Below are 111,869 nucleotides of genomic sequence, written 5' to 3' on the forward strand. Positions count from 1 at the left end.
TCGATGATGAGCTTCCAGTTCGCCTTCACGTCGTACGTGATGCGCTTGCCGACGGAGAGACTGTCGACGTCGTAGCGCTCGATGGAGGCGACATCACCGAGGCGTTCGACGACCGCGCCCAGCACGTCCTCCTCGAAGGACGGCGGGTTCTCCGCCAGACACACCCACACATAGCCGAGCCATTCACGCACGGCGACACTGGTCAGGCCGAACTCCGTGCGGCCGACGTCCGGCATCTTGGTCAGGTTGGGAGCGGCGACGAGCTTGCCGTTCAGGTCGTAGGTCCAGGCGTGGTAAGGGCACTGGAAGGCCCGCTTGACCTCGCCGGTCTCCTCGGTGCACAGCTTCGCCCCGCGGTGGCGGCACACGTTGAAGTACGCGCGGATCGAGTTGTCGCGGGCGCGGGTGACCAGGATGCTCTCGCGGCCCACGTCCACGGTGCGGAACGCACCCGGCTTGGCCAGCTCGGAGGCGCGCGCCACGCAGAACCACATGGTCTCGAAGATGCGCTCCTGCTCCTGGGCGAAGATCCCGGGATCGGTGTAGGAGGAGCCGGGAAGGGTGGCGATCAGACTGTCCGGCAGGCTGGTCGAGGTCACGGTGCACTCCTCGGAAAACGTCGTGGGCGGATCATTCACGCGCCGGCAGGAACGACTCGGCACGGCGTCGAAACAGGGGTGGGGTCAGACGGGGGCGGCAGCGAGCTGCTTGCGCCAGCGGGTGAACAGCCGCGGCTGGTTCATCCCGAGCACGGCGACCGGGGTCCCGGCGCGCCGGTAGACGGCCAGGACGTCGCGGTCCCCGGCGGTGCCTTCCTCGACGGTGACGGTGTCGGCGCCGGCCGCGTGGCCGGCGAACTGGATCTTCACCCCGTACTGGTCGGACCAGAAGTACGGCGGCTTCGGCACGCCGGGTTCGACCGCCCCGCCCGCCAGCAGGGTGGCGATCGCGGCGTCCGGGCGCTCCCGGGCCCCCGTCCAGTGCTCGACGCGACGGTGCGCGCCGGCCCGCGGGTCGTACCAGTTCGCGCAGTCGCCGACGGCGACCACGGAGGCGAGGCTGGTGCGGCCGTCGGCGCCGCACGTGACGCCGTTGTCGAGGGCGATGCCCGAGCCGTCGAGCCAGTCGACGCAGGGGCGTGCGCCCACCCCGACGACCACGATGTCGGCGGGGATGCTGCGGCCGTCCTCCAGGAGCACGGCGTCGACACGGCTCTCGCCGCTCAGCCCCTTGACGCCGACTCCGCACAGGAGCCGTACGCCGTGGTCGGTGTGCAGGCCGGAGACGACGGTGCCCATCTCGGCACCGAGCGGACCGGCGAGCGGCGTGGGCGCCGCCTCGATCACCGTCACGTCGAGCCCGAGGGCGTGGGCGGTGGAGGCGACCTCGGCGCCGATGAAGCCGCCGCCGATCACCACCAGGCTGCCCCCCGCGGCGAGTGCGTCGCGCAGGGCGCGGGCGTCGTCCAGGGTGCGCAGGGTGTGCACCCCGGCGAGCCCCTCGGAACCGGGCAGGCCGCGGGCGGCGGCACCGGTCGCGAGGACGATGCCGTCGGCCTTCAGTTCGCGCCCGTCGGCGAGCCGTACCGCCCGCTCGGTCCGGTCGAGACCGGTCGCCCGGACCCCGAGCAGCCACTCGGCGCCCAGGTCCTCGCCCTCGGCCTCCAGGGTGAGGTCCGCCTCGCCCAGGGTTCCCGCGAGGAACTCCTTGGACAGCGGCGGCCGGTCGTAGGGCCGGTGCGGTTCGTCGCCGATGACGACGAGACGGCCGTCGTAGCCCTGCTTGCGCAGCGCGCGCACGGCCGACAGGCCGGCGAGGGAGGCGCCGACCACGGCGACCGTCCTCACGCGGGCCCCCCGGCCAGCCGGGACGCCACACAGGGCGGGAGATTGGGAGCCGCCTCGGACACCTTGACGAAGACCGTGCCGTCCTCGACCACGACCTCGTGGGTGCGCACCGGCAGCTTGGCGGGCGGGGCGTCCACCGCGCCGGTGCGCAGGTCGAACTTGGAGGCGTGCAGGGGGCACTCCACCTCACAGCCCTCCAGCCAGCCGTCGGCGAGCGAGGCGTCCTGGTGGGTGCAGGTGTCGTCGATGGCGTAGAGCTCGCCGTCGTCGGTGTGGAACACCGAGACCGGCGGGTCGATGTCGAGCCGGAGGGCCTCGCCTCGCGGGAGATCCTCGAGACGGCACGCGGGAATCATCATGACACCTCGGTGCGTATAGCGAAACGGATTGCGGAAAGCGCAACATCAGTCTGAGGTCGCCCAGAATCCCTGTCAAGGCTTGCGGGGACCCGCTTCGGGCCACCTCCCGGGCCGCCCCCGACGCAGCTCGAAACGCCCGCACCACCTGCGGAAACAGGTCGTGCGGGCGCCGTGCGGAGGGCTGCGGCGAGGGCGGTCAGAAGCCGCGGTCGATCCACTCCTGGAGGTGCGGGGCCTCCGTACCGACCGTCGTCGTGTCCCCGTGTCCGGTGTGGACGACGGTGTCGCCGGGGAGCGTCAGCAGCCGGTCACGGATCGAGTCCACGATCGTCGGGAAATGGCTGTACGACCGTCCCGTGGCCCCCGGTCCGCCCGCGAACAGGGTGTCGCCGCTGAAGAGCGCGGACAGGGCGGGCGCGTACAGGCAGACCGCGCCCGGGGCGTGGCCCGGGGTGTGCAGCACGGTGAGGTCGACACCCGCCACCGCGATGACCTGCCCGTCGGCCAGCTCGCCGTCGGGCGCGCGGTCGGGGTGCGTCTGTTTCCACAGGGGCAGATCGTCGGGATGGAGCAGGACCGGGGCGCCGGTGAGCGCGGCGAGGGCCGGCGCGGCGTCGATGTGGTCGTTGTGGGCGTGGGTGGACACGATGGCGGTGAGCCGCCGGTCCCCGACGGCCCGGGCGATCGCGTCGGCGTCATGGGCGGCGTCGACGACGATCACCTCGGTGTCGTCGCCGACGATCCAGACGTTGTTGTCGACGTCCCAGGTGCCGCCGTCCAGGGAGAAGGTCCCGGAGGTGACGAGGTGCTCGATGCGGGCGCCGGACATCAGAGGACCACCACCGAACGCAGGACGTCGCCGCCGTGCATCCGCTCGAAGGCCTTCTCGACCTCGTCGAGGGCGATGGTCTCGGTGACGAAGGCGTCCAGGTCGAGGCGGCCCTGGAGATAGAGGTCGACGAGCATCGGGAAGTCGCGGGAGGGCAGGCAGTCGCCGTACCAGGAGGACTTCAGCGATCCGCCGCGGCCGAAGACGTCCAGGAGCGGGAGTTCGAGCTTCATCTCCGGGGTGGGGACGCCGACCAGGACGACCGTGCCGGCCAGGTCGCGGCCGTAGAAGGCCTGCTGGTACGTCTCGGGGCGGCCGACGGCCTCGATGACGACGTCCGCGCCGAAGCCGCCGGTCAGCTCGCGGATCGCCTCGACGGCGTCGGTCTCGCGCGAGTTCACGGTGTGGGTGGCACCCAGCTTCTGCGCGGTCTCCAGCTTGCGGTCGTCGATGTCCACGGCGATGATCTTCGCCGCGCCGGCCAGCCGGGAGCCGACGACGGCCGCGTCCCCGACGCCGCCGCAGCCGATGACGGCCACGCTGTCACCGCGTCCCACGTTGCCGGTGTTGATGGCGGCGCCGATGCCCGCCATCACCCCGCAGCCGAGCAGTCCGACGGCGGCCGCGGAGGCGGCGGAGTCGACCTTCGTGCACTGCCCGGCGGCGACCAGCGTCTTCTCGGCGAAGGCGCCGATGCCGAGGGCCGGGGACAGCTCGGTGCCGTCGAGGAGGGTCATCTTCTGCTTGGCGTTGTGCGTGTCGAAGCAGTACTGCGGGCGACCGCGCCGACAGGCCCGGCACTGGCCGCACACGGCTCGCCAGTTCAGGATGACGAAGTCACCGGGCGCGACGTCCGTGACGCCCTCACCGACCGACTCCACGATGCCGGCGGCCTCATGGCCGAGCAGGAAGGGGAACTCGTCGTTGATCCCGCCCTCGCGGTAGTGCAGATCGGTGTGGCAGACCCCGCAGGCCTCGATCTTGACCAGCGCCTCCCCCGGGCCGGGGTCGGGGACGATGATCGTCTCCAGGCTGACGGGGGCACCCTTCGCGCGCGCGACGACAGCACGGACCTGGTGAGCCATGGCCACTCCTAGGCTGGTACGGGACCTGAGTCAAAGACGTTGCTCAATACGGCACGCATCTCATGTGCCGCAACACAGCATCGTGGAGCACCGACCGGCGGTCAAGGCTCCCCGAGGTGCCGGTACCGGGGCGGTGATCCACTGCGGCACCGGGTCTGCTTTGCTGTGCTCGTCGGACAGCCTCCTCACAACTCGGGACGACGATCATGGGCGCGGACGTACGGCAGGTCGCCGACGGCATCCATCTGGTGCACGGCTCTCACACGAACTGGGTGATCCTCGGCGAGGGGGACGCCGTCACGCTGATCGACACGGGCTACCCGGGCGACCGCGAGCGGCTCCTCGCCTCCCTGGAGGCGGTGGGCAGTTCACCGGAGGCGGTCACGGCCGTGCTGCTCACCCACGCCCACAACGACCACCTCGGTTCGGCCGAGTACCTGCGCTCGGTGTACGGCACCCCGGTGCTCGCGCACCCGGCGGAAGTGCCGCACGCCCGCCGGGAGTTCCTCCAGCAGGTGAGCGTCGGCGACGTCCTGGGGAACGCGTGGCGTCCCGGTGTGCTGCCCTGGCTGGTGCACGTGCTGCGCGTCGGCGGCGCCCAGCAGCACCCCGTCGCCGCGCCCGAGGCGTTCCCGGTCGTGGACGGCCCGCTCGACCTGCCCGGCCGGCCGGTCCCGGTGCACACCCCCGGCCACACCGACGGCCACTGTGTCTTCCATCTGCCGGACGCCGGAGTGGTGATCTCGGGGGACGCCCTGGTCAGCGGGCACCTGACCTCGCGCATCGAGGGACCCCAGCTGCTGCCGGACATGTTCCACCACGAGCGCGCCCGGGCGCTGGCCTCGCTGGACCTGATCGAGCGCCTGGACGCCGAGGTGCTGCTGCCGGGGCACGGACCGGTGCACCAGGGTTCCGTGACGGCGGCCGCCCAGCACGCCCGCGAACGCGCCGTCTAAGGTCAGGCCATGGCTTTGCAGATCAGCGCCACGAATCCGGAGCACCCGGCCCTCCTTCTGGAGCTGCCCTGGGACGTGCCCCTGGAGGAGTGGCCCGAGGAAGTCCTCGTCCCGCTGCCGCGCGGCATCTCCCGCCACGTGGTGCGCTACGCGCGCGCCGGTGACGAGGTGATCGCCGTCAAGGAACTCGCCGAACGCCCGGCCCTGCGCGAGTACGAGCTGCTGCGCGACCTGGACCGGATCGGCATCCCGGCCGTCGATCCGCTGGCGGTGGTGACCGGGCGCACCGACGGCGCCGGGGATCCGCTGGAGTCGGTGCTGGTCACCCGGCACCTGGGCGGCTCCATGCCGTACCGGTCGATGTTCGAGACGACCATGCGTCCGGCGACCATGCACCGGCTGATGGACGCCCTCGCGGTGCTGATCGTGCGGCTGCACCTCGCCGGGTTCGCGTGGGGCGACTGCTCGCTGTCCAACACGCTGTTCCGGCGGGACGCGGGCGCCTACGCCGCGTATCTGGTGGACGCCGAGACCGGTGATCTGCATCCGCAGCTCAGTTCGGGACAGCGGGAGTACGACCTCGATCTCGCCCGCGTCAACATCAGCGGCGAACTGCTGGACCTGGAGGCGTCCGGGGCGCTCCACCCGTCGGTGGACCCGATCGAGTTCGGCATGGAGATCTGCGCACGGTACGGCGCGCTGTGGGAGGAGCTGACCCGCACCTCGGTGTACCCGGCGGGCAAGTACCACTACATCGAGCGCCGGATCCGCCGGCTCAACGACCTGGGCTTCGACGTCGCCGAGATGCAGATCGAGCACTCCCCGAACGGTGACACCGTCACGTTCGTGCCGAAGGTCGTCGACGCGGGCCACCACCAGCGCCAGCTGCTGCGGCTGACCGGCCTGGACACCGAGGAGAACCAGGCCCGGCGGCTGCTGAACGACCTGGAGAGCTGGATGGCGACCCAGGACGACTACGCGCCGGGCGACCCGCTCGCCGCGCGGCCCGAGGTGCTGGCGCACCGGTGGGTGCGGGACGTGTTCCGGCCCACCGTGCGCGCGGTGCCGTTCGGGCTGCGCGGCTCGATGGACCCGGCGGAGATCTACCACGAGCTGCTGGAGCACCGCTGGTACCTGTCGGAGCAGGCGCAGCACGACATCGGGCTCGACACGGCGGTCGAGGACTACCTCGTGAACATCCTGCCCAAGGCACGGGAGACGCTGGAGCCGACCGTGCCCGAGTGAGCCGGGTGCGCTCAGTCGTGGGGGACGACGGCCACCGGGCAGTCGGCGTGGTGCAGGACGCCGTGCGCGACGGAGCCTATGCGGGCGCCCACGGCGGTGCGGTGGGCGCGCCGGCCGACGACCATCAGCTGCGCCCTTCCGGCCACCGACAGCAGGACCTGTCCTGCGCTGCCCATCTCGACGTGCTCGACGACGTGCACGTCGGGGAAGCGCTCCCGCCACGGCCGTACGGCGTCGTCGAGGGCCTTCCTCTCGAACGGCTCCAGGCCGCCGGCCTCGTCGAGCAGCTTGAGCGAGCCCGGGCTGTAGGCGAACACCGGCGGCAGCGACCAGGCGCGCACCACGCGGACGCTCGCGCCGCGGGCCGCGGCGGTCTCGAAGGCGAACCGCAGCGCGGCGGCGCTGTCCTCGGGCTCGCCCTGCTGGCCGACGACGATCTCGTGCCCGGCCACCTCGGCGGAGGGCTTGTCGCCGGCCCGGACGAGGACGACCGGGCGGGCCGCCCCGGCGATCACCTGCTGGCCGACCGAGCCCAGCAGGAAGCCGACGACCGGGCCGTGTCTGCGGGAGCCGAGCACCAGCAGTTCCGCGTCCGCGGCGGCGTCGAGCAGCGTCTCGACCGGGTGGCCCTCCAACACGTCGGTGGTGACGGCGAGCCCAGGGTGCCGTGCGGTGACCGTGGCGACGGCCCGCTCGACGGCGTCGCCCACCCAGGCCCGCTGGGCGTCCCGGTCGGCGGCCTCGGGCCCGGCGTCGGGCCGGTGCTTCCAGGCGTGCACCACCCGCAGTGCCGTGTCCCGCCGTACGGCCTCCCGCGCCGCCCAGGCGAGCGCCGCCAGGCTCTCGTCCGTCCCGTCGACCCCTGCCGTGATCGGGCCCGTCATCGCACTGCCTCCTGTGTCGTGATCACTTCGTACCGGGCCAGTCTTCACTACGCTGGCGTCCATGACCTTGGAATGGGAACAGGTGATCGTGGACTGTCACGACCCGGTGGCGCTCGGGCGCTGGTGGGCGGACGCGCTCGGCTGGGCGGTGGTGAACAACGCGCCCGACGAGTACGAGATCCGGCCCGCGCCGGACCGGCTGCCGGGCCTGCTGTTCGTGCCCGTGTCGGAGAGCAAGCAGGTAAAGAACCGGCTGCATCTGGACTTCCGTCCGCTCGACCAGCGGGCCGAGGTGAGCAGACTGCTGTCGATGGGGGCGCGCCACGCGGACGTGGGGCAGGGCGAGCAGCCGTGGGTGACGCTCACCGACCCCGAGGGCAACGAGTTCTGCGTCCTCGCGGCGCGGCGCTCGTCTTGACGGCGGGCGCCCTGTCCTGAACCGGGAGCGCACGGTCCGTGCCGTCCCTGAGCGGACCGGGGCGATCGACCATACGATGGCCGGAGCCGGCGCCGGATCCGCCGTGCGCCGGCGAGTCCTGACCGCTCTCGGGGTGGGAGACGTATGACACAGGCCGCCGAAACAGCGCGGACCGTCATCCTGACCGTGGACGACGACCCGGGGGTCTCCCGTGCCGTCGCCCGTGACCTGCGGCGCCGCTACGGCGCCGCGTACCGGATCGTACGGGCGGAGTCCGGCGAGTCCGCGCTGGAGGCACTGCGCGAGCTGAAGCTGCGCGGCGACCTGGTGGCGGTGATCCTGGCCGACTACCGCATGCCGCAGATGAACGGCATCGAGTTCCTCGAGCAGGCCCTGGACGTGTATCCGGGAGCCCGGCGGGTGCTGCTGACCGCCTACGCGGACACGAACGCGGCGATCGACGCGATCAACGTCGTCGACCTCGACCACTATCTGCTCAAGCCGTGGGATCCGCCGGAGGAGAAGCTCTATCCGGTCCTGGACGACCTGCTGGACGCCTGGCGGGCCAGCGACTTCCGGCCGGTGCCGGCGACGAAGGTGGTCGGGCACCGCTGGTCGGCGCATTCCTCGGACGTCCGGGAGTTCCTGGCCCGCAACCAGGTGCCGTACCGCTGGTACTCCGCCGACGAGCCCGAGGGGCAGCGGCTGCTGGCCGCGGCGGAGGCGGACGGGCGGCGGCTGCCGCTGGTGATCACCCCGGACGGGGCGCCGCTGATCGAGCCGGACGCCCCGGAGCTGGCCGCGCGCGTGGGTCTGGCGACGACCCCGGCGGCCGAGTTCTACGACCTGGTCGTCATCGGCGGCGGTCCGGCGGGCCTGGGGTCGGCGGTGTACGGGGCCTCCGAGGGGCTGCGGACGGTGCTCGTGGAGCGGTCCGCCACCGGCGGGCAGGCCGGGCAGAGCTCGCGCATCGAGAACTACCTCGGGTTTCCCGACGGGGTGTCCGGGGCCCAGCTCACCGAGCGGGCGCGCCGGCAGGCGGCCAAGTTCGGCGCCGAGATCCTCACGGCGCGCGAGGTGACGGGGCTGGAGGTGAACGGCTCCGCGCGGGTCGTACGGTTCTCGGACGGCTCGGCGGTGGCGGCGCACAGCGTGATCCTCGCGACGGGCGTGTCCTACCGGCAGCTCGCGGCGCCCGGCTGTGACGACCTGACCGGCTGCGGGGTGTTCTACGGCTCGGCGCTGACCGAGGCGGCCTCCTGCCAGGACCAGGACGTGTACATCGTGGGCGGCGCCAACTCCGCCGGGCAGGCGGCGATGTACCTGTCGAGGGGCGCCAAGTCGGTGACGCTGCTGGTGCGCGGCGAGTCGCTGGCGGCATCGATGTCGTACTACCTGATCCAGCAGATCGAAGAGGCGCCGAACATCCATGTGCGCGCCGGCACGGTCGTGGAGTCCGCGCACGGGGACGGCCGTCTGGAGCGGCTGACGCTGCGGGACGTGAAGAACGGCGAGACCGAGAGCGTCGACGCGCAGTGGATGTTCGTGTTCATCGGCGCGGCCCCGCTGACCGACTGGCTGGACGGGACCGTGCTGCGCGACGAGCGCGGGTTCATCCTGGCGGGACCCGATCTCACCGCGGACGGGCGGCCGCCGGCGGGCTGGGAGCTGGACCGGCCGCCGTACCACCTCGAGACCAACATTCCTGGCGTGTTCGTGGCGGGCGACGCACGCGCCGAGTCGGCCAAGCGGGTCGCGTCCGCCGTCGGAGAGGGAGCCATGGCAGTGATGCTCGTCCACCGGTATCTGGAGCAGTCGTGAGCGGGCGGCCGATGCCGTGCAGCCCGGCGGAGATCGGCTCGCTGTTCCTGTTCGAGAAGCTCACCCCGGAGCAGTTGGGGCGGCTGTGCGCCGAGGGGCGGGTGGAGCGGTTCGAGCCCGGTCCGGTGTACGCCGAGGGCGATCCGGCCACCTGCTTCTACGTGATGATCGAGGGCACGGTCGTGCTGTCGCGGCGGGTCGGCGGGGACGACGTGGAGGTCACCCGGACCTCCCAGCGCGGGGTGTACTCCGGGGCCATGCAGGCGTATCTCGGCGACCGGATGCGGCAGGTCTACAACAACTCGATGCGGGTGACGGAGCCGTCCCGGTTCTTCGTGGTGCCGGCGGACGTGTTCGCGGAGATCATGCGGGACTGGTTCCCGATGGCGGTGCATCTGCTGGAGGGCCTGTTCTTCGGTTCGAAGAACACCCAGGCCGCGATCGGGCAGCGGGAACGGCTGCTGGCGCTGGGCTCGTTGTCGGCGGGGCTCACCCATGAGCTCAACAACCCGGCCGCGGCGGCCGTACGGGCCACCGCGACGCTGCGGGAGCGGGTCGCCAAGATGCGGCACAAGCTGGCGCTGATCGCCGAAGGGCCCTTCTCCCGGGACGCGTTGGCGAGTCTGATCGAGGTCCAGGAGCGCACCGCCGAGCGGGTCGGGAAGGCGCCGTCGCTCAGTCCGCTGGAGGCCTCGGACCGGGAGGACGCGCTCACGGAGTGGCTCGAGGACCGCGGCATGGACTACGGCTGGCAGTACGCGCCGGTGTTCGTGCAGGCCGGGCTGGACGTCGACTGGCTGGAGCAGGTCGCGGCGTGCGTGACCCCGGAGATCCTGCCGAACGCGGTCGGCTGGCTCAACTACACCATCGAGACCGAGCTGTTGATGTACGAGATCGAGGACTCCACGACCCGGATCTCGCATCTGGTCGACGCGGCCAAGCAGTACTCGCAGCTCGACCGGGCGCCCTACCGGGTGGTGGACGTCCATGAACTCATCGACAGCACGCTGCTGATGCTGTCGGGGAAGATCGGGCAGCGCATCGAGGTCGTCAAGGAGTACGACCGGACGCTCCCGGCGGTGCCCGCCTATCCGGCGGAGCTGAACCAGGTGTGGACGAACCTCGTGGACAACGCGGTGTTCGCCGTCAACAGCGTGGGCGGCGAGGGCACGTTGACCGTGCGCACGGTGCGGGAGGGCGACCGGCTGCTGGTGGAGTTCCGGGACACCGGCCCCGGCATCCCGGCGGACATCCGCAGCCGGATCTTCGACCCCTTCTTCACCACCAAGCCGGTCGGCGAGGGCACCGGTCTCGGCCTGGACATCTCCTGGCGGATCATCGTCAACAAGCACCACGGCAGTCTGCGGGTGGAGTCCGTACCGGGCGACACCCGATTCCAGGTGCTGCTGCCGCTCACCGCGCCCGAACCCGAACCGGAAACGCAACCCGAGTCCCAGCCCGCGGAGGAAGCCGTATGACCCGAGCCGACGCCATCGACCCGTCCGTGCCGCCGAGCGGCAGCGGCTGCGCGGACTGCGACGCGGCCGGGGGCTGGTGGTTCCATCTGCGGCGCTGTGCGAGCTGTGGGCACATCGGCTGCTGCGACTCCTCGCCGGCGCAGCACGCCACCGCCCACTACAAGGCCACCGGGCATCCGATCGTGCGCAGCTTCGAACCGGGCGAGGAGTGGTTCTGGGACTACTCCAGCGATGAACTCTACGATTCGGGGCCCGAGTTGACGCCCCCGGTCAGTCACCCCGCGGACCAGCCGGCCCCGGGGCCGGCGGGGCGGGTTCCGGCGGACTGGGCGCAGATCCTGCGCCGGGGGTAGCCGGGCAGGGGGCGGGGGCGCTCCGCATCGACGCCCGCGCCCCCTGGCGCCTCTTCACCACCCCCGCAAGGGAGAGAAACGGCCCTCGCGGGCATACAAGCTGCCCATACGCTCACGGAGCTCAGCCGTCGTACCGCAGGCACCAGGAGACCCGTGAACCACCGCACCACCGCAGCCGCTCTGGCGTCCTGCGCTCTCGCCGTCGCCGTACTCACCGCCTGCGGCTCGGGGGACACCACCGCGAGCCGCAAGGAACCGGCGGCGGGAGAGCGGACGTCCACGGTGGGCACCACGACCCCTTCGGCGGACTCGGAGACCTCGGGGACACCGGCCGGAGCAGCGTCCCCCTCCGGCTCGGCCTCCGCCTCCGCCGCGAAGTCGGCGGGCGGCGGCACCGCGTCCCCCTCCGCGACGCGCCAGGCGGCGAAGAAGGGCGGGGCGGCCCTGCCGCCGCGCCCCGACCGTGACGGCGAGGGCGCCTATGTGCGCGCGCTGACCGCGATCGACCCGGACATCGTGCACGACAAGGAGGACGAGGCCGTCGAGCGCGGCCGTGACCAGTGCGCCACGATCCATGACCACCCCGGGGACCGGGAGAAGCAGATCAGCGCCGCGATGCAGCGCTTCGTCTCCCCCGGTCACCCGGACGGCTTCGGCCGCGTCAAGAGCACGCGGATCGTCGAGGCCGTGCACACCAATCTCTGCCCCGACTACTGACGGACGACGGGCGACGGACCGGACCGGGTCGGCGCCGTCAGCGCACGGCGGGCGGCACGTTCGCCGCGGTCACGTTGACGGCGGCCCAGGACCTGATCACCGTCTTGAACTCCACGCTGTCCCGGCCGTACAGGTCCCGGGCCGCCTTCATCGTCGCGAGGCGCGCGTCGTGGAAGTCGGTGGTGGAGACCATGTAACGGGTCAGGGCGCGGTAGTAGATCTTGGTGGCCTTGGCCCGGCCGATGCCCGTGACCGGGGCGCCGTCGTAGGTCGGCGAGTCGTAGGTGACCGCGCCGATCCTCTTCTGTCCGCTGCCCTCGGCGAGCAGGTAGTACGCGTGTGAGGAGACGCCGGAGCCGGCGTGGACCTCGGTGTAGTACGTCTCGGGCGACCAGTAGTCGATCGCGCCCTCGAGGACGTCCTGGGACGGCTGGTCGAGGCGGCGCAGGAACTTCTGGTCCAGGCCCAGCTTCTCGCCGATGAGGTAGTTCGGCGGGTTCTTGGGGTTGTTGGCGCTGAACTCGACGTTGGAGCCGAAGATGTCCGCGAGGGACTCGTTCAGCGAACCCGGCTCGCCGTACTGGTTGCCGTCGCCGTCGACGAAGGTCGGCTCCAGCCGGGCGGTCGCGTCGACGACGCCGTGGGTGAGCTCGTGGCCGGTGACGTCCAGCACGACGAGGGGCTTCTTGAACATGTCGCCGTCGCCGTCGCCGTACAGCATGCAGTCGCAGGCGGGGTCCCAGAACGCGTTGGCCACCTTGTTGCCGAAGTGGACCATGGCGCGGGCGCCCTTGCCGTTGTTCTTGACGCCCTTGCGGCCGAAGGTCTTCTTGTAGAAGTCCAGCGTCTGGACCACGCCGTACTGGGCGTCCACGGCGGCGCTGGCGCGGCTGGAGAGGGCGCCGTTGCCCCACTTGTTGGTGGTGCTGGTGAACTTCGTGCCGCGGGCGAAGTTCTCCTGCTCCTTGTTCTTGGCGTCGCGGGTCTCGGTGCCCCAGTGGGTGGGGTCCTTGAGCAGGTAGCTGCGGGCCGCGGTGCGGGTGGTGGTGAGCGGCACCTTCCCGACGAACAGGGAGCTGCCGGTGCCCTTGGCGGTCTGGGGGTAGCGGGCGGCGGGCGCCGAGGAGGCCGCGGTGAGCCCGGCGGAGAGCGGGGCGGTGCCGGTGGCGGGGTCGAGGGTCTCGCCGCGCTCGCGCAGGGTGTCGACCAGGCTCGGCGAGAGGAACTCGTCGCTGTCGGGCGTGTTGCTGCGGACCTTGCCCGTGACGGCGTCGACGACGACCGTGCGGGAGCCGCCGGCCTCGGTGGTGTCGCTGCCGGTCACCTGGACCTGGTAGGCGAGCGCGGAGGCGCCGTCGCGGGCGTCCACGACGAGTTCGGCGCTCCCGGCGTCGCCCTGGGCGACGGCGGCGGCCTTGGCCTCGGCCTGGGCGGGGGTCAGCTCGGCCCGGACGGAGGCGGGCGCGACGGCGTGGTCGGCGGCGCGGGTCACGCCGGTGTAGGCGAGGCTCCGGGTGAGGTGGACGACGAGGTCGCCGCCGAGGACCGGCAGGCCCTGGTGGGTTCGGACGAACCGCACGTGGCGGGCGCCCTCGGGGTCGATCAGCACGTCCTGCGGCTGGAGTGCGTCGCCCTGGCCGACCCCGGTGGCCGAGGCATGGGCGAAGGCGGCGGCACGGGCCGCCCGGACGACGGCGGTGCCCTGGCTGTCGGCGGTGGTCGCGGCCCGCGTCTCCCCCGCGGACGGGCCCGCGAACGCCGTGCCCGCCAGGCCCGTGGCGGCCGTGGCGACGGCGACGGCGACCGTCAGCAGGCGTATGGGTGCGCTACGCAAAGGTGAGGGTTCCTTCGTTCGGACGGCTGGGATCCCCAACCGCCGTGAGACATGGCGCCGTTGGGCGCCAGGGGGCTGGTCGGGCCCCGGAGCCCCACCCTTACGGATGAGTCATGTGCATGTAAAGCTGAAATAACCGCTTTACGGGCTCTTCGCGGGGATACTTGCCGAATCCGCGACCCACGGTGATCGACGAGCGACCATCCGTGCGTCGACTGGAGAGATGTGACACGACGGCAGGAGGTTCCCCCGGGTGCATGTGACGGATCTCGCATCGACGACCCGCCGACGCGGACGGCTCGGCGGCCTGCCGACGGCGGTGTGCGCGGCCGCCGCCGTGCTCTCCCTGCTGCCGGTACCGGCCCTGGCCGCTCCCCGGCCGATGCCCGCCGCCCCCTCGGCACCGCGCCCCGACCTCACCGGTCTGCGGAGCGTGCTGCGCACGGCGGTCGGACAGGGAGCGCCCGGCGCCCTGGCGCGGCTCGACGACCACGGCACGGTCCACCGGGTCGCCGTGGGCGTCGCCGACCGGCGGACGGGCCGGGCGCTGAGCACCGCCGACCGCTTCCGCATCGGGAGCGTCACCAAGACGTTCTCCGCGGTCGTCCTGCTCCAACTCGTCGACGAGGGGCGGCTGGTGCTCGACGCGCCGGTCAACCGCTATCTGCCGGGGCTGCTGCCCGACGACCGGATCACGGTCCGCCATGTCCTGAGCCACCGCAGCGGCCTGTACGACTACAGCGACGACCTGTTCGCCCGGTCCGTCCCCGGCTTCGAGGCGGTCCGCACCAAGGTGTTCACGTACCGCCAGCTCATCGACCGCTCCCTGCGGCACGCCCGCACCACCGCACCCGGCGGCGCCTATTCCTACTCCAACACCAACTTCGTCGTCGCGGGCCTGCTGATCGAGAAGCTGACCGGGCAGCCGGTGGCGACGGCGTACCGCAGACGCATCATCGAACCGCTCCGGCTGACCGACACCTTCTACGTCCACCCCCACACGGCGATCCCCGGCCGGTACGCGCGCGGCTATCTCACCCCGGACACCCCGGGCGGGGCCCTCGTCGACGCGACCCGCCAGACCGTCTCCTGGGCGCAGAGCGCGGGCGCCCTGATCTCCGGCGCCGGGGACCTCGACACGTTCCTGTCGGCGCTGCTGCGCGACAGGCTCATGTCGGCCGGTGCGCTGAAGGAGATGCGCCGCTGGGTCCCGGCGGGCGGCACGCAGTCCTACGGCCTCGGGCTACGGCGCCGCCGGCTGTCGTGCGGGATCTCCGTGTACGGGCACACGGGCGCCGTACAGGGCTACTACACGTACGCCTTCACCTCGGGCGACGGCCGCCGCAGCCTCGCCGCCCTGGCCAACGCCTCCAACAGCTCCAAGGTCCATACGACGATGCTGCGCACCCTGGACGCAGCGTTCTGCGGCAGCGGCACGCCCCTCCGCCGGAGCACCACCCCTCAGGACACGGCGGAGGACGCGAGCGGGCGCGGGGTCGAGAGCGGGCGCGGGGCCGAGAGCGGGCGCTGACGGGACGCCTCCCCGTCGGTGCCGCCCCGGGAACCCCGGGGGCCGGGTGGCCGTTGTCCTGGCAGCACCCCGGCCGTGGGGGCGACGACATCAGGGCGGCAGGATGAGCGAGTTGGTGCCCGGCGGCAATCTGCCCCTTCCGGGCGGCGCGCTGGCGGTCCGGGTGCCCGGTCCCTTCGATGTGTGCGCGCTGGTGACGGACGACGGCGGCAAGGTCGGCGGTGACGCCGACTTCGTGTTCTACAACCAGCCGACGGCACCCGGCGCGGTCCTGCGGGGCGACACGCTCACGCTGGAGCCGGGCAGGCTGCGCGCCGGTGCCACCCGGGTGACGGTGGTGATCAGCGCCGCCGACCCGGGCACCCCGCTCGCCCGGCTGCCCGCACCCACGCTCCAGGTGACCGACCCGCACGGCCGTGTCCTCGCCCGGTTCGCCCCGCCCGCCCCGCGCCACGAGACGGTGCTGCTGCTGGCGGAGGTCTACCGGCGGGGTCCGTCCTGGAAGCTCAGGGCGCTCGGCCAGGGCTACGCCGACGGATTGGCGGGGCTGGCCCGGGACTTCGGGGTGGACGTCCTCGACGACACCCCGGCCACGGGGCACGGATCGGCCGCTCCGTCGGCCGGCGCCCGCAGCGCCTCCGCGGCCCCGGCCCCGCCCGCCGACCCGGACGGCTTCCTGGCCCTCGTCAACCCGGCCCGGGCCGCCGCGGGCGCACCGCCCGTCGCGCTCGACGCCCGGCTGGCCTCGGCAGCCCGCGCGCACGCCGCCGCCATGGCCGAGGCAGAGCGGCTCGGGAGCGAGGGGCGGGACGGCGTCTCGCTGCACCAGCGGGTCACGGCCGCCGGATACCCGTATCTCGCCGTGGGCGAGCACCTGGTCTCCGGGCCGCGCACCCCCGCCGAGTTCGTCGACTACTGCCTGCGCACCGCCCAGGCCGCCCGCACCCTGCGGGACCGGGCGTTCACCCATGTCGCCCTGGCACAGGCGACGGACGCCCGCGGCGGACTCACGTACTGGACCGCGCTGTGGGCGAGCCCCCTCACCGCGGACGGTCTGGCCCGTACGACCGCCGAGGTCGTGGAGCTCACCAACCGCGAGCGGACCCGGGCAGGGCTGCGGCCTCTCGCCGTCGACCCGCTGCTCACCACCGCGGCACAGGCGCACTGCGCCGACATGGTGGCGCGCGCCTTCTACTCCCACACCTCCCCGGAGGGCACCCAGCCCTGGGACCGGGCGGCCGCCGCGGGGTCCACCCGGCGGACCATCGGCGAGAACATCGCCTGCGGCCAGCGCTCGGCCGCCGAGGTGGTGGAGGGCTGGATGAACAGCCCCGGCCACCGCGCCAACATCCTCAAGCCCGCCTTCACCCACCTCGGCGTCGGTTACGCGGGCGGCGGCCCGTCGGGCACCTACTGGACCCAGCTCTTCGGCGCCTGACTCCCCGGTCCGCCGGCACGCCGGACGGCAAAGGAGAAATCCCCCGTGCCGGTATCCGGTCGAAATGCGCCGCACCCTCCGAGAGCGCTTTCGCGGGAGCGCGATCAGCCCGTCCCGATCTTGTTTACCCCTGGTTACACGCCCGGACGACCCCTGGTAATTTCTTTTCCTCGCACATACGACCGGCGTCTTTGAATGAAAGACAGGAATCACGCCGGAGTCGTGGTCCATTTGAACGCACCCCCACGCGTCCCCCGTACTTCTGGGAAAGGGAGAACTCCGGGGGTTCAGCGAAGGATGACCATGGTCAAGGCGCATGTCTCCACGCACGAGTTGGTCGCCGGGAGGTACCGGCTCCTCGACGTCGTCCACCGCGAGACCAATCGGGTCAGCTGGTACGGCGAGGACGTGCAGGGAGCGCGGCCGTGCCTGGTCACCCGGATCGGCCTGCCCGCCGATCTGGGCGAGGAGGAGGCGTGCCAGGCCGCCGGCCGCGTGATGCGGATGTCGGAGACGATGGCGCAGGTGTGCCCCGGGCGGATCGCCACGGTCGTCGACGCGATCGTGGAGGGCGGTTCCCTGTGGACCGTCACGGAGTGGATCGACGGTCTGCCGCTCGGTCAGCTCATGGACCAGAAGGGCCCCTTCGGCCCGGGCCGGGCCGCCACGATCGGCCTCCAGCTGCTCGACGTCCTGGAGGCCGCGCACGGCGAGGGCATCACCCACGGCGAGCTGAGCCCGGGCCAGGTGTTCATCAGAGCCCGCGGCCCGCTCGTGGTCACCGGCTTCGGGCTGGCGGGCGCGACGCTCGTCCCGAGGCTGGCGGCACCGTCGTACGCCTCCCCGGAGCAGGCCCGCGACGAGCGGATCGGCCCGGCGGCGGACCTGTGGGCGCTGGGCGCGATCCTCTACACGCTGCTGGAGGGGCGCCCGCCGTATCGGGACCGGGACCGGCCCGAGAGCACGCTGCGGGGCGTGGACCGGCTGCCGCTCCGCACCCCCTTGCGCGCGGGCCCGCTCTCCGCGACCGTGCAGGGCCTGCTGCGCAAGGAATCCCGGGAACGTCTGACGCGCACGACGGTCCGTCAGGCGCTGACCCGGGTGCTGGACGAGGACCCGCACACCACCGTCCTGCCGACACCCCGGCTGCGACGGGCCTACGCCTCGGCCCGGCAGATCGGACCGCAGTGGAGCGGGCGGGCCATGGCCGCCGGGACGGCGCTGGCCGTCGTCACGGTCGCGGTCGCCGCGCTCGCCGTGACCCACCAGCTGCCCGGCACCGAGGACACCTCGGCCGGTGGTCCGCAGGCCCAGCCGTCGGTGTCCACCGCGCCGTCCGGGGAGGACGGCGAGGCGGGCGGCAGAGCCACACCGGCGCCCGACGCGAGCGGCTCCGCCGCGCCGTCGCCGTCCGTCACCCCGTCGGGCACCCCGTCCTCCCCCGCGGCCTCCATCGACGCCCTGCCGACCGGCTACCGCGTCTACCACGCACCCGAGGGTTTCTCGGTGGCGCTGCCCAAGGGGTGGAAGCGGCTGGAGACCCGGCAGCAGGGCGACGTGGCGTACCGGATCACGTTCGGCGCGGACGGCGATCCGCGCACCCTGGCGGTGACGTACAGCACGAAGGCCGGCAGCGACCCGGTGACCGTGTGGCGCGAGGACGTGGAGCCGGCGCTGAAGAAGGAGGACGGCTTCCGGCGGATCGGTGACATCGAGGCGGTGACGTACCAGGGGTACAAGGCCGCCGACATGGAGTGGCTCGCCGATGTCGACGGCACACGGACCAGGACCTTCGGACGCGGCTTCCTGCTGGGAGGCGGCCGGAGCTTCTCGCTGCGCTGGACGACGCCCGCCGCCGACTGGGACAAGGCCGCCAACCGGCAGGCCCTGGAGACGTTCCTCAAGACGTTCCGGCCGGGCTCGGCCTCCTGACTCCGGTCAGGGGCGCGCAGGGTGCGCACCGGGCGCCGGGGGCAGCGCGAGCCGGCCGCCGCGTCCGGACTCCTTCGCCGGTGGCAAACCCTCGTCAACGGGTGCATATAGGCTGCGGTTCTGCATGTACGTCCGTCCCGCAGCCTCCCGAGGAGACCATCCGTGACCCTGGCGATCGACCTGCCCGAGACGTCCGCCGAGGACGGCCCCGCGCCGCTGTCCGACCTGGTGGCGCGTGACGCGCGGGAGTTCGGAGTCTACGCGCGCACCGGAGGCTGGGCGTTCGCGCTGATGGTGGCGCGCAGTGTGCGGCCGGGCGGGCAGGGCGCGGACGAGACGCCGAAGGTGTCGGCGAAGGAGTTCGCGGAGCTGGCGGGCTGCTCGCCGGAGCGGGTGATGCGCTACTACAAGGCGTGGGACCGGGCCGCGGACGACGGGCTCGTCCCGCACTTCGAGGAGCTGGCTCCGGGCCAGGAGGCGGAGCTGCCGGACGCCGACGTCTGGCTCACCTACTACGTGTCCCGCAACAGCGCCACCTCCGAGCGCGGCACCGCGATCAGCGAGGCCGCCGAGGCGGAGGGCATCCGGCCCACCAAGGCGCTGGAGGTCGCGGAGAACCCGACGGCCCTGCGCGCCGCGATCCTCGCCGACCCCTCCACGGCCCGCGCGGCCCGCACCGCCCTCCTGGACCGCATCAAGGAGGACCCGGAGCTCCAGTCCGCGCTGGCCCGGGACGTCGTGCGCACCGACGACCTGAAGAAGGCCGTGGCGACCGAGAGCCGCTCCGCCGACCGCATCGGGTACGTCCGTCAGATCGCCGAGTCCGGCCAGGTGAAGACACCGGCGGGGCAGACCATCGACGCGCCGGTGGAACTGCGCCGGGAGGCCGAGCGGCATCTGTCCCTGATCGACGAGCTGGACGAGGGCGAGGACGCCGGCGAGTGGGCGTCCGAGGCGTACGACACGATGAAGCACCTCGTCGTGGAGACCGTGGAGGCCGACCCCGAGCTGCGGGTCCAGGAGCGGCGCACCAAGTTCTACAGCAGCCTCCAGCGGGCGACGAAGGTGTTCGAGGAGCTGACCTTCGACGACGCCCAGGAGTTCTACGAGGACGACATGGTGCAGCAGCTGGAGGAGCTCCAGCTGGCGATCGGCTCCTGCATCGCGTCGCTGCGCGGGGCGCGCGGTACCGGTACCGCCGGGGCGGCCGAGTAGCCGTACCGGGTCTCATGTCGACGTGTGCCGGTGGCGGGCCCACGCCGGCAGTCCGAACCAGCACAGCAGGTACCAGGCGACCACGGCGACGACGAGCCAGACGACGTGGTCGCCGTGGGTCGCGACGCGCAGGATCAGCAGCAGCGCGCAGGTCATGGTGGCGAGGAGCAGCAGCAGGCCGACGAAGGTCAGCCGGGAGGCCCACGCCACGGCCTCCGGTTTGATGCGCCGGCCCGAGACCAGCCGGTGCAGGGACACGGGCCCGATCAGGGCGCCGGTGGCGGAGGCGCCGAGGACGACCGTGGTGATGTAGATGGCCTGGTCGGTGTCGTTCAGGGTGGTGTACTTCGGGGTGAACGCCACCGTGAGCAGGAATCCGAACAGGATCTGGACGCCGGTCTGGGCGACGCGGACCTCCTGGATGAGGTCGCTCCACATTCGGTCGGCCCGCTCGTCCTCGGTCTCGTCACGGCCGGCGCGCCGCTCTGCCGGGTCCATGCGGCCCGGGTAACCCGGGCCGCCGGTCCTCAAACGGAGCTGGGGGGCACCGCTACCAGCGGGGCTCGACCTGCGCCTTGATCCGCCGGTCGTACAGGTCCCGGATCGCCGTCAGGGTCTCCTCGGACAGCTCGGGCAGCCGTGCCGCGTCCGCGTTGGCGCGGGCCTGCTCGGGCGAGCGGGCGCCCGGGATCACCGTGGTCACACCGGGCTGCTGGACGATCCAGCGCAGGGCGAGCTGGGCCGGGGTGTATCCCTCGGGCGCGAGGGCGGCGAACCGGGCGGCGGCCTCGACGCCGGTGGCGTAGTCGACGCCGGAGAAGGTCTCGCCCTGGTCGAAGGCCTCGCCGTGGCGGTTGTAGGTGCGGTGGTCGTTCTCGGGGAAGACCGTGTCCTTGGTGTACTTGCCGGAGAGCAGGCCGGAGGCGAGCGGGACGCGCGCGATGATGCCGACGCCGGCCTCCCGGGCCGCCGGGAGCACCTCGTGCAGGGGCTTCATCCGGAACGGGTTGAGGATGATCTGGACGCCGGCCACACCAGGGCGGGCGATGGCGGTGAGCGCCTCGGCGGCGGTCTCCACGCTGACGCCGTAGTGGGCGATGCGCTCCTCCTCGACGAGGGTGTCGAGGGCGTCGAAGACCTCGTCGCTGGAGTAGACGGGGGTGGGCGGGCAGTGCAGCTGGACCAGGTCGATGCGGTCGACGCCGAGGTTGCGGCGGGAACGGTCGTTCCAGGCGCGGAAGTTGTCCAGGACGTAGTTCTCGGGGATCTGTTCGACGCGGCGGCCCATCTTCGTGGCGACCAGCACATGCAGGTCGGGGCGGCTGCTGAGGAAGGTGGCGATGGTCTGCTCGCTGCGGCCGTCCCCGTAGACGTCGGCGGTGTCGAAGAACGTCACCCCCGACTCGGCAGCCGCCTCCAGTACCGTGAGGGCTTCCTTGTCGTCGACGTCTCCCCAGTCGGCGCCCAGTTGCCAGGTGCCGAGACCGACGACGGACGCATGCTGACCTGACCTGCCGAATTCGCGCTCTTCCATGGTGTCACCCTACGGGGTCAGCTGGGCCTGGACCGTCGGGCCGTAGCGGTCGACGATCTCCTCCACCGCCATCGCGCGCAGCGCCTCGCCCCGGGCGATGCCGAACATCACGCCCAGGCCGAGGAGGGTGGCGAGGGCGAGTTCGGCGCGCTGCCGGGGATCGGGGCCGTCGAGGCGGGCGGCGAGTCGTTCGGTGACCTGGGTGCGGAAGTTGGCGCGCAGGACGTCCCCGTGGTCGCCGTGCAGGGGGGCGAACGCGATGCGCAGGACGGGGTCGGCGCCGCGCTCTCGCTGGCCGACCACGACATGCCGGACCATGTGCCGGCCCAGCTCCTCCACGGGCGCGTCGAGAAGTGAGGCGGCGTCCTCCTCGAACGACATCACCCGGGCGAAGAGGGCGTCCTTGTTGCCGAAGTACTTCAGGACCAGCGGTGCGCTCACCCCGGCCCGTTCCGCGACGGCCTTGAGGGTGAGGTCCGCGTGGGAGTGACGGACGAGGAGGTGACGGGCGGCCCGCAGGATGGCCGCCTTGGTCGCCTCGGCGTCACGGCGGGCGGGGGCGGGCGAGGCACCCGCGGCCGCGGGGGTACCGGGTGTGGTGTTCACAGCACTCATGCTGCCCCCATCGCCCCGTCCCCGGTGGCGGGGGTACGGCCGCGGACCGGGTCGGCCGCCTCGGTCCGGGGGCCGGACCGGGCCGCGGGGCCGGACCGGGCCGCGGGACCGAGCTCGGACTCGGTGTCGGACTCGGTGTCGGACTCGGTGTCGGTGTCGGTGTCGGTGTCAGTGTCGCCGGGGATGGTCAGGGCCACCGCGCAGGCCGCCAGGGCGATCGCGCCCGCCATGGCGAAGGCCAGCAGATAGCCGTGCAGGGTGGGCACCGGGGCGCCCCCGACGAGGCTGGTGTGATGGACCAGGACGGCGGCGACGGCGGCGCTGGAGACGGCCTGGCCGATGGTGCGCATCAGGACGTTGACGCCGTTCGCCGAGGCGGTCTGCCCGGCCGGTACGGCGCGCAGGATCAGTGCGGGCAGCGCGGAGTAGGCGAGGGTGGTGCCGGTGGCCACGACCGCCGCCCCCACCATGATCATCCACAGGTCGCGGCTGTCGGCGATGCGCACGGCGTATCCGGCGGCGATGACGGCGGCGCCCAGCGCGAGGGTGACGCGCGGCCCCCTGGCGGCGGAGATCCGTGCGGAGAGGGGGGAGAACAGCAGCATGGTGACGCCGCCGGGCAGCAGGCACAGTCCGGTCTGGACGATGGAGAGCCCGAGCCCGTAGCCGCTGGCCCTGGGCGCCTGCACCAGCTGGGCCGTCACGAGGGAGTTGGCGTAGAACGCGAAGCCGGTCAGCAGCGCCGCCACATGGGAGAGCCCGACCCGGGGCCGGGACACCAGCCGCAGATCCACCAGCGGCCGTTCGGCCCGCAGTTGGCGCCACCACCACAGGGCGAGCACCACGACGGCCGTGAGGAAGAGGCCCACGATCCTGGGACTGCCCCAGCCCCACTGGCCGCCCTGGGACACGGCGAGGAGCAGGCAGACGAGCCCCGCGGCCAGCCCCAGCGCGCCCGCCACGTCGAACCGGCCGGGCTCGCGCACGGGCGACTCCGGCACCGCCCACCGGATCAGCGCGACGCCGGTGGTGCCGAGGGCGGCGGTGACCCAGAACATGGTGTGCCAGTCGGCGTACTGGATGACCATGGCCGCCGCCGGCAGCCCGAGCGCGGCGCCGATGCCGACGGTGGAGCTCATCAGCGCGATCGCGGAGCCCCGGCGCTCCGCGGGGAGTTCGTCGCGCAGGATGCTGATGGACAGCGGGACGACGGAGGACGCGGCGCCCTGGAGGGCGCGGGCCGCGATGAGCACGCCGATCTGGGAGGTCAGCGCGCAGATCACCGAGCCGGCGGCCATCAGGGCGAAGGAGAGCAGCAGGACGCGCCGCTTGCCGTACATGTCGCCGGCGCGGCCGAGGACCGGGGTGAGGACGGCGCCGGAGAGCAGCGAGGCGGTCACCATCCAGGAGACCGCGGCGGGCGAGGCGCCGGTCAGCCGGGGCAGGTCGGGCAGGAGGGGGACGACGACGGTCTGCATGACCGCCATCAGGATCCCGCAGTACGCCAGGACCAAAATCGCGAACCGAGCCCTCGGGCCGGTGGCGTCATCCCTGGTCGGGGCGGGTATCGGGACGGGCGACGCCATGGACACTCCAGCGGCCGGCACGGTGGCGAAGAATGAGTGAATGTGAATTCACCGTAGCAGTGAATTCACATTCACCCAAGGGGGTGCAGCCTTGCCGGGGGCCGGCGGACGCTACTTGCGGGCCGCCAGGGCCCTGCTGTGGGCGCTGCGGGCGATCCTCGGGCCGAGCCAGCGCTTGAGGCGGCGCAGGGCGTCGAGCTGTCCGGCGGCGCGGTCGAGGCGGTAGTAGAGCTGGGGCGGGACGTACGGCAGCAGGGGCGAGTGGCGCTGGCCGAGCAGGGCGAACATCTGCTCCGGGGGGAGGTCGATGTACCGGGTGAGGTTCTCGTACCACTGGGCGCTGAGGCGGGCGGCGCTCTGCTGGGGCAGCAGGGCGGTGCGGCGCTCGCGCTCGTAGCGGGCGAGGGCCTCGGGGAGGCCGCCGCCCCCGGCGAGCGCGTCGGCGAGGGCGAGGGAGTCCTCCAGGGCGAGGGTGGTGCCGGCGCCGATGGAGTAGTGGGTGGTGTGGGCGGCGTCGCCGAGGAGGACCAGGTTGTCGCGGTACCAGGTGCGGTTGGTGAGGGTGCGGAAGGTCAGCCACGGAGAGCCGCCGTCGGCGCCGGCCCGGCCGATCAGGGGGTGGCCCTCGAGGATGTGCGCGAAGAGCTTCTCCAACTGGACCAGGCCGTCCGTCTCGCTCGCCCGGTCCAGGCCGAGTCCGGCACAGGTCTCGGGGGCGCACTCGATGACACAGGTGCTCTGTGCGGTGCTGAAGGGGTAGCCGTAGCACCAGATCCAGCCGTGTTCGGTCTCCACGAAGGCGAAGGTGAAGGAGTCGAAGACCTTGCTGGTGCCGAGCCAGACGTAGGAGTTGCGGCCGGGTGCGAGTGCGGCGCCGAAGTGGTCGGCGTGCCGGGTGCGCAGCGCGCTGTGGACGCCGTCGCCGGCCACGACCAGGTCCGCGTCGGGCAGGTCGTCGGCCGTGACCGCGCACTCGAACTCCAGCCGTACGCCGAGTGCGCGGGCGCGTCCGGCGAGGATCTCCAGGAGTCTGTGGCGGCCGATGCCGTGGCCCTCGTCGCCGGGCTGACGGGTCGACAGGTCCCGTACATGGGCGACGCCCTGGTTCCAGACGACGGAGTGCTCCTCGATCGCGCGGGCCGACTCGGGGTCGCGGGCGCGGAGCTTGTCGAGGAGTCCCTGCCAGTAGGTGACACCCCAGCCGTACGTCGAGCCCTCGGGGTTGCGCTCGAGGACGGTGACGTCGTGGGACGGGTCCTGCAGCTTGAGCAGGATGGAGAGATACAGGCCGGCGGGCCCGCCGCCGACACAGGCGACCTTCACGCTTACCCCTTGGGATGACCAGAAGTGATCGATTGACGACGCAGGGTAGCAGTGCCCAGCCCCCTTCCCCTGACGCGCCACCTCCTGCTTTCCGCCAGTTTCTCCAGGTGAGCCGCACCACGGGCGGCGCATTCGCACGCGAAAGATCACCGGAAGGAGGGGCTCCAGGGAAAGGAATTGCCTCTTCCGCCCTCAATCCGCCCCCACCGCGCCAAGATCATCTTGGTTCAAGATTGCACGACATGTGAGTGATTGTCCGGATCACGGCCAACCGGTCCCGAAGGATTTCTCCCGCCCCCGATGTCCTCGATAGGCATGCCGGGTCGGCACCCGAACCCACCTCAGGAGACCCCGCATGCCCGACCTCAGCCGCCGTCGCGCGCTCACCGCCGCGACCGCCCTCGCCGGCGCCACGGCGCTCGCCGTCCCCGCGGCCCGCGCGAGCGACCCCGCGCACGACCACGGCCCGTCCCACGACGCCCCCGCCGCCCACGACTCCCCGGCCGCCTTCGACGAGGTCTACAAGGGCCGGCGGATACAGGGCCGGCCGTCCTCCGGAGGCGGCCATCACCACCACGGCGGCGGCTACACGGTGTCCGTTGACGGCGTCGAACTGCACGTCATGCGCAACGCCGACGGCACCTGGATCAGCGTCGTCAGCCACTACGACCCGGTGGCCACCCCGCGGGCCGCCGCCCGGGCCGCGGTCGACGAGCTGCAGGGCGCCCGGCTGCTGCCCTTCCCCGCGTCGCCCGCCAACTGACCTTCCCGCACGCCCTTTTGGAGCACCGCAGATGACCGTCCGCAAGAATCAGGCGTCCCTGTCCGCCGAGGAGAAGCGGCGTTTCGTCGCCGCCGTCCTCGAACTCAAGCGCAGCGGCCGCTACGACGACTTCGTCACCACGCACAACGCGTTCATCCTCGGCGACACCGACGACGGCGAGCGCACGGGCCACCGTTCACCGTCCTTCCTGCCGTGGCACCGCCGGTTCCTGCTGGAGTTCGAGCGGGCGCTGCAGTCGGTGGACGCGTCGGTGGCGCTGCCGTACTGGGACTGGTCCACCGACCGCTCACCGCGCTCCTCGCTGTGGGCGCCGGACTTCCTCGGCGGCACCGGGCGCAGCCGGGACGGGCAGGTGATGGACGGGCCGTTCGCCGCGTCGGCCGGGAAGTGGCCGGTCAACGTCCGCGTGGACGGCCGTACTTATCTGCGCCGGTCGCTGGGCACGAGCGTGCGCGAGCTGCCCACCCGGGCCGAGGTCGACTCGGTGCTGGCGATGGCGACGTACGACATGGCGCCCTGGAACAGCGCCTCGGACGGCTTCCGCAACCATCTGGAGGGATGGCGCGGGGTCAATCTGCACAACCGGGTCCATGTCTGGGTCGGCGGGCAGATGGCGACCGGTGTCTCCCCCAACGATCCGGTGTTCTGGCTGCACCACGCCTACATCGACAAGCTGTGGGCCGAGTGGCAGCGCCGGCACCCGGGGTCGGCGTACGTACCGGGCGGCGGGACGCCGGACGTCGTGGATCTGAACGAGACCATGAAGCCGTGGAACGACTCGACCCCGGCGGCCCTGCTCGACCACACCCCGCACTACACGTTCGACGTCTGATCAGGCCTCGGCGGTACGGCACTCGGGGTGGCCCCAGCCCTGGGCGTTCTTGGCGATCTGCTCACCGGCCGCGTAGCCCCGGCCGCACACACAGCGGCCGGGGAACTTGGCCTTGATCGTGCGCGGGGAGGCCCCGCCGCCGGAGGCCGAACCGGCCTTCCGGCGGGGCGACTTGGTCCCGCCGGAACGGGCCTGCTTCGGGGTGTCCGGGGACGGCGGCGGCTCCGGGGAGCCCTGCTCGCTGCCGGCCGCCCGCTGGACGCTCGCCGCCTGGCTGGCGGCGCGGTCGGCGAAGTCGTTGAGCGGGTCGCCGTCGACCTGGTGGGCGGGGACGTAACGGAACTCCACCGAGCGCCCGTCGAGCAGTTCGTCGATGCGCACGACGAGTTCCTGGTTGGCGACCGGCTTGCCCGCCGACGTCTTCCAGCCGTTGCGCTTCCAGCCGGGCAGCCAGGTGGTGACGGCCTTCATTGCGTACTGCGAGTCCATCCGGACCTCGAGCGGCACACCGGGGTCGGTGGCGGCCAGCAGGCGTTCCAGCGCGGTGAGTTCGGCGACGTTGTTGGTGGCCCTGCCGAGCGGGCCCGCCTCCCAGCGGGCCGGGCCCTCCGCGTCGTCGGAGACCACCCATGCCCAGCCGGCCGGTCCCGGGTTCCCCTTCGAAGCCCCGTCGCACGCGGCCACCACACGTTCACGCATGGGCACGATCATGCCATGGCCGCGCACGGGGTCCGGTCAGACCGGCGTGGTCTTCGGCAGCTCGCCCTCGGTGGTGGTGACGTCGATCACCGAGAAGTTGGCGCCCTGCGGGTCGCTGAGCGCGGCGAACCGCCCGAAGGGGCTGCTCATCGGGCCGAAGCGCAGCACGGCGCCGAGCTTGGTCGCCTTCGCCACCGCCTCGTCGCAGTCGCCGACGATGAAGTACACGTTGACGTAGGACGGCACCTCGGGCGGGAAGTCGTCCGTCATCCGCATCCGGCCGAGGACCGTGGTGTCGCCGACGTCGAACATGCGGAAGTCGACGTTGTCGTCCTCGATCTGCCGGGCGGTGTACGGGAAGACGGAGGAGAAGAACGTGTCCGCCCGGTCGGGCTCACGGGTGAAGACCTCGGCCCAGCCGTAGGCACCGGGGACGGCCTCGGCCTCGAAGCCCTCGTGGGTCCCCGCCTGCCAGACGCCGAACACCGCGCCGCTGGGCTCCCGCGCCAGGCACATCGTGCCGAAGTCGCCGACCTGCATCGGTTCCATCAGCACCTCGCCGTGGTGCGCGCGGATCTTGGCCGCCGTCGCGGCCGCGTCCGGGGAGGCGAGGTACAGACACCACTGCGACTGGCCCTCCTGGCCGGGCATCGGCGGGACGACGGCGGCGACCGCCTTGCCGTCGACGTAGGCCTGGGTGTAGTTGCCGTACTCCGACGACGACTCGCCGAAGGTCCAGCCGAGGACCTCGCCGTAGAAGGTCTTGGCGCCCTCGACGTCGGTGAACATCGCGTCGGCCCAGCACGGGGTTCCCTCTGGTTGTACGGCCATGTCGGCGGCCCTTCCGAAGAGACGACTGTGTCCGAATCCTCACGCTAGTCACCCGCTCGTCGGCGCGCGCGCCGAACGCCCCCGTCCGTCCCACACTGGGAGGGGACGGTCCGGCGGCAGGACGGGGCGGTCATGACGGACGGGACGATGGGCGCCTGGTCGGTGGCCGAGCCGGGGCCGGTGACCGGGGAGCCGCTGCGGCTGGTGCGTCGGCCGGTGCCGGTGCCCGGCGACGACGAGCTGCTGGTCCGGGTGCGTGCCTGCGGGGTGTGCCGGACCGATCTGCATGTCACCGAGGGTGATCTGCCGGTGCGGCGGCCCGGGGTGACACCCGGGCACGAGGTGGTCGGGGTGGTGGCGGGGCGGGGTGCCGCGGTGCGGGGGTTCGCGCCGGGCGACCGGATGGGTGTGGCCTGGCTGCGCCGCACCTGCGGGGTGTGCGCGTACTGCGCCCGGGGCGCCGAGAACCTCTGCCCGGCGTCGTCGTACACGGGCTGGGACGCCGACGGCGGCTACGCCGAGTACACGACCGTGCCGGCCGCGTTCGCCCATCCGCTGCCGGACGGGGTGGACGAGGTGGCGCTCGCGCCGCTGCTGTGCGCGGGCATCATCGGCTACCGGGCGCTGCGGCGGACCGCGCTGCCGCCGGGCGGGCGGCTCGGGCTGTACGGCTTCGGGGGCAGCGCTCATCTGTGCGCGCAGGTGGCGCTGGCCCAGGGCGCCCGGGTGCACGTCCTGACCCGGGGAGCCGCGGCGCGGCGGCTGGCGCTGGAGCTGGGGGCGGCCTCGGCGGGGGACGCCCACGGGGCCCCTCCGGAGCCGCTGGACGCGGCGATCCTGTTCGCGCCGGCCGGCGAGCTGGTGCCGGTGGCGCTGCGGGCGCTGGACCGGGGCGGGGTGCTGGCGGTCGCCGGGATCCATCTCAGCGACGTACCGCCGCTGCGCTACGAGAGCGAGCTGTTCTACGAGAAGCAGCTACTCAGCGTCACCTCCAACACCCGCGTCGACGCACGGGAGTTCCTGACGCTGGCGGCGCGGCTCGGCGTCCGGGCCACAACACACGCGTATCCCCTGTCACGGGCCCCGGACGCGCTGCGGGATCTCGCCGCAGGTCAGTTCGATGGCGCAGCCGTTCTGGTGAACGATCTTTCCCAACCCTCCTGATCGCGGCGCGCGGGAGTGATCGCCCCCTGTCCTGATGCATTTACGGCGCCTTCCTCACCATCCGCCCCGCTGTGCACCCTTGACACCCGCATCCGCCCCTTTCGCGCCGTACCCCTCGGTCACCGAGGGTGTTTGGCTGGTGCCTGCGGATCTTCGCAACCGATCTTCGCGAACCGTCCGCCCAGCTCCGCGCACCAGCTCTCTGGAGAGAATGTGTCCACACCGGACAGTGCCACCGCTTCCGCTCTCGACGAACCCCCCTTCGAGCCGTCGGCCGACGGGCAGCTCACCAGCCTCAGCACCCGGGCGGCCCGCCAGCTCGCCACCACCCACAAGTCCGAACCGCAGATGCAGGCGATCAGCTCGCGCTGGCTGCTGCGCATGCTGCCGTGGGTGGACGTGAAGGGCGGCACCTACCGGGTCAACCGGCGTCTGCAACTGTCCGTCGGCCGGGGCCGGGTGCAGTTCGAGCACAACGGCGCCGACGACGTCCGGGTCCTCCCGGACACCCTCACCGAGCTGCGGGTGCTGCGCGGCTACTCCGACAACGGGGCCCTGGCCGACCTGGCGTCCCGCTTCCAGACCCGTGAGGTCCGGCCCGGTCAGGTGATCTTCGAGGCGGGTCAGCCGGTCACGGAGACCTATCTCGTCGTGCACGGCCGGTTCACCCGGTACACGGCCGGCAAGTACGGCGGGGAGGAGATCGTCGGGGTCGTCTCCGGCGGCGACCAGCTCGGCGAGGAGGCCATCGGACAGGACGACCCGCTGTGGCTGTCCTCGGTGCGCGCGGAGACCTCGGGTGTGCTGCTGGTGCTGCCGGGGGACGTGCTGCGCGAGTTCCTCGCCCGGGTGCCCTCACTCGCCGCGCACCTGGAGGCCTACGCCGAGCAGCAGCGGCGGCCGATGAACCGCAAGGGCGAGGCGGAGCAGCCGCTCCGGGCCGGCCACACCGGCGAGCCGACCATCGGTGCGGGCTATGTCGACTACGAGCTCTCGCCGCGCGAGTACGAGCTGTCGCTGACCCAGACCGTGCTGAAGGTGCACACCCGGGTCGCCGATCTCTACAACCACCCGATGGACCAGACCCAGCAGCAGCTGCGGCTCACGGTCGAGGAGATCCGGGAGCGCCAGGAGTGGGAGCTGGTGAACAACCGGGAGTTCGGGCTGCTGCACAACGTCGACTACGGTCAGCGGGTCAGCACCTTCACCGGGCCGCCGACCCCGGACGACATGGACGAGCTGCTGTCGATGCGGCGCAAGACCAAGCTGTTCCTCGCCCATCCCAAGGCGATCGCGGCGTTCTTCCGGCAGTGCAACCGGCGCGGTCTGGTGCCGGGCACGGCGACCGTGGAGGGCCATGAGATCCCGGCCTGGCGCGGGGTGCCGATCTTCCCGTGCAACAAGATCCCGATCAGCGAGCAGCACACCAGCAGCATCATCGCGCTGCGCCTGGGCGAGGCCGACCAGGGCGCGGTGGGCCTGTACCAGACGGGCATCCCGGACGAGTTCCAGCCGGGGCTGAACGTGCGGTTCATGGGGATCGACGCCAACTCGATCATCCGGTACCTGGTCACCGCGTACTACTCGATGGCGCTGCTGGTGCCGGACGCGGCGGGCATCCTGGAGAACGTCCAGATCGGCCGGACGGCCGAGTGACGGCGGGGAGTGTGGCGCTGGGCGGCGCGGGGGGCGCGCTGCCCGGACCGCCGAACCTCGCCGCGAGCCTCACGGCCCGCCACAGTGGTGCGATCCCGGGGCTGCGGCACCGGGAGGTCGCCCCCGCCGACCCGGAGAAGGCGGCGGAGGTCGACCGCCGGCTGGAGGAGTGGGCGCGCGGCCTGGATCTGTTCCCGACCACCTGGAACGGCGACTTCACGGGGTTCCAGTTCGGCCGGGCCGTGGTGCTCCAGCATCCGGGCGCCGCCGATCTGGACCGGCTCACGGCGGCCGGCAAGCTGCTGCTCGCGGAGAACGTCGTGGACAGCTGCTACTGCGAGGAGGACGAGGGCCGGGGCGGCTCCCGCACCGGGCTGGCCGGCCGGCTGATCCTGGCGCAGTCGGCGCTCGACCCCTTCCACGGGCCGCCCGTCCACCAGGAGGAGTGGACACGGGGCATGCAGACCGACGGTCCGCTGCGCTCCTACTTCTGGGCGCTGAAGGACTACGCGGCCCTCGCCACGCCCAGCCAGACCGACCGGTTCGTGCACGACATGGCCCGGCTGCACCTGGGCTACCTCGGCGAGGCGGCCTGGATGGAGACCGGGTACCGGCCCAAGGTCTGGGAGTACCTGGTGATGCGGCAGTTCAACAACTTCCGGCCGTGTCTGTCGATCGTCGACGCGGTCGACGGCTACGAACTCCCCGAGCAGCTCTACGCCCGCCCGGAGATCCAGCGGGTCACGGCGCTCGCCTGCAACGCCACCACGATCGTGAACGACCTGTACTCCTTCACCAAGGAGCTGGCGTCCGACCCGACCCATCTCAATCTGCCGCAGGTCGTGGCCGCCAACGACCGGCGCGGGCTGAAGGCCGCCTATCTGAAGTCGGTCGACCTCCACAACGAGGTCATGGAGGCGTTCGAGTCGGAGTCGGCGGTGCTCGCCGCGACCTCGCCGCTCGTCGAGCGCTATCTCCGGGGTCTGTCGGACTGGGTGGCCGGCAACCACGAGTGGCACGCCACCAACACCCATCGCTACTCGCTGCCCAACTACTGGTGAGCAGCGTTTTCTTGACCGTTCATCATGCACAGCAAGGCAAGGAGTCACCGTTGACCATGACCCCCGAGGCTCTGACCGAGTCCATCGACCTGCCGACCCAGTCCGTCTACCAGAACCGGATCGCGGACTACTGGAACGCGGAGGAGAACCCGGTCAACCTCGAACTGGGCCGGATCGACGATCTCTACCACCATCACTACGGCGTCGGTGACGCCGACCGGTCGGTGCTCGACGAGCCCGATCCCCAGCTGCGCAAGGAGCGGATCACCACCGAACTGCACCGGCTGGAGCACGCCCAGGCGGAACTCCTGGCCTCCCGGCTCGGCCCGCTCACCCCGTCCGACCGGGTCTTCGACGCCGGCTGCGGGCGCGGTGGCGGCAGCGTCACGGCCCATCTGCGCTACGGCTGCCACGCGGACGGGGTGACGATCTCCGCCAAGCAGGCCGCGTTCGCCAACGAGCAGGCCCGCAAGCGGGGCATCGACGCCAAGGTGCGCTACCACCACCGCAACATGCTGGACACGGGCCTGGAGACCGGTGCGTACGCGGCCTCCTGGAACAACGAGTCGAGCATGTACGTCGAGCTGGACCTGCTGTTCGCCGAGCACGCCCGGGTGCTGCGCCGCGGCGGCCGCTACGTCGTGATCACCGGCTGCTACAACGACACGTACGGGCAGGCCTCGCGCGAGGTGTCGCTCATCAACGCGCACTACATCTGCGACATCCACCCCCGCTCCCGGTACTTCCGGGCGATGGCGGACAACCGGCTGGTGCCGGTCCATGTGGAGGACCTCACCGCGACGGCCATCCCGTACTGGGAGCTGCGCCGGCAGGCCGACCACCTGGTCACGGGCATCGAGGACACGTTCCTGACCGCCTACAAGAACGGCAGCTTCCAGTATCTGATGATCGTGGCCGACCGGGTCTGAGCCGCCCGACCGACGCCCGTGCCGTCCCAATATCGTTGGACGGCACGGGCGTCGGTCCGCTGCAATGAGCCGCATGTGTGCCCAGAGGATGCACCCGGACGAGGTCGATCTCGACGCCCCGCTGGTGAGCCGGCTGATCGACGACCAGTTCCCCGAGTGGGCGGGTCTGCCCGTACGGCGGCTGCCGTCCTCCGGGACGGAGAACGCGATGTTCCGGCTGGGCACCGACAAGGTGATCCGGCTCCCCCGGCATCCCCGCGCGGTGGAGAGCGTGGCACACGAGCAGCGCTGGCTGGCCCGGCTGGGGCCGGGTCTGCGGGTCGCCGCGCCGGTGCCGCTGGCGGAGGGCGCCCCCGGCGCGGACTTCCCGTGGCCGTGGTCCGTCTACCGCTGGCTGGACGGACGTAACCCGGTCGCGGGAGCCGTCGAGGAACCGCGGCGGCTGGCGGCGGACCTCGGGGCGTTCGTCGCCGGGCTGCGCGAGGTCGACGTCCGGGACGGGCCGCCGAACTGCCGCGGTATCCCGCTCGGCGAACGCGACGCCTTCACCCGGGACGCCCTGGCACAGCTGCGGGGGCGGATCGACACCGACGCGCTCACCGCCCTGTGGGAGGAGGCGCTGCGGGTGCCTCGGCGGACCGCGCCGGGGGTGTGGGCGCACGGGGATCTGTCGCCCGGGAACGTCCTGGTCGCCGGAGGGCGGCTGAGCGCCGTGATCGACTTCGGCACGGTCGGTGTGGGCGATCCGGCCGTCGACCTGATCCCGGCCTGGAACCTGCTGCCCGCCTCGGCACGCGGCACGTTCCGGGACGCGGTGGGCGCGGACGACGACGAATGGGCGCGCGGCCGGGGCTGGGCCCTGTCGATCTCGCTGATCCAGCTGCCGTACTACTGGGACACCAACCCCGCGCTGGCGGAGAACTCCCGGCATGTGATCGGGGAGATCCTCACGGAGGCCCGGGCCGGGTAGCGCGTCCGCGCCGTGCGGCCCTCACCGGGCCGCCGCCGTCACCCGCCGGCGTGGGCCCTGCGCAGTTCCGCGATGTCGAGCTTGCCCATGGAGAGCATGGCCTTCATGGCCCTGGCCGCCTTCTCCTGGTCGGGGTCGGTGATCATCGCCGTGAGCTCGGTCGGGACGACCTGCCAGGACACGCCGTACTTGTCCTTGAGCCAGCCGCACGGGCCGGGCTCGCCGCCGCCCTCGGTGAGCCTGGCCCAGTAGTGGTCGACCTCGTCCTGGTCGGCGCAGTCGATCTGGAAGGAGATCGCCTCGCTGAAGGTGAACTCGGGGCCGCCGTTGATCCCGATGAACTTCTGCCCGTTGGCGGTGAATTCCACCGTGACCACGGTTCCGGCGGGTCCGGGTCCGGCCTCGGTGTAGCGGGCCACCCGTCCGACCGCGGCGTTGTCGAAGATCGACACGTAGTACTGGGCGGCCTCCTCGGCCTGGCCGTCGAACCAGAGGCACGTGGTGAATCCGTCGGTGGTCATGGGGTCCCTCCTGGGGCGTGGAACGCGGTCACCAGTGTCGACCGGCGGACGCCGTGGAAGTCATCGGTCCGGCCGGAAACAATCCGGATGGCGCAGGGGCCCCCGAACTAGCATCCGGTCCCATGACGTCATCGACCGCGGACAGCGGCATCCGTCCCTATCGCCTCGACATCCCGCAGCGCGACCTCGACGATCTGCACGACCGGCTGGACCGCACCCGCTGGCCGGAGGGGCTGCCCGCCGACGGCTGGGCGTACGGCGTGCCGGGCGACTATCTGCGCGACCTGGCCCGGTACTGGCGCGAGGAGTACGACTGGCGGGCGGCGGAGGCCCGGCTGAACGAGTGGCCGCAGTTCACCACCACGATCGACGGCACACACCTCCACTTCGCGCATGTGCGCTCCCCCGAACCGGACGCGACCCCGCTGATCCTCACCCATGGCTGGCCGGGCTCGATCGTGGAGTTCCTGGACGTGGTGGGTCCGCTCGCCGATCCGGCGGCGCACGGCGCGGACCCGGCCGACGCCTTCCATGTCGTCGTACCGGGCATCCCGGGGTTCGGGCTGTCCGGGCCGGTCACCGGCGCGGGCTGGGAGGCGGGCCGGGTCGCGGACGCCTGGGCCGAGCTGATGACCCGGCTGGGCTACGAGCGGTTCGGGGCACAGGGCGGCGACTGGGGAGCGGCGATCTCCCGCGAACTCGGACGCGCCCACACCGGCCGGGTGATCGGCGTCCATCTGAACCTGCTGCCGGGGGCCCAGGCGACCCGGGAGCCCACGCCCGGGGAACTGGCGGCGATGAGCCCCGGGGAACGGGAGCGCGCGCGGGAGTCCTGGCGCCGGTGGGCGGCGTTCTCGGCGGAGGGCATCGGCTACGCCGCCCAGCAGTCCACCCGTCCGCAGACCCTGGCGTACGGCCTGACCGACTCCCCGGTGGGCCAACTCGCCTGGATCGTCGAGAAGTTCCGTGAGTGGACGGACTCGGAGGAGCTGCCGGAGGAGGCGGTCGACCGGGACCGGCTGCTCACCAACGTGATGCTGTACTGGCTGACGGGGACGGCCGGTTCGTCCGCGCGGATCTACTACGAGCGCCTGCACGCGGGGTCCGGGAGGAAGGCCGCGCCGCACGAGCCGTCCGCCGCGCCGACCGCCCTCGCGCTGTTCCCGGCGGAACCGCAGATCCCGCTGCGGGAACGGGCGGAGCGGACGGAGAACCTGGTGCGCTGGACGGAGTTCGACCGGGGCGGCCACTTCGCGGCGATGGAGGAGCCCGATCTGCTGGTGGACGACGTGCGGGCCTTCTTCCGGCAGCTGCGCGAGAAGGACTGAGGAAGGACTGAGGAGTCCCTCTGCCCAGGGCCGATCTGCCGCGGGCAGAGAAACCGGCCGCGGGCGCGGTCCGGGGCCGACAGTGAGGGCGACGGCATCCCCGCGACCCCGAGGAGAACCGATGCCCGCACCGACCACGCTCACCCCACGGGCCGAGGACGGCGACACCCCGTCCACCCGGTTCGACGACCATCTCGCCGCCCAGCTCCTCGCCCAGCGGATCGTGCTGCTGGGCACCCAGGTCGACGAGGTGTCGGCGAACCGGGTCTGCGCCCAGCTGCTGATCCTCTCGGCGGAGGACCCGCACACCGACATCGCCCTGTTCGTCAACAGCCCGGGCGGCTCGGTGCACGCCGGGCTGGCCGTCTACGACACCATGCGGCTGATCCCCAACGACGTCTCGACGCTCGCCCTGGGCTTCGCCGCCAGCATGGGCCAGTTCCTGCTGAGCGTGGGCGCGCCCGGCAAGCGGTACGCGCTGCCGAACGCCCGGGTGATGATGCACCAGCCGTCGGCCGGGATCGGCGGCACCACGGCCGACATCGAGATCCAGGCGGAGAACCACGAGTTCACCAAGCGGACCATCGAGCGGCTCACCGCCGAGCACACCGGCCAGACGCCGGAGACGATCGCGCGGGACGGCGACCGCGACCGCTGGTTCACGGCCGAACAGGCCCGGGAGTACGGCATCGTGGACCGGGTGGTGGACTCGTTCACCGAGGTCCGGCCGGCCCCGGCGCGGCGACGGATGGGGCTGTGACATGGCGAACTACACGATTCCGTACGTGGTCGAGCGCACCGCGCAGGGCGAGCGGTCCTCCGATGTGTTCAGCCGGCTGCTGTCGGAGCGGATCGTCTTCCTCGGCACCGAGATCGACGACGGGGTGGCCAATGTCGTCATCGCGCAACTCCTCCATCTGGAGTCGGCGGCCCCGGAGCAGGAGATCGCGCTCTACCTCAACTCGCCCGGCGGCTCGTTCACCTCGCTGATGGCGATCTACGACACGATGACGTTCGTCCGGGCGCCGATCTCCACGTTCTGTGTCGGGCAGGCGGCCTCGACGGCGGCCGTGCTGCTGGCGGGCGGGGATCCGGGCCGCCGGTTCGTGCTGGAGCACGCGCGGGTGCTGCTCGGACAGCCGGCCAGCGGCGGCCGTCAGGGCACGGTCTCGGACCTGGCGCTCCAGGCCCGGGAGATGGTCCGCATCCGCGCCCAGGTGGAGCAGGTGCTCGCCCGGCACACCGGTCACGACCCGGCCGTCCTGCGCGCGGACATGGACCGCGACAAGGTGTTCACCGCCCGGGAGGCGGTGGCGTACGGGCTGGCCGACGAGGTGCTGAGCCGACGCCTCGTCGGCGTCTGATCCACCGTCAGGCGACCAGGCAGAGGCCGTCGTACGGGGAGGTCGTCGTCGTACGGCGGTGGCGGGCGGGTCGGGCGTCGAGCCGGACCAGTTCGCCCTGGGCCCTGGCCAGCAGGTCGCCGAGGCTCAGGCCGAGGGCGTGCGCGGCGGCCGCGAGGACTTCCGAGGAGGCCTCCTTGCGGCCGCGCTCCACCTCGGAGAGATAGGGCATGGAGATCCGGGCCGCGTCCGCGACGTCCTGCAACGTGCGTTCCTGGGACTGGCGTTCGCGGCGCAGGACGTCTCCGACGAGGTCGCGCCAGAGGGGTTCCCGGGGCGCGGGCCGCTCGGGGTCCGGCCGGCCGGCGGGCGGGCGCAGGGGGATCACACGGGCTCGGTTCGGCGCTTGATCGGTCACCGCTCCAGCCTAGGAGCCGGGGGCGTGCCGGGAAGGGGTTCCGGTTGCGCCCTCGGTGGAATCGGGCGCCCGCCGTCAGGGGCCGGACGAGTAGGAGGACTGCTGCTGGAGGCTGCCGCCGTCGGTGGGCTGCTGGGTCATGGAGACGGCCGCCGCACCGGCCAGGACGGTGGCGACGGCGGTCGCGGCGGCCACGACCACCGCGGTGACCGGCGCGGTCAGCGTGGCCCAGGAGCGGAAGGAGCGCACCAGCCGCCACTGCACACCCGCCCGCGCCACCAGGCGCCACTCCCAGTACATGCCGAGGACCAGGCAGAACACGATGAGCCAGCCGATGCGCAGCCCGCTCGCCAGGCCGAGGTCCGTCACCTGGCGGGAGTAGGGGTAGAACAGCAGGAGCAGTTCGGGCACGAGCAGGGCCGCCAGCAGGAACTGGGCCTTCATCACGGGGGTGCGGCCGGGCAGCCGGGTGCTGAAGTAGCCGTAGAACGCCCCGTACGCCGACCAGCGCAGGGTGTGCTCGGCGAGGGCGAGCAGCTGGCCCAGGGTGAGTTCGGGCAGCAGTCTGCGCACCGCGTACCACTCGATGGCCATGACGGGCAGGGCGAGGAGGAAGGCGACGAGGGCGCCGTGCACCCCGTTGCGCCAGGGGCTGCGGGCGCCGCCGCTGGACAGCGGCGGAGGTTCCTCTCCGCCGCCGAGGCGGCGCCAGTCCTCGTCGAAGCGGTCCGGCGCGAGGCTGCCGTCGGCCAGGCCGTCGCGGGCCTTGAGGAACATCGGGCGCTGGGCAGACTGGAGCAGCGCCCAGCGTGCGTAGCGGCGGACGACGGCGGCGTGCTCGGTCCGGTCGACGGCGGCCAGCCGACGGCCCTCGACGCGCCGTTCCTCGCCGCGCAGCAGGAGGGAGAAGCCGAGGAGGGCGGCGGCGACCGGCAGGACGTCGGTGACGTTGCTGTGCTCGGCGGCGACCACCGGGTTGACCGTGAGCACGACGAAGGCGACGCCGAGGGCGGCCGCGCGCTCCTTCTCCATCGTGCGGGCGTGCCCGGTCAGGGGCATCGGCAGCCGGCAGCTGTGCCAGCGTCTGCGGACCATCACGGCGATCGCCACGACCATGAAGGCGCCGGCCGCGTGGAAGGCGATGTCCACCAGGGTGGCCTCGAAGAGCCGGGGGTGCGGGGTGGAGGCGAGCACGGTCCCGGGGGTGCCGAAGGCGCGGGTGACGTCGACCGGGAGGTACATCAGCAGCGCGGTCACCCCGGCGGCGAGCAGCCACCCTCGGCCCCGGGCGCCGAGGAGCAGCGTCGCGCGGGTCAGCGCGGGCCACCACAGCAGTCCGAGCCCGATGAGCAGCAGCGCCTCGGAGGTGGGCGAGTCTCCTCCCTCGGCGGCGATCAGCCGTCCCCAGCCGGTCACCACACAGGCCGCCAGGGCCGCGACCACGCCGACGGCGCTCCAGAGGCAGGGCGCGCGGAAGCCGACGGGAGCCACGAGGGGCACCGCGGCCGCGGCCGCCACGGCGAGGAGCGGTCCGCCCGCCGTCTCCGGCAGCGACACCCCGCCCGCCCCGTACACGAGGACCAGGGCGGCCTCGACGGCCACGCCCAGGCCGGTGACCGCGGCGAGGGCCAGGAACGCGCGGCGGTGCGGCACCTGCTGGACCGGTTCCCCGGGTCGCTTCAGGACGTTGTACAGGGCGGGCAGCAGGTACAGCAGTCCGACGGGGACGGCCACGCCCCACCAGGTGATCAGGACCGTGGCCACCGCCGAGCGCGCGGCGGCGGCGGTGATGCGCGGAGACTCCCAGGCCACGACCGCGAACAGGATGCCGAGGAGGGTGAAGATCCACAGGGGGGTGCTCACGGCGGGCCGTCGTCCGTCCGTGCCGAGTGCGTCGAAGCTGCGCAGGCCGTAGGCGGCCCCGACGCCGATGAGCAGGAAGCCCAGCATGATGCCCAGGGTGACGGGGACGGGTTCGGTGAAGGACGGGGTGAAGCGCGGGCCGGTCTCGGCGGAGGGCTCCGGCAGGAAGCCGAGGGCCCGGGTGCCGGCCGCCCGGAAGACGACCGAGGTGGCGGCTCCGTCGGCGTCGAGGGGTGCCAGGACGGCACGCCCGGGGCTCTGCCGGACGGGCCGGGTCCCGGTGATGCCGGTGATGCCGGTGTCCTTCCCGTGGACCCGTACGTCCAGGGCCCAGCGGGTGCCGACCGGCCCCGGGGCCTCGGCGGGGCGGACGGTGAACCGGAAGTCGCCGTCCCAGGCGCAGGGGCGGCGGCAGGTCTCCTCCAGCGTCCAGGCGACGACCGCCCGCCGCCGTGGCCCGTCCTGGGTCACCTCGGGTGCCGTCAGCCGGCGGTCGGTGCCGCCGTCGCTGCGCAGTCCCTCCCCCGCCACATAGCGGACGTCACCGGCGATCACGTCGTCGAGGCGGGCGGCTCCGGCCGCGGCCCGGCCCTCCCTGATCGCCGTCAGGAGGGGGTCGCCGGGGCGCAGGAGGAGGGTGTGCCGGACCGTGGCCCGCCAGGTGCCGGGGCCGACGGTGAGGTCGGCGCGGGTGGTGAGGACGCGGGGCGGGTGCGGGGCACGGACGGCCCGCTCCCAGTCCGCCCCGTCCGCGGGAGCTCCGCCGGCCGTGGTGCCGGTCCCCGCCCCGTCGTGACCGAGCCGGCCGGTGGACAGATGCACGGCGGCGACGCACACCAGCGCCAGCAGCCCCGCGAGGAACCACCGCGCCCCCACCCCGTACGGGCCCCGTTCCCCCGACGCTCTCATCCGCCGCTCCCCCGTGTACCTGCCGTGAATGTAGCGCCGGCGCGGGCGGACGGGGAGCCTTCTGTCACGGACCCGGCACGGAGCGTGGCGGAGGGACTCGTTCCCTTCGGTACGCATGTCCCGGCGGAGTCGGGGTACCCGCCCCGTGAGCGGGTCGTGCGGTTGCGCGTCCGCTCACGCAACGAGAACAGAACACGTCGAACCGTGACTTTCGTGGGGAGAGGTAATGCACACCGCCGTGATCGGGTCGGAGGGCAAGGTCGCCGAGGACACCGCCGGGACCAGCACGGGTGGAGCATCGTTGCCGGGAGTCGAGGACCCGCGGAGCGTCGCTCCGCGCGACGCACGGGAGCTGTCCCGCCAGTTCTTCAAGCGGCTGACCGAACTCGAAGAGGGCACACACGACTACCAGTACGCCCGCAACACGCTCATCGAGATGAACATGTCCCTGGTGCGGTTCGCGGCCGGACGGTTCCGCGGCCGCGGGGACGACATGGAGGACATCGTCCAGACCGGGATGATCGGGCTGATCAAGGCCATCGACCGGTTCGAGATCTCCCGCGAGGTGGAGTTCACGTCCTTCGCCCTGCCGTACATCGTCGGGGAGATCAAGCGGTTCTTCCGGGACACCACCTGGGCGGTGCACGTGCCGCGGCGGCTCCAGGAGCTGCGGGTGGAACTGGCCAAGGCGCGCGACGAGCTGGCCGGTCGGCTGGACCGGGAGCCCACCGTGGCGGAGCTGGCCACGCTGATGAACCTGCCGGAGAACGAGGTCGTCGAGGCGCAGATCGCCGCCAACGGCTACAACTCCTCCTCGCTCGACGCCGCGCTCACCGGCGACGGCCCGGAGCACGGCGAGTCGGTCCTCGCGGACTTCATCGGCGTGGAGGAGGACGGACTGCGGCTGGTCGAGGACTTCCAGTCGCTCGCCCCGCTGATGGCCGAGCTCGGCGAACGCGACCGGCGGATCCTGCATCTGCGGTTCGTGGAGGAGGCCACCCAGGCGGAGATCGGCGAGCAGCTCGGCTGCTCCCAGATGCATGTGTCCCGCCTGATCAAGCGGATCATCACCCGGTTGCGCGAGGGCATGCTGGGCGAGCTGGGCTGCGCCTGAGCACGTCGGCCGGGGTCACCCGCCGAAGGTGAGCAGGGCACGGACCCGCTTGCCGACCGGCACGCGCTCGGCGGTGACCTCGGCCGCCAGCGCGTGCACGATCTCCAGGCCGTGCCGGCCGACGCGCTCGGGGTCCTTGGGGAAGCGCAGGGGCAGCGCGTCGCTGCTGTCGTAGACGCACACCGTGACGGTGGAGTCGGTGCCCTCCAGTTCCAGGATGTACGGGCCGTTGCTGTGCCGGTCGGCGTTGGTGATCAGCTCGCTGACGACGAGCATCACCTCACCGCTCGCGCGCTCACCGATGCGCGCGCACCACTCGGTCCTGAGCTGGTCGACGAAGTGCGCGGCGAAACTGCGGGCCTCGGCGATGCATCCGGGTTCACCGGTGTAGTGCGCCGCTCGCCTCAGCGGTTCCACGGGTACGTCGAAACCAGTCGGTATCACTGCCCCGTCCAGGTGCTCGATCATGCGTGTCTCTCTGGGAAGCCGGACTGGCCGGACGCTGCTGCACCTGTGCTCGTACCCCGTGCCGCGCCGCACAGTCCCCGTCCGGCTCACCCGGTGCGCCCGGCGGGGCATGGGCTGCCTCACAGGGTCGGTGAGCTCGACGGGGTGGATCCGGAGGACGTCAGCACCGAGGTGCTCGGCGGCTCGGGCTCCGACGGCGTCTGTCCGGAGGGCGACGGCGAGGTCGACGACTCCTGCACCAGGCCGTTCCTCGGCGGCGAGGAGGACGGCGACGGCGGGCTCGGCGACTTCGGGCTCGGGGACTGCGAGGACGGGGACGGGGAGCCCGGGGACTGCGAGGACGGGGAGGTCGAGCCCGGCGACTGCGACGACGGCGACGGGGAGGTCGGCGAGGACGAGGTGGGCGGGCAGGAGTTCTTCCGGCCCGGGGCACAGGGCGAGGAGGATGTGGAGGAGCTCGGGGACGAGCCGGTCGGGCTCGGCGGCGGCTTGATGATCACGAACACCAGTGGGTGCTTCGGGGGATGCGTGGTCCGGTCCTTCTTGCCGCCGGTGTCGCCCCGGTGCCGTGCGAACCAGTGGTGGCCGTGGCCGGGGTCGTAGAGGACGAACTCCTTGACCACCTTCGTGGCGGGGGTGACCACGACGACGTCCGAGGGCCGGTACGAGGGCCAGGTGTCTCCGGTGCGCTCCGGCGCGGTCTGCTGCGGGACGGGCTTGGTCAGCGGGTTGCCGCAGGCGCAGCGCACCCGGGGCACGCCGCGTCCGTCGACGAGGACGGCGGTGCCGGACTGGAGGACGGACTGGTAGGCGGTGACGGCGCCGTCGCGGTAGCCGTGGTTGGTGACCCAGGTGTCCATGCGCAGCTGTACGGGGGTGAGCGAGCGCAGGTAGTCGGGGACCCCGGCGGGCTCGACCCGGGCGACCGAGGCGAAGGCCTTGTTCTTGGCCGGGGCCGCATGGAGGGCGGAGATCTGCTTCTCCACGTCGCAGCTGGCCGTGTCGCGGGTGCCGCCGTAGACCCCGGCGGCCCCGCCGTCGACGCCCTTGAGCGCGTTGCCGGCGGGCTCGGTCGCGCCCTGTGCGGGGGCGGCGGAGGCGGTCGTGGTGGAGTTGTCGGTGGCGGTGGACTCGGTGAAGGGGTCCGGGCCGGTGTTGGCGGCGGCCAGCGTGAAGATCTTGGCGCCGCCCGAGCCGCCCGAGCCGCCGGAGCCGCCGCTGCCGGGCAGCGTGAGCAGGACGGCGAGGGCGACGGCGGCCACGACGGCGGTACCGAGCAGGGCGAGCCGGGGCGCGGAGCGCCACCAGGGCCGGCCGGAGTCGGGGCCGGGCTCCGGTCCGGGCGGGCCGTCCGGGACGCCGCCGCCCGACGATCCGCCCGCGGAACCACCGGACGAGCCTCCGGACGCACCGCCGGAGGACAGCGCGTCGACCGGTTCGGTGGGGGGTCCCGAGGAGGGCGGCGGGGGTGGTTGCGAGGGGCCCGAGAGGGGGCCGGAGGGCGGTCCCGTGGGGCGGTCGGAGGACGGAGGTTCGACGCTCACATGCTCTCCCGATGTGGAATACGTCCGGCGATGCCCCGATATCGGAAACACGCACCGCTTTCGGCCACAACGGACTCATTGTGTGCTCCGGCCGGGTGCCGCCCGCAAGCCGGACGCGGACGGCCCCGCTCGACGGGCGGCCTCTCCCGGCCCTGCTTAGCGTGGCAGCGTGAGCCCACGCACCCCCACCGACCAGGCCGCCGGCCGGCCCGGCACCGGCCGGGCGACCGGCCGCCACGGATGGCCTACCGCCCTCGGCGTGGCGCTGACGGGGCTCGCCTCGATGATGGTGGTCGCGGCGCTCGGCCTGTGGGCGGCGAGGGCCACGGATCTGCCGCAGGACGCGTTCCCCCGGGTGGTCGCGGCGACCGTGGTCACGGCCGTCGGAGGCACCGTGGAGCTGTCCGGGAACGCCGGCGGACTCGCCGACACCCGGGCCGGGATGACGGTGGTCCCGCTGTCCGTGACCCTGGTGGGCGCGCTGGTCACCGCCGCCGGGTTCCTGCGGCCGCTGCGGCACCGGGCGGTCGCCGGGGCCCGGGAGCTGGCCGGCTGGGCGGCCCGGATCGCCGTGCTGTGGCTGCTCGGTCTGCTGGGTCTGGCGCTCGCCGCCCGCCAGACCTTCGCGGTCGACCTGGGCAGCGACACGCTGAACGACCTGGGCGATCTCTTCGGCGTCCACCCGGAGGTCGGCTTCACCGCGAACGTGCCGCTCACGCTGCTCGTCGGGCTGGTGTGGCTGGCCGGGGTGCTGCTGCTGGCGCTGCTGGTCTCGCGCGGGGCGCCGCTGCCGGCCCGGCTGCTGCGGTTCCAGGAGTCGGTGCGGCCGGCGGCGTACGCGATGGTCGCGCTGCTGCTCGCGTGTGTCGTCATCGGCCTGGTCGTGGCCCTGGTGGTGGCGGCGACCCGCGGGCACGCGCCGGAGACCCTGGCGGTGGTCCTGCTCGGACTGCCCAACCTGGTGTGGATGGCGTTCACCCTCGGGCTGGGCGCCACCTGGAACGGCCGGGTGGAGGGCCCGTTCGGGCTGCCCATGCCGCACGTGCTGGACGAGGTGCTGCGCGGCAAGGAGACCGCCGCGCTGAATCTGAGCAGCATGGCCGAGTACGACGGCCGGGTGTGGTGGCTGGTCGTGGTGGACGCGGTGCTGCTGCTGGGGGCCGCGTTCGTGATGGCGGCCCGCTCGCCGGCCCGTATGCGTGCCTGGCAGCACGCCGTGCACATGGCGGCCGCGCTGGTGCTCACGGTGCTGACGATCTGTCTGGTGGGCCGGGTCTCGGCGCACTACGGCCTGACCGTGCTCGGCATCGACGATCTCGCCGGTCTCTCCGGAGAGCTGTTCCTGCACCCCGAGGTGTGGTCCGCGCTCGGGCTCGCGGCGCTGTGGGGGCTGGTCACCGGGTTCCTGGGCGCGCTGCTGGCGCGGCCGGTGCACCGGCGTGGCGCGACCGGCCCGCCCCCGGGTCAGGGCTGACGGTCACGCAGGACGGGCCGGGCCCAGGCGGGGGGAGACGGGGTGACGGCGGGGACGGCTACCGGTTCGGTCGGCGGGTGCCCTCCCCTGCGGCCGTCCCGGCCCGCCGCGCGCAGGGCCGCGACGAAGGCCCGGCAGGTGTCGTGACGGGCTTCGGGGGTCTTGGCCAGGGCCTTCGCGAACACGGCGTCGACCGGTGGCGGCAGGTCCGGCCGGGACGCGGTGAGCGGGGGCGGTTCGTCCTCCTGGTGGGCCCAGAGCAGGGCCATGTCCTCGTCGCGGACGAAGGGCGGATGTCCGGCGAGGGTCTCGTAGACGACGCAGGCGAAGCTGTAGACGTCGCAGCGGCCGTCGACCGGTCGGCCGGAGATCTGCTCGGGGGCGACGTAGTCGAGGGTGCCGACGAACTGGCCGACGGTCGTGAAGCCGGTGAGCGACAGCGACTTCTTCGTCAGGCCGAAGTCGGTGAGGTAGACGTGCTCGGGGTGGTCGCTGTCGGTGCCCCGGGAGACCAGGATGTTCCCGGGTTTGACGTCGCGGTGGACCAGGCCGTGGTCATGGGCCGCGTCGAGGGCGGACGCGACCTGCGCGGCGATCCGTACGGCCGTGGCGAGGGGCAGCGGGCCCCGGCGGTCGAGGAGGTTGCGCAGGTCGCTGCCCTCGACGTAGCGCATGGCGATGTACAGCACACCGTCGGTCTCCCCCGCCTCGAAGACCGGCACGATGTGCGGGTGGTCGATCGCGGCGGCGACCAGGGACTCATGGGTGAAGCGTTTGCGGAAGGTGTCGTTGCGGGCCAGTTCCGGGGCGAGCAGTTTGAGGGCGACGGTGCGTTCCAGGCGCAGGTCGCGGGCGCGGAAGACGACGGCCGTGCCGCCCCGGCCGATCTCGTGCTCCACGCGGTAGCCCGCGATCTGCCGGCCCACCAGGTCGGAGGGGCGCCCGGAGAACGCGCTGGTCTCCATCAGGCGGCTCCGGGGACGGGGGCCGCGCCGGGCGGGTGGTCGGTGGCGTAGGTGCTCAGCCGGGTGCCGTCGCCGTAGACCCAGCGCTCCTCCGCGGAGTCGTACAGCCACATGGACTCGCCGTCGACGACCACCCCGATCCGCAGGTCCCGGGTCCGCCGCCGGAAGGACTCGCCGTCCAGGGCGCCGCCGGCCAGTTCCTCGACCGCGGCGCGGTAGCGCGCGAGGGCCTCCTCGGCCCGGGCGAGCAGGGGCCGCGGATCGGCGACGGCGGTGGGCGGGGCGTCGGCGAGCGGCGGGTCCTGCGGTACGGCGACGAGATGGCGGCCGTCGACCCAGGCCTGCCAGCCGTTGGCGCACAGCACGTGCCCCCAGTCGCCGCGCCGCTCCAGGAGCCGGACGGGCAGCAGCGGGTCCAGCGGCACGGTGGGCCGGGCCGGATCGGGGGCCTCCCAGGCGGGCATGCCCAGCGGGGGGACGACGTGCGTGGGCCCGAAGGCGGTGGTGGTCATGGGCCGTGCCTACTTCCGCATCACGGCGGGTTCGTGGCGGCGCAGCAGCCGGGAGACGACGAACCCGAAGACGACCGAGAGGACGACGAGCATGCCGATGTCGAGCAGCCAGATCTGCGCCCGGTGCTCGAACAGCGGGTCAGCGGTGATGTCCCCGGGCACGATCCGGGACAGGCCGATGGTGCCGGCCATCGCACCGAGCGCCCAGCGCGAGGGCACGAGCCAGGACAGCTGTGCCAGGCCGGGCACCCCGTCGAGTTTCAGCAGGGCTCCGCAGAAGACCACTTGGACGATGGCGAGCAGCACGAGCAGCGGCATGGTCACCTCCTCCTTGCGCACCAGCGCGGAGACCAGCAGGCCGAGCATCATCGCGGTGAACGCCAACAGGGCGACGGCCACGGTGATCTCGACCAGGGGTGGCAGCAACACACCCTCGCCGCCGGGCGCGTCGAGGTCGACGCCGAGCAGGGCCACGAGGGTGAGGACGACCGCCTGGACCACGGTGACCGCGCCGAGGACGACGACCTTGGACATCAGGTACGCCGATCTGGACAGGCCGACGGCCCGCTCCCGCCGGTAGATGACGCGTTCCTTGACGAGTTCGCGCACGGCGTTGGCCGCGCCGGTGAGGACGCCGCCGACGCACAGGATCAGCAGCGCGTTCATGGCGGTGTCCCGGGTGAGTTCGCCGCCGGCGAGGGCCCGGGCCATGGCGCCCATCACGAACGGCAGGGCGATCATGATGGCCAGGAAGGTGCGGTCGGCGCCCAGCGCCGCGGTGTAGCGGCGGACCAGGGTGCCGAGCTGGGCGGCGCGGCTGCGGGGCCGGGGCGGCGGCAGCAGGATGACGGGGCCCTCGCGGGGCAGCCGGGGCTGGGCGCTGGAGTTGACGACGTAGCGGTGGTGGAACGCCGAGTCGCGGTACTGTCCGGCCCAGTCCCGGTCCTGGTCCCGTTCGAAGGCCTCGAAGGCCTCGGGCCACTGCTCGAAGCCGAAGAAGCCGAGGGCGTCGCCGGGCGGCCCGTAGTAGGCGATCCGGCCGCCGGGGGCGAGGACGAGGAGCCGGTCGCAGACGTCGAGGCTCAGGACGCTGTGGGTGACGACGATGACGGTGCGGCCGTCGTCGGCGAGGCCGCGCAGCATGTGCATCACCGAGCGGTCCATGCCGGGGTCGAGGCCGGAGGTCGGCTCGTCGAGGAAGAGCAGCGAGGGCTTGGTCAGCAGCTCCAGCGCCACGCTGACGCGTTTGCGCTGGCCGCCGGAGAGGCTGTGCACCGGTTGTCCGGCGCGCTGTTCCAGGCCCAGTTCGCGGATGACCTCGGAGACCCGCTCGCGCCGTTCGGCCTTGGCGGTGTCCTGCGGGAAGCGCAGTTCGGCGGCGTAGGTGAGGGCGGAGCGGACGGTGAGCTGGGCGTGCAGGATGTCGTCCTGGGGGACGAGGCCGATGCGCTGGCGCAGTTCGGCGTAGTCGTGGTACAGGTCGCGGCCGTCGTAGACGACGGTGCCGTGGTCGGCGGGGCGCTGGCCGGTGAGGGCGTTGAGCAGGGTGGACTTCCCGGCGCCGCTGGGGCCGACGACGGCGAGCAGGCACTTCTCCCCCACCGGGAACGACACATGGTCGAGCAGGGTCTTGCGGCCGCGGTCGACGGCGACGGTGAGGTCCTGGACGTCGAGGGAGACCTCGCCGGTGTCGACGTACTCCTGGAGTTCGTCGCCGACCAGGCAGAACGCCGAGTGGCCGATGCCGACGATGTCCCCGGGGCCGATCGGGGCGCGGGTGACGGGGAAGCCGTTGAGGTAGGTGCCGTTGTGGCTGTCGAGGTCGGCGATCTCGTAGCCGCCCTCGGGCAGGGCGCGCAGTTCGGCGTGGCGGCGGGAGACGACCAGGTCGTCGATGACGAGGTCGTTGTCGGCGGCGCGGCCGATGCGGACGGTCCGGGTGGGCAGCGGCCGTACGGAGGTGGGGCGGCGGAAGGTGCCCGTCAGGGAGGGCATGGACACCGCCGAGGGCCGTTCCGGGACGGGTGGCGGGCGGCCGGCGAGGACGGCGCGGGGGCCGTCGGCCGGGCTGCCGAAGCGGATCACGCTGCCGGGGCCCACGTCGAGCACCCGGACCCGGCGGCCGTCGGACCAGGTGCCGTTGGTGCTGTCCTCGTCGGTGAGGGTCCAGTGGTCGCCGTCGGGGCGCAGCACGGCGTGGTGCCAGGAGACCCGGGCGTCGTCGATCACGATGTCGCTCAGCGGGTCCCGGCCGAGGTAGTAGGCACGTCCGGGGATCATCACGGTGGCGCCCGTCTCGGTCTCCAGCACGAGTTCGGGCGCAGTCGGGGCGACGGGGCGCTCCACCATGCCGGAATTCTATCGATTCGCGCCTGGGCACGCCCAGTGGTGTGCACGCTCGGGGTGGAGTTCAGCCGACGGGGAGGACGAGCGCCGGGAGCGTCCGCTGCATACGCAGCGCGTCCACGGACTCGGCGAGGAGTTCGTACTCGGTGGTGTCGTCACTGACGGCGACCCGCACCAGCCGTCCACCGCCCAACTCGTCGGCCACCAGCTCCTGCTGGCCGATGTCCGCGCACCAGGAGCGCAGCAGGGCGGGTACGTCGGGGACGCCGTCGCCGACGGGCACGAGGGCGCCCTGCGGGACGTGTGGGCCTTCGGGTTGCGGATCGAGGCGTTCGGCCATCCATAACGCGCGGTCCCGTAACCACCACAGCGCGAGCGCCAGCGTCGGCGCGCGGTACGTCCCGAGCGGTACGCCGATGCGACGGCCGTCGCAGTATCCGTACGCCGTGACATGGCACAGGAATTCGTCGTGCATGTCTCCACTCCCCCGAGTGCTCGTATGCCGGCCCTGCCTCGCTTTCCGTGCGGCTCCTGTGGGGCGGAGCGCCCCTGACGTTCGAGTATGTTCACTTCTAAAACACTGTCACCATGACTTTCCGGCCAGTCTGTTGGCATATTCACCGCCACTCCTGACCGGAATCGGACAGCGGACCCGCCCCCTCCGCTCACCTGCGCACCGTTTCGCCTGGTAACCGTCCGATGACACGGCGAAAGCGGCCGCGGTGGCCGGATAACACCCTGGCCGACGATGCGTTCCTCCCCTTGCGGCGGGCTACAGGAACAAGGACCACCGCAAGGGGAGAAACCGTGAAGCGTACGGCCGGCCGAACGGCTCAGCCGTTGATCAGCGCGTCGATGCGGGCCAGCTCGTCGTCCTCGAAGTCCAGGTGGGCCAGCGCGCCGACGCTGTCCTCGATCTGGCGGGCGCTGCTCGCGCCGACCAGCGCGGAGGTGACCCGGCCGCCGCGCAGCACCCAGGCCAGGGCGAGCTGGGCCAGGGACTGCCCGCGGGACTTGGCGATGTCGTCCAGGGCGCGCAGCTTGCCGACCAGGTCCTCGGTGAGCGCGTCGGAGTTCAGGAACGGGCTGTCGCTCGCCGCGCGCGAGTCCTCGGGGATGCCGTCGAGGTAGCGGGAGGTGAGCAGGCCCTGCTCCAGCGGGGAGAAGACGATCGAGCCGACCTGGAGCTCGTCGAGGGCGTCGAGCAGGCCCTCGCTCTCCGGGCGGCGGTCGAGCATCGAGTAGCGCGGCTGGTGGATGAGGAGCGGGGTGCCCAGCTCGCCGAGGATGCGGGCGGCCTCGCGGGTCTGCTCCGCGGAGTAGTTGGAGACGCCGACGTAGAGCGCCTTGCCCTGCTGGACGGCGGAGTGCAGGGCGCCCATCGTCTCCTCCAGGGGAGTCTCCGGGTCGGGGCGGTGCGAGTAGAAGACGTCGACGTAGTCGAGGTCCATCCGCTTCAGGCTCTGGTCCAGCGACGACAGCAGGTACTTGCGCGAGCCCCACTCGCCGTACGGCCCGGGCCACATCAGGTAGCCGGCCTTGGTGGAGATCACCAGCTCGTCCCGGTAGGACGCGAAGTCCGTCTTCAGGAAGTGACCGAGCGCGGACTCGGCGGCGCCGGGCGGCGGGCCGTAGTTGTTGGCCAGGTCGAAGTGGGTGATGCCGAGGTCGAAGGCGCGGCGCAGGATGGCCCGCTGGGTCTCGGCCGGGCGGTCCGGACCGAAGTTGTGCCACAGGCCGAGCGACAGCGCGGGGAGCTTCAGGCCGCTGCGTCCGGTGCGCCGGTAGGGCATGTCCGCGTAGCGGTCGGGGTGTGCGGTGTACAACGCGACTCCATCCGGGGTGGTCCCACGATCTTCCGCCTCCACTGTTCCCGAGTGCCGTGCAGCGGTCCAACAGAAGAATCCGATGGAATTGTGCGACTACGCTTCTCAATCATGGAACTGCGCCACCTCCAGCACTTCGTCGCGGTCGCCGAGGACCAGCACTTCACCCGGGCCGCCGAGCGGCTGCTGGTGTCCCAGTCGGGCCTGTCGGCGTCCATCCGGGCGCTCGAGCGCGAGCTGCGGGCGCCGCTCTTCGTGCGGACCACCCGACGGGTGACGCTGACCGAGGCCGGGCGGGCGCTGCTGGCGGAGGCGGAGCGGATCCTGGCGCAGGTGCGGGCCGCGCACGAGGCGGTTGCCGCGGTGCAGGGCGTGGTGCGCGGGACGCTCTCCGTGGGTACCGAGCAGTGCATCGCGGGGGTGCACGTGGCGGGGCTGCTGGCCGCGTTCCGGCGGCGGCACCCGGACGTGGAGATCCGGCTGCGGCAGACCGGCTCGGGCGCCCTCGGCGAGGAGGTGGCGGCGGGCCGGCTCGACCTGGCCTTCGCCTACCGCACCCAGGCGGACTCGGACCAGCTGCGCTGCGTACCGCTGGCCACCGAGCCGATGTACGTGCTGTGCCATCCGGAGCACCGGCTCACCAGGGCGGCAGCCGCCCTGGTGCCGGAGGACCTCGCGGGCGAGGTGTTCGTCGACTTCCACCCGGACTGGGGGCCGCGCCGGGCCACCGACGCCGCCTTCGCGGAGGCGGGCGTACGCCGTACGGTCGCGCTCGAGGTCAACGACGTGCACAGTCTGCTGGACCTGGTGGGCGAGAACCTCGGGGTGGCCGTCGTACCGCGGCACTTCCGGCACAAGCGCGAGGCGCTGACCGCGCTGCCGCTGAAGGACACCGGCGAGGCGGCCTACGAGACGGTCGCCCTGCTGCCGGCCCCCGACGCGACGAGCCCGGCGGCCCGGGCGCTGATGGCGCTGCTGGAGGCCGGGGAGGCCTGACCCCGTCAGGCGAAGGCGACCACTTCGCCGGCCATGACCTGAGGAGGGTTGGGGAGGAGGGCCGCGAGGTGCTCCCGTACGAAGTCCACGGCCCGGGCGATCGACTCCTCGGCGCCCGCCCGGTCCTGGAAGACACTGGTGGAGACCATCACCCCGTCCCCGGCGTCGAGCCAGTAGTAGGCCACGAAGCCGGGGACCTCACGCATGAGCGGGACGAACCCCTCGTGCACGAGCCGTCCCGCCTCCGCAGGATCGGTCACCCCTTCGTACCGCCGCACCGCTGCGTACATCGCCGAGCTCCTCATCTGGGGCCAGGGTCCGGCTCCTGCCGGACGTCCTGGATGCCGTACCCCCGCCGCGCGGGCCGGGCCCGCACGACGGGCGGCAATCACCTCAAGGGCCGCCCCGGGTGATCCGAACGGCGGCCACCCGCCCCGGGCGCTTCCAGGGGCGGGCAAAGAAGCGGCGCGTGGGCGCGGGCTGCGCGATGGTGGAGTCATGCATGCGAAGGACATCCTCATCGACGGGTTCAACCGCATCCGGGAAGAGGTCCACGCCGCCGTCGAGGGCCTGGACCCCGACTCCCTCAACGCCCGGCCCACCCCCGCGACCAACTCGGTCACCTGGCTCGTCTGGCATCTCACCCGCGTCCAGGACGACCACATGGCCGACGCCTTCGACCTCGACCAGGTGTGGTGGGGCGAGGCCGACAACTGGGAGAAACGGTTCGGGCTGGACCTGCCGCGCCACGACACCGGGTACGGGCACGGTCCGGAGAAGGTGGCGAGGGTGCGGGTCGCCGACCCCGAGCTGCTGACCGGCTACCACGACGCCGTGCACGAGCAGAGCCACAAGGCGCTGCGCGCGCTGACGGCGGCGGATCTGGAGCGGGTCGTGGACGTGCGCTGGGATCCGCCGGTCACGCTGGGCGTACGGCTGGTCAGCGTCCTGTCCGACGATCTCCAGCACGTCGGACAGGCCGCGTATGTGCGCGGGCTGCTTCAGAGCGCGGCGGCGTAGCCCGGCAGCACGACGTCCTCGATCAGGGCGTTGCGCTCGTCGAACGGGATGAACGCGCTCTTCAGGGCGTTCACCGTGACCGTGCGCAGGTCCTCGACGCCCCAGCCGGCCTGCTCGACGAGCAGCGTCATCTCGCGGGTCATCGTGGTGCCGGACACCAGACGGTTGTCGGTGTTGAGGGTGACCCGGAAGCCGAGGTCCTTCAGCGCGGTGATCGGGTGCTCGGCGATGGAGGTGGCGGCGCCGGTCTGGAGGTTGGACGTGGGGCACATCTCCAGCGCGATGCGCCGGTCGCGGACCCATCCGGCCAGCCGGCCGAGCTTGCCGTCGACGATGTCCTCGGTGAGGCGCACGCCGTGCCCGATGCGCTGGGCGCCGCAGACCTGGAGGGCCTGGTGGATGCTGGGCAGGCCGTGGGCCTCACCGGCGTGGATGGTGAAGGGCACGCTCTCGCGGCGCAGGTGCTCGAAGGCGTCGAGGTGGTCGGCGGGCGGGAAGCCGTCCTCGGCGCCCGCGATGTCGAAGCCGACGACGCCGGCGTCACGGTAGGCGACGGCCAGGTCGGCGGCCTCACGGACGTGGTCGAACATCCGCATGCCGCAGAGCAGGGTGCCGACGCGGACCGGGGTGCCGGCCGCGGCGGCCTTCGCCATGCCGGCCGCGAGCCCCTCCTGCACGGTCTCCACGACCTCGTTCGGCGTGAGCCCGCCCCGGACGTTCAGTTCGGGCGCGTAGCGCACCTCGGCGTAGACGACGCCGTCGGCCGCGAGGTCGAGGACGTACTCCTCGGCGACGCGCAGCAGACCCTCGCGGGACTGCATCACGGCGAGGGTGTGCTCGAAGGTGGCTATGTAACGCACCAGGTCGCCGGAGTTGGCGGCCTCGAAGTACCAGGCGGCCAGCTCGTCGGGGTCGGTGGTGGGCAGCGTGTGGCCGATCGCGGCGGCGAGCTCGACGACCGTGGCGGGGCGCAGGCCACCGTCGAGGTGGTCGTGCAGGACGGCCTTGGGAAGGCGGCGGATCACATCGGCGTCTACGCGCGTAGCAGTCATGGCGGGTCTTTCCTCGGGCGGGGCGGTTCGGGGCACGGGGCGTTACGGGAGGCGGATCAGCCGGCGGGCTGGAGCAGGTCCCAGCGGTTGCCGTACAGGTCCTGGAAGACGACGACGGAGCCGTACGGCTCGTGGCGGGGCTCCTCCAGGAAGGTCACGCCGGCCGCGGCCATCCGGGCGTGGTCGCGGGCGAAGTCGTCGGTGTGCAGGAAGAAGCCGACACGGCCACCGGTCTGGTCGCCGATCCGGTCGCGCTGGGCGTCGCCCTTGGCGCGGGCGAGCAGCAGCCCGGTGCCGTCCTGCCCCTCACCCGGCCGGACGACGACCCAGCGGGCACCGTCGGGCCGGGGCTCGTCCTCGACGAGCCGGAAGCCGAGCGCGTCGGTGTAGAAGCGGATCGCCTCGTCGTAGTCGTCGACGACGAGGGTGACCAGGGCGATGCGGGACATCGGGGCCTTTCGGGGAGGCACGGCAGGGGCGATTGACGGGAGAGGTTATACGTAAAACTTGCGTGGCGCCAGTTGCCTGGGCGGATCATGGGTCGCGGGGGCTGTCACGGCCCGGACGCGGGCCCGGGCGGGTGGTGGACCGGGGCCGCCGGAGGCGTTGCGGCGCGGCGCCGACGAGACCCTCGGGGGTGCCGCCCCGGCTGACGATCCGGTTCGTCCAGGAGGCGGAGGCGTGCACGGTGGTCACGGCCTGGTGAGCAGGTTCGTGGAGGGCGCGACGCGGGTCCGGGGTTCGTGGCGGCGGGCCGCGCGGGCGCGAGGGATGCCGTAGGCGGCCGGGCGGGCCGACGGACCGGCGCGCCCGGCGGTGGACGCCGTCAGGACGGCGCGATGCCGCAGTCGACGGCCTCGCGGGCCGACTCGGGGCACGACCCGTGCGACAGCGGGGGCCGGGCGGGCAGGCCGGGCCGGGCCGGGCAGGCCGGGCAGGCCAGGCCGGGCAGGCCAGGGCCAGGCAGGCCGGGCAGGCCGGGCAGGGCAGGGCCAGGCAGGGCAGGGCCAGGCAGGCCGGGCAGGCCGGGCAGGGCAGGGCCAGGCAGGGCAGGCAGGCCGGGCAGGGCAGGGCCAGGCAGGGCAGGGCCAGGCAGGCCGGGCCGGGCCAGGGCGGCGCAGCGATACCGGCCCGCGCGCCGGGTGTCCATGTGCGGTCCCAGCGCGACGGCGATCCGCGCGGGGACCTGCCCCGGGCCGCCCGGAGCACGCTCTGCGCCCGTGGCCTGGCCCGGCGACCGGTGCCCGGTGCCCGGCTCCATGGCCCCGAGCCGCCTTCTTCGACCCGGTTCCGCTTCCACCTGGGCAGGGACCCCCCGAGGTCGACAAGGGCCGGGCGGCTCAGGGGAGTTCGTGCCGGGTTCCGTCGGCGATCGCGTGGAGCTTGTCGGGGTTGGCCACGTTGTGGAGGGTCGAGATGCGGCCTTCCGGATCGAAGTCGAAGGTCAACGTGGCGACCACGCGGTCCGGGCCGCGGAAGACCACGCCCGGGCCTCCGTTGATCCAGGCGAGCTCCGCCCGCATCTGCCCGGGCTCGATGCCCTGGTAGGTCGCGGTGCCGAGCGCGGCGAACCAGCGGGCCACGGTCTCCCGGCCGACGACCGGCTTGAGGGCCTGGCGGACCTTGCCGCCGCCGTCGGTCCACAGCGTCACGTCCGGGGACAGCAGCTCCATGAGGGTGTTGATGTCGCCGCCCGCCGTCGCCGCGAGGAAGCGCTCGGTGACGTCGCGTCGGCGGGCGGGGTCCGCGGTGAACCGGGGCCGCCGGGCCTGGACATGCTCGCGGGCGCGGTGCGCGGCCTGCCGGACCGCCGCCTCCGAGCGTTCCACCGCCTCCGCGATCTCCGCGTGGCTGAAGGCGAAGACCTCCTTCAGCACGAAGACCGCGCGCTCCAGGGGACTCAGCGTCTCCAGCACGACCAGCAGGGCCATGGAGACCGAGTCCGTCGTGGCGACGCCGTCGGCGGTGTCCGGGCCCGTGAGGATCGGCTCGGGGAGCCACGGCCCTACGTAGGTCTCGCGCTGGTGACGCGTCGAACGAAGCCGGTCCATCGCCAGGTTGGAGACGATCCGGGTCAGGTAGGCCTTGGGGTCGGCGACCTGGGAACGGTCGGCCGCCGACCACTTGAGCCAGGCGTCCTGGACCACGTCCTCGGCATCGGCTGCGGTGCCGAGGATGCGGTAGGCGACGGAGAAGAGAAGGGTGCGGTGCTGCTGGAAGGCGAGCTGGTCGGCACCGGCCTCCTGCGAGGGGGTCACTTGGCGCTCCGAATCCGGGTGTAGCGGCCGCCGTGCGGCCAGAACGCGCCCGAGGCGGGCATCTTCTTCATACGGGCGAAGGTCGGCCACGGCGCGGCGGTGACGGTCTCCTTGTAGCGCGCGGCCCGCTTGCCGGTCAGCACGATCCGGCGCGGGCTGTCGTCGGGACGGGTGAACTGGACGACGGCGTCGTCCCGGCCCAGGCTGACCGGTGTGTGGTAGTAGCCGAAACGGAAGGGCCTGGGCTCCTTGCCGGCCAGCACCCGCAGGATCGAGAGGGCCGCGTGCACACCGGTCGGCATGCCCCCCTGACAGGTTCCGTGCATCACGCCGTAGCCCTGACGGATCGCCGCCGCATCGCCCACGGCGTAGACGTCCGGGTGGGAGACCGAGCGCAGCGCGCTGTCGGTGATCACTCGGCCGCGCTCGTCGACGGCCAGACCCCCGGCGGCCGCCAGCGGCGGGACACGGGTGCCACTGGTCCACAGCACCGCGCCCGCCGGGACGGCGGAGCCGTCCGCGAGCTCGACGCGGTCCGGCAGCACCTTGGCCACCTCGACGCCGCTGCGCACCCGCACGCCGAGCCGGGCCAGCGCCGCGTCCAGGTGGGTCCTGGCCTTCGGGTGCATGGCCGCGCCCGGCTCCTGCCGGCCCAGCAGCACCACGTCGAGCTGCGGGTACCGCTCGGCGATCTCCGCGGCGGCCTCGACGCCGGTGAGGCCGCTGCCGCAGACCACGACGGTCCGACCGTCGAGGCGGGCCAGCCGATCGGCGAGAAGGGCGGCGTCCTGCACGCTGTCGAGGGTGTGGGCGTGGTCGTCCACACCGGGGACGGCGGCGGTGTCCGCGATGCCGCCCAGGCCGTAGACCAGGGTGTCGTAGCGCAGGACCCGGTCGTCGTCGATCCGGACGGTCTTCGCCTCGGCGTCCACGGCGGTGACCCGGCCGCGGACGAAGTGGGCGCCGGTGCCGTCCAGCAGCTCCGGGATGTTCCTCTCGGCCGTCTCCTGGCCGGTGGCGGTCATGTGGAGTCGGAGCCGCTCGGTGAAGGTGTCGTAGGGGTTGACCAGCGTGACCCGCGGGTTTCCGCGTTTCCTGGTGCGGGCCGCGAGCTGGATCGCGGCGGAGAGCCCGGCGTAGCCGGCGCCCAGGACCAGGACCTCGTGCTGCTGCGCTGCTGTCGCGTTCATAGCTGTGCCGCCTCTTTCGTGTCGGTCGTTCCCGCGCTGCGGACGACCACCAGACGCAAGCTGCCCTTCCGTACGTGACATGGGGTCCATGTGACCTGCGTCACGCGAGGGGCATTCGTTAGCGTCGGCGTATGGAGATCACTGAGCCGGTGCGTGGGCCCGGGCGGCGGAAGAGGGACGTTCTGGCGCGGCTGGGGCGGGAGAGCGATGTCTGGGTCGCCTCCGCGGACGCGGCGGGCGTGCCCTGTCTGGTCGCCCTGTGGTTCGTCTGGGACGGGGAGTGCGTGTGGCTGGCGACCCGGCTCTCGAATCCCACCGGCCGCAATCTGCGGACCGGCGGGCGGACCCGGCTGGCGTTCGGCGACACCCGGGACGTGGTGCTGATCGACGGGGAGACGGTGACGTACCCGGCGGACGACGTCCCCGAGGAGGCGGCCGGGGCGTTCCTGGCGAAGACGGGGTGGGATCCGCGCCGGGAGAGCGCGGTGTACGCCTTCTTCCGGGTGCGGCCGGTGGCCGTACAGGCGTGGTGCGGCACGCGTGAGCTGCCGGGGAGGCATCTGATGCGGGACGGGGTGTGGGTGGACTAGGTGGAGCAGGCGGGCGGACCGGGCCGCAGGGTGACGGTGCGGCGGCCCGTCGGTCACGCCGGTCCGCGGTGGGCGGCGTCGAGGCGCTCCCGTTCCCCGGGGGTGAGACGCAGGGCGCCCGCCGCGATGTTCTCGGCGAGGTGGTCGGGGTTGCCCGTACCCGGGATGGCGAGGACGTGGGGGCCCTGGGCGAGGGTCCAGGCGAGCCGGATCTGGGCGGGGGTGCACCCGTGGGCGCGGGCCACGGCGAGGACGGCCTCGTCGTGGGCGGTCGTCGCGCCGAGGGCTCCGCCGTCACCGGCGATGGCGAAGAACGGGACGAAGGCGATGCCCTGCTCGCGGCAGACGGTGAGGAGTTCCTCGGTCGCGGGGGTGGAGGCGCCGAGGCCGTACCGGTTCTGCACGCTCACCACCGGGGCGATGGCCCGGGCCTCGGCGAGATGGCGGGGTTCGACGTCGGAGATGCCGAGGTGGCGGATCAGGCCGGCCCGGCGCAGTTCGGCTAGGGCCCCGAAGTGTTCGGCGATCGAGTCCTGGCGCATCCGGCGCAGGTAGACGAGGTCGAGGTGGTCGCGGCCGAGCTGGCGCAGGTTCTCCTCGACATGGCCGCGCAGGTCCTCGGGGCGGGCCGCGGTGCCCCATTCCCCCGCCCAGGTCCGGAAGGGGCCGACCTTCGTGGCGATGAGCAGGCCGTCCGGGTACGGGGAGAGCGCGCTGTTGATGAGTTCGTTGGCCGAGCGGAGGGAGGAGAAGTAGAAGGCGGCGGTGTCGATGTGGTCGACGCCGAGCTCGACGGCCCGGCGCAGGACCGCGATCGAGCGGCCGCAGTCGCTCGGGGTGCCGTGGTGGAAGGCGGCGCTCCCGGTCAGCCGCATCGCGCCGAGGCCGACGCGGTGGACGGTGAGGTCGCCGAGGGTCCAGGTGCCCGCGGCGTCCGCGGTGATCGCTGCGCTGCTCATCGGCGCAGTCTCGCACGCACCGCGGACGCCGGCACCTCCTCGTGGCGTGCCGTCAGCAGGCCACGGTCTCCTCGCACTTGCGCAGCGCCTCCTGGACGTCCCGGCTCCAGTGCCGCGCGGTCCGGGGGGTGGCCGAGGAGACGGTGTGCACGGCCGACTCCCGGCGTTCGAGCAGCGGGCGGGAGCGTGCGCACCGGCGCTCCCCCGCGGGCGGGGTGCCGCCGTGGGCGACGGCCTCCTCGACGATGTCGGCGAGATCGCCGTCCGGGAGGGGCAGTTCCAGGTCCTCGTCGACGAAGCCGACCACGGCCGGGACGTACTCCACGAGGGCGCGCAGGGCCTTGGTCAGTCCCCGGCGGCCGCGCCGCAGGCCTCTGAGCACGTGCAGGGCGGTGGCGATCTCCACCTCGGTGGCCTCCCGGCTCAGGGTGGCGGGGGTGATCTCCGTGTGGCTGAGCCACCAGTCCGCCTCCTGGTCCTCGCCGTGCGCGCGGTGGTGGAGGTAGAGGCAGTACGAGGACACCGGGTCCCCGGCGCCGGCGCCGTACTGCCACCAGAAGCGGCCGCTGTCCTCGCAGCCGGCCAGATGGAGGAGGGCGCCCAGGACGCGCGCGCCGCTCGGTTCGGGCAGCGCGCTGCCGTGGAAGGCGCCGAGGCCGCTCAGGGCTCCGGGGCGGGTCAGCAGCGCCTCGCACAGGGCCCGCAGGTCCCGGGCCGAGGGATGGACCCTCGGGGGGCGGCGGGCGGCCGCCTGCTGGGGGCGGTTCCGCGCCCCGGCGCCGTCGCCGGCCGGGGCGGCGACGCGGGCGGCTATCCGGGCCTCGGCGGCCTCGATGTCGCAGCGGCGGTAGGGGGCCGTGGGCACGAGCCGCGCCCCGGCCAGCAGCGTGTCGATGTCGCTCACGGTGTCGTAGGTCATGAACGCTCCTCCTCCTCGGCGCACGAGGTGTAGATCTCCCGCAGTCGGTGCCGGGCGTAGCGCTCGATGGAGCGCACGCCGGCCTGGGTGATGCCGAGTTCGTGCGCCACCTCCGCGGTGTCGTAGCCCTCGCAGTAGCGCAGCCGGATGACGTCCTGCTGGCGCTCGGGGAGGGCGGAGATCGCGTGGAACAGCCGCAGGTTCTGCTCGATGACCTCGAAGGCGTCCTCGGCACCCTGGAGGGTCACCGTCTCGAAGACGGCGGTGTCCATGAGGGTGGCGCGCCGGCCCCGGGCCCGGGCGTGGTCGACGACCCGGTTCTTCATGACCCGCCAGGCGTAGGCGGCGGGGTTCTCGGCGCGCAGTATCTGGGGCCACTCCCGGGCGAGTTGGACGAAGGCCTCGTCGACGGCCTCCTCGGCGTCCGCCCGGCAGCGCAGACAGCGCTCGGCCTCGCGGACGTAGCGCGGGCGGTGCATCTGGTGGAAGGCGCTGAAGTCCAGCGGCAGTTTCTCCGGCGCCCGGGGGTTCCCGGCGGGGCGCAGCTCCTCCTGGGTCACCGATCGCCTCCCGGGAGCCGGTGGTCCATCTCCCGGACGCCCACCCGCACCAGGGCGGCGACGAACCGGCGCGCGAGCGTGACGGCTCCGGGTCCGAAGACCCGGAGGGCGAGCAGGGACAGCGCCACGTCCCGGGCGAGCTGTGCGAACTGGTCGTTCACGGACCGTTCGGTCCTTCCGCTGGGTGTGCGGGGCTCAGGAGCCCCGGAAGGCGTCGGTCACACCTTCTGCCACCACGGCGTTCGGGACGGGCGTTTCGTGCATGCGGGATTCGGAACTCGCGAGGAATTGGCCGCTTCGGACTACGGACCGCGCCGTTCCGGACTATCGCGGCACGGTTGCTGTCCCGCGGATGCCCGCTTCTGTCGCGTTCGGCTCTGTCGCGTTCGCCTCGGCGGCGCTCGCCTCCGTCGTGTCCCGCTCCGGTGGGGTTCAGCCCAGCGGCTTGTCCAGGACCGCCTTGCGGTGGCTGAAGGTCTCGATGGAGTAGCGGCCGTGGTAGTTGCCCATGCCGCTCTCGCCCACTCCGCCGAACGGCAGGTCGGAGACGGTGAGATGGGCGAGGGGCAGACCGAACCCGAGGCCGCCGGAGGAGGTTTCGGCGGCGATGCGCGAGCGGGTGGTGTCCGACTCGGAGAACACGTACAGCGCGAGGGGCTTGTCGCGGTCGTTGATGAACCCGATCGCCTCGTCGAGCCCGGAGACGGTCACGATCGGCAGGACCGGGCCGAAGATCTCCTCGGCCATGACGGGCGACGCGGGGTCGACGTCGGCGAGGACGGTCGGCGCGATGTACTTGTCCGTACGGTCGTGACGGCCGCCGGTCACGGTCCGCCCGGAGTCCAGCAGGGCGGTGAGCCGGTCGAAGTGGCGTTCGTTGACGATCCGCCCGTACTCGGGGGAGGCCTGCGGGTCGGTGCCGTACAGGGTCTCGACGGAGCGGGCCAGCAGGGGTTCGAGGGCGGCGGCGGTCTCCGGGTCGGTGAGGACGTAGTCGGGGGCGACACAGGTCTGGCCGGCGTTGAGGAACTTGCCGCGGGCCAGCCGGTCGGCGACGACGGTGAGATCGGCGTCGCGGTCGACGAACGCCGGTGACTTGCCGCCGAGTTCGAGGGTGACGGGGGTCAGGTGCTCGGCGGCGGCGCGCAGCACGATCCGGCCGACGGTGCCGTTGCCGGTGTAGAAGACATGGTCGAAGCGCTCGGCGAGCAGGGCCGTGGTCTCGGGGACACCGCCCTCGACGACGGCGACCGCCTCGGTGTCGAGGTGCGCGGGCAGCAGCCGGGCCAGGGCGGCGGAGGTGGCGGGAGCCAGCTCGCTGGGCTTGACGACGACCGCGTTGCCGGCGGCGAGGGCGCCGACCAGCGGGGCCAGCAGCAGCTGGGCGGGGTAGTTCCAGGGCGCGATGACGAGGACGACGCCGAGCGGGTCGACCTGCGTCCAGGCGCGTGCGTCGGCGCCGAGGTGGGCCGGGACCGGGGCGGGCTCGGGGGCGAGCCAGCCGTCCAGGTGGTCGAGGGTGTGGTCGATCTCGCGGATCGTGAAGTCGATCTCGGTGCGGTACGCCTCGGTGGCGCTCTTGCCCAGGTCGGCGTGGAGGGCGGCGGCGAGGTCGGCGCCGTTCCCGGTGAGCAGCGCGCGCAGCCGGCGCAGCTGGTCCGTGCGCCAGGCGACGGGCTTGGTGCGGCCGGTGCGGAAGGCGGCGCGCAGCCGGGCGACGACCTCGGCGGGCCGCTCCGGGGCGGCGAGGGGGCCGGTGGACTGCTCGGGGGTGGCGGCGGTGGTCACGGTGCCTCGCTGGGGTTGCGCGGGCCTTGCGGCCCTGGTTCGGACGGCGAGCGGTCAGCTCGGTGTATATGCCAACCTTTCAGGGACCAAAATACATTCCCCGGGCAACCACTACGTTCCGTGCAGGGTGTGCAGGCGCTTCTCCAGGTAGGCGCGCTCGGCCGGGTTCTCGGCCAGCGCGAGGGCGGACGTGTAGGCCCGGGCCGCCTCGGCGGGGCGGTCCAGGCGGCGCAGCAGGTCGGCCCGGACGGCATGGAACACGTGGTAGCCGTCCAGATCGAGCGCGTCCACCAGGTCGAGGGCGGGCCCCGGTCCGTCGGTCTCGGCGACCGCCACCGCCCGGTTCAGCGCCACCACCGGACTCGGTGCGAGGGCCGTCAGCCGGTCGTAGAGCCGCAGGATCTGGCCCCAGTCGGTGGCCGCGGCGGTCGGCGCGTCGCTGTGGACGGCCTGGACGGCGGCCTGGATCTGGTAAGGGCCCGGCCGGTCGCGGCGCAGACAGCGGCGGACGAGGTCCTGTCCCTCGGCGATCAGCGCCCGGTCCCAGCGGCGCCGGTCCTGTCCGGGCAGCGGGACGAGCGTGCCGTCGGCGTCCTGCCGGGCGTCCCGGCGGGACTCGACGAGCAGCATCAGCGCGAGCAGCCCGGTGACCTCGGGTTCGTCCGGCATCAGCTCGCCGAGCAGCCGCCCGAGGCGCAGGGCCTCCGCGCACAGGCCCGGATCGCCCTCGTACCCCTGGTTGAAGATCAGGTAGACGACGGCGAGCACCCCGTTCAGCCGGTCCGGCAGGTCGGCGTCGCGGGGCACCCGGTACGGGATGCGGGCGTCGCGGATCTTCGCCTTGGCGCGGACCAGGCGCTGGGCCATCGTGGGTTCGGGGACGAGGAACGCGCGGGCGATCTGCGCGGTGGTGAGACCCCCGAGGAGCCGCAGGGTGAGGGCGACCCGCGCCTGCGGGGCGAGCGCGGGGTGGCAGCAGGTGAAGATCAGCCGGAGCCGGTCGTCGCGCACGGGGCCCTCCTCCGCGGGCGGGTCGGGGGCGTACAGCCGGGCCGCCTCGGCGTGCCGGGCGTCCCGGCCGGCCTCGCGGCGCAGCCGGTCGACGGCCCGGTTGCGGGCGGTGGTGATGATCCAGCCGGCCGGGCTGGGCGGCGGCCCGGTCTCCGGCCAGCTCCGCAGGGCCGTGGTGAAGGCCTCCTGGACCGCCTCCTCGGCGAGGTCGATGTCACCGAGCCGGCGGACCAGGACGGCGACGGCCCGGCCGTACTCCGCTCGGAACACGGCCTCGACGTCGACCGGGTCGCCCATCGTCCGGCCTCAGTGCCGGTCCACGAACGGCCGCACCTCGATGGGGAGCGTGGTGGCCAGGGCGGCCTTGCGGCCCCACTCCAGTGCCTCGTCGAGGTCGGCGGCCCGGATCAGGCACAGCCCGCCGAGGTACTCCTTGCCCTCGGCGTACGGTCCGTCGGTGACGAGCACGTCACCGTCCTTCGGCCGGAGCACGGTGGCCGTCTCGGGTCCGTGCAGACCACCGGCGAAGACCCAGGCCCCGGCGGCGCGCAGCTCGTCGTTGTAGGCCTCCACCCGGCGCATGATCCCGGCCATCTCCTCCGGCCCGGGCGGTGTCCCGTCGGCGGGCTGGACCACGCTGAGCAGGTAGTGCTGCATGACGTCCTCCTTGGCGTCGTGTGCCGTTCTCTCACCTCCTACACGAACGGCACTCCCCCGGATCGACACCCCGGACCCCGACACGGGAAAGAATCCTGCCCATGACCGCACCGCACCCCCTCGTCATCCGCGCCCGCCGTCTCGCCGACGACCTCCTCGTCCCGCACGCCGAACAGGTCGACCAGGGCGAGGTACCGGTGGGCCATCTGACGGAGATCAGACGCTCGGGCCTGCTCGGGCTCAACGCCCCCAAGGAGTACGGCGGCGCCGAGGCGCCCGGCGCGGTGGTGCGGGAGACGGCGGAGATCCTGGCCGGGGCCTGCTGCTCGACCTGGTTCGTGCAGACGCAGCACCACACCCCGGTGCTGACCCTGGCGAAGAGCGAGGGCCCGGTGCGCGAGCGCCTGCTCGGCCGGCTGGCCACCGGCGATCTGCTGTCCGGGGTGGCGTACGCCCATCTGCGGGCGCATCCCCGCGTCCCCGTGCGGGTCACCCGCGAGCGGGGCGGCTGGCGCTTCGACGGGAAGGTCCCCTGGTACACGGGCTGGGGCCTGAACGACGTGCTGCTCGTCGCGGGGGTCACGGACGCCGACGAGGCCCTCTTCGCCTTCGCGGAGGCCCGCGAGCAGCCCGGTCTGCGGGCGTCCGCGCCGCTGCGCCTGGCCGCTCTCGGCGCGGCCCGCACGGTCTCCCTGGACCTGGACGGCCTGTGGCTCCCCGACGAGGCGGTGGCCCTGCGCACCCCGTACCGGACCTGGGCGGCGACCGACCGGCTCAGGACGGTGAACGCCAACCCCGCGGTCTTCGGCATCACGGAGGCGGCGCTCGGGCTGGCGGACGAGGAGACGGCCGGCCGTCTGCGCACCCGCCTCGCGAAGGTGCGCGCCGAGGCCTACACCCTGACCGACGAGGCGAAGCCGCACGAGCACCTCGACGACCGTCTGGCCCTGCGCTCCCAGGCCTACGAGCTCATGCAGACGGCGACCACGGCGGCCGTGGTGACAGGAGGAGGCCGGGCGATGCTCCTGACGAGCAGGGCCCAACGCCTGGCGAGGGAGTCCCTGTTCCTCCTGGTCCAGGGCCAGACGGGGGAATCCCGCCGCTCACATCTCAACGCCCTGATGGTCTAGGAGCGCGGGGAACTGCGCGAACGCCCCCCACGCACCGGCACACGCCGCCGCACCCCGGCCACCCCCCTCAGCCCGCGAACGGCACCTGAACGGAGTTCACCCGCTTCCCCCAAGGGTGCTGCCACACCCCTTCTCCCGCGAGCAGCGGCAGCACCCCCTCCCCGAACCAGTACGCCTCCTCCAGATGCGGATACCCCGACAGCACGAACTCCGAGATCCCCAGCGCCGCGTACTCCTTGATCCGCTCCGCCACCTCCGCATGGCTGCCCACCAGCGCGGTCCCCGCGCCACCCCGCACCAGTCCGATCCCGGCCCACAGGTTGGGATGGATCTCCAGCCCGTCCCGGCTGCCCCCGTGCAGCGCGAGCATCCGCCGCTGTCCCTCGGACTCGCTGCGCCCGAGTCCGGCCTGGACGGACCGCACGGTCTCCGGATCGAACCCGTCGAGCAGCCGGTTCGCCTCCGCCCAGGCCTCCTCGGCGGTGTCCCGGGTGATGACGTGCAGCCGGATGCCGAAGCGCGGAGCACGCCCCTCCCGCGCCGCGAGCTCCTTGACCCAGGCGATCTTTCCGGCGACCTGGGCGGGCGGCTCGCCCCAGGTGAGGTACACGTCCGCGTGCCGGGCGGCGATCTCCCCGGCGAGGGGCGAGGAGCCCCCGAAGTACACCTCGGGGACGGGGTCGGGCACCCGGGCCAGCCGCGCGTCCGCCACCCGCAGGTGCTCGCCGTCCAGGTCGACGGTCTTGCCGTCCCACAACCCGCGGACGATCTCCAGGAATTCACCGGTACGGCGGTACCGGTCGTCCTTGTCGAGGAAGTCGCCGTAGGCCCGCTGTTCATGGCTCTCGCCGCCGGTGACCACGTTCAGCAGCAGCCGTCCCCCGCTGTGGCGCTGGAAGGTGGACGCCATCTGCGCGGCGAGGGTCGGGGAGACGAACCCGGGCCGGAAGGCGACGAGGAACTTCAGCCGTTCGGTGTGCCGACTGACCATGGCCGTGGTCAGCCACGCGTCCTCACACCAGGCTCCGGTCGGGGTGAGCACGCCCACGAAGCCCAGGTCCTCGGCGGCGGCCGCGATCTGGCTCAGATAGGCGACCGTGGGCGGCCGGTCGCGTCCGGAGGCGGTGGCCGGGGTGCCGTGACCGCCGCCGACGACATGCCGGCTGTCGCCGTTCGTGGGCAGGAACCAGTGGAAGGTGAGGGACACGTGGGGTCTCCGATCAGCAGTGCCGCTAGAGGAGGCCGTGGCGCGGCGGCCGGGTGCCGCTGAGCGCGTGGCGGCCGATGTGCTGGATCTTCCAGTGGGTGGGGTCGTGCAGGGTGTGGGTACGGGCGTCGCGCCAGTACCGGTGCAGATTGAGCGAGGCGAGGGCCGCGCGGGTGCCGGAGACCTCGAAGAGAGAGCTGGACACCTCGACGGCCGCGCGGGCCGCCTGCACCTTGGCCGCGGCGACCGCGAGGGAGGCCTCGGCGGCGGAGTCGTCCGTGAGGTGGGCGCGGGCCGTGTCCACGGCGCGGGCGGCCTCGCGCAGAAGTGCCTCCGCCGCCCGTACCTGAAGGGCGAGTTCTCCGAAGCGCTGGATGAGCAGCGGGTCCTCCGCTGCCGTCTCGGCCTCGCTCTCGAACCACGGGCGGCTCTTGGCGGTCACGAACTCCGCCGCCTCGGCCAGCGCGCCCGCCGCGATCCCGGCGTCGATGGCGGCGTGCAGCAACTGGGCCACCGCCCCGTGCAGTTGGGGGCCCTCGAAGGTGAGGTGGTGGGGCAGGACACGATCGGCGGGTACGGGGACGCCGTCGAGCCGGACGGTCCCGCTGGCCGTCGTGCGCTGGCCCAGGCCGTCCCAGTCGTCGGTCACCGTCAGCCCCGGGGCACCGGCGGGGACGTAGGCCACATGGAGTCTGTCGTCCTCGGCGCGGGCCAGGACGGGGATCCAGTCGGCGAAGAGGGCGCCGGTGCAGTAGTGCTTGACCCCGTTCAGGACGTACGAGCCGTCGGGCCGTGGCTCCAGGCGGGTGCGGATGTCCTGGACGTGCCGGGTGCCGGCCTCGGACTGGGCGTTGCCGAAACGGCGGCCCGCGAGCAGTTCGGCGAAGAAGAACTTCCGTTGTTCCTCGGTGCCCTGACGGCGGATCACATTGACGTAGGCGAAGTGGCTCTGCGGGATCTGGGCGAGGCTGGCGTCGGCGGTGGCGAGGAGGCGGAAAATCTCCGCGAGGGTCCCGGCGCTCACGTCCGCCCCGCCGTGGTCGGCGGGGACGGTGACGGCGAGCAGCCCGGAGGCCGAGAGCCGGTCCAGCTCGGCGCGCGGCAGGCGGCGTTCGGCGTCCCGGGCGGAGGCTCCGGGCCGGAACTCCTCGGCCAGGGCCGCGGCGAGCGTGAGGGCCTCGGCGTCGTCGGCGATGACGTGCGCGGCGGTCATGGTCAGCTCGCCGCGGCCAGGTAGGGGGTGCGGCCGAGGGCGGCGGAGAACTGGTCGACGACCTGGCCGAGTGCCTCGGCGGTGGCCGGGGCGACGGTGACCGTGCCGTCCTCGTGGGCGGTGATGTCCTTGTCGAGGGTGAACCAGCCCTGCACGATGTGCGCGGCGCCCATGGAGTTCAGGACGGGCCGCAGCGCGTAGTCGAGGGCCAGGACATGGGCGGTGGAGCCGCCGGTGGCCAGCGGCAGGACGGTCTTCCCGGTCAGCGCGTACTGCGGGAGCAGGTCGAGGAGCGCCTTGAGCACTCCGGAGTACGACGCCTTGTAGACGGGCGTGCCGACGACCACGCCGTCGGCGCGGGCGAACAGTGCGGTGGCCTCGACGATCGCCGGGTGGCGGAAGTCCGCGCCGAGCAGCGCCTCGGCGGGGATCGTACGGACGTCGAGCGGGATCACCTCGTGACCCTGGGCGGTGAGCCGCTGGTCGAGGTGGCGCAGCAGGCGCCCGGTGCGGGAGGAGGCGGACGGGCTGCCGGAGACGGACAGGACGGTGGCCATGGGTCCTCTTTCAGGCGTGGGCGGGCACGGACGCGGGAACTGCTTCCGGCAGTCGTTCCTCCAGCTCGCGCACGAGCGGCAGGACGCGCTTGCCGAAGTACTCGACCTCCTCGTGGTAATGGAGGAAGCCGAGGAGGCCGGTGCGGAAGCCGTCGTTGTACTGGACGAGGTCCTCGAGGGTGGAGTCCTGCCACATGCCCTTGCCGTCGGCTGTGGACGGTCCCGCCTGCCGGACGGCGGCGCCGAAGCCCTCGCGGTCGGCGTGCGCGACGATCTCCCGGAGGGTCTCGCGGGCCTCGGCCTCGGTGTCACGGGCGATCAGGAAGCCGTTGAGGCCGAACTTCGGTGCCGTACGTCCGGACGCGGCGGCGGAGGCGCGGACGGCGGTGGAGTTGCCGCCCTGGAAGATCTCCGGGTGCGGGCGCTCGGGCGTGTTGAGGGGCTTGGGCTTGAGGGAGAAGTCGCGCAACCGGTAGAAGTCCCCGGCGAGTTCGATGTGGTCCTCGGTCCAGATCCCGCGCAGGGCGCGGATGAACTCCTCGGAGCGGCGGATGGGGGCGCCCCCGGTTCGAGCGAAGCCGAGAACTGGGGGAGTTCGTCGTGCTCCAGCCAGGGCTCGCCGAGGGCGGTGAACTCGCCCTTGAACCAGCCGGAGACCACGTTCACGGCGAAGCGGACGGCGGCGATGACTTTGGTACTCGGTACCGTAGCCGGCCATGTAGCGGACCTGGCTGAGGGCGTAGTCGAAGCCGTTGTTCTCGGCGAGGACGGCGAGTTCGCGGTTGTAGTCGTACCCCCAGTCGGTGCGCTGCTCGATCCTGCTGGTGACGAGTCCCCCGCTGACGTCGGGGACCCAATAGGCGAATTTCAGGGGCACGGCGGGCATGCGGAACTCCTGTGGCGGAATGTTTTCGGGCACGCCGAATTCGGGGGACGCGGCGAATTCAGGCGGGGAAAAGAAAAGGCGCGGCGGATCTCAGGGAACGGAGAAAGGAGGGATCAGGCCGCGGCGCGACAGGAGGCGCTGGAGACGCGCGCGAGGTCGACGTGGCGTCGCCGCGTGAGGTCCAGTCGCATCGTCATGCCGTCGATCGTGGCAGTCGCCGGTGAGGGCAGTCAAGGAAAACCCGACCGGTCTCGTATCGCGGACCATTGAATTTCACGAAGGTGTGACAGGGAAACCCTTGAACGACCGTGGAATGGGACCGCATTCTGCTGCGGGTGCGAACAGAACAGCTGGAATACATCGCGGCGGTGACACGGCTCGGCTCGCTGCGCCGGGCGGCCGAGGAACTGCGGCTCTCCCAGCCCGCGTTGAGCGAGACCGTGCGGAACCTGGAGCGGGAGCTCGGCGTCGATCTGCTGGAGCGCAAGCGGTCCGGGGCCACGATGAGCGCCTCGGGCCGGGAGCTGCTGCCGCACATCATCGGGGTGCTCGACGCGGTGGACCGGCTCCGGGCGGCCGCGGGCGAACAGCACAGGATCCGGCGGATGGTGCGGGTCACCACGGTGAACGCGGCGACCACGCCGCTGCTGCTCCCGGTGCTGCGGGAGTTCCGTGCCGCGCACGCCCTCACCCAGGTGGAGGTGGTGGGCGCCCAGCAGACGGACATTCACCGGGGGCTGCTGGAGGGCGGGTTCGATCTGGGGCTGGTCAACCATCTGGAGGGCGACGACGTGCCGGCCGAGTTCGAGTCCACCGAGCTGTTGCGCGGGCGCCCGGTGGTGTGCGTACGGCCCGACAGTCCACTGGCCGCACGGCCGGAGGTGTCGGTGGACGAACTGCTCGGCGTCCCGCTGATCGTCATGCGGTCGGGCTATGTCATGCACCGCTTCGTGCACCGGCTCCTCGGCGGCCGCGATCCGGCGTTCGCGTACTCGACGGACGGCGCGGAGATGGGGAAGCTGATGGCCGCCGAGGGGCTCGGGGCTACGGTCCTGCCGGACTTCAGTGTCGTCGGGGATCCTCCCCCAGCCTTCGGCCGGGGGGACCCCCATTCGCTGCGCTCACGGCGCGGTGCGCTCACCCATCGCCCGCTCGCCGGGGACACGACCGGGGTGCTGCTGACGCTCCAGCGGCGCAAGGCGGAGTCGGTGCCCCAGGCCGCGCGGGACCTGCACGACGTGTTCGTGCGCCGGGCCCGGGAGATGGCCACCGGAGCCGGGTGGTGACACCGGACGCCGGACACCGGCTCCGGCACTCACTCCTCGTCGTGCGCCGGGACGACCACCAGGAACGCGTCGGACCTCAGGTCCATGACGACGGTCGCGGGGCGGCCCTCGGCGCGCAGCCGCGCCGCGCATTCCTCGGCCGGCCAGGAGCCGCGGGGCGCTCCCGCGGGAAAGCGTTCCAGCACCGTCGCGCGCATGGGGCGGACACCTCCGGTTCGGGGCCGTATCTCTCGGGCCGTATCGGACGACCACGCAGCGTCTGCCCCGGATCGCGGCGGGCATGTTCACGCCGAGGGCACGGGGTCCTCCTCCGCCGCGGGCCGGGAGGGGCCGTCGGCCGTCGCGGCCCGGCGGTCCCCGGTCAGGCGGCTCGGCCACCAGGCGCGCGGCCCGATGTCCAGGACCAGCGCGGGCACCAGCAGGGAGCGCACCACGAGCGTGTCGAGCAGCACGCCGAAGGCCACGATGAACGCGATCTGGACGAGGAAGGCCAGGGGGATCACGCCGAGCGCGGCGAAGGTCGCGGCGAGCACCACGCCCGCCGAGGTGATGACTCCGCCCGTGCTGACCAGGCCGCGCAGGACGCCCCGGCGCACCCCGTGCCCGAGGGACTCCTCGCGGACCCGGGACATGAGGAAGATGTTGTAGTCGACGCCCAGCGCCACCAGGAACACGAACCCGTAGAGCGGCACGGACGGATCGGTGCCGGTGAAGCCGAACACGTACCGGAAGACGAGCGCGGAGACGCCCAGCGTGGCGAGGAAGTTCAGGGCGACCGTGGCGACCAGCAGGACGGGCAGCAGCAGGGACCGCAGCAGCCCGGCGAGGATGAGCAGGATGAGGGCGAGGACGACCGGGACGATGAGCGTGCGGTCGCGTTCGGCGGTGCGCAGGGTGTCGTACCGCTGGGCGGTGTAGCCGCCGACGAGGGCGTCCGCGCCGGGGACGGCGTGCAGGGCGGTGCGCAGCCGGGCCACCGTCCGCAGGGCGTCGTCGCTGTCCGCGGCGGCGGCGAGGGTGACGTCGACGCGGACGCGGCCCCCGACGACCAGCGGGGAGCCGCCGGGGCGTCCGTTCGCGGTCCCGGCCGCCGCCGAGGCGACGCCCTCGGTGCCGCGGACCGCGCCGAGCACCCGCTCCAGCCGGTCCGCGTCCGCGACGACCACGGTGGGGTTGCCGGCACCACCGGGGAAGTGCTCGCCCAGGGTCTTCTGGGCGGCGACGGAAGGGGCGGCGTTGACGAAGGTCTCGTCGAGGGGGACGCCCTGGGAGCGGAGCGCCGGCGCGAAGGCGGCGCCGGCCAGCAGGACGGCGAGGGTCGCGGCCCAGACCCGGCGCGGCCGCCGGTCGACCAGCCCGGCCACCCGGCCCCACACACCGCGGCCGTCGGTCCCGCCCTCCGCCGCTTCCGCCTTGGGTTTGGCGGGCCAGTACGCGGCGCGGCCCAGGACGACGAGGACGGCGGGCAGGAAGGTGAGCGAGGACAGGACGGCGCAGCCGATGCCGAGGGCACCGACCGGACCGAGGGCGCGGTTGTTGGTGAGGTCGCTGAGCAGCAGGGCGAGCAGCCCGAGCGCGACGGTCGCGGCGCTGGCCACGACGGCGCCCCAGGACTGCCGCAGCGCGGCCCGCACCGCCGTGAAACGGTCGCCGCCCCGCGCGAGTTCCTCACGGAAGCGGGCGGTCAGCAGCAGGGCGTAGTCGGTGGCGGCGCCGATGACGAGGATCGACAGGATGCCCTGGACCTGTCCGTCGACCCGGACCACGTCGTGGTCGGCGAGGACGTACACGACCGCGCAGGCGAGGCCCAGCGCGAAGACCGCGCCGAGGATGATCACCAGCGGGAGCAGGACGCTGCGGTAGACCAGCAGCAGGATCACCAGGACGGTGAGCAGGGCGACGCCGAGCAGCAGTCCGTCGATGCCGGCGAAGGCGTCGGCGAGGTCGGCCTGGCCCGCGGCGGGGCCGGCCAGCCGGACGGTGGCGCCGGGGACGTGCTCGGCGGCGGCACGGATCCGGTCGAGGGCGGCGGCGAGCCCGTCGCCGAGGTCCGGGCGGAGCGGGACCACGGCCTGGAGGGCGGCGCCGTCCTCGGCGAGGACGGCCGGGGAGATCCGGCCGCGCACCCCGGGGGTGCCGCTGAGGGAGGCCAGGGCCCGGTCGGCCGTCGCGCGTCGGTCCGCGAGGCCGGAGCCCGTCCACACCACGACGGCCGGGAGCGTCTCGTCCTGGCGGAAGGCCCGCTGGGCGGCGACCACCTCGGTGGACTCGGCGCTGCGCGGCAGGAACGCGGCCTGGTCGTTGGTGGCCACCTCGCCGAGGCGTCCCGCGTAGGGGCCGAGGACACCGCCGACGGCGAGCCAGACGGCGATCAGGAGTAGCGGGACGAGCCGGCGGGCTCGCCGGGATGGGGAGGACATGGCGCTCCGGGCTCCAGGAATCTCGGTGCTGCTGATCTCGACAGTGAACAATCTCAACCATAAACAATCTCGATGATTGAGTGAGTTTTCCCGCAGATCCTAGCCCGGCTCAGCGGCCGTGCGGCGCGATGGTGCCGAGTTCCTCGTTCATCGCCGTCAGGAACCTCACCACCACCGCGAGTTCCTCCCCGGTGAACCGGGAGCGGGCCACGTCGGTCGCCTGGGCGAGCGGGCGGAAGTAGGTGCGGGCGGCGGACCGGGCGTCGGCCGCGTAGTACAGGTGCACCACCCTGCGGTCGGCGCTCTCGCGGACGCGACGGATGTGCCCGGCCCGCTCGAGCCGGTCCACGCACGCGGTGACGGCCCCGGAGGTGAGTCCGAGGTGTTCCCGCAGCCGCTTCGGCGTCAATGGCTCCTCGGAGTCGAGGATCGCGGCGAGCGCCTGGACGTCCGTGGCGTGCAGCCCGTGCTCGCCGGCGAACGCGTGCACCAGGCGGTTGATCTCCCCGTTCATCCGGCGCAACGCCACCGCGAAGGCGTGCAGATCGGTCCCCGCCCCGGGGTCGCCGGACCGCCGTTCCCGTTCCCCCGGCTGCCGGTCCTGGTCGTTCGCTGTGGCCACGCGATCAGCCTAGTCGCCCGCCCCGCCCGGCCGATCGGGCGGCACCGGCGCGAGCGGCGCATCCGGGACGGCGTTCCGGCGGGAAGGGGTAGACAGAGGACGACGGTCACCAGGGGGGCCGACGCGAAGGACCGAGAGTTCATGACGGCAGACGACCTCGGCGCCGGGCCCCTGTGCCTGGTGACCGGAGCCACGGGGTACATCGGCGGACGGCTCGTCCCGGACCTGCTGGCGGCGGGCCTGCGGGTGCGCTGTCTCGTCCGCTCTCCCGGGCGGCTGCGCGACCATCCGTGGGCGGGCCGGGTGGAGGTGGTCCGTGGGGACGTCACGGACGCGGAGTCCGTCGCGGCGGCGATGCGGGGCGTCGACGTCGCGTACTACCTGGTGCACGCGCTGGGCACCGGCGAGGACTTCGAGGAGACGGACCGGCGGGCCGCGCGGATCTTCGCCGGGGCCGCGCACGGCGCGGGCGTGCGCCGGCTCGTCTATCTGGGCGGGCTCACCCCGTCCGGCGTCCCGGAGGAACGGCTGTCCCCGCATCTGCGCTCCCGCGCCGAGGTCGGCCGCATCCTGCTCGGCTCCGGCGTGCCCACGGCCGTACTGCGGGCGGCGGTCGTCATCGGCTCGGGGTCGGCCTCCTTCGAGATGCTGCGCTATCTCACCGAGCGGCTGCCGGTGATGGTCACCCCGAGCTGGGTGCACACCCGGATCCAGCCGGTCGCCGTACGGGACGTGCTGCGCGCGCTGACCGGCGCCGCGCGGATGCCGGCCGAGGTCAGCCGGGCCTTCGACATCGGCGGCCCGGACGTCCTGACGTACCGCGAGATGATGGAGCGTTACGCCGCCGTCGCGGGGCTGCCGCACCGGCTGATCCTGCCCGTGCCGATGCTCTCCCCCGGACTGTCCAGCCACTGGGTCGGACTGGTCACCCCGGTGCCGGCCTCGATCGCCCGGCCGCTCACCGAGTCGCTGCGGCACGAGGTGGTGTGCAGGGAGCACGACATCGCCCGGTACGTCCCGGATCCGCCGGGCCATCCGATCGGCTTCGACGAGGCGCTCCGGCTGGCCCTGCGGCGGGTGCGCGAGGCCCGCGTGACCACCCGCTGGTCCTCGGCCTCGCTGCCGGGGGCACCCAGCGATCCGCTGCCCACCGACCCCGACTGGGCTGGCGGAAGCCTCTACTGCGACCACCGCGAGCTGGGGGTGGACGCCCCGCGGGCCTCGCTGTGGCGGGTGATCGAGGGCATCGGCGGCGACAACGGGTGGTACTCCTTCCCGCTCGCCTGGGCGGTACGGGGCTGGCTGGACCGGCTCTCGGGCGGGGTGGGACTGCGCCGGGGACGCCGGGACGCCGCCCGGCTCCGGGTGGGCGACTCGCTGGACTTCTGGCGGGTGGAGGAGATCGAGCCGGGGCGGCTGCTGCGGCTGCGGGCCGAGATGCGGCTGCCGGGTCTGGCCTGGCTGGAGATGTACGCGGAGACGGACGGCTCCGGGCGCACCCGCTTCCGGCAGCGCGCCCTGTTCCACCCGCGCGGGCTGCTCGGCCACGCCTACTGGTGGAGCGTGTCGCCGTTCCACGCCGTCGTGTTCGGCGGCATGGCCCGCAACATCGCGCGGGCGGCCCTGGCGGACGCGGCGGCGCGGACGGACGAACGGACGCCCGCCGGCTGACGGCGGGCGCATCCGCCGGGCCCCACCGGACGGAAGCGCCTGACAGGCCCACAGCCCCACAGTCCGACATCCCCTCGTCCCGGAGCCCGCCATGAACGTCTCGGTCGTCCTGTTCACCTCCGATCTGCGGCTGCACGACCACCCTCCGCTGCGCGCGGCCCTCGACGGCTCGCGCGAGGTGGTCCCGCTGTTCGTGCGCGACCGCGCGGTGGACGGCGCGGGGTTCGCCGCGCCCAACCGGCTGGCGTTCCTCGCCGACTGTCTGCGCGATCTGGACGCGGGGCTGCGGCAGCGGGGCGGCCGGCTGGTGCTGCGGTCCGGGGACCTGGTCGAGGAGGTGTGCCGGGTGGCCGCCGAGGCGGAGGCCGACGAGGTCCATCTGGCGGCGGACGGGAGCGCGTACGCGCAGCGGCGCGAGGAGCGGCTGCGGCACGCGCTGGAGGCCGAGGGGGTGCGGCTGCATGTGCACGGCACGGTGACGACCATGGTGGACCCCGGTGTGCTGGCCCCCGGCTCCTCGGACCACTTCGCGGTCTTCACGCCGTACTTCGGACACTGGTCGCGGCAGCGGCTGCGGGACGTGCTCGGCGCGCCGCGGGCGGTCCGGGTGCCGGAGGGCGTCGGCTCGGAGGAACTCCCGGACCGCAAGGGCCTGTCGGGTCTCTCGCCGGCCCTGGCCGAGGGCGGCGAGACGGAGGGCCGCGCGCGGCTGACCGCCTGGCTGCGCTCGGGCGTCCCGGCGTACGAGGACCGGCACGACGACCTGGCCGGCGACGCCACCTCACGGCTCTCGCCGTATCTGCACTTCGGCGCCCTCTCCCCCGTCGAGCTGGTGCACCGGGCGCGCGCCGCGGGCGGGCCGGGCGCCGAGGCGTTCGTACGGCAGGTCGCCTGGCGCGACTTCCACCGCCAGGTGCTGGCCGCGCGGCCGGGGGCGGCGCTCGCGGACTACCGCACCAAGCACGACCGCTGGCGTACAGAACGCACGGCGGGCGGGGACGTCGAGGCGTGGCGGGAGGGCCGTACCGGCTATCCGGTGGTGGACGCGGCGATGCGGCAGCTCCTCCACGAGGGCTGGATGCACAACCGGGGGCGTCTGCTGACGGCGAGTCTCCTCACGAAGACGCTCTACGTCGACTGGCGGATCGGCGCCCGGCACTTCCTGGACCTCCTGGTCGACGGGGACGTGGCGAACAACCAGCTCAACTGGCAGTGGATGGCCGGGACCGGCACGGACTCCCGGCCCAACCGGGTGCTGAATCCGGTCACCCAGGCCAAGCGGTACGACCCCGACGGGGCGTACGTACGGCGCTGGGTGCCCGAACTCGCGGACCTGGCGGGTGCGGCGGTGCACGAACCGTGGCGGCTGCGGGGGCTGGACCGGGCGGCCGTCGACTACCCCGACCCGATCGTGGACCTCGCCGACGGCCTGGCCCGGTTCAAGCGGGCGCGTGGCCGGGACTGACCGGTCCGCCGCACCGGATGGGATGCGAGGGGCACGACCCGCGCGACACCTCCGGAGGCACCCCCATGGCCAAGATCCTCTTCGTGATGACCGGCAGCGACCGCCGGCTGGGTCGGCTGGACGGTCGCGGGGCGTCTCACCCGGCGTCGTACACGGCCGCCAGCGTCTCCAGGGCGTCGTCCAGCGCAATCGGGCGGGGCAGGCCGGGGGCGCGGCCGGCCCAGCCGGGGCCGCCGAGCACCACGGACGGTGTGCGGCGGGCCCCGCGCACGCCCCAGCGGGTCGCCGCGACATGCCGGGCGAGGGCCAGGCTCGCGGTGGAGCGGGCCTGGGCCCACAGCACGACGGCCACCGGGCCCAGCCGCTGGACGGCCGCGGACAGCGCCTCCGCCGGCACGGCGGCGCCGAACATCCGGGTGGGCACGTCGAGCCGGCTGAGTCCGGCGTTGAGCGCCTCCAGCGGAAGGGTGTGCTGCTCCCCCGGTACGCAGGCGAGCAGCACCGGGCCCGGCCCGCCCGGGACGTCGCCGGGCGCGGCGGGGCGGGTGGCGCGGCGCAGGGCCGTGGAGACGTGCCAGGACAGCAGGTGCTCGACCTCGACGTACCGGTCCCCGGACGAGGCCCACTTGCGTCCCACGGCGTGCAGGGTCGGCACCATCACCTCCTGCCAGGCGGCGGTCAGTCCGTGCCGGTCGACGGCCTGCGTGAGCTGTTCGGCGACGGCCGGCGCGTCGAGTCGTACGGCGGCACGCGCGAGGCCCCTGCACTCCTGGCGGACGTCGCCGCCGAGCGGGAGCCCGCCGGTCTCCCGCGACCGTTCGCGCACCCCGCCGGCCGTGTGGCCCGGGAGCGGGCCGGCGCCCTCCCGTGCGGCGCGGGCGGCCTCGGCGGGCGGTACCCCGGCCGAGGTGAGCCGGCACATCGCCTCCAGCACGGCCACGTCGTCCGGGCGCCAGCGGCGGTGCCGGCCGTCCCCGCGCACGGCGGGACCGATGCCGTAGCGCCGGTCCCAGGAGCGCAGGGTGGTGGGGGCCACACCCAGGCGGCGAGCCAGGGCGCCGGTGGTCAGTGCGGTGTCGTCGGGGGCGGTGGACTCGCTCATGTGCCGACTTTACGGCTGATACGACGCAGAAACGACGCGTGTTGAGGGGGACCGGCCGCCGCTCGGACGATGACCTCACGGGGCCGCGCCCCGCAGGACGTCCCGCACCGGCCCGGGACGGGTCGCCCGAGGTGAGGAGCCGTCGTCATGAGCCCGCTGCCGTCCCCCGCCGTCCCGTCCCTGCCCGCGACCGGCGCGGAGCCGCTCGCCGACGAGGAGATCGCCCGCGGTCTGATGGCCGGCGACGAGGCCTGTCTGGCCGCCGCCTACCGGCGCTGGTCCGCGCTGGTGCACTCGCTGGCCTGGCGGTCCCTGGGGGATGCGCGGGAGGCCGAGGACGTCAGCCAGCAGGTGTTCCTGGGCGTGTGGCGGGGCCGTGCGGGCTACCGGCCCGAGCGCGGCACGCTCGGCGGCTGGATCGTGGGGATCACCCGCCGCCGGATCGCCGACAGCCTGGCGGCGCGGACCCGTCGGCTGCGTCTCGTCGCCGCGGCCGGCTCCCAGCTGGCCCTCACCGACCCGGACCGGGACCGCCCCGAGGCCGCGCTCGACCGCGTGCTGGTGAGCGGCGAACTCGCCCGGCTCCCGGCGCCCCAGCAGCGGGTGCTGCGGCTGACGTTCTACGAGGACCTCACCCAGACCCAGATCGCGGAGCGCACCGGCTGGCCGCTCGGCACGGTCAAGAGCCATGCGCGGCGCGGCATGCAGCGGCTGCGGGTCCGCCTGGAGCCCCAGGGCGAATCTGTTTTCGACGCATCAACGCTGCACGCGTAGGCGACGCCCCTTCTCCTTCCCCGCCGCGCGGGTGCATCCGGACCGGGCCCTCCCCCGGAAGTACCGTTCGGCCCCTCCCGCCCGCCCCCGGGGAGTGTCGGCGCTCCCCGGGGGCGGCCTCTGCACCCCTCTACACATAAAGGCCGAATAAGCGCAGAATGTCTGTGCGCGGCGCTTACCGCACACCGCACCAGACGCGGTCAGGCCTGCAGTCGAAGGAGACGAGTGATGGCCAACGTCTCGCCAGGTAGAAGCGACATATCGACCCACCCCGACGTATCCGAGATGCGGGCACGCTACGAGGCCGTGCTCGACGGCGGCCGTGACGTGGCGCTCGTGGACGGACCGGTGTTCCTGCTCGGTCTGTACTGCGCGGTGTCGCCGTGGGTGCTCCACTACACCACCAGCCAGCCCGACCTCATGACCCACAACCTGGTCGTGGGCATCGCGATCGGTCTGCTGGGCCTCGGATTCACCGCTGCTCCGGCCCGGATGTACGGCCTGAGCTGGGCCATGTGCGCACTCGGCGTGTGGATGATCATCGCGCCGTGGGTCGTCGGGACCAGCCCGGACACCGGCGTCGTGGTCAACAACATCATCATCGGCGCCCTGGCCGTGATCCTGGGGATGATGTGCGCCTTCACGGCGGCGAGGAGCGCCCCGCGGGCGTAACCCCCTGCCCCACCGGAACGAGAAAGGCGGCCCGGCCGGCCCGCGCAGGCGGATCGGCCGGGCCGGGTCGTGCGCGGCGGGGGGTCAGCTCACGTTGAGCGCCGTGTCGTCGATGACGAAGGACGTCTGGAGCGTGGAGCCCTCGGTGCCGGTGAACTTGAGCGTGACGGTCTGGCCGGCGTAGCTCGCGAGGCTGAAGCTGCGCTGGGTGTAACCGCTCGCGGCGTTGAGGTTGGAGTAGGTCGCGAGCGTGCCGAGGACCGTGCCGGAGCTGTTGAGCACCTGGACCTTCAGCGTGTCGTACGCCGTGCTGGTGGTGGTCTCCGCCGTGTCGATGTGGAGATAGAAGCTGAGCGCGGCGGTGGTGCAGCCGGACGGGATGGTCACCGACTGGGAGAGCGTGTCGGTGGTGGCCGAGCCGTATCCGTCGAGCCAGGCGTAGTAGGACCCGGTACGGGCCGACTGGCTGGAGGAGTTGGTGATGACCCCGCTGGTCGCGCTCCAGGTACTGGCGCCGGACTCGAAGCCGTTGTTGCCGAGGAGCTGCGCGGAGGTGCAGGTGCCGGAGCCGCCGCCGTCGTCACCGCCGCCGCTGCTGCTCCCCCCGGCGAGCCACTCGGTGGCGTTGAGGGCGAGGGCGGCGTTGGTGGCGCCGGAGTCGTTCCAGCCGTCGTAGAGCGTGTTGCCGGACTGCCCCGTGCCGTCGTCGATGGGCGAGCTGTCGCCCCAGAAGGCGACCCGGCCGCTGCCGAAGGTGCTGGTGGCGAAGAAGGCGCCGGTGTTGCCGGAGTAGCCGGTGCGGTAGAGCAGGCCCTTGACGCCGGAGTTGTCGGCGGGCTTGAGGGTGGCCGTCGTACCGCTGGCGATCAGGCTCTTGCTCACGGTGCCGAAGGAGCCGTGCAGCACCGGGTCGGTGCTGTCGCTGATGGCCGAGGGGTAGTCCGAGCTGATGCTGAGGGAGTCGATGGAGAAGCCGAACGGGTCGGTGGAGTCGACGCTGTTGTTCGTCATCAGGTCGTTGAGGATCTCGACCGCGTCCTCGCCGTCGTTGTTGCGGTCGGCGCCGGTGTGGTCGGAGACCATGAACAGACCGCCGCCGTTCTTCACGAAGTTCATGATCGCCGTCTTCTCGGCGGTGGTGAACAGCGTGTTGGGCTCCGGCAGGACCAGCGTGTCGAAGTTCGACAGGTCGGTCGTGGACGAGCCGCCGTAGGTGAGGGCGCTCGTGGCGGTCTTGAGGCTGTAGTCGCCGGTCTTCTGGAGGGCGACGCCCCATGACGACAGCGCTCCGGTCCAGTCCGTCTCCGAGGACGGGGAGGAGTCCTGGGAGAGCGGGTCGGGCTTGCTGGTGGAGATGATCCAGTCCGCGTTGCCCGCCTCCTCGGCGTGGCCGTCGTCGAAGAGGATCCGGTGGGGGGTGGCAGCGTGGGCGGGGGTGGCGGTCGCGGTGACCTGGAGCGCGGCTCCGGTGACGAGCAGGCCGAGGCCGGCCAGGAGCGTGGTGACCTTGCGGGGGTGTCTCGGTGATCCGGGCATCCGGCGAACCTCCGTGAGGGGGTGGGGAGAGGGCGGGTGCGGCGGCGATCTGCGCGCGTAGATCCAGCAAGGAAGGGTTCTACACGCGTTGACTGATTGAAAGGTACATGGCATGACACCCCTGTGAACATCAAGCGCGGGCAATAACGTGCGCGAAATCGTCGGCAGCGGGGCCGGAATCGACTGTCCCACCGTGGAGCGGGCACAAGCCAGTCGACGGGCTCTCACCAAGGAGGGGCAGAGATGGAGATCGACGGGATCATCAGTGCCATCTTCATCGGCATCATCATCGGCGTGCTCGGACGGCTGGTCGTCCCGGGCCGCCAGCGGATCGGCGTGCTGTGGACGATCGGGGTCGGCATCGTGGCCGCGCTGATCGGATCGGCCCTCGCCTCGGTGCTGGGCGTGGCCGACACCAAGGGGGTCGACTGGATCGAGTGGCTGATCCAGATCGGCCTCGCGGCGTTCGGGGTGACGGCGCTGGACCGGGCGCGGTCACGCCGGTGAGCGCGCCGGGGCCGGGGCGGGCACCGGTCCGCACCCGCGCGGGCGGACCACCGCCCGCCCCGGCCCCGGCTCTGCTCTGACCCACCGGCCACTCCTCACCGCCCGCCGAGCAGCCCCTGGTACCACGTCAGCGTCGCCGCCACCGTCTCCTCCAGCGGCGTCGGCGTGACCCCGAAGGCCTGCTCGAAGGCGGAGGAGTCCAGGATCTGGGGCTCGGTGTGCTGGTACCACATCTCGGCGTACTCGGCCATGAACTCCGCGTCGAAGGGGCCGTAGGGGCGGGGCTCCCCGACCACCAGGACGTTCAGCGGGCCGCCGAGGCGCTGCTCGATCAGCGCGTGGACCGCGCGGGTGCTGACGGCGGGCGCGGTCGGCAGGTGCCAGACCCGTCCGTCGCCCTCGGGGTGTTCGCCGAGGGTGGCCAGACCGGTCGCCACGTCCAGGATGCCCGTGTAGCTGTGCGGCAGGTCGATGTCGCCGATGCCGAGCACCTCGCCGCCGGTCAGCGCGGCCGGGAAGACCGCTCCGCCGAGGGTGGAGTTGAGCACGCCGGGGCCGACGAAGTCGGCGGAGCGGCCCAGCACCACCCGGGCCCGTCCCTCGCGGTGCGCGGCGAGGTACCGCTCGTCCAGCCGGGCGCGCATGCGCCCCTTGCGGGTCGTCGCCCGCCACGGGGTCTCCTCGGTCATGACCGCTCCCCCGGTCTCGCCGTACGGGTAGAGCGTGTCGAGGACGACGAGCCGTGCGCCGGAGTCCTCGACGGCGCCGAGGACGGCCTCCTGGATCCGGGGCATCGCCTCGACCTGGAGGTGATAGCCGACGTTGACGCAGTGGTACACGACCCCGGCGCCGGCCACGGCCGCCCGTGCGCCCTGCGGGGTACCCACGTCGGCGGCGTGCCGCTCGACACCCTCGATCGCGGGGCCCTCGCCCTTGCGGTCCACGAGGCGGACGGGGTGCCCCCGGCGGACCAGTTCCCGGGCGAGCGCGGTCCCGGCGGGGCCGGAGCCGAGGACGGCGTGCAGGGCGCGGTTCTCGCTGGTGACGGCAGACATGACGATCCTCTCGCTGGTGTCCCGGCCATCCGGTCGTGATGGCCAGTCGCAACAGTTAGAGACTGTAACTCTTGCGATTGGCGCTAGCAACAGTGGGAGGTCCGGGTCTTCGTTAGGGTGTGTCACCTGAGACGCGGATGCCGTGGTGGCGACCGCGGAGGAGAGAGGAGCGCCGGTGGCCGGCAGTGCGCAGAGCCCGAGGGCGCGGTACCGGGAGCAGACCCGGGCCGAGATCAAGGACATCGCGCTCCGGCAGCTGGCCGAAGGCGGCACGGGGGCCGTGGCACTGACCCGGATCGCGAAGGAGGTCGGGCTGTCGGGCCCGGCGCTCTACCGGTACTTCGACAGCCGGGACGCGCTGCTGACGGACCTGATCCGGGACGCGTACGCCGATCTGGCACAGGCCGTCTCGGCGGCGGCCGGGGCGCTGCCCACGGGAACCGCGCCCCGGATCAGGCTCCAGACGCTCGCGGTGGCCGCCCGGAGCTGGGCCGTGGCCGCACCGCACCGCTATCTGCTGATCCAGGGCACTCCGGTACCCGGCTACACGGCACCCGCGGACACGCTGGACAGCGCCCGTGCCGTGCTGTGGCCGTTCCTGCCCGCGTTCGCGGAGGCGGAGCCCTCGGCCTCGGTACGGCCGGTGGTGGCCCAGATGACGGCGTGGGCGGCGCGGGACGCGGCGGTCGCCGAGTGGGCCCGCACCCAGGTGCCGTCCGGTGCGGAGGGCGTCGCCCTGGCGGGCGCCGTGCTCACCTGGACGCACCTGCACGGCGCCACCGGTCTGGAGGTGTCCGGCCAGTTCGAGGGCATGGGACACGACGGGGCCACCCTGCTCACGTCCCAGCTCGACCTACTGGCGGACGGCTTCGGACTGGGCTGAGCCGCTGGGGGCACGGCGCCACCGGAGCTTCACGGCGCGCCCTGAGCGCCCCGGATGCGCGGGGCGACTGTTTCACGATGCGACCCCGGGCGACCGGGAGCTGTGGCGGGCTGGCACCGTCGTCGATCGGGTGCTGCGGCGGCCGATGAGGTGCTGCGGTGGGCCGGGCCCTTGGCCTCACCAGGCCCGGCGGCCGAAAGGGTGCTACGTCGTGAGCGGTCCGACGGCGCGACCCACGCTACGGCGTGTACAGATACGGCGTCGTGGTGGTCAGCGCGGCGAAGCCGAGGCGTTCGAGGATGGGGCGACTCTGGTCCAAGGCGTCGACCTGGAGATAGCGGTAGCCGCGCTCGGCGGCGATGCGGGCGCGGTGGGCGATCAGGGCGCGGTAGATGCCGCGGCCGCGCCACTCCGGAGTGGTGCCGCCGCCCCACAGACCCGCGAACCGGGTGCCCGGGACGAGTTCCACGCGCGCCGAGCTGACCGGTTCGTCACCGGCGAGGGCGACCAGGGCGACGATCGCGTCCGGGTCCGCGGCGAGCCGGGCGAGGACGAGGTCCCGCAGGAAGGAGCCGTCGTGGCCGAAGGCCTTCTCGTTGGCCGCGACCATCAGCTCGACGCCCGCCGCGTCGGTCACCCGTTCGATCCGCACGCCCTGCGGCGGCGGCGCGTCGAGGAGCTGCTCGCTCGTCTCGCCGATCATCAGCGTCTCCTCGGGTTCGGCGGTGAACCCGGCCTCCGTGAGCCGTCGCCCGAGGTCGGCGGGGCGGTCGTGGCCGTAGTGCTTCCACTCGAACTCCGCCCCACGCCCCGCGAAGAAGGCGACCTGCGCGGCGATCGCGGCGTCCGCGTCGACGCCGTCCAGATCCGACCAGAGGACGCCGTTCCAGCCGCCCTCGCCGCCGACGTGGCGGACCACGCCCCCGGTCCGTTCGACCCGGGCGTCGAAGCTCTCCGGGCGGGCGCCTTCGCGCATGTCCCGGTCGTACAGGGCGAGTACCGCGGCATGATCCATACGGCCCACTCCAGCATCCCTGCGCCGCGCCCCACAACAGAATTTTTCGCGCGCCGGAAGCCGCCGTACCGCCTAGGCTGTGCGGCGCCGAAGATCGTCGCGCCGGCGAGGAGGGCGGTACTCCGTGATCGAGAAGAGCGAGCTGCCGTATCTGCGCCGCTGTGTCGAGCTGGCCGCCGAGGCGCTCGAGGCCGGGGACGAGCCGTTCGGGTCGGTGCTGGTCGGCGGGGACGGGACGGCGCTCGCCGAGGACCACAACCGGGTGGCGGGCGGCGACCGCACCCGGCACCCCGAGTTCGAGCTGGCCCGCTGGTCGGCGGCCCGGCTGACCCCCGAGGAGCGGGCGGCCGCCACGGTCTACACCTCCGGGGAGCACTGTCCGATGTGCGCGGCCGCCCACGCCTGGGTCGGGCTCGGCCGGATCGTCTACGTCGCCTCGTCCGCCCAGCTCGTCGCCTGGCTGGCGGAGTGGGGGGGCGGCGGCAGCGCCGGTACGGCCCCTGCCGGTGCACGAGGTGGCCCCCGGCGTGACCGTGGAAGGCCCGGTCCCAGAACTGACCGACGAGGTGCGCGCACTGCACCGGCGGTTCCACGACGCCTGAGACCGGCGCCCGACACGGATCCGGCACTCGCAGGCCGACACGTCCAACCCGACGGTTCACCCTCACGACGTCCCGGCGCCCGGGACCGACGCCCGACACAGGCCCGGCACTCGGCCCGCCGACACATCCCACCCGGCAGTCCGCCCCCACAACGTCCCGGCACCCAAGACCGACGCCCGACACAGGCCCGGCACTCGACCCACCGACACATCCCACCCGGCAGTCCGCCCCCACAACGTCCCGGCGCCCGGGACCGACGCCCGACACAGGTCCGGCACTCGGCCCGCCGGGCCTCCCGCTCGGCGGTTCGGCCCCGCGACGTCCGTCCGGCCGGCGACCCGCCCGCCGACACCTCGCTTCGGGGAAACCGGCCCGACGGCGGACGTGGCGGAAGCTCCGTGGTGTGGTCGGGTACGGCGCTTCCCTCGGGGCCGCCCGATGCGCACCGCAGGTCCCCCGTTCGGCGGGGGCCTGCGGGTCGGCTCGGCACAGGCTCAGGAGGCTCGGCCCCGTGCGTTCAGCCCGCGGCGCCCGGGCGGAAGCGGCGGTAGAGGACCGCGCCGGCCAGGACCAGGGCCGCGCTGCCGGCCAGGGCGGGCACGGTCGCGTCGGCACCGGTGTGGGCGAGCGCGGACACGGTCCGCTCGGAGGCCGGGGTCTGGGGCGCCCGGGCGTGCGGGACGGTCCTGCCCGGGGCGGGACGCTGCGGCTCGGGCTCGGGGGCCGAGGGCTGGCGCGTGGGCGGCACCGGCGTGCTCGGACGGCCGGGCTGCGCCGGGTGCTCGGGCTTGTCGACCGGGCCGTTCACCGACTGGTTGCCGAACACCGGGTTCAGGACGCCGACGACGTCCACGCTGTTCCCGCTGGCGTTCAGGGGCAGGTCGACCGGTGTCTGGAGACCGTTGCCGGAGACGGCTCCGGGCGAACCGGCCGTCGTACTCGTCGCGCCCGCCCCGGAGGCCGGGGCGTGCTTCGGCGCGGCGCTCTTGTTCGCGCAGCTGTTGCCGAACGCGGGGTTCAGCAAGCCCACCAGGTTCACGGTGTTGCCGCAGAGGTTGACCGGGAGGTGCACCGGGAGCTGCACACCGTTGCCGGAGGCCACGCCGGGCGAGCCGGCCGCGGTACCGGCGGCGGAGGAGTCGGCGAACGCCGGCATCGTCACGGCGGCCATCGCGCCGGAGGCTGCTGCTACGGCGAGCACACCGTTTCGGGTAGCCCGTCTCATGGGTCCCTGCCTTCCATACATGCCATACAGGTCGCGGGCACTCGCCCGCACCAGGTAAAACGCGGGCGAACCGAACGAGTTATGCCCAATCCGTCATTCACCCCATCGGGCGCCCCGGGTCGAACGGCCTCACGCCCCGCGGCCCGGCCCCCGCGAGGCCGTCGGGCGGCCCGGCGGGGGCCGCCGCCCGTCCGGAGGCGCGCCTTCCGGAGGCCGCCTATCGTGATCCGGGACGCCGGTCCCCCGTCCGCTGCGGGGCGTCCCTGGAGGCATTGATGCTGGCCATGCTGTCGACGCGGCGCCGCCGCGCCCTCGCCACGGGCGCCGCGCTCACCCTGCTGGGGACGGGACTGCCGACGGCCGCGGCGGCGGCCGGGGACGACCGCTCCGGGCTCGACCGGTTCTACGACCAGAAGATCTCCTGGTCGGCCTGCGACCTGGACGGCGTTCCCGAGGACCTCCGGTGCGGCAAGGTGACGGTGCCGCTCGACTACGCGCACCCCGGGGCGGGCTCCCTCGATCTGGCGCTCGCCCGCTACCGGGCCACCGGCGACAAACGGGGCTCGGTGCTCCTGAACTTCGGCGGCCCCGGTGGCGCGGGCGTCCCCGGACTCGCCTACGGCGGCAAGGACTTCATGGAGCTGACCGACGGCTACGACGTGGTGTCCTTCGACCCCCGGGGCGTCGGCCGCTCCTCCCCCGTCAGCTGCGGGGACACCGAGGAGGCGGACGACGGGCTCAGCGCCCTGGAGGACGACACCGCGCTCGACGACCCCGGGGCGCTGCTGGCGCGGCTGGAGCGGACCGCCGCCGACTGCGCACGGCACTCCGGGCCCGTCCTGACCCATATCGGCACGGTCGACGCGGCGCAGGACATGGACGTCATACGCCGGGCGCTGGGCGACAAGAAGCTCAACTACCTGGGGTTCTCGTACGGCACCCGGCTGGGCGCCGTCTACGCGGCCCGGTTCCCGGGCACGGTCGGCCGGATGGTGCTCGACGGCGTCGACACCCTCACCGAGCCGCTCACCGAGCAGGGACTCGCGGGCGCCCGGGGCCAGCAGGTGGCGCTGGACGACTTCGTCGACTGGTGCGTGAAGGACATCGCCTGCCCGTTCGGCACCGACGCGCGGACCGCCCGCGAGGAGGTGCTCCGCACGGTGCGCTCGCTCGACGAGGATCCCGTGCCGACGGACTTCGGTGACGACTTCACCGGCCAGGACCTGGTGGCCGCCCTCGGCCAGGGCCTCTACAGCGAGGAACTGTGGCCCTCCCTGGAACGCGCGCTGGCCCGGCTCGTCGAGGACGGCGACACCTCCGGGGTGATGGCCTTCGCCACCGGCGGCGTCTCCTTGCCGGCCCGCGCCCCCCGCACCCCCGGCCGAGCCGCGGGCCCCGCCCCCTCCCCCAGCCCGCTCGTCGACGCCGAGGACGTGCCGCTGGACAACCTCCCGGCCGCGCTGATGGCGATCAACTGCGCCGACGACCCGGACCGCCCCACCGCCGAGCGGATCGCCGCCGATCTGCGCCGGCTGCGCGCCGACTACGACAAGGCGTCACCGGTGTTCGGCCGGTACCGCCTGTCCGAGGTCCTGCTCTGTTACGGCCGGCCCCGGGGCACCGACTTCATTCGCGAGAAGGTGAAGGACCTCGACACGGCGAAGATGCTCCTCGTCGGCACCCGCGGGGACCCGGCGACGCCGTACCGCTGGACCGTGGAGACGGCCGAGCGGCTCGGCGACTCGGCCGTGGTGCTCGACAACCGGGGCGAGGGCCACACCGGCTACGGCTCGTCCAAGTGCGTGCACCGCAAGGTCGACGACTTCCTGCTGTACGGTTCCCTGCCCCGCACCGGCAGTTCCTGCCTGTCCGACGAGGACGGCGGCTGAGTGCGCCGGTTCACGCCGTGGCTGCTCGTCGTCCTGTGCGCGGCCGGGGCGCTCACCGCGTCGTGGGCGCTGTCCGCCCGGTGGTGGTGGGCGGCCGGCCCCCTGCTCGCCCTGGCCCTGCTCGGCGCCCGGGACCTGCTCCAGCGCCGCCGCGCGCTGCTGCGCAACCACCCGCTGGTCGGCCGTCTGGGATACCCGGTGCGGGAACCGGCGCCCCCGGCTCCCGCACCGCGCGGCGGGGCGGAGTTCTTCGCGCCCTCGGCGGGCCCGGTCCCGCCGCCCGAGGAGGAACCGAGGGTGCGCGTGGGCGGGCCCGACTGCGTGCTGCCGTACGACATGGCCCTGCTGAACGTGTCGGCGCTGAGCTTCGGGGCGCTGTCCGCCCGTGCGGTCCTCGCCCTGGGCCGGGGCGCGGCGCTGGGCCGTTTCGCCCAGGACACCGGGGAGGGCGGGCTCTCCGACCACCATCTGCGAGGCGGCGCCGACCTCGTCTGGGAGATCGGCTCGGGCTACTTCGGCTGCCGTACGCCCGACGGGGGCTTCGAGGAGCGGGAGTTCGCCGACCGGGCGGCGCTGCCCGAGGTGAAGTGCGTGTCGCTGAAGCTGTCGCAGGGGGCCGCCCCGGGCGGCGGCGGGGTGCTGCCGGGGGCCAAGGTGAGCGCGGAGGTGGCGCGGGAGCGGCGTGTGGTCCAGGGGATGACGGTGGTCTCGCCGCCGGGTCACCGGGTGTTCTCGACGCCGCGTGAACTGGTGCTGTTCCTGGCCCGGATGCGCGAGCTGGCGGGCGGCAAGCCGACCGGGTTCAAGCTGTGCGTGCGGTCGCGGCGGCAGGTCCTCGCGGTGTGCAAGGCGATGCTCGAGGAAGGCGTCGCGCCGGACTTCGTCGTGGTGGACGGCGCCGAGGGCGGGACGGGCGCCGGACCGCCGGGCCTCGCCGAACGGCCGGGGATGCCGCTCACCGAGGGGCTGATCACCGTGCACAACGCGCTCGTCGGCGCCGGTCTCCGGGACCGGATCCGGATCGGCGCGAGCGGCGGGATCGTCACCGGCGCGGACATCGTCCGGCGGCTCGCCCAGGGCGCCGACTACACCAACGCGGCCCGCGCGATGATGACCGCCGTCGGCTGTGTCGGCGCCGGCCGCTGCCCCACCGGCGCCTGTCCGGTCGGCGTCGCCACCCAGGACCCGTGGCGGGTGTGGGCCCTGCACGTCGGCGACAAGGCCCGTCGGGTACGGCACTACCAGCGGGCGACGGTCCGCAGCGCCGTCCGGATCATGGCGGCGCTGGGCGTGTCCGAGCCGGGCGGGCTCACCCCCGCGCATCTGCTGCGCCGTACGGACGCGCGGACGGTCCGTTCCTACGCCGAGCTGTACGAGTGGCTGGAGCCGGGCGCCCTCACCGCCGGACCGCCCGCCGGCTGGGCGGCGGACTGGGCGGCGGCGGACCCGGACACCTTCGGCTGACGTCCGCCGGAACGCGCCGAGGCCCCGGCTCAGCCCACGAACGCGTCGATCGCCGCCGTCAGCTCGGCCGGCTTCTCCACGGGGAGTTCATGGCCGGCGTCCAGGATGCGGACGGTGGCGTCCGGGTAGGCCTTCGCCATCCGGAGCATCTGCCCCACCGGCAGCTGGATGTCGTAGTACCCGTGGATCATGAGGGTGGGGGCCTTGATCTCCCCGACCCGGTCCAGGACGTCGAAGGCCCGCATGGCGCCGTACAGCGTCATGACCACCTCGCGCGGGGTGCCGGCGGAGGAGTCGACGTACCGGCGGATCTCCTCCCGGGGGAAGCCGGGGGCGAAGGCGCGCTGGATGTTGGTGGCGACGAACAGCTTGAAGGGGACCAGGGTGGAGGCGGCCATCAGCAGGCCCCGTCCCCGGTTGTACGTCATGCGGGCGATGGAGTTCACCAGGACCATGCGCTCCACCCGCCCCGGGTGGGACAGGGCGACGGTCTGCGCGATCATCCCGCCCATCGAGTGGCCGACCAGGACGCAGCGCTCGATGCCGAGGTGGTCGAGGAGGGCGACGAGGTCCTTCGCCAGCTCGGCCACCGTCCGCACCCCGGCGCCGCCGCTCTCGCCGTGTCCGCGCAGGTCGAGGCGGACCACGCGGCGCGTCCCGGCGAAGTGGGCGACCTGGTGGTCCCAGCGGCGCCGGTTCGCCGTCCAGCCGTGCACGAAGACCAGCGGTGTCCCGCCGCCGTCGCGCGGTCCCTCGTCGTCGTACGTCAGCGGTGCGCCGTCGACTTCGAGCTGCGGCATGGGTGCCTCCTGCGGTACGTCCCGGTTACTGACGCGTACGGTAACCGTCGGCCGGGGCTGTCGTCACCGTCGTACGCCGAGGAAATCCGGGACTTTGCCGGAGACCCCGCGCGGCCGGGCCCAACGGGACGTCCCGCCGACCGCTTTGCGCGTGTTACCCCGAATGCCCCATAGGTGAATCGGTCCTATGGTGCTCATATGGAGCACGCACTCAGCCCCGCGACCCTCTCCGAACTGCGCCGCCCGCGCCCCTATCCCGCGGTCTCCGTGCTGACCCCCACGCACCGCCGGGAGCCGGACAACGCCCAGGACCGGGTCCGGCTGCGCAATGTCGTGGCCGACGCGAAGAAACAGCTGGAGTCCGACCCTGGGGTCACCCGTGAGCGGCGCGCCGACGTCGCCGACCAGCTCGACCGCGCGCTGGCCGAGGTCGACCTGACGTACACCGAGGACGGGCTGGTGATCTTCGCCGCGCCCGGGGAGCACCAGGTGTGGTCGCTGGGCCGTCCGGTGCCGGAGCGGGTCGTGCTCTCGGACACCTTCCTGACCCGCAACCTGGTCTCCGCGCAGGCCGCCGAGCGGCCGTACTGGGTGCTGTCGGTCTCCGCCGACCGGGTCACCCTGTGGAACGGCGGGCCGGAGCGGGTCACGGAGGAGCACCTCGGCGGCTTCCCGATGGTCCGCCGGCAGGAGAACTTCGACGCCGAACGCCGGGAGCAGATCGGCGACACCCCGAGCACCTTCCGCGACGAGGACACCCGGCACTTCCTGCGCGAGGCCGACACCGCGATGAGCCGGCTGCTGCGGCTGGCCGCCCGGCCGCTGTACATCACCGGTGAACAGGCGGCCCTCTCCGCCCTCGACGAGATCGGCACGGTCACCCGCGCCGCGGTGCACGTCCCGCACGGCGGGCTGTCGCACGGCACCCCCGACTCGGTGTGGCAGGCGGTGCGGCCGATGGTCGCCGCCGAGGCCCGCCGCAGCGTGGACACGGTCAGCCGCGCGCTGGAATCGGCCCTCGGCCGCAAGGAGTTCGCGGCCGGTGTGGACGAGGTGTGGCAGAGCGCCCGCGAGGGCCGGGTCCGGCTGCTCGCCGTCGAGGAGAACTACCGGGTGACCGTGCGCGACGACGGCGACCATCTGATCCCGGCCCTGAGCGGCGACCTCGACGCCCGCGAAGACATCGTGGACGAGATCGTCGAACAGTGCCTGGAGACCGGCGCCGACGTGCGCTTCGTCCCGGACGGCACGCTCGGGAGCGAGGCGGGGATCGCGGGAGTCCTGCGGTACTGACCACGCTGCCCCCGGTCCGGCACCGCCCCCGCCGTGCCGCCACCCGCCCCGCGTACGCTACGAGTTGATCGTCGCCGGGGAGAGGGAGCGCACGTGGGTGACCTGCTGGGTGTGGCGGTGCTGGGGGCCGGGCACATGGGGGCGGACCACATACGGCGTCTCGACCGCGTGGTGGGCGGGGCCAGGGTCGCCGCCGTGGCCGACCCCGACCCGGCGCGGGCGAAGGAAGCGGTCGCCGGGATCGACGGGGTCTCCGTGCACACGGAGACGGAGGCCGCGCTGGACGCCCCCGGGGTGGAGGCGGTGCTGATCGCCTCGCCCGGTCCCGCGCACGAGGAGGCCCTGCTCGCGGCGCTCGGCCGGGGGCTTCCGGTGCTGTGCGAGAAGCCGATGGTGCCGGACTCGGCGGGGGCCCTGCGCATCGTCGAGGCGGAGGCCCGGCTCGACCGGCGGCTCACCCAGGTCGGGTTCATGCGCCGCCACGACGCCGAGTACCGGCGGCTCAAGGCGCTCCTGGACGACGGGCGGCTCGGGCGGCCCCTGATGCTGCACTGTGTGCACCGCAACGTGTCCTCGCCGCCGGACTTCACCAGCGCGATGCTGATCGACAGTTCGGTGTCGCACGAGATCGACGCGGCCCGCTGGCTGCTCGGCCAGGAGCTGACGGCGGTCTCCGTGCTGCGGCCTCGCCCCTCCTCCGGCGCCCCGCAGGGGCTGCTCGACCCGCAGTTCGTGGTGTTCGAGACCGACGGCGGTGCTCTCGTGGACGTGGAGGTCTTCGTCAACTGCGGCTTCGGCTACCAGGTGCGCTGCGAGGCCGTGTGCGAGGCGGGCAGCGCGCGCATCGGCGACGACCACGGGATGCTGGTGACCGCGCGCGGTGACGCGGCGACCGAGGTGCCGCAGGACTATCTGGTCCGCTTCGCGGCGGCCTACGACCGTGAGGTGCAGAGCTGGGTCGACGCCACCCGGCGGGGGCGGGTCACCGGCCCGACGGCCTGGGACGGCTACGCGGCCTCCGCGGTCGCGGAGGCCGGGGTCCGGGCACTGGAGAGCGGCGGGCGCGTGGAGATCGCCCTCGCCGGGCGTCCCGCGCTGTACGCCGGGCACGACGACTGAGACCGCCCGGCCTCAGACATTGCCGAGCAGGGCCTGCAGCCCCTCGTCGACGGCGGCCCCGACATCCTCCCGTCCCGCCGGGACCACGGCGTAGCTGCGCAGCAGGAAGCGGCGCAGGGCGAAGGTGTCGAACTGGAGCAGGGCCATGCCGAACGGCGAGTGCAGCTCCACCACCGTCCGGGCCGGGCCGCAGGGCCAGATGTGCACGTCACCGGTGCCGGCGGGACCGCGCAGGCCCTCCTCCAGCAGGGTGCGGCCGAAGGTCCAGGTCGCGGCCTCCTCGGCCAGGGAGATCTCCGCGGGGAAGTCGAGGTGCACGGCGAACGGGTCGGCGGCGGCGTAGCGGAGCGACGCGGCGACGGGCAGTTCCTGGTCCTCGGCGGTGATCAGACGCGCGCGGACGGGCTGTTCGAGGGTGATGTCCATGCTTGTAGGACCCCGGAGGCACCGCTCGCATTACGCGAAAGCGGGTGCTACTTGATGTGATCTGCGTCACGACGTCGATGACCTGAACATACGGCCGTCGAACAGGCGACCGGCGGTCTTCCCGTAGCCCCCTGCGGTCCCTCAAGTCACGTACGTCACCTACGACTTGACCCCCCTCCGGGCATATGACCAGCACCACCGTGAGCCCGCCTCGGGGACAGGGGCATATGCCAGAGACACCACTGAATCGTGTGTTGCCAAATCCCTTACACGCCGTCGCGGGCTGTGCAACAGTCGTAACGGCCCTTCCGTCCCCGTTCGTCGTACCGTCCCCGCATCGGAGTGCGTCATGCCGTCCCATCTGTCTGCGGACCATCCCGCCGGCCGGCCGCCGGGACGCGGCTCGGTCGACGCGCTGATCTCGCAGACGCGACGGCTCAAGGTCGACGTCGACGCCGTACGCCGGGACGCCCGGGACATCGACACCGGTGACCCGCAGGGCCGCTGGCAGCGCGCGCTGTACGACCTGGCGCTGCATCAGCTCGAGGACCTCGACGCCCATCTGGCCCAGCTCCGGGATGGCCCGCCGCCGGCCCCCGCCGCCCCCCGGGACTCCCTGCTCAGCCGGGTCGGCAGCGCGGAGTGGAATCTGCTGGCGGACGACGCCCACTGGTCCGCCGAGCTCTACGGCATCCTCGGCCGCGACCCGGCCACCCCCGCGCTCACCCTCGACGAACTGCCCTCCCTCGTCCTCGACGAGGACCGGCCCAAGCTCACCGTGATGGTCACGGACTGTCTGGTGGACGCCCGCCCCATCGACGGCGAGTTCCGCGTCGTCCGGCCGGACGGCGGGGTGCGGACCGTGCACATGATGGGTGAGCCCGTGCTCGACGGCGACGGCGGCACCGCCTCGATGTGGGCCGTGCTCCGCGACGTCAGCGAACTGCGCCGCAGCCAGGGCGAGGTACGCAGGACCCGTGACTCGCTGCAACGCCACCGGCAGCGCGCCCAGAGCGAGCGCCGGCTCGCGGTCGAGCTGCACGAGGCCGTGCTCCCGCCCGGACACGGTGCCCTGCCCCTGCCGCACCGGGGCACCGGCACCCTCGACCTCGCCGCCGCCCGGCTGCCCGCCGCGACGGGCTCGCCCCTCGGCGGCGACTGGTACGACGCCCTCGAACTCCCCGACGGCCAGACGCTGCTCAGCGTCGGCGACCTCACCGGCCACGGCCCGGCCGTCACCGCGGACACGGCGATGCTCCTCGGCGCCCTGCGCGGCATGGGCATGGCCGGCACCGCACCCGCCCAACTGATGGGCTGGCTCAACCGGTTACTGGACACCACCGCGCAACCCGTCCTGGCCGGCGCCCTGTGCTGCCGCTACCGGCCCGACACCCGCGCCCTCACCTGGGCGCAGGCCGGACACCCCACCCCGCTGCTGTTCCGCGGCGGGACGGGGTGCCGGCTCGACACACCCGACGGTGTCCTCCTGGGCGCCACCACGGGCGCCGTCTACGGGCAGGCCGAAGCGACCCTCGAAACGGGCGACCTGCTCCTGCTGCACACCACCGGACTCGTGCCCGGCGACAGGACGCACCGACTGCTCGGTCTCGCCCCCCGCTTCCACGAGGCGCGCACCGCACAGGACTGCCTGCGGACGGTCCTGGAGGAGTTCGGCGAGAGCGGGCGCGACGACGACGCCTGTGTGCTCGTCGCCCGGGTCACCCGGTGATCAACTGCTCATCAACGTACCGCCGACGCACTCACGCCTGAGCGGTGTTGCCGCCCCGTCCTCCCCTCGGCCTCGGCAGCGCCTGCCTGATCTGCTCACGCAGCTCGCTGATGCTCGGATAGCCGGCGTACTCCGCGGTGAGCCGGTACATCTCGCGCAGCCGGTCCCAGGTGCGACGGGAGGAGTTCGAGCCCATCGACATCAGGGCCAGCCGGGCGTAGCGGTCCGCCTGTTCCGGATCGTCGGCGATGAAACAGGCCGAGGCCATGGACAGATGGTCGAAGATCTTCGACCGTTCCCGTCCGTCGACCCGGAGCGCCAGGGCCTTCTCCGCGTAGTACTGGGCGTGGACGGCCGCCTGCGGCTCGAACTCGGCCAGGGTGCGGTAGGCCAGGGCCTGCATGCCGTACAGATCCTCGTCCTTGAAGGTCTGCATCCAGGACGGCGGTTCCACATCGGCCCGGTCGGAGACGAAGAGGTCCTCCGCCTGGCCCAGGGTGCGGCGCATGGCCTGGCCCTTGCCCATCGACGCCTGCGCCCAGGCCTCGATGGTGTGGAACATCGCCCGGGTCCGGGGCAGCACCTGGCTGCCGGAGCCGGACTGGGCCAGCTTCATCAGGTCCAGGGCCTCGTCGGGCCGGCCGAGATGGACCATCTGACGGGCCGCGCGGGAGAGCGCCTCCCCCGCCCGCGGCCGGTCGCCGCCCTCCCGTGCGGCATGGGCGGCGATGACGAAGTACTTCTGGGCGGTGGGTTCGAGGCCGACGTCGTGCGACATCCAGCCGGCGAGGACGGCGAGGTTGGCGGCGACGCCCCACAGGCGCCGCTGCAGATGGGCAGGATGGTGGTAGGCGAGCATGCCGCCCACTTCATTGAGCTGTCCCACGACGGCCTTGCGTTGCAGCCCGCCCCCGCGGGCCGCGTCCCAGGCTCGGAACACCTCGACCGACCGCTCCAGTTCCTCGATCTCCTCCGTCCCGATGGGGGCGGCCTCATAGCGGTCGAACCCAGCGGGGTCGGCATGCGGGAGGAGGGGGTTGTCGAGGACGGGAGCGTCGGCGGAGAGGGTGGGGTCGGTGTGCAGCCATTCGTACATGGCGCTGCTGAGTGCTGATCCCGCGGCGAGCGCGGCACCCGCGCCCACCAAGCCGCGTCGGTTGAGCATGAGGTCCATTCCCGTGAATTCGGTGAGGACCGCGGCAGTCCGTTCGGGCGCCCACGGCAAGCCGTCGGGATGTTCTGCGCTCCCGCCGCCCGGCCGTTTCCCCGTACGCCCGTGCCGTACCAGACCGAGGTCCTCGATGGTCACGACACGGCCGAGACGCTCGGTGAACAGAGCCGCCAGCACCCGCGGCACCGGATCGCGCGGGATCTCTCCCGTGTCGATCCACCGCCGCACCCGGGAGGTGTCGGTCGACAGCTGGGGGTGGCCCATGGCCGCCGCCTGCCGGTTGACCAGCCTCGCGAGTTCACCCTTGGACCAGCCGGCCAGGCCGAACAGGTCCGCCAGGCGGGTGTTGGGTTGTCCGCTCACGTAAGCCCCCAGGTTCTCGGCTGAGTTGACAGTAGCCCGGTGAAAGTTGCCGAGCGACTATTCGCCAGGGTTCGCCAGGGTCCGCCAGATGGTGTGCCACTGGGCGACGGGTGTCAGGTAGGAACGCGCCACCCCGACCCGGTCGCCGAGGGACATTCCCCAGGGTGCACCCGGGTGATCGGTCGGGGCAGCGCTTTGACTCGCAGGCACACGAAGGGATCTGTTCCGCCCATGTACGCAGCATCGTCCTCCGTGTCCGCCCCGCCCCGGTCGCTGCACCCCCGCCCGGGCGGCGGCGGCCCCTATCTCGCCCCCGCGCGGACGGCGGCCCCCGTGCTCGGCGCGGCCGGCGTCCGCCGTCCCGCGGGGCTCGGCACCCAGCCGCTCAGCGGCAGGCTCGACCTGTCCGGCCCGCAGGGCGCCCAGCTGCGCACCGCGCTCGCCTCGGTGCACCGGATCTGCCCGGAGTTCGCCCCGGTGCAGGTGCTGCGCCGCAGCGGACGCACGGTGCTGCTGGTCGGCACGACCGGGCGCAGTACGGCCGTCGCGAAGTGCTTACTGGACCACTCGCCCGTCTGGGCCGAGCGGATCCGGCACGAAATAGCGTCGTACCGCACGTTCGTCCGGCAGCGCCCCCCGGTGCGGGTGCCGAGACTGATCGCGGCGGACCCGGACAACTGCACCCTGGTGATCGAGCGGATGCCGGGGCGGGTGGCGGCCCTCCAGCGGCACCCGGCCGAGGCTCCGCCGCGGGCTGACATCAGGGCGGCCCTCGGCGCGATCTGCCGGCTGAACGCCTGGCGGCCGCCGGCGGGCACCTTCGACGCCCCGCTGGACTACGCGGCCCGGATCTCCCGCTACCACGAGCTGGGGCTGCTCACCGACCGGGACCTGGGCGACCTGCAGAAGCTGCTGCACGGCATCGCGGCCTCCGCGGGCCGGCAGGGCATGGGCCAGTTCTGCCACGGCGACGCCCTCCTGTCGAACATCCTCGTCTCACCGGCCGGTCCAGTGCTGGTGGACTGGGAGCACGCGGGCTGGTACCTGCCGGGCTACGACCTGGCGACGCTGTGGTCGGTCCTCGGTGACGCGCCGGTGGCGCGCCGTCAGATCAGCCAGATCGCCCAGTCGGCGGGTCCGGCCTCCCGGGACGCCTTCCTGGTGAACCTGATGCTGGTGTTGACCCGGGAGATCCGCACCTACGAGACGGCCGTGCAGCGTTCGATGCACGACACGGCCCCGGCGGCCCCGGGTGCGCCCCACCCGGGCGCCGCGCCGTCCGGCGAGGAACAGCGGCTGCTGCTGCGGCGGCTGCACGACGACTGCCAGCTGGCCCGCCGGGCCGTGCGCGCGGCGGTCGGCACTCGCTGAGGGGACGGAGGGCCGCGGTGCGCCGGAACGGCGGTGCACCGCGGCCCTCCGTGCGTCGTCATCCGTGCGTCGCTACCACGGCAAATGTCCTTTATGTGGTCATGATTGACGGGTCATCGGCAGACCGAGGAGGCCGCCTTGCCAGGACCCGTCACCCACCCCCGACCACCCGCCCACGCCCGAAGAGCCGCCGGGGCCCTCGCCTCGGCGGCTCTGCTGCTGCCACTGCTCGGCGCGGCGCCGTCGGCCGCCGAGACCGGGGCGTCCGGTCTCCAGCAGGCCTTCGCCACGGCGGCCGCCCGCTACCACGTGCCGCAGAGCGTGCTGCTGGGCGTCTCCTACCTCCAGTCCCGCTGGGACTCCCACGCCGGTGCACCCAGCGTGACCGGCGGCTACGGCCCGATGCACCTCACGGACGCCCGGACCGCCCTGGCCGGCACCCCGCACCACAGCGAGGCCACGGAGGACGCCCGGGGCGACGACGCCCGCCCTGCCCGGCATCCGCAGGTGCGGCTCCCCGAGGGCGACGAGATCCCGGCCCGGCTGCGCACCCTCCCCCGGGCCGCGCGGCTGACCGGGCTGAGCGCGGCGAAGCTGCGCAAGGACCCGGCCGCCAACGTGGCGGGCGGCGCCGCGCTGCTCGCCGACGCCCAGGAGTACCTGGGCGAGCCGCTGAGCGAGGACCCCTCGGACTGGTACGGCGCGGTGGCCCGGTTCTCGGGCGCGGACGACAGCGAGACCGCCGCCGCGTACGCCAACGACGTGTACGAGGTGATGCGCACCGGCGAGCGGCGGGTCACCGACAGCGGCGAACTCGTCGCGCTGACCGCGCAGCCGACCCTGGACCCCCGGATCACCCAGATCGACCGGGCCGGTCTGCGCCAGGGCTCGGCCGAGGGCACCGAGTGTCCGCCGGGGGTGTCCTGCGAGCGGATCCCGGCGCCGTACGAGGCGTTCGGCGCCGGCGACTACGGCAACCACGACGAGGCGGACCGGCCCGCGTCCTCGCCCATCCGGTACATCGTCATCCATGACACGGAGGGCGGCTGGGAAGGGGTCATCAACCTGGTCCAGGACCCCACCTATGTGTCCTGGCACTACTCGCTGCGCTCCACCGACGGGCACATCGCCCAGCACGTCCGGACGAAGGACGTGGCCTGGCACGCGGGCAACTGGTACGTCAACGCGAACTCGATCGGGCTGGAGCACGAGGGCTTCCTCGCCCAGCCGGACTCCTGGTACACGGAGGCGATGTACCGGTCGTCGGCGCGGCTGGTGGCGTTCCTGGCGGCGCGGTACGGCGTTCCGCTGGACCGGCAGCACATCCTCGGCCATGACACCGTGCCCGGCCCGACCGCGGCGAACGTGGGCGGCATGCACACCGACCCGGGCCCGTACTGGGACTGGCGGCACTACTTCGAGCTGCTGGGCAAGCCGCTGGAGGCGACGGCGCCCGCGGGCAGCGCGGTGGTGACGATCCGGCCGGACTACGCCACCAACCGGCCCGCGTACCTGGACTGCGGCGGCAAGGGCAAGGCGTGCGCGGCGCACGGCTCCAGCGCGGTGCGGCTGTACTCCGACCACGACGAGAAGGCGGCGCTGGTCACCGACCCCGGCCTGGGCACGCCGACCACCGGGGTGAACGACCTGTCCTCACGGGTCTCCACCGGTCAGCAGTTCGCGGTCGCGGGCACCTGGGGCGACTGGACGGCCATCTGGTACCTGGGCCGCAAGGCCTGGTTCAGGAACCCGCGGTCCAAGCCGGCGGCGGTGCCCTCCCACGGGGTGCTGATCACTCCGAGGGCGGGCCTGGACAGCGTTCCGGTGTACGGGCGCGCCTACCCGGAGGCCTCGGCCTATCCGGCGGGGATCCCGGTGCAGCCGGTCTCCGCGCTGCCGTACACCCTGCCGAAGGGCCAACGGTACGTGGCCGGGGACCGGGTGCCGGGCGAGTACCTCTACGCGGGCTCCTTCGACCCCAGCACGCATCGGGTGGTCGAGGGCAAGGACAAGTACTACGAGATCCAGTACGGCCACCGGGTGGCGTTCGTCCGCGCGGCGGACGTGACGATCGTCCCGGCGTCCTGACGCCTCAGCCCTGCTGGAACAGCTCCGCCGGGAGAGGCTTCAGCAGGGCGTACAGGTCGTCGGTGATGGGGCGGTCCCAGGCGGCGATGGTCACCAGGACGTTGTCGCTGCGGTCGAACTGGACGCAGGAGATCCGGCCCTCGGAGAGCTTCAGGCGCCGCACGATGAGCAGGTTGTCGCCCTGCATCACGGGCATGTCCTCGGTGCCGACGACGGTCACCTCCTCGTCGTTCTCCAGGGCCAGCAGCAGCTGGGCGACCTCGAAGGGGACCTCGCCGTCGGCGACCTCGCGGGCCGGGGAGCCCTCGGGGAGGTTTCCGATGATCATCGCGGGGCCGCGGCCGCCGAACAGGTCGTAGCGCAGGAAGACGCCCTGGCAGCTGCCGTCGGGGGCGGGCAGCAGGCCGGCGCCGAGATTGCCGGGCCAGTCGCCCGGGTCCATGGCCAGCACGTCGAAATCGGGGCCGGCGGGGGTGGCGCTGCGGCGGCGGAGGAACGACATGCCGCCATCGTACGGCCCCGTCGGTGTCGGCCGGGTTTCGCGTGCGGGTGGTTTGGGGCTGATCGCGCAGTTCCCCGCGCCCTTCGGGGCGGACAGCGTCCCGTTGGTTATCAGTTCGCGATCTTCTTGTGGCGTTCCGCGTGCCGGGCGACTCGCGCCGGCGATGGCGGCCTGGGTGCGGGTGGCCGTGAGGTCGGGGGCGGTGGCGGTGGCGGTCGCGGTGGGCCGACGGTGCAGGACGGGTCCGGCGCCCTCGGTCCAGGTGAGGACGGGAACGGTGGGGGTGGCGGCCGTCGCGTTGAGGCGCCGCAGCGCCTCCGCGGGCGGCAGGAGCCGGTGCGCGTCGGCCGGGCTCGGCTCGCCGGGACGTACGGCATGGGAGATGAGGGTCCGGACGGCGACCCGCAATTCCCTGACGGCGGCCGGGGCGGCGAGCCCGGACGGCTCGGCCTGATCATCGGCGATGCCCCGTCGCCGTCGTGGCGCACGGTGAGGGCCGGATCGAGAGCGAGCCGGACGTCCCGGTGGGGCGGGTCCCCCATGGGGCCATTGGTAGGTGACGTACAGACCATGAGCCGGTCATTCCTCGACCGGTACCGGTGGGACCACCGCGATCGGGCTCGCCGCGTGCAGCAGGACCGCCTGGGTGACGGAGCCGAGCATGCGGGCGGGGGCGAGGAGGCGGCGGCGGTGGCGGCCGACCACGACCAGTTCGGCGTCGCGGGAGGCGGCGACGAGGAGTCCGGCCGCGTCGCCGGGGGTGGGGACGGTGTCGACCCGGACTTCGGGGTGCCGGGCGCGGTGCGGGGCGAGGAAGCCGTCGGCGAGGGTGCGGGTCTCGTGCTCGATGGCGTCCTGGTCGTAGACCGTGACGGGCAGGTCGCCGGGGGCGACCCAGGTCTGGATCGGCCACGGGTAGGCGGCGACCACGTGCAGACGCGCGCCGCGCAGGGCCGCCTCGGTGAAGGCGAGGCCGAGGGCGGCGTCGTCGGGGCCGTCGGTCTTGAGGCCGACCACCACGCGGGGTCCGGGTTCGACGGGCAGGGTGAGGTCGACCGTGCGGTCCGGCCGGGGCACGATCACGACGGGGCATTCGGCGTCCCGGGCCGCGCTCAGCCCGTTGGAGCCGAGCAGCAGACTGGCGAAGCCGCCGCGGCCGCGGGAGCCGAGCACCAGCAGCTGCGCCTCGGCGCCGAGCGCGGGCAGCAGGGCGCCGGGCGCGCCGTCGAGGCCGGCGTACTCCACGTCCGGCACGCCGGACGCGCCGTCCCCCGCGAGGCGGGCCCTGGCGTCGGCGAGGACGGGGTCGCCCTCCGGGGGCGGAGGCACGGGGACCGGCGCGCCGGGCGGCGCCCAGACGGAGTGGTGCCGTACGTGCGCCACGCGCAGGGGCGCCCCCCGGCGGCGGGCGGCGTCGGCGGCCCAGTCGAGGGACCGCAGGCTGTCGTCGGAACCGTCGACCGCCGCGACGACCGGCAGGGTGCTCATGGTCCTCACCTCCGGAGGACGACCTTCGTCCCGCCGGGGCCAGCCTCGCTCAGCCGGGGCCGTGCGGCGACGTACGCGGGTCGCGTGTCCGGAAAAACGGACCGAACGCCCCTGATCAGGTCAGGTCGAACTCTCCCTCCCGCGCGCCCGAGACGAACGCGCCCCACTCCGCGGGGGTGAAGATCAGGGAGGGACTCTCGGGGCGCTCGCTGTTGCGCATCGCGATGAATCCCTCGACGAAGGCGATCTGGACATCCCCCCGCCCCCGGCTGCTGGACTGCCACTCGGCGTTGCTGAGGTCCAGCTCAGGCTTGTCCCAGCCCTTGAGCGGCTGCTGCTGGATGGTGCTCTCGGCCACGTCCGTGCTCCTCCCGGTTCGTCGTCCGCGGGTCAGCCTAGCGATCGGTTCCGGGTGCCGACAGAGCACGTGGACGGTGCCTTTCAGGACTCGGGGGGCCGCGCTCCCACGAGCCACATGGAGAAGAACTGCGAACCGCCGCCGTAGGCGTGTCCGAGCACCTTGCGGGCCCGCTCCAGCTGGTGTTCCCCGGCCTGGCCGCGGACCTGGAGGGCGGCCTCCGCGAAGCGGATCATGCCGGAGGCGCCGATCGGGTTGGTGGACAGGACGCCGCCCGACATGTTGACGGGCAGGTCCCCGTCGAGCTCGGTGACCCCGGACTCGGTGAGTTTCCAGCCCTCGCCCTCGGCGGCGAAGCCGAGGTTCTCCAGCCACATGGGCTCGTACCAGGAGAACGGCACGTACATCTCGACGGCGTCGATGTCCCGGCGCGGGTCGCCGATGCCGGCCTGGCGGTAGACATCGGCCGCGCAGTCCTTGCCGGCCTGCGGGGAGACGGCGTCCTTGCCCGCGAAGAGGGTCGGTTCGCTGCGCATCGCGCCGCCCAGCATCCACGCGGGCGGCCGGGGCGAACGGGCCGCGCCCGCACGGTCGGTGAGGACCATCGCGCACGCGCCGTCGGAGGACGGGCAGGTCTCGGAGTAGCGGATCGGGTCCCACAGCATCGGCGAGGCCTGGACCTTCTCCAGGGTGAGGTCGTGCTCGTGCAGATGCGCGTACGGGTTCTTCAGCGCGTTGCGCCGGTCCTTGTACGCGACCAGCGAGCCGACGGTGTCGGGGGCGCCGCTGCGCCGCATGTAGGCGCGGACGTGCGGGGCGAAGAAGCCGCCGGCCCCGGCCAGCAGGGGCTGCTGGAAGGGGATCGGCAGGGACAGGCCCCACATGGCGTTGGACTCGGACTGCTTTTCGAAGGCGAGGGTGAGGACCGTGTCGTGGACGCGGGCGGCCACGAGGTTGGCCGCGACCAGCGCCGTCGAGCCGCCGACGCTGCCCGCGGTGTGCACCCGCAGCATGGGTTTGCCGACCGCGCCGAGCGCGTCGGCGAGGTACAGCTCGGGCATCATCACGCCCTCGAAGAAGTCGGGCGCCTTGCCGATGACGACGGCGTCGACGTCCGCCCAGGTCAGCTCGGCGTCGTCGAGGGCGCGCCGGGCGGCCTCGCGGACCAGTCCGGCGATCGAGACGTCCCGGCGGGCGGCCACGTGCTTGGTCTGGCCGATGCCGACGACGGCCACGGGTTCCTTGCTCATCGCGGATCCCCTTCGAGTACGGCGACCAGGTTCTGTTGCAGACACGGGCCGGAGGTGGCGTGGGCGAGGGCCCGGTCGGACTCGCCCCGGTGCACGGCGGCGGCGGCCTCGCCGATGCGGAGGAGACCGGCGGCCATGATCGGGTTGGCGGCGAGGGCGCCCCCGGACGGGTTGACGCGGACGTCGTCGCCGAGCCGGAGCGCCTTGCGCAGGACGACCTCCTGCGAGGTGAAGGGCGCGTGCAGTTCGGCGGTGTCGACGGGCCGTTCGAAGGCTCCCGCCTTCTCGGCGGCCAGCCGGGTGGAGGGCGAGTCGGTCAGGTCGCGCACGCCGAGCGCGTGGGCCTCGATGCGGTGGTCGATGCCGCGGATCCAGGCCGGGCGTTCGCACAGCTCGCGGGCGCGGTCGCCGGCGGCGAGGATCACGGCGGCGGCGCCGTCGCCGATCGGCGGGCAGTCGCCGGTGCGCAGGGGCCGGACGAGGTAGTCGCCGTGCGGGACCGGGCCCCGCAGCTGGGCGTGCGGGTTGCCGGTGGCGCGGCTGCGGGCGGCGATGCCCGCGAGGGCGGGCTCGTCGGTGTCGCCCGCGTCGATCAGCGCCTGCGCCTGGAGGGCGGCGAGGGCGACGGAGTCGGGCCACAGGGGCGCGAGGTAGTACGGGTCGAGCTGCCGGGTGAGCACGTCGCGCACCGACCCGGGCGAGGACTTGCCGTAGGAGTACACCAGCGCGGTGTCGGCGTCGCCGGTCAGCAGCTTCGTCCACGCCTCGTACAGTGCCCAGGCGCCGTCCATCTCCACATGGGACTCGGAGATCGGCGGCCAGGCGCCGACGCCGTCGAGGGCGAGGGTGAAGGAGAAGGCGCGGCCGGCGAGGTAGTCGCTGGAGCCGGAGCAGGTGAAGCCGATGTCGGCGGTCTTCAGTCCGGTCCGCTCCAGCACGTCGTGCAGGACCGGCATGAGCATCTCCACCTCGGAGTGCTCGGCGGTGCTGCGCAGGGTGTCGCTCTGCCCGAAGGCGACGACGGCGATGTCCCGGGTCACAGCAGCTCCTTGTACGTCTCGTAGTCCGCGTCGGGCTCGCCGGTGGGCCGGTAGTGGTCCGGGTAGCGGCCGCCGTCCGTCCACACCGGTTCGACCCTGAGGCCCATCCGCACCTGGTCGTACGGGATGCCGCCGATGCGTCCGTGCAGCGCGAGGTCGGCTCCGTCGAGGGCGATGTGGGCGTAGACGTAGGGGACCTCGATGTCGAGGTTCTTCGCCTTGATGTTGACGATGCAGAAGGTGGTGACGGTCCCGGCCGGGCCGACCTCGACCTGTTCGGCGGTGGCGACGCCGCAGGTGGGGCAGGCGCCGCGCGGCGGGACGTAGACCTTGCGGCAGGAGGGGCAGCGCTCGCCGACGGTCCGCCGGCCGGAGAGGGCGGCGATGTAGGCGGACTGGGCCCGGCCGGGCGAGTAGGTGTAGTCGAGCCGGGCGTGGGCGACGATCCCGGCGACCTGGTCCTCGAACGTGCCGTCGCTGTCGCCCGGGGGGACGGGCTCTCCGTCGTACGGCTCGAAGCAGGCGATGTCGGTGATGGCGCCGGTGCGTTCCCCGGCCCAGCGGATCCGTACCCGCATGCCGGTGCGGACGGCGTCGGGGCCGGGGGCGTCGAGGGCGTGCAGCAGGGCGGTGTCGGCGCCGTCGAGTCTGACGAGGACCCAGGCGAAGGGGGTGGCGAGGGGCTGTCCGCGGCGCGGCTCGTGGTTCCAGGCCCAGGTGGTGACCGTACCGGTGGGCGCGACCTCGACGAGGTCCCGGAGTTCCTCGGCGGTGACGGGGTCGTATTCGACGGGGGGCACGAGGGTGCGCCCGTCGGTGGTGGCGACCCCGAGGACGACCTGCTCGCGCAGCCCGGTCAGGAAGGCGCTCTGCACGGGCCCGAGGGAGCGGGTGAAGGGGAACTCGACGACGAGGGGGGCTTTGAGGACTTCGGGCATGGGGGGGCTCCTCAGACGCGCTTGTAGACGGGCGGTCGCTTCTCCGCGAAGGCGCGGGCGCCTTCCTTGGCGTCGGCGGTGTCGAACACCGGCCAGCCACGCTTGAGTTCGGCGGCGAGCCCGTCGGTCTCCGTCATCTCGGCGGACTCGTACACCGACGCCTTCACCGCCTCCACGGCCAGCGGCCCGCAGGCGTTGACGCGTTCGGCGATCTCCAGGGCCTTGTCGAGGGCGCCGCCGTCCGGGACGACATGGCCGATGAGGCCGACGTCCGCCGCCTCCCGGGCGGTGTAGGGCCGGCCCGTGAGCAGCATCTCCAGGGCGTGGGTGCGCGGGATCTGCCGTTGCAGGCGGACCGTGGAGCCGCCGATCGGGAACAGGCCGCGTCTGACCTCGAAGAGGCCGAAGGTGGCGGACTCGCCGGCGACGCGGATGTCGGTGCCCTGGAGCATCTCGGTGCCGCCCGCCACGCAGTACCCCTCGACGGCGGCGATCACCGGTTTGCGCGGCCGGTGGTGGCGCAGCATGGCCTTCCAGTGCAGATCGGGGTCGGCCTTGAGCCGGTCGCGGTGCTGTTCCCCCTCCATGCCCTTCCCGGCCAGGGCCTTGAGGTCCATGCCGGCGCAGAAGCTGCCGCCCGCCCCGGTGAGGACGACCGAGCGGACCGCGTCGTCCTCGTCGGCCTCGAGCCAGCCGTCGTACAGACCGACGAGCATGCCGATCGAGAGCGCGTTCTTGGCCTCCGGCCGGTTGAGCGTGAGCACGAGTGTGGCGCCCTCGCGCCGCACGGTGAGGTGTTCGGTTCCGCCCATCGCACATCTCCCCTCGGAAAGAACGAGAACAGGTTGCAGGAGGCGTGAAGGCACTTCAAGAGTTTTCTGACACTCAGTCAGATTTCTTGGTGAGGACCCTTCCCTGTTGTCGCGCCCTTTGCTCTGATGACCGGCGAACCGTTGCAGGAGCCGGGGCGCCCAGGGTCAGGAGGAGCGGTGGAGTACAACCTTGCCGACCTGTTCGAGTCGGTCGTCGACGTGGCGGCGGACCGCGAGGCGCTCGTGTACGTCGACCATCCGGGCACCGGCGCCGAGCGCCGGCTGACGTACGCGGAGCTGGACGCGGCGGCCAACCGGATCGGCCACCATCTCCTGGACAGCGGGATCCGCCCGGGGGAACACGTCGGCCTGCATCTGTACAACGGGGTCGAGTACCTCCAGACGGTGCTGGGCTGCCTGAAGGCACGGATCGTGCCGGTGAACGTCAACTACCGCTATGTCGAGGACGAGTTGGTCTACCTCTACCGGGACGCCGATCTGGTCGGCCTGGTCTTCGACGCGGAGTTCACGGAGCGGGTGGCGGCCGCGCTGCCGCAGGCCCCGGCGCTGCGGCACCTGGTCCGCGTCGGCCCGGCGGGCGAGGGGGTCACCGCCTTCGCGGACGCCGAGGCGGCCGGGTCACCGGAGCGCGGCTTCCCGGACCGCTCGGGCGACGACCAGTTCATCATCTACACCGGTGGCACCACGGGCATGCCCAAGGGTGTGATGTGGCGTCAGGAGGACCTGTTCTTCTCGGGGCTGGGCGGCGGGGCGCCGACCGGGGAGCCGGTGAAGAAGCCGGAGGAGCTCGCCGAGCGGGTCGCGGCGGGTGGCTCGGGGATCACCTTCTTCCCCACTCCCCCGCTGATGCACGGCACCTCCACCCTCACCGCCTTCATCGGCTTCAACTTCGGCCAACGGGTGGTCCTGCACCGCAAGTTCGTGCCCGAGGAGGTGCTGCGGACGATCGCCAAGGAGCGGGTGAACGCCGTCGCCCTGGTCGGGGACGCGATGCTGCGGCCGCTGATCGACGCGCTGGAGGGGCCGATGAAGGGCACCGACTGCTCCTCGGTGTTCAGCGTGTCCTCCTCCGGGGCGATCATGTCGGACACGGTCCGCGCCCAGTTCCGGGCGCTGCTGCCGCACGCGATGCTGCTGAACAACTTCGGGTCCTCCGAGTCCGGTTTCAACGGCACGGCGACCGACGACTCCGGCCCCGAGCGCGGCTTCCGCATCCGGGTCAACTCCCGTACCCGGGTGGTCGATCCGGTGACGCACGGACCGATCGCCCCGGGCGAGGTCGGCCGGGTCGCCCAGCAGGGCCATGTCCCGCTCGGCTACTACAACGACCCGGCGAAGACCGCCGAGACGTTCTTCGAGAAGGACGGCGAACGCTGGGTGCTGCTGGGCGACATGGCCACCGTCGACGAGAACGGCGTGGTCGTCGTCCTGGGCCGCGGCTCCCAGTGCATCAACACCGGCGGCGAGAAGGTGTACCCCGAGGAGGTCGAGCAGGCGCTGAAGTCCCATCCGGACGTGTACGACGCCCTGGTGGCCGGGGTACCCGACGCGACCTGGGGCCATCATGTGGCGGCGGTGGTGCAGGTGCGCACCGGGGCGCCGCGCCCCTCCCTGGAGGAGATCCAGACCCATTGCCGGACCCGCCTCGCCGGCTACAAGATCCCCCGCCGGCTGGTGATCGCCGACACCATCCGGCGCTCCCCGAGCGGGAAGGCGGACTACCGCTGGGCCCGCGAGGTCGCGGCGGCGGAGAGCCCCTGAGCGCACCGGCCCGGTGAACCCGTCGTACGCGACGGAAATCCCCGGCCGCCCCCTTGCCCGACACGCCTCGACCTGGATTACTGATCCACAGCGGATCGACCGAATGATCGGTCGCCCGGATTGGTAGGGTTGAGGCGGTTTGGCGAAGGAGGCTCCCATGGCGGACACGAGGGACCTGCTGGACGAGGGCGAGCGACTCGACGCGGCCGGCCTGCGGGCGGTGCAGCTGGAGCGACTGCGGGCCACCCTGCGGCACGCCTACGCGCGGGTGCCCTTCTACCGGGAGTCCTTCGACAAGGCGGGCGTCCACCCCGACGACTGCCGGGGCCTCGCCGATCTGGCCCGTTTCCCGTTCACCGTGAAGGCGGACCTGCGGGCCCAGTACCCGTACGGGATGTTCGCCGTCCCGCGCGAGCGCGTCCGCCGGATCCACGCCTCCAGCGGCACCACGGGCCGTCCCACGGTGGTCGGGTACACGGACGGCGATCTGTCCCTCTGGTCGGACATGGTGGCCCGTTCGATCCGCGCCGCGGGCGGCCGTCCGGGCGACACGGTGCATGTGGCCTACGGCTACGGCCTGTTCACCGGCGGACTCGGCGCGCACTACGGCGCCGAACGCCTCGGCTGTACGGTGATCCCCGCGTCCGGCGGGATGACCTCCCGTCAGGTCCGGCTGATCCAGGACCTGGAGCCCGGGATCATCATGGTCACCCCGTCCTACATGCTGACCCTGCTGGACGAGTTCGAGCGGCAGGGCGTCGACCCGCGGTCCACCTCGCTGCGGGTGGGGATCTTCGGCGCCGAGCCGTGGACGGAGGGGATGCGGCGGGAGATCGAGGAGCGCTTCGCGATCGACGCGGTCGACATATACGGGCTGTCGGAGGTGATCGGCCCGGGGGTGGCGCAGGAGTGCGTGGAGACCAAGGACGGGCTGCACATCTGGGAGGACCACTTCTTCCCGGAGGTCGTCGACCCGATCACGGGTGAGGTCCTGCCGGAGGGCGAGGAGGGCGAGCTGGTGTTCACCTCCCTCACCAAGGAGGCCATGCCGGTGATCCGCTACCGGACCCGGGACCTGACCCGGCTGCTGCCGGGCACGGCCCGGGTGTTCCGGCGGATGGAGAAGGTGACCGGCCGCAGCGACGACATGGTCATCCTGCGCGGGGTGAACCTGTTCCCGACGCAGATCGAGGAGATCGTGCTGCGCACCCCGGGGGTCGCGCCCCACTTCCAGCTGCGGCTGACCCGCGAGGGCCGCCTCGACGCGCTGACGGTGCGCGCGGAGGCCCGCCCGGGCACCGGCCCCGCGGACCGCGACAGCGCCGCGCGGGCCATCGCCGCGGCCGTGAAGGACGGCATCGGGGTGTCGGTGGCCGTGGAGATCGTCGAACCGGAGTCGCTGGAACGGTCGGTGGGGAAGATCCGGCGGATCGTGGACGAGCGCCCGAAGGACCGGCCCGAGTAGCCCGAGTGGCCCGGTAGTCCAAGCAGGGTCAGCCCGTGAACCGGTCCCGCAGCTCCCGCTTGAGGATCTTCCCGCTGGCGTTGCTCGGCAGCTCGTCCACGAACAGCACCCGCTTCGGGGCCTTGAAGGAGGCGAGCTTCTCCCGGGCGTGCGCGAGGAGTTCGTCCTCCGTGACCTCGCCGCGCGGGACGACCACCGCGGTGACCGCCTCGATCCACTTCTCGTGGGGCAGGCCGATCACCGCGACCTCGGCGACCGCGTCATGGGTGTACAGGGCGTCCTCGACCTGACGGGAGGCGACCAGGACGCCACCGGAGTTGATGACGTCCTTCACCCGGTCGACGATCGTGAAGTAGCCGTGGGCGTCCCGCACCGCGAGGTCCCCGGAGTGGAACCAGCCGTCCCGGAAGGCCTCGGCGGTCTCCTCGGGCTTCTCCCAGTAGCCCTCGCACAGCTGCGGGGAGCGGTAGACGATCTCGCCGGGCGTGCCGTCGGGGACCTCGTCGCCGTTCTCGTCCACGACCCGGGCGTCCACGAACAGGACCGTGCGCCCGCAGGAGTCCATACGGCCCTTGTGCTCGTCCGGGGCGAGGACGGTGGCGAGCGGGCCGATCTCGCTCTGCCCGAAGCAGTTGTAGAAGCCGAGCTTCGGCAGGCGTTCGCGCAGCCGTTCCAGGACGGGCACCGGCATGATCGACGCCCCGTAGTAGGCCTTGCGCAGCCCGCTCAGGTCACGGGTGGCGAAGTCGGGGCGGCCCGCGAGACCGATCCAGACGGTGGGCGGTGCGAAGAGGCTGTCGACGCGGTCCGCCTCGATCAGGTCCAGGAGAAGGTCGCCGTCGGGTGCGTCGAGGACGAGGTTCGTGGCGCCGACCGCGAGGTACGGCATCAGGAACACATGCATCTGCGCGGAGTGGTACAGCGGCAGGGAGTGTCCGGGGCGGTCGCCGGCGCTGAGGTCGAGGGCGGTGATCGCGCTGAGGTACTCGTGCACCAGCGCCCGGTGCGTCATCATCGCGCCCTTGGGCAGGGCGGTCGTGCCGGAGGTGTACAGCAGCTGGACCAGGTCCTCGGTGCGCGGCTCGGGCCCGTCGTACGGCGCGGTGTCCGCCAGCCGGGCGAGCAGGGAGCCGTCGGCGTCCCGCAGGGGCAGCGTCCGTACGCCCGCCGGGAGCCGGTCCCGCAGGTCGGGGTCGGCCAGGACCAGGGCGCTGCCCGACTGCTCGACGAGGTACGCGAGGTCGTCCCCGGTCAGGTTCTGGTTCACGGGCACGTGCACCAGGCCGGCGCGGGCGCAGGCGAGGAAGGCGATGAGGTAGGCGTCGGAGTTGTGGCCGTAGGCAGCGACCCGGTCGCCCCGTTCGAGCCCTTCGCCGAGCAGGACGGCCGCCGCGCGCGAGACCGCGTCGTCGAGCTCCTGGTAGGTCCAGGTCCGGTCGCGGTACTCCACCGCGACGCGTGCCGGGGTGCGGTGGGCGCTGCGCCGCAGCACCCCGTCGACCGTGCTGCCGTGTCCGGACGTCATGGCACATGATCCTCTGCGCGCCACCGGGGCAGGTCAAGTCGGGCCCGCCCGGCCGGTGTCGTGCCCCGTTCCCACCGTGGGGAAGGGGGACCGGGCCCCGCGCCGCGGGGAGGCCTGGGTGAAGGCGACGAGTGCGGCCACCGCCGTGGTCAGGAGTCCGGCGGCGAGCAGGACCGCCATGGCGGCGGAGGGGTGCAGGGGTGCGCGTCCGTCGTAGGCGGTGACGGTGATCGCCGCGAAGAAGGCGCTGTAGCCGAGGGCCGCCAGGCCCGTCACGGCGGCCGCCGCACGCGCGCCGAGCCGGCCGGCCTCGCACAGGATGGCGAGCACCGCGAGGAGTTGGAGCCCGTGCAGGCCGACGGCGTGGGCCAGTTTGGCGCTGCCCGCCGCGCCGAAGAGGATCTCGTAGGGGACGTGCCCCGTGTCGTCGAAGGTCTGCTCGCCGATGGCGGCCATCCTCTGCCCGATCCCCCCGGCCGCCAGCACGGCGGTGAGCCCGACGAGCACCGCGATCCGCGGGGCGGCGCCGCCCTCGAACCGGATGAGCGCGGCCACGAGCAGGACCACGACACCGAGGACCAGCAGCAGGACGACGTTGCCGATCAGGCCCCAGACCGCGGCGTCCGTGTCGGTGGCCCGGTTGAAGTGGGAGGCCGTGCCGCGCCAGCGCTGGGCGGTGATCAGCAGGGCCTCGACCACGGAACCGAACACGACGAGTCCGGCCGCGGCCCGGGTCCACCAGCGGTCGGCCAGCTGCCGCAGGATCCAGACCACGGCCCACACCAGCAGCCCGAAGGACACCCCGAACACGACCGGTTTACGCCAGGACACGGGTCCCCACCAGGGCGCGGAGTCGATGAGGGCCACCACGCCGTGGAAGACCCCGGAGGCCGTCAGGGCGGTTCCGCACCACCACAGCAGCCGCTGGTAGCGGTCGACGGGGCGTACGGCACGCCACACCGCGTTCGCGCACACACCCAGCACCTTCATACGCACCCCCGCCGTCTCGCCGCCTGTGCGCCGACGGTAGGGCGGTGCCGGGCGGGGGTCGTCCCCCCGCCGGGGTACCCCCACGGGGGTACGCCCTCACACGAGCCCGGAACGGTAGGCGACGGCCACGGCGCCGGCGCGGTCCCGGGCGCCGATCTTGTGCAGGATGCGTTTGACGTGGGTCTTCACGGTCGACTCGGCGATCCCGAGCCGGTCGGCGAGTTCGGCGTTGGACAGCCCTTCGGCGATCAGGCGCAGGATCTCGGTCTCGCGGGAGGTGAGGTGCCTCAGCCGGGTGTCGTCCGGTGTGCCGCGCGGGGTGACGAGACGGTCCACCAGGGGCCGGGTGACCAGCGGGTCGAGCAGGGTGTGTCCGGCGGCGACCGTGCGGACGGCGTCGACCAGCCGTTCCGGTGCGGCACGTTTGAGGAGGAAGCCGTGCGCTCCGGCGCGCAGGGCCCGCCACACGTAGTCGTCGTCGGGGAAGGTGGTCAGGACGAGGACCCGGGTGGCGAGGCCGGCGGCGACGATCCGGCCGGTGGCCTCGATGCCGTCGTGGCCGGGCATGCGGACGTCCATCAGGACGAGGTCCGGCGCCAGTTCACGGCACAGCTCCACCGC

At 73.1% G+C, this 111,869-nt stretch carries 104 protein-coding genes and 2 pseudogenes (1 of these 106 running past the window's edge); 44 read left to right on the top strand and 62 right to left on the bottom strand.

The features are described 5' to 3' along the window. From ABZ490_RS29845 to ABZ490_RS29865, 5 genes are all read right to left on the bottom strand, one after another. Positions 1–599, bottom strand: a 599-nt coding sequence (locus tag ABZ490_RS29845) for an aromatic ring-hydroxylating dioxygenase subunit alpha (protein WP_358996549.1), incomplete at its 3' end; no start/stop codon positions are given. 84 nt (positions 600–683) lie between these two features. Further along, the gene (locus tag ABZ490_RS29850) at positions 684–1,847 is read right to left on the bottom strand and encodes an FAD-dependent oxidoreductase (RefSeq protein WP_358996552.1); all 1,164 of its coding nucleotides are present in this window, start codon (positions 1,845–1,847) and stop codon (positions 684–686) included. Further along, positions 1,844–2,206 (bottom strand): bifunctional 3-phenylpropionate/cinnamic acid dioxygenase ferredoxin subunit, encoded by a 363-nt coding sequence (locus ABZ490_RS29855; RefSeq protein WP_358996554.1) that lies wholly within the window; start codon positions 2,204–2,206, stop codon positions 1,844–1,846. The genes ABZ490_RS29850 and ABZ490_RS29855 overlap by 4 nt, the downstream gene beginning before the upstream one ends. A 196-nt stretch (positions 2,207–2,402) precedes the next feature. After that, positions 2,403–3,035 carry an MBL fold metallo-hydrolase gene (locus ABZ490_RS29860; RefSeq protein WP_358996557.1) on the bottom strand — a complete coding sequence of 211 codons (633 nt, stop codon included), beginning with the start codon at positions 3,033–3,035 and terminating at the stop codon, positions 2,403–2,405. Next, positions 3,035–4,120 carry an S-(hydroxymethyl)mycothiol dehydrogenase gene (locus tag ABZ490_RS29865; RefSeq protein WP_358996560.1) on the bottom strand — a complete coding sequence of 362 codons (1,086 nt, stop codon included), beginning with the start codon at positions 4,118–4,120 and terminating at the stop codon, positions 3,035–3,037. Before ABZ490_RS29865 ends, ABZ490_RS29860 begins: the two co-directional genes overlap by 1 nt. 206 nt (positions 4,121–4,326) lie before the next feature. On the opposite strand from ABZ490_RS29865, the gene ABZ490_RS29870 reads away from it, so the two are divergent. Further along, a complete protein-coding gene (locus ABZ490_RS29870; RefSeq protein WP_358996563.1) occupies positions 4,327–5,076 on the top strand; it encodes an MBL fold metallo-hydrolase in 750 nt (249 codons plus the stop codon). A 9-nt stretch (positions 5,077–5,085) separates the two neighbouring features. Beyond that, positions 5,086–6,321: a DUF4032 domain-containing protein gene (locus ABZ490_RS29875; protein ID WP_358996565.1), complete on the top strand. Its 1,236-nt coding sequence runs from the start codon at positions 5,086–5,088 to the stop codon at positions 6,319–6,321. An 11-nt stretch (positions 6,322–6,332) separates the two neighbouring features. On the opposite strand, the gene ABZ490_RS29880 is transcribed toward ABZ490_RS29875, so the two are convergent. Further along, a complete protein-coding gene (locus tag ABZ490_RS29880; protein WP_358996568.1) occupies positions 6,333–7,205 on the bottom strand; it encodes a universal stress protein in 873 nt (290 codons plus the stop codon). Positions 7,206–7,266: 61 nt separating this feature from the next. Here ABZ490_RS29880 and ABZ490_RS29885 point away from each other — a divergent pair, with 61 nt between their 5' ends. The 5 genes from ABZ490_RS29885 to ABZ490_RS29905 all read left to right on the top strand — a co-directional run bounded on the left by ABZ490_RS29885 (position 7,267) and on the right by ABZ490_RS29905 (position 11,992). Then, positions 7,267–7,623 carry a VOC family protein gene (locus ABZ490_RS29885; protein WP_358996571.1) on the top strand — a complete coding sequence of 119 codons (357 nt, stop codon included), beginning with the start codon at positions 7,267–7,269 and terminating at the stop codon, positions 7,621–7,623. A 144-nt stretch (positions 7,624–7,767) separates the two neighbouring features. Then, entirely contained in the window at positions 7,768–9,444 is a 1,677-nt protein-coding gene (locus tag ABZ490_RS29890; RefSeq protein ID WP_358996574.1) for an FAD-dependent oxidoreductase, read from the top strand. After that, a complete protein-coding gene (locus tag ABZ490_RS29895) occupies positions 9,441–10,922 on the top strand; it encodes an ATP-binding protein (RefSeq protein WP_358996577.1) in 1,482 nt (493 codons plus the stop codon). The genes ABZ490_RS29890 and ABZ490_RS29895 overlap by 4 nt, the downstream gene beginning before the upstream one ends. Further along, a complete protein-coding gene (locus ABZ490_RS29900; RefSeq protein WP_358996580.1) occupies positions 10,919–11,275 on the top strand; it encodes a UBP-type zinc finger domain-containing protein in 357 nt (118 codons plus the stop codon). The genes ABZ490_RS29895 and ABZ490_RS29900 overlap by 4 nt, the downstream gene beginning before the upstream one ends. A 153-nt stretch (positions 11,276–11,428) precedes the next feature. Next, positions 11,429–11,992, top strand: a complete 564-nt coding sequence (locus ABZ490_RS29905) for a hypothetical protein (protein ID WP_358996583.1) — start codon at positions 11,429–11,431, stop codon at positions 11,990–11,992. Between the two features lie 37 nt (positions 11,993–12,029). Here ABZ490_RS29905 and ABZ490_RS29910 read toward each other — a convergent pair whose 3' ends face one another. Next, positions 12,030–13,826, bottom strand: coding sequence for a M4 family metallopeptidase (locus ABZ490_RS29910; protein WP_358996586.1), 1,797 nt, complete (start codon positions 13,824–13,826; stop codon positions 12,030–12,032). A 337-nt stretch (positions 13,827–14,163) separates the two neighbouring features. Between ABZ490_RS29910 and ABZ490_RS29915 the strand changes: the two genes are divergently transcribed. From ABZ490_RS29915 to ABZ490_RS29930, 4 genes are all read left to right on the top strand, one after another. Further along, entirely contained in the window at positions 14,164–15,357 is a 1,194-nt protein-coding gene (locus ABZ490_RS29915) for a serine hydrolase domain-containing protein (protein WP_358996871.1), read from the top strand. Positions 15,358–15,460: 103 nt separating this feature from the next. Next, complete coding sequence (locus ABZ490_RS29920) at positions 15,461–16,795, top strand: CAP domain-containing protein (RefSeq protein WP_358996589.1); 1,335 nt, start codon at positions 15,461–15,463, stop codon at positions 16,793–16,795. A gap of 297 nt (positions 16,796–17,092) precedes the next feature. Beyond that, positions 17,093–18,727, top strand: coding sequence for a protein kinase (locus ABZ490_RS29925; RefSeq protein ID WP_358996592.1), 1,635 nt, complete (start codon positions 17,093–17,095; stop codon positions 18,725–18,727). A 162-nt stretch (positions 18,728–18,889) separates the two neighbouring features. Beyond that, positions 18,890–19,942 carry a hypothetical protein gene (locus tag ABZ490_RS29930; RefSeq protein ID WP_358996595.1) on the top strand — a complete coding sequence of 351 codons (1,053 nt, stop codon included), beginning with the start codon at positions 18,890–18,892 and terminating at the stop codon, positions 19,940–19,942. Positions 19,943–19,954: 12 nt separating this feature from the next. Here the strand turns inward: ABZ490_RS29930 and ABZ490_RS29935 are convergent, their stop codons facing one another. The 5 genes from ABZ490_RS29935 to ABZ490_RS29955 form a co-directional block, all read right to left on the bottom strand. Then, entirely contained in the window at positions 19,955–20,440 is a 486-nt protein-coding gene (locus ABZ490_RS29935; RefSeq protein WP_358996598.1) for a DUF6328 family protein, read from the bottom strand. 52 nt (positions 20,441–20,492) lie between these two features. Beyond that, complete coding sequence (locus ABZ490_RS29940; RefSeq protein WP_358996600.1) at positions 20,493–21,476, bottom strand: aldo/keto reductase; 984 nt, start codon at positions 21,474–21,476, stop codon at positions 20,493–20,495. Positions 21,477–21,485: 9 nt separating this feature from the next. Then, on the bottom strand, positions 21,486–22,091 hold the full coding sequence (locus ABZ490_RS29945) for a TetR family transcriptional regulator (RefSeq protein WP_358996603.1): 606 nt from the start codon (positions 22,089–22,091) through the stop codon (positions 21,486–21,488). Next, a complete protein-coding gene (locus ABZ490_RS29950) occupies positions 22,088–23,677 on the bottom strand; it encodes an MFS transporter (protein WP_358996606.1) in 1,590 nt (529 codons plus the stop codon). The genes ABZ490_RS29945 and ABZ490_RS29950 overlap by 4 nt, the downstream gene beginning before the upstream one ends. Positions 23,678–23,788: 111 nt before the next feature. Further along, positions 23,789–25,000, bottom strand: coding sequence for an FAD-dependent monooxygenase (locus ABZ490_RS29955; RefSeq protein WP_358996608.1), 1,212 nt, complete (start codon positions 24,998–25,000; stop codon positions 23,789–23,791). 355 nt (positions 25,001–25,355) lie between these two features. On the opposite strand from ABZ490_RS29955, the gene ABZ490_RS29960 reads away from it, so the two are divergent. Both ABZ490_RS29960 and ABZ490_RS29965 read left to right on the top strand, forming a co-directional pair. Further along, on the top strand, positions 25,356–25,763 hold the full coding sequence (locus ABZ490_RS29960; RefSeq protein ID WP_358996611.1) for a tyrosinase cofactor: 408 nt from the start codon (positions 25,356–25,358) through the stop codon (positions 25,761–25,763). Positions 25,764–25,794: 31 nt separating this feature from the next. Next, a complete protein-coding gene (locus ABZ490_RS29965; protein ID WP_358996614.1) occupies positions 25,795–26,616 on the top strand; it encodes a tyrosinase family protein in 822 nt (273 codons plus the stop codon). Here ABZ490_RS29965 and ABZ490_RS29970 read toward each other — a convergent pair whose 3' ends face one another. Together ABZ490_RS29970 and ABZ490_RS29975 are read right to left on the bottom strand one after the other, a co-directional pair. Further along, entirely contained in the window at positions 26,617–27,327 is a 711-nt protein-coding gene (locus ABZ490_RS29970; RefSeq protein ID WP_358996616.1) for a ribonuclease H, read from the bottom strand. It abuts the gene before it with no gap. Between the two features lie 24 nt (positions 27,328–27,351). Then, a complete protein-coding gene (locus ABZ490_RS29975; RefSeq protein WP_358996619.1) occupies positions 27,352–28,146 on the bottom strand; it encodes a VOC family protein in 795 nt (264 codons plus the stop codon). 147 nt (positions 28,147–28,293) lie between these two features. Here ABZ490_RS29975 and ABZ490_RS29980 point away from each other — a divergent pair, with 147 nt between their 5' ends. From ABZ490_RS29980 to ABZ490_RS30000, 5 genes are all read left to right on the top strand, one after another. Next, positions 28,294–29,310: a zinc-binding alcohol dehydrogenase family protein gene (locus tag ABZ490_RS29980; RefSeq protein ID WP_358996874.1), complete on the top strand. Its 1,017-nt coding sequence runs from the start codon at positions 28,294–28,296 to the stop codon at positions 29,308–29,310. A 213-nt stretch (positions 29,311–29,523) separates the two neighbouring features. Further along, positions 29,524–30,966, top strand: a complete 1,443-nt coding sequence (locus ABZ490_RS29985) for a family 2B encapsulin nanocompartment shell protein (RefSeq protein WP_358996622.1) — start codon at positions 29,524–29,526, stop codon at positions 30,964–30,966. Beyond that, on the top strand, positions 30,963–32,027 hold the full coding sequence (locus ABZ490_RS29990) for a family 2 encapsulin nanocompartment cargo protein terpene cyclase (RefSeq protein ID WP_358996625.1): 1,065 nt from the start codon (positions 30,963–30,965) through the stop codon (positions 32,025–32,027). The genes ABZ490_RS29985 and ABZ490_RS29990 overlap by 4 nt, the downstream gene beginning before the upstream one ends. Positions 32,028–32,083: 56 nt before the next feature. Then, a complete protein-coding gene (locus ABZ490_RS29995) occupies positions 32,084–32,956 on the top strand; it encodes a geranyl diphosphate 2-C-methyltransferase (RefSeq protein WP_358996628.1) in 873 nt (290 codons plus the stop codon). Between the two features lie 73 nt (positions 32,957–33,029). After that, on the top strand, positions 33,030–33,926 hold the full coding sequence (locus tag ABZ490_RS30000) for an aminoglycoside phosphotransferase family protein (RefSeq protein ID WP_358996631.1): 897 nt from the start codon (positions 33,030–33,032) through the stop codon (positions 33,924–33,926). 38 nt (positions 33,927–33,964) lie between these two features. On the opposite strand, the gene ABZ490_RS30005 is transcribed toward ABZ490_RS30000, so the two are convergent. Beyond that, positions 33,965–34,447, bottom strand: coding sequence for a VOC family protein (locus ABZ490_RS30005; protein WP_358996634.1), 483 nt, complete (start codon positions 34,445–34,447; stop codon positions 33,965–33,967). 122 nt (positions 34,448–34,569) lie between these two features. Between ABZ490_RS30005 and ABZ490_RS30010 the strand changes: the two genes are divergently transcribed. From ABZ490_RS30010 to ABZ490_RS30020, 3 genes are all read left to right on the top strand, one after another. Beyond that, entirely contained in the window at positions 34,570–35,775 is a 1,206-nt protein-coding gene (locus tag ABZ490_RS30010) for an epoxide hydrolase family protein (RefSeq protein WP_358996637.1), read from the top strand. Positions 35,776–35,896: 121 nt separating this feature from the next. Then, positions 35,897–36,535, top strand: coding sequence for an ATP-dependent Clp protease proteolytic subunit (locus ABZ490_RS30015; RefSeq protein WP_358996640.1), 639 nt, complete (start codon positions 35,897–35,899; stop codon positions 36,533–36,535). 1 nt (position 36,536) lies between these two features. Further along, the gene (locus ABZ490_RS30020; protein ID WP_358996643.1) at positions 36,537–37,139 is read left to right on the top strand and encodes an ATP-dependent Clp protease proteolytic subunit; all 603 of its coding nucleotides are present in this window, start codon (positions 36,537–36,539) and stop codon (positions 37,137–37,139) included. 7 nt (positions 37,140–37,146) lie between these two features. Here the strand turns inward: ABZ490_RS30020 and ABZ490_RS30025 are convergent, their stop codons facing one another. Together ABZ490_RS30025 and ABZ490_RS30030 are read right to left on the bottom strand one after the other, a co-directional pair. After that, a complete protein-coding gene (locus ABZ490_RS30025; RefSeq protein ID WP_358996646.1) occupies positions 37,147–37,536 on the bottom strand; it encodes a helix-turn-helix transcriptional regulator in 390 nt (129 codons plus the stop codon). A 75-nt stretch (positions 37,537–37,611) separates the two neighbouring features. Continuing rightward, positions 37,612–40,308 (bottom strand): hypothetical protein, encoded by a 2,697-nt coding sequence (locus ABZ490_RS30030; protein WP_358996649.1) that lies wholly within the window; start codon positions 40,306–40,308, stop codon positions 37,612–37,614. A 226-nt stretch (positions 40,309–40,534) separates the two neighbouring features. Between ABZ490_RS30030 and ABZ490_RS30035 the strand changes: the two genes are divergently transcribed. Next, the gene (locus ABZ490_RS30035; RefSeq protein ID WP_358996651.1) at positions 40,535–41,422 is read left to right on the top strand and encodes an RNA polymerase sigma factor SigF; all 888 of its coding nucleotides are present in this window, start codon (positions 40,535–40,537) and stop codon (positions 41,420–41,422) included. A 15-nt stretch (positions 41,423–41,437) separates the two neighbouring features. On the opposite strand, the gene ABZ490_RS30040 is transcribed toward ABZ490_RS30035, so the two are convergent. After that, entirely contained in the window at positions 41,438–41,890 is a 453-nt protein-coding gene (locus tag ABZ490_RS30040) for an ATP-binding protein (RefSeq protein WP_358996654.1), read from the bottom strand. A 119-nt stretch (positions 41,891–42,009) separates the two neighbouring features. Further along, positions 42,010–43,434 (bottom strand): DUF6777 domain-containing protein, encoded by a 1,425-nt coding sequence (locus ABZ490_RS30045; RefSeq protein ID WP_358996657.1) that lies wholly within the window; start codon positions 43,432–43,434, stop codon positions 42,010–42,012. Positions 43,435–43,603: 169 nt separating this feature from the next. Here ABZ490_RS30045 and ABZ490_RS30050 point away from each other — a divergent pair, with 169 nt between their 5' ends. Next, entirely contained in the window at positions 43,604–44,908 is a 1,305-nt protein-coding gene (locus tag ABZ490_RS30050) for a streptophobe family protein (RefSeq protein ID WP_358996660.1), read from the top strand. Here ABZ490_RS30050 and ABZ490_RS30055 read toward each other — a convergent pair. From ABZ490_RS30055 to mgrA, 5 genes are all read right to left on the bottom strand, one after another. After that, a complete protein-coding gene (locus ABZ490_RS30055; RefSeq protein WP_358996664.1) occupies positions 44,899–45,873 on the bottom strand; it encodes a serine/threonine-protein kinase in 975 nt (324 codons plus the stop codon). The two genes, ABZ490_RS30050 and ABZ490_RS30055, sit on opposite strands and share 10 nt — an antisense overlap. Continuing rightward, positions 45,873–46,385: a hypothetical protein gene (locus ABZ490_RS30060; protein WP_358996667.1), complete on the bottom strand. Its 513-nt coding sequence runs from the start codon at positions 46,383–46,385 to the stop codon at positions 45,873–45,875. The genes ABZ490_RS30055 and ABZ490_RS30060 overlap by 1 nt, the downstream gene beginning before the upstream one ends. A gap of 9 nt (positions 46,386–46,394) precedes the next feature. Continuing rightward, positions 46,395–48,734, bottom strand: coding sequence for an FHA domain-containing protein (locus tag ABZ490_RS30065; RefSeq protein ID WP_358996670.1), 2,340 nt, complete (start codon positions 48,732–48,734; stop codon positions 46,395–46,397). 61 nt (positions 48,735–48,795) lie between these two features. Continuing rightward, complete coding sequence (locus ABZ490_RS30070) at positions 48,796–49,206, bottom strand: hypothetical protein (RefSeq protein ID WP_358996673.1); 411 nt, start codon at positions 49,204–49,206, stop codon at positions 48,796–48,798. Positions 49,207–49,564: 358 nt separating this feature from the next. Then, positions 49,565–50,557, bottom strand: coding sequence for an L-glyceraldehyde 3-phosphate reductase (mgrA, locus tag ABZ490_RS30075; protein ID WP_358996676.1), 993 nt, complete (start codon positions 50,555–50,557; stop codon positions 49,565–49,567). Between the two features lie 111 nt (positions 50,558–50,668). Between mgrA and ABZ490_RS30080 the strand changes: the two genes are divergently transcribed. Then, positions 50,669–51,553, top strand: coding sequence for a LysR substrate-binding domain-containing protein (locus tag ABZ490_RS30080; RefSeq protein ID WP_358996678.1), 885 nt, complete (start codon positions 50,669–50,671; stop codon positions 51,551–51,553). Between the two features lie 5 nt (positions 51,554–51,558). On the opposite strand, the gene ABZ490_RS30085 is transcribed toward ABZ490_RS30080, so the two are convergent. Next, positions 51,559–51,843, bottom strand: coding sequence for a hypothetical protein (locus ABZ490_RS30085; protein ID WP_358996681.1), 285 nt, complete (start codon positions 51,841–51,843; stop codon positions 51,559–51,561). A gap of 208 nt (positions 51,844–52,051) precedes the next feature. On the opposite strand from ABZ490_RS30085, the gene ABZ490_RS30090 reads away from it, so the two are divergent. After that, positions 52,052–52,573 carry a DUF664 domain-containing protein gene (locus ABZ490_RS30090; protein WP_358996683.1) on the top strand — a complete coding sequence of 174 codons (522 nt, stop codon included), beginning with the start codon at positions 52,052–52,054 and terminating at the stop codon, positions 52,571–52,573. Here ABZ490_RS30090 and ABZ490_RS30095 read toward each other — a convergent pair. The 4 genes from ABZ490_RS30095 to ABZ490_RS30110 all read right to left on the bottom strand — a co-directional run bounded on the left by ABZ490_RS30095 (position 52,555) and on the right by ABZ490_RS30110 (position 57,073). Further along, the gene (locus tag ABZ490_RS30095) at positions 52,555–53,625 is read right to left on the bottom strand and encodes an adenosine deaminase (protein WP_358996685.1); all 1,071 of its coding nucleotides are present in this window, start codon (positions 53,623–53,625) and stop codon (positions 52,555–52,557) included. The two genes, ABZ490_RS30090 and ABZ490_RS30095, sit on opposite strands and share 19 nt — an antisense overlap. 56 nt (positions 53,626–53,681) lie before the next feature. Then, positions 53,682–54,074, bottom strand: a complete 393-nt coding sequence (locus ABZ490_RS30100) for a VOC family protein (protein WP_358996687.1) — start codon at positions 54,072–54,074, stop codon at positions 53,682–53,684. 891 nt (positions 54,075–54,965) lie between these two features. Next, positions 54,966–55,883, bottom strand: coding sequence for an RNA polymerase sigma-70 factor (locus tag ABZ490_RS30105; RefSeq protein ID WP_358996688.1), 918 nt, complete (start codon positions 55,881–55,883; stop codon positions 54,966–54,968). After that, a complete protein-coding gene (locus ABZ490_RS30110) occupies positions 55,880–57,073 on the bottom strand; it encodes an FAD-dependent oxidoreductase (protein WP_358996690.1) in 1,194 nt (397 codons plus the stop codon). The genes ABZ490_RS30105 and ABZ490_RS30110 overlap by 4 nt, the downstream gene beginning before the upstream one ends. Positions 57,074–57,204: 131 nt before the next feature. On the opposite strand from ABZ490_RS30110, the gene ABZ490_RS30115 reads away from it, so the two are divergent. Next, positions 57,205–57,663 carry a pyridoxamine 5'-phosphate oxidase family protein gene (locus ABZ490_RS30115; protein WP_358996693.1) on the top strand — a complete coding sequence of 153 codons (459 nt, stop codon included), beginning with the start codon at positions 57,205–57,207 and terminating at the stop codon, positions 57,661–57,663. A 53-nt stretch (positions 57,664–57,716) separates the two neighbouring features. Here the strand turns inward: ABZ490_RS30115 and ABZ490_RS30120 are convergent, their stop codons facing one another. The 7 genes from ABZ490_RS30120 to ABZ490_RS30150 all read right to left on the bottom strand — a co-directional run bounded on the left by ABZ490_RS30120 (position 57,717) and on the right by ABZ490_RS30150 (position 63,557). Next, complete coding sequence (locus ABZ490_RS30120) at positions 57,717–58,622, bottom strand: aldo/keto reductase (RefSeq protein ID WP_358996695.1); 906 nt, start codon at positions 58,620–58,622, stop codon at positions 57,717–57,719. Between the two features lie 52 nt (positions 58,623–58,674). Beyond that, positions 58,675–59,541 carry a hypothetical protein gene (locus ABZ490_RS30125; RefSeq protein ID WP_358996697.1) on the bottom strand — a complete coding sequence of 289 codons (867 nt, stop codon included), beginning with the start codon at positions 59,539–59,541 and terminating at the stop codon, positions 58,675–58,677. Beyond that, positions 59,538–60,101 (bottom strand): sigma-70 family RNA polymerase sigma factor, encoded by a 564-nt coding sequence (locus tag ABZ490_RS30130; protein ID WP_358996699.1) that lies wholly within the window; start codon positions 60,099–60,101, stop codon positions 59,538–59,540. The genes ABZ490_RS30125 and ABZ490_RS30130 overlap by 4 nt, the downstream gene beginning before the upstream one ends. Continuing rightward, positions 60,098–60,262 (bottom strand): hypothetical protein, encoded by a 165-nt coding sequence (locus tag ABZ490_RS30135; protein WP_159056372.1) that lies wholly within the window; start codon positions 60,260–60,262, stop codon positions 60,098–60,100. The genes ABZ490_RS30130 and ABZ490_RS30135 overlap by 4 nt, the downstream gene beginning before the upstream one ends. Positions 60,263–60,533: 271 nt before the next feature. After that, positions 60,534–61,889 carry an aldehyde dehydrogenase family protein gene (locus tag ABZ490_RS30140; protein WP_358996703.1) on the bottom strand — a complete coding sequence of 452 codons (1,356 nt, stop codon included), beginning with the start codon at positions 61,887–61,889 and terminating at the stop codon, positions 60,534–60,536. Positions 61,890–62,000: 111 nt separating this feature from the next. Continuing rightward, entirely contained in the window at positions 62,001–63,197 is a 1,197-nt protein-coding gene (locus tag ABZ490_RS30145; RefSeq protein ID WP_358996705.1) for a sigma-70 family RNA polymerase sigma factor, read from the bottom strand. A 9-nt stretch (positions 63,198–63,206) separates the two neighbouring features. After that, entirely contained in the window at positions 63,207–63,557 is a 351-nt protein-coding gene (locus ABZ490_RS30150) for a YciI family protein (RefSeq protein WP_358996708.1), read from the bottom strand. A 101-nt stretch (positions 63,558–63,658) separates the two neighbouring features. Between ABZ490_RS30150 and ABZ490_RS30155 the strand changes: the two genes are divergently transcribed. Beyond that, positions 63,659–64,687, top strand: a complete 1,029-nt coding sequence (locus ABZ490_RS30155; RefSeq protein ID WP_358996711.1) for an acyl-CoA dehydrogenase family protein — start codon at positions 63,659–63,661, stop codon at positions 64,685–64,687. A 67-nt stretch (positions 64,688–64,754) separates the two neighbouring features. Here ABZ490_RS30155 and ABZ490_RS30160 read toward each other — a convergent pair whose 3' ends face one another. The 5 genes and pseudogenes from ABZ490_RS30160 to ABZ490_RS30180 all read right to left on the bottom strand — a co-directional run bounded on the left by ABZ490_RS30160 (position 64,755) and on the right by ABZ490_RS30180 (position 68,747). After that, the gene (locus ABZ490_RS30160; RefSeq protein ID WP_358996714.1) at positions 64,755–65,894 is read right to left on the bottom strand and encodes an LLM class flavin-dependent oxidoreductase; all 1,140 of its coding nucleotides are present in this window, start codon (positions 65,892–65,894) and stop codon (positions 64,755–64,757) included. Positions 65,895–65,919: 25 nt separating this feature from the next. Next, positions 65,920–67,107 (bottom strand): SfnB family sulfur acquisition oxidoreductase, encoded by a 1,188-nt coding sequence (locus ABZ490_RS30165; RefSeq protein WP_358996717.1) that lies wholly within the window; start codon positions 67,105–67,107, stop codon positions 65,920–65,922. 2 nt (positions 67,108–67,109) lie between these two features. Continuing rightward, positions 67,110–67,664 (bottom strand): NADPH-dependent FMN reductase, encoded by a 555-nt coding sequence (gene ssuE, locus ABZ490_RS30170; protein ID WP_358996719.1) that lies wholly within the window; start codon positions 67,662–67,664, stop codon positions 67,110–67,112. A 10-nt stretch (positions 67,665–67,674) separates the two neighbouring features. Continuing rightward, positions 67,675–68,550 (bottom strand): annotated as a pseudogene (locus tag ABZ490_RS30175) (LLM class flavin-dependent oxidoreductase). Positions 68,551–68,663: 113 nt separating this feature from the next. Beyond that, positions 68,664–68,747: a putative leader peptide gene (locus ABZ490_RS30180; protein ID WP_350710819.1), complete on the bottom strand. Its 84-nt coding sequence runs from the start codon at positions 68,745–68,747 to the stop codon at positions 68,664–68,666. Between the two features lie 138 nt (positions 68,748–68,885). On the opposite strand from ABZ490_RS30180, the gene ABZ490_RS30185 reads away from it, so the two are divergent. Then, complete coding sequence (locus tag ABZ490_RS30185; protein ID WP_358996721.1) at positions 68,886–69,836, top strand: LysR family transcriptional regulator; 951 nt, start codon at positions 68,886–68,888, stop codon at positions 69,834–69,836. Between the two features lie 29 nt (positions 69,837–69,865). Here ABZ490_RS30185 and ABZ490_RS30190 read toward each other — a convergent pair whose 3' ends face one another. The 3 genes from ABZ490_RS30190 to ABZ490_RS30200 all read right to left on the bottom strand — a co-directional run bounded on the left by ABZ490_RS30190 (position 69,866) and on the right by ABZ490_RS30200 (position 72,878). Continuing rightward, positions 69,866–70,033, bottom strand: coding sequence for a hypothetical protein (locus ABZ490_RS30190; protein ID WP_358996724.1), 168 nt, complete (start codon positions 70,031–70,033; stop codon positions 69,866–69,868). 87 nt (positions 70,034–70,120) lie between these two features. After that, positions 70,121–72,256 carry an MMPL family transporter gene (locus ABZ490_RS30195; protein ID WP_358996726.1) on the bottom strand — a complete coding sequence of 712 codons (2,136 nt, stop codon included), beginning with the start codon at positions 72,254–72,256 and terminating at the stop codon, positions 70,121–70,123. Between the two features lie 109 nt (positions 72,257–72,365). After that, positions 72,366–72,878 carry a helix-turn-helix domain-containing protein gene (locus ABZ490_RS30200; RefSeq protein ID WP_358996729.1) on the bottom strand — a complete coding sequence of 171 codons (513 nt, stop codon included), beginning with the start codon at positions 72,876–72,878 and terminating at the stop codon, positions 72,366–72,368. A gap of 141 nt (positions 72,879–73,019) precedes the next feature. Here ABZ490_RS30200 and ABZ490_RS30205 point away from each other — a divergent pair, with 141 nt between their 5' ends. Together ABZ490_RS30205 and ABZ490_RS30210 are read left to right on the top strand one after the other, a co-directional pair. Further along, a complete protein-coding gene (locus ABZ490_RS30205) occupies positions 73,020–74,549 on the top strand; it encodes an SDR family oxidoreductase (RefSeq protein ID WP_358996732.1) in 1,530 nt (509 codons plus the stop codon). Positions 74,550–74,640: 91 nt separating this feature from the next. Then, a complete protein-coding gene (locus tag ABZ490_RS30210; protein ID WP_358996734.1) occupies positions 74,641–76,014 on the top strand; it encodes a deoxyribodipyrimidine photo-lyase in 1,374 nt (457 codons plus the stop codon). Positions 76,015–76,150: 136 nt separating this feature from the next. On the opposite strand, the gene ABZ490_RS30215 is transcribed toward ABZ490_RS30210, so the two are convergent. Beyond that, positions 76,151–77,116, bottom strand: a complete 966-nt coding sequence (locus tag ABZ490_RS30215) for a MerR family transcriptional regulator (protein ID WP_358996737.1) — start codon at positions 77,114–77,116, stop codon at positions 76,151–76,153. Positions 77,117–77,263: 147 nt separating this feature from the next. On the opposite strand from ABZ490_RS30215, the gene ABZ490_RS30220 reads away from it, so the two are divergent. Together ABZ490_RS30220 and ABZ490_RS30225 are read left to right on the top strand one after the other, a co-directional pair. Then, positions 77,264–77,890, top strand: a complete 627-nt coding sequence (locus ABZ490_RS30220) for a sigma-70 family RNA polymerase sigma factor (RefSeq protein ID WP_358996740.1) — start codon at positions 77,264–77,266, stop codon at positions 77,888–77,890. 228 nt (positions 77,891–78,118) lie between these two features. Next, positions 78,119–78,562 carry an SPW repeat protein gene (locus ABZ490_RS30225; RefSeq protein ID WP_358996743.1) on the top strand — a complete coding sequence of 148 codons (444 nt, stop codon included), beginning with the start codon at positions 78,119–78,121 and terminating at the stop codon, positions 78,560–78,562. Between the two features lie 84 nt (positions 78,563–78,646). Here ABZ490_RS30225 and ABZ490_RS30230 read toward each other — a convergent pair whose 3' ends face one another. Then, a complete protein-coding gene (locus tag ABZ490_RS30230; RefSeq protein WP_358996746.1) occupies positions 78,647–80,098 on the bottom strand; it encodes a hydrolase in 1,452 nt (483 codons plus the stop codon). 243 nt (positions 80,099–80,341) lie between these two features. Between ABZ490_RS30230 and ABZ490_RS30235 the strand changes: the two genes are divergently transcribed. Further along, positions 80,342–80,605 carry a GlsB/YeaQ/YmgE family stress response membrane protein gene (locus tag ABZ490_RS30235; protein ID WP_358996749.1) on the top strand — a complete coding sequence of 88 codons (264 nt, stop codon included), beginning with the start codon at positions 80,342–80,344 and terminating at the stop codon, positions 80,603–80,605. A gap of 95 nt (positions 80,606–80,700) precedes the next feature. On the opposite strand, the gene ABZ490_RS30240 is transcribed toward ABZ490_RS30235, so the two are convergent. Beyond that, positions 80,701–81,660, bottom strand: coding sequence for an NAD-dependent epimerase/dehydratase family protein (locus ABZ490_RS30240; RefSeq protein ID WP_358996752.1), 960 nt, complete (start codon positions 81,658–81,660; stop codon positions 80,701–80,703). 175 nt (positions 81,661–81,835) lie between these two features. Between ABZ490_RS30240 and ABZ490_RS30245 the strand changes: the two genes are divergently transcribed. After that, entirely contained in the window at positions 81,836–82,543 is a 708-nt protein-coding gene (locus tag ABZ490_RS30245) for a TetR/AcrR family transcriptional regulator (RefSeq protein ID WP_358996755.1), read from the top strand. 238 nt (positions 82,544–82,781) lie between these two features. Here ABZ490_RS30245 and ABZ490_RS30250 read toward each other — a convergent pair whose 3' ends face one another. Then, complete coding sequence (locus tag ABZ490_RS30250) at positions 82,782–83,558, bottom strand: GNAT family N-acetyltransferase (protein ID WP_358996758.1); 777 nt, start codon at positions 83,556–83,558, stop codon at positions 82,782–82,784. A gap of 124 nt (positions 83,559–83,682) precedes the next feature. On the opposite strand from ABZ490_RS30250, the pseudogene ABZ490_RS30255 reads away from it, so the two are divergent. Continuing rightward, a pseudogene (locus tag ABZ490_RS30255) lies at positions 83,683–84,160 on the top strand (nucleoside deaminase). 517 nt (positions 84,161–84,677) lie between these two features. Here the strand turns inward: ABZ490_RS30255 and ABZ490_RS30260 are convergent. Further along, entirely contained in the window at positions 84,678–85,385 is a 708-nt protein-coding gene (locus ABZ490_RS30260; RefSeq protein ID WP_358996761.1) for a chaplin family protein, read from the bottom strand. Positions 85,386–85,660: 275 nt separating this feature from the next. Here ABZ490_RS30260 and ABZ490_RS30265 point away from each other — a divergent pair, with 275 nt between their 5' ends. Next, the gene (locus ABZ490_RS30265) at positions 85,661–87,274 is read left to right on the top strand and encodes an alpha/beta hydrolase (protein WP_358996764.1); all 1,614 of its coding nucleotides are present in this window, start codon (positions 85,661–85,663) and stop codon (positions 87,272–87,274) included. Continuing rightward, positions 87,275–88,738, top strand: a complete 1,464-nt coding sequence (locus ABZ490_RS30270; protein WP_358996767.1) for an FMN-binding glutamate synthase family protein — start codon at positions 87,275–87,277, stop codon at positions 88,736–88,738. A gap of 29 nt (positions 88,739–88,767) precedes the next feature. Here the strand turns inward: ABZ490_RS30270 and ABZ490_RS30275 are convergent, their stop codons facing one another. Beyond that, positions 88,768–89,538, bottom strand: a complete 771-nt coding sequence (locus tag ABZ490_RS30275; RefSeq protein WP_358996770.1) for an alpha/beta fold hydrolase — start codon at positions 89,536–89,538, stop codon at positions 88,768–88,770. A gap of 198 nt (positions 89,539–89,736) precedes the next feature. On the opposite strand from ABZ490_RS30275, the gene ABZ490_RS30280 reads away from it, so the two are divergent. Both ABZ490_RS30280 and ABZ490_RS30285 read left to right on the top strand, forming a co-directional pair. Beyond that, on the top strand, positions 89,737–90,831 hold the full coding sequence (locus ABZ490_RS30280; protein WP_358996773.1) for a chemotaxis protein: 1,095 nt from the start codon (positions 89,737–89,739) through the stop codon (positions 90,829–90,831). A 93-nt stretch (positions 90,832–90,924) separates the two neighbouring features. Further along, positions 90,925–91,950, top strand: coding sequence for a Gfo/Idh/MocA family oxidoreductase (locus ABZ490_RS30285; RefSeq protein ID WP_358996776.1), 1,026 nt, complete (start codon positions 90,925–90,927; stop codon positions 91,948–91,950). Between the two features lie 12 nt (positions 91,951–91,962). Here ABZ490_RS30285 and ABZ490_RS30290 read toward each other — a convergent pair whose 3' ends face one another. After that, entirely contained in the window at positions 91,963–92,376 is a 414-nt protein-coding gene (locus ABZ490_RS30290; RefSeq protein ID WP_358996779.1) for an SsgA family sporulation/cell division regulator, read from the bottom strand. Between the two features lie 349 nt (positions 92,377–92,725). On the opposite strand from ABZ490_RS30290, the gene ABZ490_RS30295 reads away from it, so the two are divergent. After that, positions 92,726–94,105 carry a SpoIIE family protein phosphatase gene (locus ABZ490_RS30295; RefSeq protein WP_358996781.1) on the top strand — a complete coding sequence of 460 codons (1,380 nt, stop codon included), beginning with the start codon at positions 92,726–92,728 and terminating at the stop codon, positions 94,103–94,105. Between the two features lie 31 nt (positions 94,106–94,136). Here the strand turns inward: ABZ490_RS30295 and ABZ490_RS30300 are convergent, their stop codons facing one another. Beyond that, positions 94,137–95,639, bottom strand: coding sequence for a hypothetical protein (locus tag ABZ490_RS30300; RefSeq protein WP_358996784.1), 1,503 nt, complete (start codon positions 95,637–95,639; stop codon positions 94,137–94,139). A gap of 231 nt (positions 95,640–95,870) precedes the next feature. Here ABZ490_RS30300 and ABZ490_RS30305 point away from each other — a divergent pair, with 231 nt between their 5' ends. After that, positions 95,871–97,010, top strand: a complete 1,140-nt coding sequence (locus ABZ490_RS30305) for an aminoglycoside phosphotransferase family protein (RefSeq protein WP_358996787.1) — start codon at positions 95,871–95,873, stop codon at positions 97,008–97,010. 138 nt (positions 97,011–97,148) lie between these two features. Then, a complete protein-coding gene (locus ABZ490_RS30310; protein ID WP_358996790.1) occupies positions 97,149–99,098 on the top strand; it encodes a peptidoglycan recognition family protein in 1,950 nt (649 codons plus the stop codon). 4 nt (positions 99,099–99,102) lie between these two features. On the opposite strand, the gene ABZ490_RS30315 is transcribed toward ABZ490_RS30310, so the two are convergent. From ABZ490_RS30315 to ABZ490_RS30345, 7 genes are all read right to left on the bottom strand, one after another. After that, the gene (locus tag ABZ490_RS30315; protein WP_067257963.1) at positions 99,103–99,600 is read right to left on the bottom strand and encodes a hypothetical protein; all 498 of its coding nucleotides are present in this window, start codon (positions 99,598–99,600) and stop codon (positions 99,103–99,105) included. A gap of 579 nt (positions 99,601–100,179) precedes the next feature. Then, on the bottom strand, positions 100,180–101,088 hold the full coding sequence (locus ABZ490_RS30320; RefSeq protein WP_358996792.1) for a universal stress protein: 909 nt from the start codon (positions 101,086–101,088) through the stop codon (positions 100,180–100,182). Positions 101,089–101,203: 115 nt separating this feature from the next. Next, positions 101,204–101,446: a DUF397 domain-containing protein gene (locus tag ABZ490_RS30325; protein ID WP_358996796.1), complete on the bottom strand. Its 243-nt coding sequence runs from the start codon at positions 101,444–101,446 to the stop codon at positions 101,204–101,206. An 83-nt stretch (positions 101,447–101,529) separates the two neighbouring features. Continuing rightward, positions 101,530–102,696, bottom strand: a complete 1,167-nt coding sequence (locus tag ABZ490_RS30330) for a thiolase domain-containing protein (protein ID WP_358996799.1) — start codon at positions 102,694–102,696, stop codon at positions 101,530–101,532. After that, entirely contained in the window at positions 102,693–103,736 is a 1,044-nt protein-coding gene (locus ABZ490_RS30335; RefSeq protein ID WP_358996802.1) for a thiolase domain-containing protein, read from the bottom strand. Before ABZ490_RS30335 ends, ABZ490_RS30330 begins: the two co-directional genes overlap by 4 nt. Next, positions 103,733–104,674 (bottom strand): OB-fold domain-containing protein, encoded by a 942-nt coding sequence (locus ABZ490_RS30340; protein WP_358996805.1) that lies wholly within the window; start codon positions 104,672–104,674, stop codon positions 103,733–103,735. Before ABZ490_RS30340 ends, ABZ490_RS30335 begins: the two co-directional genes overlap by 4 nt. Positions 104,675–104,685: 11 nt before the next feature. After that, positions 104,686–105,486: a crotonase/enoyl-CoA hydratase family protein gene (locus ABZ490_RS30345; protein ID WP_358996808.1), complete on the bottom strand. Its 801-nt coding sequence runs from the start codon at positions 105,484–105,486 to the stop codon at positions 104,686–104,688. A gap of 177 nt (positions 105,487–105,663) precedes the next feature. On the opposite strand from ABZ490_RS30345, the gene ABZ490_RS30350 reads away from it, so the two are divergent. Together ABZ490_RS30350 and paaK are read left to right on the top strand one after the other, a co-directional pair. Further along, positions 105,664–107,268 carry an acyl-CoA synthetase gene (locus ABZ490_RS30350; protein ID WP_358996811.1) on the top strand — a complete coding sequence of 535 codons (1,605 nt, stop codon included), beginning with the start codon at positions 105,664–105,666 and terminating at the stop codon, positions 107,266–107,268. A 157-nt stretch (positions 107,269–107,425) separates the two neighbouring features. Continuing rightward, positions 107,426–108,733: a phenylacetate--CoA ligase PaaK gene (paaK, locus tag ABZ490_RS30355; RefSeq protein WP_358996814.1), complete on the top strand. Its 1,308-nt coding sequence runs from the start codon at positions 107,426–107,428 to the stop codon at positions 108,731–108,733. Between the two features lie 28 nt (positions 108,734–108,761). On the opposite strand, the gene ABZ490_RS30360 is transcribed toward paaK, so the two are convergent. From ABZ490_RS30360 to ABZ490_RS30370, 3 genes are all read right to left on the bottom strand, one after another. Next, positions 108,762–110,258 (bottom strand): acyl-CoA synthetase, encoded by a 1,497-nt coding sequence (locus tag ABZ490_RS30360; protein WP_358996817.1) that lies wholly within the window; start codon positions 110,256–110,258, stop codon positions 108,762–108,764. A gap of 33 nt (positions 110,259–110,291) precedes the next feature. After that, the gene (locus ABZ490_RS30365) at positions 110,292–111,248 is read right to left on the bottom strand and encodes a hypothetical protein (protein WP_358996820.1); all 957 of its coding nucleotides are present in this window, start codon (positions 111,246–111,248) and stop codon (positions 110,292–110,294) included. A gap of 96 nt (positions 111,249–111,344) precedes the next feature. After that, positions 111,345–111,869, bottom strand: partial view of a response regulator transcription factor gene (locus ABZ490_RS30370; RefSeq protein ID WP_358996823.1) — the 3' portion only. It continues 120 nt past the right edge of the window; 525 of the gene's 645 nt are visible here — the last part of the coding sequence; the start codon falls outside the window, past its right edge; it ends in the stop codon at positions 111,345–111,347.

Origin of the sequence: Streptomyces sp. NPDC005811, from assembly GCF_040630405.1 — a bacterium.
Lineage (GTDB): Bacteria > Actinomycetota > Actinomycetes > Streptomycetales > Streptomycetaceae > Streptomyces.

Coding starts and splice junctions, on each gene's coding strand:
- ABZ490_RS29855 (WP_358996554.1), bottom strand. CDS start 2,206: ATGATGATTCCCGCGTGCCGTCTCGAGGATCTCCCGCGAGGCGAGGCC.
- ABZ490_RS29860 (WP_358996557.1), bottom strand. CDS start 3,035: ATGTCCGGCGCCCGCATCGAGCACCTCGTCACCTCCGGGACCTTCTCC.
- ABZ490_RS29865 (WP_358996560.1), bottom strand. CDS start 4,120: ATGGCTCACCAGGTCCGTGCTGTCGTCGCGCGCGCGAAGGGTGCCCCC.
- ABZ490_RS29870 (WP_358996563.1), top strand. CDS start 4,327: ATGGGCGCGGACGTACGGCAGGTCGCCGACGGCATCCATCTGGTGCAC.
- ABZ490_RS29875 (WP_358996565.1), top strand. CDS start 5,086: ATGGCTTTGCAGATCAGCGCCACGAATCCGGAGCACCCGGCCCTCCTT.
- ABZ490_RS29880 (WP_358996568.1), bottom strand. CDS start 7,205: ATGACGGGCCCGATCACGGCAGGGGTCGACGGGACGGACGAGAGCCTG.
- ABZ490_RS29885 (WP_358996571.1), top strand. CDS start 7,267: ATGACCTTGGAATGGGAACAGGTGATCGTGGACTGTCACGACCCGGTG.
- ABZ490_RS29890 (WP_358996574.1), top strand. CDS start 7,768: ATGACACAGGCCGCCGAAACAGCGCGGACCGTCATCCTGACCGTGGAC.
- ABZ490_RS29900 (WP_358996580.1), top strand. CDS start 10,919: ATGACCCGAGCCGACGCCATCGACCCGTCCGTGCCGCCGAGCGGCAGC.
- ABZ490_RS29920 (WP_358996589.1), top strand. CDS start 15,461: ATGAGCGAGTTGGTGCCCGGCGGCAATCTGCCCCTTCCGGGCGGCGCG.
- ABZ490_RS29925 (WP_358996592.1), top strand. CDS start 17,093: ATGACCATGGTCAAGGCGCATGTCTCCACGCACGAGTTGGTCGCCGGG.
- ABZ490_RS29935 (WP_358996598.1), bottom strand. CDS start 20,440: ATGGACCCGGCAGAGCGGCGCGCCGGCCGTGACGAGACCGAGGACGAG.
- ABZ490_RS29940 (WP_358996600.1), bottom strand. CDS start 21,476: ATGGAAGAGCGCGAATTCGGCAGGTCAGGTCAGCATGCGTCCGTCGTC.
- ABZ490_RS29945 (WP_358996603.1), bottom strand. CDS start 22,091: ATGAGTGCTGTGAACACCACACCCGGTACCCCCGCGGCCGCGGGTGCC.
- ABZ490_RS29950 (WP_358996606.1), bottom strand. CDS start 23,677: ATGGCGTCGCCCGTCCCGATACCCGCCCCGACCAGGGATGACGCCACC.
- ABZ490_RS29960 (WP_358996611.1), top strand. CDS start 25,356: ATGCCCGACCTCAGCCGCCGTCGCGCGCTCACCGCCGCGACCGCCCTC.
- ABZ490_RS29965 (WP_358996614.1), top strand. CDS start 25,795: ATGACCGTCCGCAAGAATCAGGCGTCCCTGTCCGCCGAGGAGAAGCGG.
- ABZ490_RS29970 (WP_358996616.1), bottom strand. CDS start 27,327: ATGATCGTGCCCATGCGTGAACGTGTGGTGGCCGCGTGCGACGGGGCT.
- ABZ490_RS29975 (WP_358996619.1), bottom strand. CDS start 28,146: ATGGCCGTACAACCAGAGGGAACCCCGTGCTGGGCCGACGCGATGTTC.
- ABZ490_RS29980 (WP_358996874.1), top strand. CDS start 28,294: ATGGGCGCCTGGTCGGTGGCCGAGCCGGGGCCGGTGACCGGGGAGCCG.
- ABZ490_RS29995 (WP_358996628.1), top strand. CDS start 32,084: ATGACCCCCGAGGCTCTGACCGAGTCCATCGACCTGCCGACCCAGTCC.
- ABZ490_RS30000 (WP_358996631.1), top strand. CDS start 33,030: ATGTGTGCCCAGAGGATGCACCCGGACGAGGTCGATCTCGACGCCCCG.
- ABZ490_RS30005 (WP_358996634.1), bottom strand. CDS start 34,447: ATGACCACCGACGGATTCACCACGTGCCTCTGGTTCGACGGCCAGGCC.
- ABZ490_RS30010 (WP_358996637.1), top strand. CDS start 34,570: ATGACGTCATCGACCGCGGACAGCGGCATCCGTCCCTATCGCCTCGAC.
- ABZ490_RS30015 (WP_358996640.1), top strand. CDS start 35,897: ATGCCCGCACCGACCACGCTCACCCCACGGGCCGAGGACGGCGACACC.
- ABZ490_RS30020 (WP_358996643.1), top strand. CDS start 36,537: ATGGCGAACTACACGATTCCGTACGTGGTCGAGCGCACCGCGCAGGGC.
- ABZ490_RS30030 (WP_358996649.1), bottom strand. CDS start 40,308: ATGAGAGCGTCGGGGGAACGGGGCCCGTACGGGGTGGGGGCGCGGTGG.
- ABZ490_RS30035 (WP_358996651.1), top strand. CDS start 40,535: ATGCACACCGCCGTGATCGGGTCGGAGGGCAAGGTCGCCGAGGACACC.
- ABZ490_RS30040 (WP_358996654.1), bottom strand. CDS start 41,890: ATGATCGAGCACCTGGACGGGGCAGTGATACCGACTGGTTTCGACGTA.
- ABZ490_RS30055 (WP_358996664.1), bottom strand. CDS start 45,873: ATGGAGACCAGCGCGTTCTCCGGGCGCCCCTCCGACCTGGTGGGCCGG.
- ABZ490_RS30060 (WP_358996667.1), bottom strand. CDS start 46,385: ATGACCACCACCGCCTTCGGGCCCACGCACGTCGTCCCCCCGCTGGGC.
- ABZ490_RS30065 (WP_358996670.1), bottom strand. CDS start 48,734: ATGGTGGAGCGCCCCGTCGCCCCGACTGCGCCCGAACTCGTGCTGGAG.
- ABZ490_RS30070 (WP_358996673.1), bottom strand. CDS start 49,206: ATGCACGACGAATTCCTGTGCCATGTCACGGCGTACGGATACTGCGAC.
- ABZ490_RS30080 (WP_358996678.1), top strand. CDS start 50,669: ATGGAACTGCGCCACCTCCAGCACTTCGTCGCGGTCGCCGAGGACCAG.
- ABZ490_RS30085 (WP_358996681.1), bottom strand. CDS start 51,843: ATGTACGCAGCGGTGCGGCGGTACGAAGGGGTGACCGATCCTGCGGAG.
- ABZ490_RS30090 (WP_358996683.1), top strand. CDS start 52,052: ATGCATGCGAAGGACATCCTCATCGACGGGTTCAACCGCATCCGGGAA.
- ABZ490_RS30095 (WP_358996685.1), bottom strand. CDS start 53,625: ATGACTGCTACGCGCGTAGACGCCGATGTGATCCGCCGCCTTCCCAAG.
- ABZ490_RS30100 (WP_358996687.1), bottom strand. CDS start 54,074: ATGTCCCGCATCGCCCTGGTCACCCTCGTCGTCGACGACTACGACGAG.
- ABZ490_RS30110 (WP_358996690.1), bottom strand. CDS start 57,073: ATGAACGCGACAGCAGCGCAGCAGCACGAGGTCCTGGTCCTGGGCGCC.
- ABZ490_RS30115 (WP_358996693.1), top strand. CDS start 57,205: ATGGAGATCACTGAGCCGGTGCGTGGGCCCGGGCGGCGGAAGAGGGAC.
- ABZ490_RS30120 (WP_358996695.1), bottom strand. CDS start 58,622: ATGAGCAGCGCAGCGATCACCGCGGACGCCGCGGGCACCTGGACCCTC.
- ABZ490_RS30125 (WP_358996697.1), bottom strand. CDS start 59,541: ATGACCTACGACACCGTGAGCGACATCGACACGCTGCTGGCCGGGGCG.
- ABZ490_RS30145 (WP_358996705.1), bottom strand. CDS start 63,197: ATGGGCGACCCGGTCGACGTCGAGGCCGTGTTCCGAGCGGAGTACGGC.
- ABZ490_RS30150 (WP_358996708.1), bottom strand. CDS start 63,557: ATGCAGCACTACCTGCTCAGCGTGGTCCAGCCCGCCGACGGGACACCG.
- ABZ490_RS30155 (WP_358996711.1), top strand. CDS start 63,659: ATGACCGCACCGCACCCCCTCGTCATCCGCGCCCGCCGTCTCGCCGAC.
- ABZ490_RS30165 (WP_358996717.1), bottom strand. CDS start 67,107: ATGACCGCCGCGCACGTCATCGCCGACGACGCCGAGGCCCTCACGCTC.
- ssuE (WP_358996719.1), bottom strand. CDS start 67,664: ATGGCCACCGTCCTGTCCGTCTCCGGCAGCCCGTCCGCCTCCTCCCGC.
- ABZ490_RS30180 (WP_350710819.1), bottom strand. CDS start 68,747: ATGACGATGCGACTGGACCTCACGCGGCGACGCCACGTCGACCTCGCG.
- ABZ490_RS30190 (WP_358996724.1), bottom strand. CDS start 70,033: ATGCGCGCGACGGTGCTGGAACGCTTTCCCGCGGGAGCGCCCCGCGGC.
- ABZ490_RS30195 (WP_358996726.1), bottom strand. CDS start 72,256: ATGTCCTCCCCATCCCGGCGAGCCCGCCGGCTCGTCCCGCTACTCCTG.
- ABZ490_RS30205 (WP_358996732.1), top strand. CDS start 73,020: ATGACGGCAGACGACCTCGGCGCCGGGCCCCTGTGCCTGGTGACCGGA.
- ABZ490_RS30210 (WP_358996734.1), top strand. CDS start 74,641: ATGAACGTCTCGGTCGTCCTGTTCACCTCCGATCTGCGGCTGCACGAC.
- ABZ490_RS30215 (WP_358996737.1), bottom strand. CDS start 77,116: ATGAGCGAGTCCACCGCCCCCGACGACACCGCACTGACCACCGGCGCC.
- ABZ490_RS30220 (WP_358996740.1), top strand. CDS start 77,264: ATGAGCCCGCTGCCGTCCCCCGCCGTCCCGTCCCTGCCCGCGACCGGC.
- ABZ490_RS30225 (WP_358996743.1), top strand. CDS start 78,119: ATGGCCAACGTCTCGCCAGGTAGAAGCGACATATCGACCCACCCCGAC.
- ABZ490_RS30230 (WP_358996746.1), bottom strand. CDS start 80,098: ATGCCCGGATCACCGAGACACCCCCGCAAGGTCACCACGCTCCTGGCC.
- ABZ490_RS30235 (WP_358996749.1), top strand. CDS start 80,342: ATGGAGATCGACGGGATCATCAGTGCCATCTTCATCGGCATCATCATC.
- ABZ490_RS30240 (WP_358996752.1), bottom strand. CDS start 81,660: ATGTCTGCCGTCACCAGCGAGAACCGCGCCCTGCACGCCGTCCTCGGC.
- ABZ490_RS30250 (WP_358996758.1), bottom strand. CDS start 83,558: ATGGATCATGCCGCGGTACTCGCCCTGTACGACCGGGACATGCGCGAA.
- ABZ490_RS30260 (WP_358996761.1), bottom strand. CDS start 85,385: ATGAGACGGGCTACCCGAAACGGTGTGCTCGCCGTAGCAGCAGCCTCC.
- ABZ490_RS30265 (WP_358996764.1), top strand. CDS start 85,661: ATGCTGGCCATGCTGTCGACGCGGCGCCGCCGCGCCCTCGCCACGGGC.
- ABZ490_RS30275 (WP_358996770.1), bottom strand. CDS start 89,538: ATGCCGCAGCTCGAAGTCGACGGCGCACCGCTGACGTACGACGACGAG.
- ABZ490_RS30280 (WP_358996773.1), top strand. CDS start 89,737: ATGGAGCACGCACTCAGCCCCGCGACCCTCTCCGAACTGCGCCGCCCG.
- ABZ490_RS30290 (WP_358996779.1), bottom strand. CDS start 92,376: ATGGACATCACCCTCGAACAGCCCGTCCGCGCGCGTCTGATCACCGCC.
- ABZ490_RS30295 (WP_358996781.1), top strand. CDS start 92,726: ATGCCGTCCCATCTGTCTGCGGACCATCCCGCCGGCCGGCCGCCGGGA.
- ABZ490_RS30305 (WP_358996787.1), top strand. CDS start 95,871: ATGTACGCAGCATCGTCCTCCGTGTCCGCCCCGCCCCGGTCGCTGCAC.
- ABZ490_RS30315 (WP_067257963.1), bottom strand. CDS start 99,600: ATGTCGTTCCTCCGCCGCCGCAGCGCCACCCCCGCCGGCCCCGATTTC.
- ABZ490_RS30320 (WP_358996792.1), bottom strand. CDS start 101,088: ATGAGCACCCTGCCGGTCGTCGCGGCGGTCGACGGTTCCGACGACAGC.
- ABZ490_RS30330 (WP_358996799.1), bottom strand. CDS start 102,696: ATGAGCAAGGAACCCGTGGCCGTCGTCGGCATCGGCCAGACCAAGCAC.
- ABZ490_RS30340 (WP_358996805.1), bottom strand. CDS start 104,674: ATGCCCGAAGTCCTCAAAGCCCCCCTCGTCGTCGAGTTCCCCTTCACC.
- ABZ490_RS30345 (WP_358996808.1), bottom strand. CDS start 105,486: ATGGGCGGAACCGAACACCTCACCGTGCGGCGCGAGGGCGCCACACTC.
- paaK (WP_358996814.1), top strand. CDS start 107,426: ATGGCGGACACGAGGGACCTGCTGGACGAGGGCGAGCGACTCGACGCG.
- ABZ490_RS30360 (WP_358996817.1), bottom strand. CDS start 110,258: ATGACGTCCGGACACGGCAGCACGGTCGACGGGGTGCTGCGGCGCAGC.
- ABZ490_RS30365 (WP_358996820.1), bottom strand. CDS start 111,248: ATGAAGGTGCTGGGTGTGTGCGCGAACGCGGTGTGGCGTGCCGTACGC.